The organism is Pseudoalteromonas ulvae UL12 (assembly GCF_014925405.1).
Lineage (GTDB): Bacteria > Pseudomonadota > Gammaproteobacteria > Enterobacterales > Alteromonadaceae > Pseudoalteromonas > Pseudoalteromonas ulvae.
Genome location: NZ_AQHJ01000035.1, coordinates 346,030 through 461,372, shown reverse-complemented (window position 1 = coordinate 461,372; position 115,343 = coordinate 346,030). Strand labels below are relative to the sequence as shown.

General features: G+C 42.3%; 115 protein-coding genes and 2 pseudogenes (2 of these 117 only partly in view). 52 read left to right on the top strand and 65 right to left on the bottom strand.

From position 1 onward, the window contains the following. On the bottom strand, positions 1–114 hold the 5' portion of the coding sequence (locus PULV_RS20125) for a class I SAM-dependent methyltransferase (protein WP_193332467.1). 708 nt of this gene lie to the left of the window's left edge; 114 of the gene's 822 nt are visible here — the first part of the coding sequence; its start codon is at positions 112–114; its stop codon lies off the left edge, out of view. A 273-nt stretch (positions 115–387) separates the two neighbouring features. Here PULV_RS20125 and PULV_RS20120 point away from each other — a divergent pair, with 273 nt between their 5' ends. Next, positions 388–783 (top strand): hypothetical protein, encoded by a 396-nt coding sequence (locus tag PULV_RS20120; RefSeq protein ID WP_193332466.1) that lies wholly within the window; start codon positions 388–390, stop codon positions 781–783. A gap of 17 nt (positions 784–800) precedes the next feature. On the opposite strand, the gene PULV_RS20115 is transcribed toward PULV_RS20120, so the two are convergent. Together PULV_RS20115 and PULV_RS20110 are read right to left on the bottom strand one after the other, a co-directional pair. Beyond that, a complete protein-coding gene (locus tag PULV_RS20115) occupies positions 801–1,286 on the bottom strand; it encodes a hypothetical protein (protein ID WP_193332465.1) in 486 nt (161 codons plus the stop codon). Further along, positions 1,276–1,644 (bottom strand): winged helix-turn-helix transcriptional regulator, encoded by a 369-nt coding sequence (locus PULV_RS20110; RefSeq protein WP_193332464.1) that lies wholly within the window; start codon positions 1,642–1,644, stop codon positions 1,276–1,278. Before PULV_RS20110 ends, PULV_RS20115 begins: the two co-directional genes overlap by 11 nt. Before the next feature lie 130 nt (positions 1,645–1,774). Between PULV_RS20110 and PULV_RS20105 the strand changes: the two genes are divergently transcribed. The 4 genes from PULV_RS20105 to yegS all read left to right on the top strand — a co-directional run bounded on the left by PULV_RS20105 (position 1,775) and on the right by yegS (position 4,875). Continuing rightward, entirely contained in the window at positions 1,775–2,536 is a 762-nt protein-coding gene (locus tag PULV_RS20105; protein WP_193332463.1) for an SDR family NAD(P)-dependent oxidoreductase, read from the top strand. An 87-nt stretch (positions 2,537–2,623) separates the two neighbouring features. After that, entirely contained in the window at positions 2,624–3,283 is a 660-nt protein-coding gene (locus tag PULV_RS20100; protein WP_193332462.1) for a cupin domain-containing protein, read from the top strand. A gap of 6 nt (positions 3,284–3,289) precedes the next feature. Next, positions 3,290–3,889 carry a uracil-DNA glycosylase family protein gene (locus tag PULV_RS20095; RefSeq protein WP_193332461.1) on the top strand — a complete coding sequence of 200 codons (600 nt, stop codon included), beginning with the start codon at positions 3,290–3,292 and terminating at the stop codon, positions 3,887–3,889. 86 nt (positions 3,890–3,975) lie between these two features. After that, the gene (gene yegS / locus PULV_RS20090; protein ID WP_086745524.1) at positions 3,976–4,875 is read left to right on the top strand and encodes a lipid kinase YegS; all 900 of its coding nucleotides are present in this window, start codon (positions 3,976–3,978) and stop codon (positions 4,873–4,875) included. A 14-nt stretch (positions 4,876–4,889) separates the two neighbouring features. Here yegS and PULV_RS20085 read toward each other — a convergent pair whose 3' ends face one another. The 6 genes from PULV_RS20085 to PULV_RS20060 form a co-directional block, all read right to left on the bottom strand. Further along, positions 4,890–5,192: a hypothetical protein gene (locus tag PULV_RS20085; protein WP_193332460.1), complete on the bottom strand. Its 303-nt coding sequence runs from the start codon at positions 5,190–5,192 to the stop codon at positions 4,890–4,892. A gap of 38 nt (positions 5,193–5,230) precedes the next feature. Continuing rightward, a complete protein-coding gene (gloA2, locus tag PULV_RS20080) occupies positions 5,231–5,614 on the bottom strand; it encodes an SMU1112c/YaeR family gloxylase I-like metalloprotein (protein ID WP_086745522.1) in 384 nt (127 codons plus the stop codon). A 15-nt stretch (positions 5,615–5,629) separates the two neighbouring features. Continuing rightward, on the bottom strand, positions 5,630–6,139 hold the full coding sequence (locus PULV_RS20075) for a hypothetical protein (RefSeq protein ID WP_086745521.1): 510 nt from the start codon (positions 6,137–6,139) through the stop codon (positions 5,630–5,632). A 292-nt stretch (positions 6,140–6,431) separates the two neighbouring features. Next, positions 6,432–7,544 carry a GNAT family N-acetyltransferase gene (locus PULV_RS20070; RefSeq protein ID WP_193332459.1) on the bottom strand — a complete coding sequence of 371 codons (1,113 nt, stop codon included), beginning with the start codon at positions 7,542–7,544 and terminating at the stop codon, positions 6,432–6,434. After that, positions 7,544–8,542 (bottom strand): polysaccharide deacetylase family protein, encoded by a 999-nt coding sequence (locus tag PULV_RS20065; RefSeq protein WP_193332458.1) that lies wholly within the window; start codon positions 8,540–8,542, stop codon positions 7,544–7,546. The genes PULV_RS20070 and PULV_RS20065 overlap by 1 nt, the downstream gene beginning before the upstream one ends. A 426-nt stretch (positions 8,543–8,968) precedes the next feature. Then, on the bottom strand, positions 8,969–10,072 hold the full coding sequence (locus PULV_RS20060) for a phosphoribosylaminoimidazolesuccinocarboxamide synthase (protein WP_193332457.1): 1,104 nt from the start codon (positions 10,070–10,072) through the stop codon (positions 8,969–8,971). A gap of 538 nt (positions 10,073–10,610) precedes the next feature. Here PULV_RS20060 and PULV_RS20055 point away from each other — a divergent pair. From PULV_RS20055 to PULV_RS20045, 3 genes are read left to right on the top strand one after another with little or no spacing between them, the layout of a single operon-like run. Then, entirely contained in the window at positions 10,611–11,303 is a 693-nt protein-coding gene (locus PULV_RS20055) for an ATP-binding cassette domain-containing protein (protein WP_086745603.1), read from the top strand. Then, the gene (locus PULV_RS20050) at positions 11,300–12,556 is read left to right on the top strand and encodes an ABC transporter permease (protein ID WP_193332456.1); all 1,257 of its coding nucleotides are present in this window, start codon (positions 11,300–11,302) and stop codon (positions 12,554–12,556) included. Before PULV_RS20055 ends, PULV_RS20050 begins: the two co-directional genes overlap by 4 nt. 56 nt (positions 12,557–12,612) lie before the next feature. Beyond that, complete coding sequence (locus tag PULV_RS20045; RefSeq protein ID WP_227009475.1) at positions 12,613–13,065, top strand: DUF3299 domain-containing protein; 453 nt, start codon at positions 12,613–12,615, stop codon at positions 13,063–13,065. 79 nt (positions 13,066–13,144) lie between these two features. On the opposite strand, the gene PULV_RS20040 is transcribed toward PULV_RS20045, so the two are convergent. The 6 genes from PULV_RS20040 to PULV_RS20015 all read right to left on the bottom strand — a co-directional run bounded on the left by PULV_RS20040 (position 13,145) and on the right by PULV_RS20015 (position 16,487). Then, positions 13,145–13,384 carry a hypothetical protein gene (locus PULV_RS20040; protein ID WP_086745515.1) on the bottom strand — a complete coding sequence of 80 codons (240 nt, stop codon included), beginning with the start codon at positions 13,382–13,384 and terminating at the stop codon, positions 13,145–13,147. Between the two features lie 171 nt (positions 13,385–13,555). Further along, complete coding sequence (locus PULV_RS20035) at positions 13,556–14,083, bottom strand: hypothetical protein (RefSeq protein ID WP_086745514.1); 528 nt, start codon at positions 14,081–14,083, stop codon at positions 13,556–13,558. Between the two features lie 127 nt (positions 14,084–14,210). Then, on the bottom strand, positions 14,211–14,483 hold the full coding sequence (locus PULV_RS22160) for a TolC family protein (RefSeq protein WP_227009474.1): 273 nt from the start codon (positions 14,481–14,483) through the stop codon (positions 14,211–14,213). 232 nt (positions 14,484–14,715) lie between these two features. Continuing rightward, complete coding sequence (locus tag PULV_RS20025; protein WP_086745512.1) at positions 14,716–15,057, bottom strand: hypothetical protein; 342 nt, start codon at positions 15,055–15,057, stop codon at positions 14,716–14,718. A gap of 109 nt (positions 15,058–15,166) precedes the next feature. Continuing rightward, a complete protein-coding gene (mutM, locus tag PULV_RS20020; protein WP_086745511.1) occupies positions 15,167–15,979 on the bottom strand; it encodes a bifunctional DNA-formamidopyrimidine glycosylase/DNA-(apurinic or apyrimidinic site) lyase in 813 nt (270 codons plus the stop codon). After that, positions 15,972–16,487: a hypothetical protein gene (locus tag PULV_RS20015; protein ID WP_086745510.1), complete on the bottom strand. Its 516-nt coding sequence runs from the start codon at positions 16,485–16,487 to the stop codon at positions 15,972–15,974. The genes mutM and PULV_RS20015 overlap by 8 nt, the downstream gene beginning before the upstream one ends. A 164-nt stretch (positions 16,488–16,651) precedes the next feature. Here PULV_RS20015 and PULV_RS20010 point away from each other — a divergent pair, with 164 nt between their 5' ends. After that, positions 16,652–17,575, top strand: a complete 924-nt coding sequence (locus PULV_RS20010; protein ID WP_193332455.1) for a manganese-dependent inorganic pyrophosphatase — start codon at positions 16,652–16,654, stop codon at positions 17,573–17,575. A 64-nt stretch (positions 17,576–17,639) separates the two neighbouring features. Here PULV_RS20010 and PULV_RS20005 read toward each other — a convergent pair whose 3' ends face one another. The 3 genes from PULV_RS20005 to PULV_RS19995 form a co-directional block, all read right to left on the bottom strand. After that, positions 17,640–18,527, bottom strand: coding sequence for a GGDEF domain-containing protein (locus PULV_RS20005; RefSeq protein ID WP_193332454.1), 888 nt, complete (start codon positions 18,525–18,527; stop codon positions 17,640–17,642). A gap of 135 nt (positions 18,528–18,662) precedes the next feature. Beyond that, complete coding sequence (locus PULV_RS20000) at positions 18,663–19,142, bottom strand: GNAT family N-acetyltransferase (protein WP_193332453.1); 480 nt, start codon at positions 19,140–19,142, stop codon at positions 18,663–18,665. 57 nt (positions 19,143–19,199) lie between these two features. Next, positions 19,200–19,991 carry a lipoprotein intramolecular transacylase Lit gene (locus tag PULV_RS19995; protein WP_086745507.1) on the bottom strand — a complete coding sequence of 264 codons (792 nt, stop codon included), beginning with the start codon at positions 19,989–19,991 and terminating at the stop codon, positions 19,200–19,202. A 537-nt stretch (positions 19,992–20,528) separates the two neighbouring features. On the opposite strand from PULV_RS19995, the gene PULV_RS19990 reads away from it, so the two are divergent. After that, the gene (locus PULV_RS19990) at positions 20,529–22,607 is read left to right on the top strand and encodes a S41 family peptidase (RefSeq protein ID WP_193332452.1); all 2,079 of its coding nucleotides are present in this window, start codon (positions 20,529–20,531) and stop codon (positions 22,605–22,607) included. A gap of 77 nt (positions 22,608–22,684) precedes the next feature. Here the strand turns inward: PULV_RS19990 and PULV_RS19985 are convergent, their stop codons facing one another. Together PULV_RS19985 and PULV_RS19980 are read right to left on the bottom strand one after the other, a co-directional pair. Next, the gene (locus PULV_RS19985; protein ID WP_193332451.1) at positions 22,685–23,611 is read right to left on the bottom strand and encodes a lipase secretion chaperone; all 927 of its coding nucleotides are present in this window, start codon (positions 23,609–23,611) and stop codon (positions 22,685–22,687) included. Positions 23,612–23,613: 2 nt separating this feature from the next. After that, positions 23,614–24,531, bottom strand: a complete 918-nt coding sequence (locus PULV_RS19980) for an esterase/lipase family protein (protein WP_193332450.1) — start codon at positions 24,529–24,531, stop codon at positions 23,614–23,616. 379 nt (positions 24,532–24,910) lie between these two features. Here PULV_RS19980 and PULV_RS19975 point away from each other — a divergent pair, with 379 nt between their 5' ends. After that, positions 24,911–26,323: a YfcC family protein gene (locus PULV_RS19975; protein ID WP_193332449.1), complete on the top strand. Its 1,413-nt coding sequence runs from the start codon at positions 24,911–24,913 to the stop codon at positions 26,321–26,323. 215 nt (positions 26,324–26,538) lie between these two features. Further along, a complete protein-coding gene (locus PULV_RS19970) occupies positions 26,539–33,978 on the top strand; it encodes an Ig-like domain-containing protein (RefSeq protein ID WP_193332911.1) in 7,440 nt (2,479 codons plus the stop codon). A gap of 92 nt (positions 33,979–34,070) precedes the next feature. On the opposite strand, the gene ppiC is transcribed toward PULV_RS19970, so the two are convergent. From ppiC to PULV_RS19945, 5 genes are all read right to left on the bottom strand, one after another. Beyond that, positions 34,071–34,349: a peptidylprolyl isomerase PpiC gene (gene ppiC / locus PULV_RS19965; RefSeq protein ID WP_086745501.1), complete on the bottom strand. Its 279-nt coding sequence runs from the start codon at positions 34,347–34,349 to the stop codon at positions 34,071–34,073. Between the two features lie 74 nt (positions 34,350–34,423). Further along, positions 34,424–35,350, bottom strand: coding sequence for a hypothetical protein (locus tag PULV_RS19960; protein WP_227009469.1), 927 nt, complete (start codon positions 35,348–35,350; stop codon positions 34,424–34,426). A gap of 26 nt (positions 35,351–35,376) precedes the next feature. Next, positions 35,377–35,634, bottom strand: a complete 258-nt coding sequence (locus tag PULV_RS19955) for a CBU_0592 family membrane protein (protein WP_086745500.1) — start codon at positions 35,632–35,634, stop codon at positions 35,377–35,379. A 206-nt stretch (positions 35,635–35,840) separates the two neighbouring features. Further along, positions 35,841–36,092: a hypothetical protein gene (locus PULV_RS19950; RefSeq protein ID WP_086745499.1), complete on the bottom strand. Its 252-nt coding sequence runs from the start codon at positions 36,090–36,092 to the stop codon at positions 35,841–35,843. Between the two features lie 40 nt (positions 36,093–36,132). Next, positions 36,133–36,546 carry a DUF1761 domain-containing protein gene (locus tag PULV_RS19945; RefSeq protein ID WP_086745498.1) on the bottom strand — a complete coding sequence of 138 codons (414 nt, stop codon included), beginning with the start codon at positions 36,544–36,546 and terminating at the stop codon, positions 36,133–36,135. Between the two features lie 242 nt (positions 36,547–36,788). Between PULV_RS19945 and PULV_RS19940 the strand changes: the two genes are divergently transcribed. Then, entirely contained in the window at positions 36,789–38,846 is a 2,058-nt protein-coding gene (locus PULV_RS19940) for a TonB-dependent receptor (protein WP_193332910.1), read from the top strand. A 30-nt stretch (positions 38,847–38,876) separates the two neighbouring features. Here the strand turns inward: PULV_RS19940 and PULV_RS19935 are convergent, their stop codons facing one another. Genes PULV_RS19935 through PULV_RS19920 form a run of 4 tightly spaced genes read right to left on the bottom strand, consistent with a single transcriptional unit; the run spans position 38,877 to position 42,396 of the window. Next, positions 38,877–39,395, bottom strand: a complete 519-nt coding sequence (locus PULV_RS19935; protein WP_086745496.1) for a response regulator transcription factor — start codon at positions 39,393–39,395, stop codon at positions 38,877–38,879. Continuing rightward, complete coding sequence (locus PULV_RS19930; RefSeq protein ID WP_227009468.1) at positions 39,392–40,660, bottom strand: ATP-binding protein; 1,269 nt, start codon at positions 40,658–40,660, stop codon at positions 39,392–39,394. The genes PULV_RS19935 and PULV_RS19930 overlap by 4 nt, the downstream gene beginning before the upstream one ends. Before the next feature lie 34 nt (positions 40,661–40,694). Further along, positions 40,695–41,099: a nuclear transport factor 2 family protein gene (locus PULV_RS19925; RefSeq protein WP_086745495.1), complete on the bottom strand. Its 405-nt coding sequence runs from the start codon at positions 41,097–41,099 to the stop codon at positions 40,695–40,697. Beyond that, positions 41,077–42,396, bottom strand: coding sequence for a metal-dependent hydrolase family protein (locus PULV_RS19920; RefSeq protein WP_086745599.1), 1,320 nt, complete (start codon positions 42,394–42,396; stop codon positions 41,077–41,079). The genes PULV_RS19925 and PULV_RS19920 overlap by 23 nt, the downstream gene beginning before the upstream one ends. A gap of 242 nt (positions 42,397–42,638) precedes the next feature. Here PULV_RS19920 and PULV_RS19915 point away from each other — a divergent pair, with 242 nt between their 5' ends. The 4 genes from PULV_RS19915 to PULV_RS19900 all read left to right on the top strand — a co-directional run bounded on the left by PULV_RS19915 (position 42,639) and on the right by PULV_RS19900 (position 45,237). Then, positions 42,639–43,715, top strand: a complete 1,077-nt coding sequence (locus PULV_RS19915; protein WP_193332909.1) for a ketoacyl-ACP synthase III — start codon at positions 42,639–42,641, stop codon at positions 43,713–43,715. Positions 43,716–43,897: 182 nt separating this feature from the next. After that, entirely contained in the window at positions 43,898–44,203 is a 306-nt protein-coding gene (locus PULV_RS19910; RefSeq protein ID WP_086745493.1) for a PilZ domain-containing protein, read from the top strand. Positions 44,204–44,213: 10 nt separating this feature from the next. Continuing rightward, a complete protein-coding gene (locus PULV_RS19905) occupies positions 44,214–44,882 on the top strand; it encodes an AAA family ATPase (RefSeq protein WP_086745492.1) in 669 nt (222 codons plus the stop codon). Further along, positions 44,869–45,237: a replication protein RepA gene (locus tag PULV_RS19900; RefSeq protein WP_193332908.1), complete on the top strand. Its 369-nt coding sequence runs from the start codon at positions 44,869–44,871 to the stop codon at positions 45,235–45,237. Before PULV_RS19905 ends, PULV_RS19900 begins: the two co-directional genes overlap by 14 nt. Positions 45,238–45,268: 31 nt before the next feature. On the opposite strand, the gene PULV_RS19895 is transcribed toward PULV_RS19900, so the two are convergent. Both PULV_RS19895 and PULV_RS19890 read right to left on the bottom strand, forming a co-directional pair. Then, complete coding sequence (locus PULV_RS19895; RefSeq protein ID WP_193332907.1) at positions 45,269–46,630, bottom strand: leucyl aminopeptidase family protein; 1,362 nt, start codon at positions 46,628–46,630, stop codon at positions 45,269–45,271. A gap of 81 nt (positions 46,631–46,711) precedes the next feature. Beyond that, a complete protein-coding gene (locus tag PULV_RS19890) occupies positions 46,712–47,098 on the bottom strand; it encodes a hypothetical protein (protein WP_086745489.1) in 387 nt (128 codons plus the stop codon). A gap of 146 nt (positions 47,099–47,244) precedes the next feature. Here PULV_RS19890 and PULV_RS19885 point away from each other — a divergent pair, with 146 nt between their 5' ends. The 3 genes from PULV_RS19885 to PULV_RS19875 all read left to right on the top strand — a co-directional run bounded on the left by PULV_RS19885 (position 47,245) and on the right by PULV_RS19875 (position 51,895). Next, a complete protein-coding gene (locus PULV_RS19885; protein ID WP_086745488.1) occupies positions 47,245–47,406 on the top strand; it encodes an oxidoreductase-like domain-containing protein in 162 nt (53 codons plus the stop codon). A gap of 325 nt (positions 47,407–47,731) precedes the next feature. Continuing rightward, complete coding sequence (locus PULV_RS19880; RefSeq protein ID WP_193332906.1) at positions 47,732–50,383, top strand: TonB-dependent receptor plug domain-containing protein; 2,652 nt, start codon at positions 47,732–47,734, stop codon at positions 50,381–50,383. Positions 50,384–50,464: 81 nt separating this feature from the next. Further along, entirely contained in the window at positions 50,465–51,895 is a 1,431-nt protein-coding gene (locus tag PULV_RS19875) for a tetratricopeptide repeat-containing sulfotransferase family protein (RefSeq protein WP_193332905.1), read from the top strand. A 4-nt stretch (positions 51,896–51,899) separates the two neighbouring features. Here PULV_RS19875 and PULV_RS19870 read toward each other — a convergent pair whose 3' ends face one another. Continuing rightward, positions 51,900–52,808 (bottom strand): alpha/beta fold hydrolase, encoded by a 909-nt coding sequence (locus PULV_RS19870; protein WP_193332904.1) that lies wholly within the window; start codon positions 52,806–52,808, stop codon positions 51,900–51,902. A 150-nt stretch (positions 52,809–52,958) separates the two neighbouring features. Between PULV_RS19870 and rlmF the strand changes: the two genes are divergently transcribed. After that, positions 52,959–53,897, top strand: a complete 939-nt coding sequence (gene rlmF, locus PULV_RS19865; RefSeq protein ID WP_405127514.1) for a 23S rRNA (adenine(1618)-N(6))-methyltransferase RlmF — start codon at positions 52,959–52,961, stop codon at positions 53,895–53,897. 54 nt (positions 53,898–53,951) lie between these two features. Here the strand turns inward: rlmF and PULV_RS19860 are convergent, their stop codons facing one another. The 3 genes from PULV_RS19860 to PULV_RS19850 form a co-directional block, all read right to left on the bottom strand. Then, positions 53,952–54,632 (bottom strand): type 2 periplasmic-binding domain-containing protein, encoded by a 681-nt coding sequence (locus tag PULV_RS19860; protein WP_193332903.1) that lies wholly within the window; start codon positions 54,630–54,632, stop codon positions 53,952–53,954. 74 nt (positions 54,633–54,706) lie between these two features. After that, positions 54,707–55,303 (bottom strand): thymidine kinase, encoded by a 597-nt coding sequence (locus tag PULV_RS19855; protein ID WP_193332902.1) that lies wholly within the window; start codon positions 55,301–55,303, stop codon positions 54,707–54,709. Positions 55,304–55,678: 375 nt separating this feature from the next. Then, positions 55,679–57,052, bottom strand: a complete 1,374-nt coding sequence (locus PULV_RS19850) for a DUF4397 domain-containing protein (protein WP_193332901.1) — start codon at positions 57,050–57,052, stop codon at positions 55,679–55,681. Positions 57,053–57,503: 451 nt separating this feature from the next. On the opposite strand from PULV_RS19850, the gene PULV_RS19845 reads away from it, so the two are divergent. The 10 genes from PULV_RS19845 (at position 57,504) to PULV_RS19805 (ending at position 68,024) form a co-directional block, all read left to right on the top strand. Next, positions 57,504–58,046 carry a GAF domain-containing protein gene (locus tag PULV_RS19845; RefSeq protein WP_086745481.1) on the top strand — a complete coding sequence of 181 codons (543 nt, stop codon included), beginning with the start codon at positions 57,504–57,506 and terminating at the stop codon, positions 58,044–58,046. 202 nt (positions 58,047–58,248) lie between these two features. Further along, positions 58,249–59,517, top strand: a complete 1,269-nt coding sequence (locus tag PULV_RS19840) for a hypothetical protein (RefSeq protein WP_227009466.1) — start codon at positions 58,249–58,251, stop codon at positions 59,515–59,517. 599 nt (positions 59,518–60,116) lie between these two features. Then, positions 60,117–60,281: a hypothetical protein gene (locus PULV_RS19835; protein WP_176365229.1), complete on the top strand. Its 165-nt coding sequence runs from the start codon at positions 60,117–60,119 to the stop codon at positions 60,279–60,281. Positions 60,282–60,470: 189 nt separating this feature from the next. Further along, entirely contained in the window at positions 60,471–61,457 is a 987-nt protein-coding gene (locus PULV_RS19830; RefSeq protein ID WP_193332900.1) for an MvdC/MvdD family ATP grasp protein, read from the top strand. Continuing rightward, on the top strand, positions 61,450–62,340 hold the full coding sequence (locus PULV_RS19825) for an SDH family Clp fold serine proteinase (RefSeq protein ID WP_193332899.1): 891 nt from the start codon (positions 61,450–61,452) through the stop codon (positions 62,338–62,340). Before PULV_RS19830 ends, PULV_RS19825 begins: the two co-directional genes overlap by 8 nt. After that, positions 62,341–62,841 carry a MauE/DoxX family redox-associated membrane protein gene (locus PULV_RS22155; protein ID WP_086745477.1) on the top strand — a complete coding sequence of 167 codons (501 nt, stop codon included), beginning with the start codon at positions 62,341–62,343 and terminating at the stop codon, positions 62,839–62,841. It begins immediately after the preceding gene. A 2-nt stretch (positions 62,842–62,843) separates the two neighbouring features. Continuing rightward, on the top strand, positions 62,844–63,383 hold the full coding sequence (locus tag PULV_RS19820) for a hypothetical protein (protein WP_086745476.1): 540 nt from the start codon (positions 62,844–62,846) through the stop codon (positions 63,381–63,383). Beyond that, on the top strand, positions 63,383–65,020 hold the full coding sequence (locus tag PULV_RS19815; RefSeq protein ID WP_193332898.1) for an ABC transporter ATP-binding protein: 1,638 nt from the start codon (positions 63,383–63,385) through the stop codon (positions 65,018–65,020). Before PULV_RS19820 ends, PULV_RS19815 begins: the two co-directional genes overlap by 1 nt. 132 nt (positions 65,021–65,152) lie before the next feature. Next, positions 65,153–66,238, top strand: coding sequence for a DUF418 domain-containing protein (locus PULV_RS19810; RefSeq protein WP_193332897.1), 1,086 nt, complete (start codon positions 65,153–65,155; stop codon positions 66,236–66,238). A 337-nt stretch (positions 66,239–66,575) separates the two neighbouring features. Next, positions 66,576–68,024 carry a chitinase gene (locus PULV_RS19805; RefSeq protein WP_193332896.1) on the top strand — a complete coding sequence of 483 codons (1,449 nt, stop codon included), beginning with the start codon at positions 66,576–66,578 and terminating at the stop codon, positions 68,022–68,024. Between the two features lie 114 nt (positions 68,025–68,138). On the opposite strand, the gene def is transcribed toward PULV_RS19805, so the two are convergent. Beyond that, positions 68,139–68,633: a peptide deformylase gene (def, locus tag PULV_RS19800; protein WP_193332895.1), complete on the bottom strand. Its 495-nt coding sequence runs from the start codon at positions 68,631–68,633 to the stop codon at positions 68,139–68,141. A 180-nt stretch (positions 68,634–68,813) separates the two neighbouring features. On the opposite strand from def, the gene PULV_RS19795 reads away from it, so the two are divergent. The 9 genes from PULV_RS19795 (at position 68,814) to PULV_RS19755 (ending at position 78,161) form a co-directional block, all read left to right on the top strand. Beyond that, positions 68,814–70,325 carry a polysaccharide deacetylase family protein gene (locus tag PULV_RS19795; RefSeq protein ID WP_193332894.1) on the top strand — a complete coding sequence of 504 codons (1,512 nt, stop codon included), beginning with the start codon at positions 68,814–68,816 and terminating at the stop codon, positions 70,323–70,325. 270 nt (positions 70,326–70,595) lie between these two features. Then, positions 70,596–71,045 (top strand): GNAT family N-acetyltransferase, encoded by a 450-nt coding sequence (locus PULV_RS19790; RefSeq protein ID WP_193332893.1) that lies wholly within the window; start codon positions 70,596–70,598, stop codon positions 71,043–71,045. Positions 71,046–71,388: 343 nt separating this feature from the next. Continuing rightward, positions 71,389–71,826, top strand: coding sequence for a GNAT family N-acetyltransferase (locus tag PULV_RS19785; protein WP_193332892.1), 438 nt, complete (start codon positions 71,389–71,391; stop codon positions 71,824–71,826). 154 nt (positions 71,827–71,980) lie between these two features. Continuing rightward, positions 71,981–72,304: an antibiotic biosynthesis monooxygenase family protein gene (locus PULV_RS19780; RefSeq protein WP_193332891.1), complete on the top strand. Its 324-nt coding sequence runs from the start codon at positions 71,981–71,983 to the stop codon at positions 72,302–72,304. A gap of 37 nt (positions 72,305–72,341) precedes the next feature. Beyond that, positions 72,342–73,034 (top strand): helix-turn-helix transcriptional regulator, encoded by a 693-nt coding sequence (locus tag PULV_RS19775; protein WP_193332890.1) that lies wholly within the window; start codon positions 72,342–72,344, stop codon positions 73,032–73,034. A 245-nt stretch (positions 73,035–73,279) separates the two neighbouring features. Then, entirely contained in the window at positions 73,280–73,873 is a 594-nt protein-coding gene (locus PULV_RS19770) for a hypothetical protein (RefSeq protein ID WP_193332889.1), read from the top strand. Positions 73,874–74,024: 151 nt separating this feature from the next. After that, positions 74,025–74,681 carry an ABC transporter ATP-binding protein gene (locus PULV_RS19765; protein WP_193332888.1) on the top strand — a complete coding sequence of 219 codons (657 nt, stop codon included), beginning with the start codon at positions 74,025–74,027 and terminating at the stop codon, positions 74,679–74,681. Next, complete coding sequence (locus PULV_RS19760; RefSeq protein WP_193332887.1) at positions 74,674–77,067, top strand: FtsX-like permease family protein; 2,394 nt, start codon at positions 74,674–74,676, stop codon at positions 77,065–77,067. The genes PULV_RS19765 and PULV_RS19760 overlap by 8 nt, the downstream gene beginning before the upstream one ends. Continuing rightward, positions 77,064–78,161 carry a lipocalin-like domain-containing protein gene (locus tag PULV_RS19755; RefSeq protein ID WP_193332886.1) on the top strand — a complete coding sequence of 366 codons (1,098 nt, stop codon included), beginning with the start codon at positions 77,064–77,066 and terminating at the stop codon, positions 78,159–78,161. The genes PULV_RS19760 and PULV_RS19755 overlap by 4 nt, the downstream gene beginning before the upstream one ends. 152 nt (positions 78,162–78,313) lie before the next feature. Here PULV_RS19755 and PULV_RS19750 read toward each other — a convergent pair whose 3' ends face one another. Further along, entirely contained in the window at positions 78,314–78,685 is a 372-nt protein-coding gene (locus tag PULV_RS19750; RefSeq protein ID WP_193332885.1) for a Cif family virulence factor, read from the bottom strand. Between the two features lie 109 nt (positions 78,686–78,794). On the opposite strand from PULV_RS19750, the gene PULV_RS19745 reads away from it, so the two are divergent. Both PULV_RS19745 and PULV_RS19740 read left to right on the top strand, forming a co-directional pair. Beyond that, positions 78,795–79,637 (top strand): LysR family transcriptional regulator, encoded by an 843-nt coding sequence (locus PULV_RS19745; protein WP_193332884.1) that lies wholly within the window; start codon positions 78,795–78,797, stop codon positions 79,635–79,637. 1,159 nt (positions 79,638–80,796) lie between these two features. Continuing rightward, positions 80,797–81,135 (top strand): DUF6678 family protein, encoded by a 339-nt coding sequence (locus PULV_RS19740; protein ID WP_193332883.1) that lies wholly within the window; start codon positions 80,797–80,799, stop codon positions 81,133–81,135. Positions 81,136–81,163: 28 nt separating this feature from the next. On the opposite strand, the pseudogene PULV_RS19735 reads toward PULV_RS19740, so the two are convergent. Further along, a pseudogene (locus PULV_RS19735) lies at positions 81,164–81,832 on the bottom strand (IS110-like element ISPtu2 family transposase); the annotation flags it as partial. 116 nt (positions 81,833–81,948) lie between these two features. Between PULV_RS19735 and PULV_RS19730 the strand changes: the two are divergent. The 5 genes from PULV_RS19730 (at position 81,949) to PULV_RS19710 (ending at position 85,859) form a co-directional block, all read left to right on the top strand. Next, positions 81,949–82,200, top strand: a complete 252-nt coding sequence (locus PULV_RS19730; protein ID WP_193332936.1) for a hypothetical protein — start codon at positions 81,949–81,951, stop codon at positions 82,198–82,200. A gap of 325 nt (positions 82,201–82,525) precedes the next feature. Then, positions 82,526–83,047 carry a GrpB family protein gene (locus tag PULV_RS19725; protein WP_193332882.1) on the top strand — a complete coding sequence of 174 codons (522 nt, stop codon included), beginning with the start codon at positions 82,526–82,528 and terminating at the stop codon, positions 83,045–83,047. Positions 83,048–83,093: 46 nt separating this feature from the next. Next, entirely contained in the window at positions 83,094–83,759 is a 666-nt protein-coding gene (locus tag PULV_RS19720) for a YoaK family protein (RefSeq protein WP_193332881.1), read from the top strand. 78 nt (positions 83,760–83,837) lie between these two features. Next, positions 83,838–84,314 (top strand): ASCH domain-containing protein, encoded by a 477-nt coding sequence (locus PULV_RS19715; protein ID WP_193332880.1) that lies wholly within the window; start codon positions 83,838–83,840, stop codon positions 84,312–84,314. A 339-nt stretch (positions 84,315–84,653) separates the two neighbouring features. Continuing rightward, complete coding sequence (locus PULV_RS19710; RefSeq protein WP_193332879.1) at positions 84,654–85,859, top strand: MFS transporter; 1,206 nt, start codon at positions 84,654–84,656, stop codon at positions 85,857–85,859. A 199-nt stretch (positions 85,860–86,058) separates the two neighbouring features. Here PULV_RS19710 and PULV_RS19705 read toward each other — a convergent pair whose 3' ends face one another. Next, positions 86,059–87,912 carry a S8 family serine peptidase gene (locus PULV_RS19705; protein ID WP_086745453.1) on the bottom strand — a complete coding sequence of 618 codons (1,854 nt, stop codon included), beginning with the start codon at positions 87,910–87,912 and terminating at the stop codon, positions 86,059–86,061. A 511-nt stretch (positions 87,913–88,423) separates the two neighbouring features. Here PULV_RS19705 and PULV_RS19700 point away from each other — a divergent pair. Continuing rightward, positions 88,424–89,116 carry a hypothetical protein gene (locus PULV_RS19700; protein ID WP_193332878.1) on the top strand — a complete coding sequence of 231 codons (693 nt, stop codon included), beginning with the start codon at positions 88,424–88,426 and terminating at the stop codon, positions 89,114–89,116. A 54-nt stretch (positions 89,117–89,170) separates the two neighbouring features. Here PULV_RS19700 and PULV_RS19695 read toward each other — a convergent pair whose 3' ends face one another. From PULV_RS19695 to PULV_RS19585, 23 genes are all read right to left on the bottom strand, one after another. Continuing rightward, on the bottom strand, positions 89,171–89,707 hold the full coding sequence (locus tag PULV_RS19695) for a CIA30 family protein (protein ID WP_193332877.1): 537 nt from the start codon (positions 89,705–89,707) through the stop codon (positions 89,171–89,173). A gap of 223 nt (positions 89,708–89,930) precedes the next feature. Further along, positions 89,931–91,157 (bottom strand): beta-ketoacyl-ACP synthase, encoded by a 1,227-nt coding sequence (locus PULV_RS19690; RefSeq protein WP_193332876.1) that lies wholly within the window; start codon positions 91,155–91,157, stop codon positions 89,931–89,933. Continuing rightward, the gene (locus PULV_RS19685; protein WP_193332875.1) at positions 91,157–91,882 is read right to left on the bottom strand and encodes a 3-ketoacyl-ACP reductase FabG2; all 726 of its coding nucleotides are present in this window, start codon (positions 91,880–91,882) and stop codon (positions 91,157–91,159) included. Before PULV_RS19685 ends, PULV_RS19690 begins: the two co-directional genes overlap by 1 nt. Next, positions 91,879–92,334, bottom strand: coding sequence for an ApeP family dehydratase (locus PULV_RS19680; protein ID WP_193332874.1), 456 nt, complete (start codon positions 92,332–92,334; stop codon positions 91,879–91,881). Before PULV_RS19680 ends, PULV_RS19685 begins: the two co-directional genes overlap by 4 nt. A gap of 1 nt (position 92,335) precedes the next feature. After that, positions 92,336–93,508, bottom strand: a complete 1,173-nt coding sequence (locus PULV_RS19675; protein ID WP_193332873.1) for a beta-ketoacyl-ACP synthase — start codon at positions 93,506–93,508, stop codon at positions 92,336–92,338. 5 nt (positions 93,509–93,513) lie between these two features. Then, the gene (locus tag PULV_RS19670) at positions 93,514–94,068 is read right to left on the bottom strand and encodes a DUF3261 domain-containing protein (RefSeq protein WP_193332872.1); all 555 of its coding nucleotides are present in this window, start codon (positions 94,066–94,068) and stop codon (positions 93,514–93,516) included. Beyond that, the gene (locus tag PULV_RS19665; protein WP_193332871.1) at positions 94,053–95,300 is read right to left on the bottom strand and encodes an NAD(P)/FAD-dependent oxidoreductase; all 1,248 of its coding nucleotides are present in this window, start codon (positions 95,298–95,300) and stop codon (positions 94,053–94,055) included. The genes PULV_RS19670 and PULV_RS19665 overlap by 16 nt, the downstream gene beginning before the upstream one ends. Further along, positions 95,281–97,557 (bottom strand): MMPL family transporter, encoded by a 2,277-nt coding sequence (locus tag PULV_RS19660; protein WP_193332870.1) that lies wholly within the window; start codon positions 97,555–97,557, stop codon positions 95,281–95,283. Before PULV_RS19660 ends, PULV_RS19665 begins: the two co-directional genes overlap by 20 nt. Continuing rightward, positions 97,554–98,093 (bottom strand): LolA family protein, encoded by a 540-nt coding sequence (locus PULV_RS19655; RefSeq protein WP_193332869.1) that lies wholly within the window; start codon positions 98,091–98,093, stop codon positions 97,554–97,556. Before PULV_RS19655 ends, PULV_RS19660 begins: the two co-directional genes overlap by 4 nt. After that, a complete protein-coding gene (locus tag PULV_RS19650; RefSeq protein WP_086745442.1) occupies positions 98,086–98,520 on the bottom strand; it encodes an acyl-CoA thioesterase in 435 nt (144 codons plus the stop codon). Before PULV_RS19650 ends, PULV_RS19655 begins: the two co-directional genes overlap by 8 nt. Next, positions 98,513–100,057, bottom strand: a complete 1,545-nt coding sequence (locus PULV_RS19645) for an HAL/PAL/TAL family ammonia-lyase (protein WP_193332868.1) — start codon at positions 100,055–100,057, stop codon at positions 98,513–98,515. Before PULV_RS19645 ends, PULV_RS19650 begins: the two co-directional genes overlap by 8 nt. An 18-nt stretch (positions 100,058–100,075) precedes the next feature. Next, a complete protein-coding gene (locus PULV_RS19640; RefSeq protein ID WP_193332867.1) occupies positions 100,076–101,017 on the bottom strand; it encodes an LpxL/LpxP family acyltransferase in 942 nt (313 codons plus the stop codon). Then, positions 101,007–101,750 (bottom strand): glycosyltransferase family 2 protein, encoded by a 744-nt coding sequence (locus tag PULV_RS19635; RefSeq protein WP_193332866.1) that lies wholly within the window; start codon positions 101,748–101,750, stop codon positions 101,007–101,009. The genes PULV_RS19640 and PULV_RS19635 overlap by 11 nt, the downstream gene beginning before the upstream one ends. Beyond that, positions 101,747–102,109, bottom strand: a complete 363-nt coding sequence (locus PULV_RS19630; RefSeq protein ID WP_086745438.1) for an ApeI family dehydratase — start codon at positions 102,107–102,109, stop codon at positions 101,747–101,749. Before PULV_RS19630 ends, PULV_RS19635 begins: the two co-directional genes overlap by 4 nt. Continuing rightward, a complete protein-coding gene (locus PULV_RS19625) occupies positions 102,096–103,472 on the bottom strand; it encodes an AMP-binding protein (protein ID WP_193332865.1) in 1,377 nt (458 codons plus the stop codon). The genes PULV_RS19630 and PULV_RS19625 overlap by 14 nt, the downstream gene beginning before the upstream one ends. Beyond that, positions 103,469–104,035 (bottom strand): COG4648 family protein, encoded by a 567-nt coding sequence (locus PULV_RS19620; protein ID WP_193332863.1) that lies wholly within the window; start codon positions 104,033–104,035, stop codon positions 103,469–103,471. The genes PULV_RS19625 and PULV_RS19620 overlap by 4 nt, the downstream gene beginning before the upstream one ends. A 1-nt stretch (position 104,036) precedes the next feature. Next, complete coding sequence (locus PULV_RS19615; RefSeq protein WP_086745435.1) at positions 104,037–104,282, bottom strand: acyl carrier protein; 246 nt, start codon at positions 104,280–104,282, stop codon at positions 104,037–104,039. 6 nt (positions 104,283–104,288) lie between these two features. After that, complete coding sequence (locus PULV_RS19610) at positions 104,289–104,552, bottom strand: phosphopantetheine-binding protein (protein WP_086745434.1); 264 nt, start codon at positions 104,550–104,552, stop codon at positions 104,289–104,291. Continuing rightward, positions 104,545–105,297, bottom strand: coding sequence for a lysophospholipid acyltransferase family protein (locus tag PULV_RS19605; protein ID WP_193332924.1), 753 nt, complete (start codon positions 105,295–105,297; stop codon positions 104,545–104,547). Before PULV_RS19605 ends, PULV_RS19610 begins: the two co-directional genes overlap by 8 nt. Before the next feature lie 13 nt (positions 105,298–105,310). Continuing rightward, the gene (locus tag PULV_RS19600; RefSeq protein WP_193332861.1) at positions 105,311–106,042 is read right to left on the bottom strand and encodes a beta-ketoacyl synthase chain length factor; all 732 of its coding nucleotides are present in this window, start codon (positions 106,040–106,042) and stop codon (positions 105,311–105,313) included. 262 nt (positions 106,043–106,304) lie between these two features. Next, on the bottom strand, positions 106,305–106,526 hold the full coding sequence (locus PULV_RS19595; protein WP_193332859.1) for a hypothetical protein: 222 nt from the start codon (positions 106,524–106,526) through the stop codon (positions 106,305–106,307). Positions 106,527–106,617: 91 nt separating this feature from the next. After that, positions 106,618–107,268, bottom strand: a complete 651-nt coding sequence (locus PULV_RS19590) for a GDSL-type esterase/lipase family protein (protein ID WP_193332857.1) — start codon at positions 107,266–107,268, stop codon at positions 106,618–106,620. Positions 107,269–107,286: 18 nt separating this feature from the next. Beyond that, positions 107,287–107,772 (bottom strand): MarR family winged helix-turn-helix transcriptional regulator, encoded by a 486-nt coding sequence (locus PULV_RS19585; protein WP_086745596.1) that lies wholly within the window; start codon positions 107,770–107,772, stop codon positions 107,287–107,289. Between the two features lie 489 nt (positions 107,773–108,261). Here PULV_RS19585 and proB point away from each other — a divergent pair, with 489 nt between their 5' ends. Together proB and PULV_RS19575 are read left to right on the top strand one after the other, a co-directional pair. Continuing rightward, entirely contained in the window at positions 108,262–109,362 is a 1,101-nt protein-coding gene (gene proB, locus PULV_RS19580) for a glutamate 5-kinase (RefSeq protein WP_193332855.1), read from the top strand. Next, the gene (locus PULV_RS19575) at positions 109,359–110,606 is read left to right on the top strand and encodes a glutamate-5-semialdehyde dehydrogenase (RefSeq protein ID WP_193332853.1); all 1,248 of its coding nucleotides are present in this window, start codon (positions 109,359–109,361) and stop codon (positions 110,604–110,606) included. The genes proB and PULV_RS19575 overlap by 4 nt, the downstream gene beginning before the upstream one ends. 47 nt (positions 110,607–110,653) lie before the next feature. Here the strand turns inward: PULV_RS19575 and PULV_RS19570 are convergent, their stop codons facing one another. Together PULV_RS19570 and PULV_RS19565 are read right to left on the bottom strand one after the other, a co-directional pair. Beyond that, on the bottom strand, positions 110,654–111,784 hold the full coding sequence (locus tag PULV_RS19570) for a helix-turn-helix domain-containing protein (RefSeq protein WP_193332852.1): 1,131 nt from the start codon (positions 111,782–111,784) through the stop codon (positions 110,654–110,656). A gap of 93 nt (positions 111,785–111,877) precedes the next feature. Beyond that, entirely contained in the window at positions 111,878–112,714 is an 837-nt protein-coding gene (locus PULV_RS19565; protein ID WP_193332850.1) for a hypothetical protein, read from the bottom strand. Positions 112,715–112,905: 191 nt separating this feature from the next. Here PULV_RS19565 and PULV_RS19560 point away from each other — a divergent pair, with 191 nt between their 5' ends. Together PULV_RS19560 and PULV_RS19555 are read left to right on the top strand one after the other, a co-directional pair. Beyond that, positions 112,906–113,622: a substrate-binding periplasmic protein gene (locus tag PULV_RS19560; RefSeq protein ID WP_193332848.1), complete on the top strand. Its 717-nt coding sequence runs from the start codon at positions 112,906–112,908 to the stop codon at positions 113,620–113,622. A 143-nt stretch (positions 113,623–113,765) separates the two neighbouring features. After that, a pseudogene (locus tag PULV_RS19555) lies at positions 113,766–114,217 on the top strand (low molecular weight protein-tyrosine-phosphatase). Positions 114,218–114,235: 18 nt separating this feature from the next. Here PULV_RS19555 and PULV_RS19550 read toward each other — a convergent pair. Continuing rightward, positions 114,236–115,343, bottom strand: partial view of a TonB-dependent receptor plug domain-containing protein gene (locus PULV_RS19550; protein ID WP_193332847.1) — the 3' portion only. It continues 893 nt past the right edge of the window; 1,108 of the gene's 2,001 nt are visible here — the last part of the coding sequence; its start codon lies beyond the right edge, outside the window; the stop codon is at positions 114,236–114,238.

Here is a 115,343-nt window from a genome sequence, read left to right as displayed (position 1 = left end):
ACTTCGAATGTCACTTTTAACCACTTCACCCACTGGGGCTGCATCAACGGCCATCGTTGTCAATGTAGCACCTGCAAGTACCCCACATAATGCAAAAGTCGACAGTGTGTTCATCTTCATTCCTTGTTGTTATTTAATTTTTAATAGTTATTCATTCCAGCTTTATCTAATCACACTCATTTGCAATTGATAAGCGCTTTTGGACCAAACAGAAGGTTATAAATGCAAGCAATTGTTTCAAGATGGTTTGCAACAGAGTAGAACGTGATACCCGTTTCAATCTTTCGCTCTCTATATACTAAAATCGACTACCTAATAGGAAATTGGTACACGTGATCCAAAACTAAACATGATAAAAAGACATCAATAATTACAAGGGTTTGATGTATGCCTAGCCGATGCTTTTTCTTTATGTTGATTTTGGTGCCATTTTTCTGCATGGCTGCGGATCCAAAGCAGACAGTGCTTGACCACCAAGCACTGTTACAAGCCGATGAATTAGAAGCCGCCCATAAATTGTGGCGCAACCCCAATGAGCAACCTTGGCAAGTGATGATGGCGTTTATTTGCGCATTTTATCAAGATCTCTCGCCAACTCGTGAACAAATGAAAAGCCAGTGCGATGGTCAAGAATGCATTGTGGAATTTGACGCGATATTACGCAACGAACCTCACCAAGTGTTCGTGTATTTGAGTTTATCTAAACAACAATATGTTATCGACAAAATTACCGCGCAGCCGAGCAAATTGGGTTTTATGGATTCCTTGCTGCAATATTTTTAACTTACACACTATTTTAACTAACACACAGTGTCTATCGTCCACGTTTGGCTTTTGCCCATCAATTTCAGGGTCACTTCGTCATCGAGATATTTATCTAATAATGCACTGCCTAACGGCGATTCTCGGGTAATCACACTTAGTTGAATCTGGTCTACTGCAACTTGCAGACCGCCACTGCACGGGCCAAAAAATAACGACCGTTTAAGCCCTTCATCATTACTAATGACAATATATGCGCCGACTTTAATGGCGTCATCGGCGGTAAAATCACGTAATAATAACTGTTGATAGGCATGAATTTCTTGCTGATACATCAACACACGCCGCCCAAGCCCTTCAGCTAAGTAGGCCGATTCAAGGCCTAAAGTATCATATTGTGTTTCAGCGACACTTTGCTCATCAATCGCCCCTGCGTGCGCGTTGTCGGCCCCTTCTTTTGCTATAGCGTGTAACTCAGTTAACGCACGGATAATGTCAGCCACTAACGTGTGTTTATTTAACATGGGTTGGCTCTGATAGTTGATTTTGCTCGCTGATTGCGTGTTGTAACTGCTCAAGTGAATCCAACACCGCTATAAATTGCTGACCAAAAGGCGTCACTTGATATTCAACTCTCGGCGGCACTTCAGCAAAAACGTGTTTCTCAAGAATACCAAAGTCGACATTGCGTTTTAAACATTGATTCAACACTTTGGTGGTTAAGCCATCGACAGCACGCACCATTTCTCCCGGACGATTAATAGCATGTGCCAGTAATTGATAAACGGTCAACGACCATTTACAGCCAATTATCGTCTCGACCATCCGCGCACTTTCGCTTGGGCCCTGAATTCTCGTAATTTTTTTATCGTTATTATTCATAAAGATGTACCAATTTGTGCCTAGAGTACCAATTTGTGCTTACTATTTTGTTGTCTGTAATGTGCATAAGATTACCACAGCTAAACGGCAAACAATGCCACGATTTAACGATTAACAATAAGGTATTATTATGAACTTTCAATATTCTGGCTATGCATTAATTATTGGTGGGACGAGTGGGATGGGACTGGCGACAGCAGAGCGCCTTGCCAATGAAAAAGTAAAGCTCATTATTGTGGGCAATAATTCAGATAAATTAAACGCCGCAGCTGACAAATTAAGCCCCTATACTGAGGTGGTAGCGTTACAAGCTGATTTATACCAGCAAGCCGATCTTGAACGATTGGCCGAGCAACTCTCTCACTATCCGATCAATTATCTTGTCAATGCTGCTGGTTACTTTAAACCCACAGCTTTTTTGGACCATAGCCAAGCGGATTACCAACGTTATATGGCGCTAAACTGGGCGACGTTTTACCTCAGTCAAGTTGTGACTCAATCAATGCAGCGACATGGAGGAGGCAGTGTGGTTAATATTGGCTCTATGTGGGCAAAACAAGCGATCAAAGCCACCCCTTCAAGCGCCTATTCGATGGCCAAAGCGGGGCTCCATGCCTTAACCCAACATATGGCGATGGAACTCGCTGAATACAACATTCGTGTCAATGCGATTTCACCAGCTGTTGTGAAAACCCCTATTTATCATAGTTTCATTGACGAGCAACAACTGGATGATGCGCTATCATCATTCGATAGTTTCCATCCAATTGGCCGCATCGGTCACAGCTCAGATATAGCCAATAGTATTCGCTTTTTACTGAGAGATGAAGCAAGCTGGGTCACTGGTGCTATTTGGGATGTTGATGGTGGTGTGATGGCAGGACGAAATTAACTAAACTTGTCCAATATTACAGACGTATATGATTCAAAAATGGCCGTATAATCCTAAACGGCCACTCGACAGTAAACACAGGTATTTATGCAGCATATTAATTTGGATATGAGTCAAAAAGTGGTGATCCGTAGTCAACATCAACCTTGGCAGCCCAGCCCACTTCCTGGGGTGACGCGCAAAGTATTGTCACGTGAACACGCCGAAAGCGGCCATGCAACGAGCATTGTGCGCTATGAAGCAGGATCGCATTTCAGCCCTCATCTCCACCCGATGGGCGAAGAAATTTATGTCATTGACGGAGTATTTAGCGACGAACACGGCGACTACCCTGCAGGTACGTATATCCGTAATCCACCAGGCAGTCGTCACCAGCCATTTAGTAAAAATGGCTGTACCTTATTTGTAAAGCTCAATCAATTTTTACCCGATGACACCACTCAAGTGTGCATTAACACGCAACAAGCCATCTGGCAAACAGGTCAAGGCAATCTAAAAGTCATGCAATTGCATCAACACGATGTCGAACATACTGCGTTAGTTAAATGGCCTGCGGGTGAGAAGTTTGTGCCTCATCGCCATTTTGGTGGGGAAGAAATATTGGTCTTAAGTGGGACTTTTTGTGACGAATATGGCCACTACCCGGCCGGCACTTGGCTGCGCAGCCCACACATGAGCGAGCATCAGCCATTTGTTGAACAGGAGACCGTGATTTTAGTCAAGGTCGGGCACTTGGGTACTCAGTAAATTCTCATGAACAAGCTAATTGGTTTCACCCATGCATCGGCAGAGTTACATGAGGACATTATGACGTGCCAAATGTGTGCGCCGCACTTGCCCTTAGCGCCTAAGCCGATCATTCAATTCAATCCTGCAGCACGGATTTTAATTGCAGGACAAGCACCCGGTCTTCGTGCTCATCAATCAGGGCGACCGTTTGATGATGCCAGTGGCGACCGACTCCGAGACTGGTTAGGCTTAAGCCCCGCTCAATTTTATGATCCTCAGTTGTTAGCCATTTTGCCGATGGGTTTTTGCTACCCCGGCAAAGGACCGTCCGGCGATAATCCACCATATAAAGAGTGTGCCACAACATGGCGCCGCCCCCTGCTGAAGCAACTATCCCAGCTATCGCTCACGCTGGTAATAGGTCAATATGCCCTTGCCTACCACGTTGGTGCGCATAAAGGATCCCTCACCGAACAAGTGCGCCAACAAGCCCTTGATGAGACTACGCTGATCTTGCCCCATCCCAGTCCTCGTAATAACATTTGGTTAAAAAAGAACCCCTGGTTTGAACTGGTAATTTTACCTGCACTGAAACAAAAAGTGCAGCTTGCGATCTCGGTTTAACATTGCGTAGTACCATGTAAATGTTACGATTATTTAGTATCAATGAGGTATCCAGTTTAAACACGCCCTCCTATAAGGAACATACAATGAAACTTCGCCTATTACTGAATGGCAAAAAAGCATCACAACCGAACGTGCGTGATGCCGTGATGCAATTACGTGAACAAGGATGGGATCTCGAGGTCAGAGTCACTTGGGAAGGTGGCGATATTGCCCGCTTTGTCGCAGAAGCAGTGAAAGATCGTTGCTCGCGCATTATTGCAGGCGGAGGCGATGGAACCGTGAATGAAGCGGTGAATGCCTTAATGCAGCACCCCAAAGATCAGCGCCCAGAGTTAGCTATTTTACCGCTTGGTACTGCCAATGATTTCGCGACCGCATGTGAGATCCCAACTCGATCAGCACTTGAAGCACTTGTGCTTGCGGCAGAAGGGCAATCGACTTCAATCGATTTAATCAAAGCCAATCAGCAATATGTCCTCAACATTGCCACTGCAGGGTTTGGGGCACAAGTCACCGCGACAACCCCGCCGGCGCTGAAAAATTTTTTAGGGGGCGGAGCTTACACTTTAACTGGCTTAATCCAAGCACTCGATTTTAAACCCTTTAATGGGACCGTATCATTTGATGAAAAACGTATTGAACAAAGTGTGCTCGTCGGTGCGTTATGCAATGGCCGCCAAGCAGGTGGAGGGCAAGTCCTGTCAGCCAAGTCATATATCAATGATGGAAAAATAGAATTAGTGGCACTGCATGCCTTTCCAGCTGCTGCAATTAGCACTGTGATAAACGAGTTAAGCGACCCGAATTGCTCTGGAGATTTTGTGCAACGCCATCAAGTTAGTGAGGCACATTGGCAAAGTGACGATGCTATGCCAATGAATTTAGATGGCGAACCTATCTCAGTCACCGATATTCACTTTAAGGTCTGCCCACTTGAAATTGCGCTCGTACTGCCTAAGCATTGCCCCATGTTGATCAGATAAACCGAGCCGTTAACTTAATTGTCCAGCGAGTCTTGATATAAATGTGCAGTGGCTTGTTTTAATTTAGCGTGTGGTAAAAAAGCATCGCTGACTGTCAAAATAGCATGCAAGTTATTTCGTAGTGCGTCTTGATTCAATGCTTGTGTGCCAAGAGCGGTTTGCAGTAAATGCATCGCCATATCAGCTAATAGTAGGCGTTGTTTTTCAAGCCAAAGTGGATCATGGTCACTGGCTGGATGGGCGCGATATGCTTGCTCAACCTCACTGTGTATTTGCCAGCTTTGCGCAATTAATTGCTGCTTAGTGTTATCATCCATTTTGCTGTCCTTTTTATGACTGATCATGTGCCCTTGAATTACTGTTCATACAATTCAAGGGGTAAGTTATCGGGATCTCTAAAAAATGTAAATCGTTTGCCGGTCAATTCATCCACTCGGATCGGCTCAACATCGACTCCTTTAGCGTTTAGTGAAGCAACCGCTGTTTCTATTGATTCAACCACAAAGGCCAGATGACGCAATCCTTGTGCTTCTGGATTTGAGTGCCTTTGAGGTGGGTCAGGAAATGAAAATAACTCAAGTTGTCCACCGTCAGGAAGTGCGAGATCCAGTTTGTACGAATCACGACTTGCGCGGTATTGTTCGTTAATAATGGCTAGACCTAGCGTATCACAATAAAACGATTTCGAGCGTGGATAGTCTGAACAAATAATCGCCACATGATGAATACCACTTAACATTTCAATCCCTTTAAATTATGCGTGCTCATTATGCGTATTTTGATCTTTAGATGGTCGCTCTTGAGTCTGACTTGTGAGTTGTGCTTGTTTAAAGCGTAGCTGCTCAAATATAACGCGGCGTTGTTCAGGTGAAAATGTGTTGTTACTAAAGGTGATAGCTTCTTGACCTAGCTTGGTACTCGAAATTACCACTGTTTTTGGCCAACCTTGTAATTCAAAACCCGCAAAGTGCTGCCACAAAATGTGTTGCTCCTGACCAAATTTAATAAAACATTTCCCTTTATCACTCAATATCAAGCCACGCTCAATCACTTTTGCACTGCCGGAATTAAACACAATTAGCCATAAACTGATCACAACCATGGCTAAAATAGGGAGGTAAATAAACATGCTAGTTTGTACCGTGTAACCAAATAGCACATTCATTAAAAATGTCACGAGAGTCAATACTAAGCAATGCTCAAAATACAGGCGTCCACGCTCAACGATAAATTGCCGGCGACTTTGGATAAAACGTTGATGCATTTAAATCCTTTATATTTGCAAATAACAAGCCACGATAAGTACAGATATTATACGATTAAACAAGCAGATACCAGAGACTGAGCAGTATAATAGAGCATTGTTTTTAATCCGCAAAGTGCGGTTCATTAACCAGCATATTTCATTATTTATTATGTGATACAAGCTTTAGCAAAAAAGCGTATTATGAGACTCTGTAATACTATTAATCAAACCTTACTCAACGATCAATCATTCGACCCAAATACTCAGACTACTTGTGAGTTAAGTCAGGTAATGGACCCTTGCAGCCTAATTAACGTTTAAATTGGAATTTTTTCAGTCGCTTAAGGTATAAAATTAGCGTTTTTTCCAATTTCAAATACCAATTATTACGCTGTAATAATAGCGTTGGCATGTTCTCCTGTTTGGTTGCGAAACTTTGTTTATAGCGATTATCGCCAGCCAAAAAATCATAATTCAACGCGCCTTTGCTCGCATTTAATTGCATGCAAAGGTAATGACACACTAAACCCGGTCTAAATTTGTTTTGCTCTAAATATACAAATCCGCACTGATAGAAATACACGCTACCTTGATAGATAAAATTGTATAAATAGCCAATCACGTGCTCTGCAGCAGTGACTTTCAACAATTGTAGATGACCGTTATTAAATGATTTTTCAATCAGGTTTTGATGAAAGACAATAAATTGCTGTTGATCAAACGCGCCGTTTTTATTCGTTGAGTCCCATTTAAGTGAACTCAATTTACCCAGCTCATGCAAAAATTCTTTCGCCTGCGTTTTATCTTTGGCTGCTTCAATGTTTAATGACCCCATTTTCTCATATGCATTCAATGAGGCTTTTAGCTGCTTCTTAGTATTTTTACTAATTGATTGCCAAAATAAGGACTCTCCATCCTTAAAAGCGTTCAAATCTGCATAATAAGTGGCTTCATTATATAAACAGTGTGCTTGTTTTTGATTTATCCACCTGACCGATTGTACTGGTGAGGTGTAAGGTAGCAATACTTCATGGTAATGGTTAAGTAATGTGTCAGACCAGAGCGCAAAATCAACTTGCTCTAAGTCATTATAAACAAGCCCAGTGTATTCTGGAGTAATGAGATCGAACTCCTCAAGACCCACCCCTTGAACAACCGCTCTGACTAATGGTTTGACACCCAAAAATTTTCTCGAGCATGTCCCAATAACAAGGCCTGCTAAGGGCTCATTGTGATTGGTCATTAGCCAAAAATCTAAGTCTTGATGCTCAGGCAAGTGCGTCAACCAAGCATGCATCCATTCTAAAGATTGAAAATAGCTATGGTCGCTATTTGCTAATAGCGTTTGCCATGATGCCATGATGAATGGGCGATCATTTTTTAGTGTATATTTTTTTAAAGCGATACTGTTCATTTTGCTCATTAATGCACATTTTTCGGATACGATAATGCGTATTTTAACCGTGTGATACTTTTATTATTTTCGATTGGGAATCGTAACAGCTCAAAACGGTTCGATGCAGGCGATAAATTAATCCCTTCTTCATAAGTAAATGCCACTTGATAACCAAGCTCTTGCGCTAACTTGATGGTGTCATCGTTATAACAATTAAATGCGCCCACAGGATAGGCAAGTAAAGGAACACAAGTGCCTAAAAGCGTTTCTAATTCAGCTTTACTTTGCGCTAATTCAATCTGCTGCGTAGCGCTATCTTCGTGCGACAAAATACAATGATTAACTGTATGTGCTCCGATATCCATGCCTGCTTGATGCATCTCTTTGACTTGTTCAAAATTCATAAATAACTGAATGTCATTCATTGACTCATTTAGCTGTGTACCTAACAGTTCACTTAATAAATCAATTTTGTCTGCCATTGAAGTTTGATTATCCGCTTTGACGCGTTTAAGTACATCATTGATAACTTTATTTTTATTGCGACGGCTTAAGTTTACTGGCTTTGCATCTGTTGGATAATATAATTTTTTACACTCTGACTTTTTGATCAACCATGCGATTTTATCCCACCACGGTATTCTATGCTGACTAACATACCCTGTGGTAATAAAAAACAATGCGGTTAAATCATGCTTTCGTAAAATCGGGAACGCCAATTTATAATTATCGATATACCCATCATCGAAACTAATTAATGCATATTTCTTTTCTAACGGTTTATCACTTTCAAGTAATTGCTGAAGTTGTTGCTGATTGATAACTTCAAAATGTTTTTTATAAAACATTAAATGCTGCTCAAAACGCTTTGCTGTGCATGAATAGACATTTGCATCAAAATCACATTGTTTTGCGTCGCCAATTCTATGATAAGTAAAACAATAAATGCCAGACGGCAAATTAGTCCATTTAGATCTTGCACGACCTAATAAGGTTCGTGACACAAATTGTATTTTATTTTTCATTTATTTTAGTTTTTGTAAAATGGCAGGTTTGCAATTGAGGTAAATAGAAAGGAATTGCTCAGTATAAATAGTGAAAACACATCAAATTCCTTTTTGTTATTATTGTTTCAAATCATTATAAGATAACGTCGATGCGCACTTTATCGGATACACGCTGCATTGTAAAATAAATGTTACTTTTTATAATTTAAACTGTCCGCATTGCTTATATTGTTTTCTCAAACACACTAAATAGGGACGGAAAATAGTCACTAATTTGTTCTAAGGTAAGTATAAAAGGAAAAAACGCTATTATTTATGACAGATTACATGATATTGCAGCGGTTAAAATATCAACAAGTATACTCTGCTTTGATGGTTTAGATTAAATAAACTAAAAAAGCTCCCTAAGGAGCTTTCAAAACAAACCACGGCAAGTAAATAAGCTTACTTGTCGATTAAACCATATTCTTTATCAAGTAATTCGATAATTTCTGCACGTGGATCCTGTGGGATCTCGATTTGCTCGCCAATAATCTTACTTGCGATCCCAACATAGGTATCTGACACTTGCATCATCACCTCAACCGGTAATTTGTAGCCTTGTGCAAGGGCTTCACGCTCTGGCATCCGGTCTTTATTTAATAACACGTCACTGTCTGGAACATTGTTAATCAGCAATTGACGGAAACCTTCTTTTGAATTTTCAATGATTTTGCCATCTTTATAGGCCGCTTCATCCCAAATACGTGACGAATCAGGCGTGCCGACTTCATCGATATAAATCAGTGTTTGGCTGCCATCGATTTCATCGACATAACCAAACTCAAATTTTGTATCGACAAAAATTTGCCCTAAATCAGCCAGTTGTGCGCTGATCAGCTTAAAGCCTTCGGTCAGTAGCTTTTCGTATTGGTCAACATCCGCAAGCGATTTGAAATTAAATGCCGCTAGATTATTAACGATATTGTCACGAGTGATATTCACATCATCCACAGGCGGCACATCTGGCACATCGGTGATAATGCCTTTAGTTGACGGAGTGATCAGGACTTCATCGAGTTTTTGATTTGCTTGTAAGCCTTCTGGTAAATCAATGCCACAGAAATTACGCACGCCTTTGGCGTAATCACGCCACATGCTGCCTGTGATGTATTGACGTGCAATGGCTTCTACTTTTACGGTTTGTGCTTTACGCACAATCCAAATATACGGATGTGGAATATCAACAATATGGTTACCAGCAAGGCCTGATTGGTCAAATAACTTGAACCAATGAGCCGCGACAGAATTAAGCGCAATCCCTTTACCTGGCACACCATTTAAGCCATTTTCACCTTGCCAAATACAATCAAATGCAGAAATGCGGTCAGAAATAATCATAATAGCTAAAGGGGTATCTGTTGGGATCTGATAGCCTTTTTCTTCGATTAAACGTTCGCTGTCGGCAGAGGTTAACCAATAAACACTGCGAACTTTTCCGCTGTGAACATTACCTTGGGTGCGAATAGGTAAGTCGTCATTGACTTCCAATACTTTATAGGTGCTCATTGGCTCTCCAAAAGATATATTACGATACTAAAAAGGTGAAACAAGAAAATTGGGGTTGATTTTCTACTGTTTTTTTCAGGCGGTATAATAGTGCAGCAGGGGGAAAATCACAATCGCTGCGACGCGTTGTCCGGTAAAAATCACCTGATAATTTTGCAAGTTCGCCACAAAATTAACCCGATTAAATCAGCGAGATTAGGGCTGTTGCTCTTTGCTGATTGTTTTTACAGCCAATTGTTGGCGATTTATCCAAGGCTATGCTTTTGTGGTGTAACTGGCCTCAGAAAAAGGCGATAACAAACACATCTCGAAAGGTTAGACTAACAGTGTGTTGCTCTTTGTTGAGTCATATAAAGTTAAAGTGGCCAAGCCACACACTACTCAGTGCAATAAAAAGCACGTTTTTTTCGCACAAAAATCAACCACCAAAACTCAGCTGCTAGCCTCTATCGATAATTTCTGCGTTTTGTCGTGTAAGACTTGGTCACCTTGATTAAATGTTATAGTGTTGCAATATTCTTCAAATTACGATGATGTTATGCTTTCTCTTACACACCTTCAATTTCATTGGCCTAAGCAAAACAAACCGGTTGTCGATATTTCACAGCTCGAGATCGCACAAGGCGAACAGATTTTTATTTTTGGCCCTAGTGGCAGTGGTAAATCGAGTCTACTGTCGTTACTGGCTGGCATCAATGTACCAACCCAAGGCGAAGTCTCTTTATTAGGTCAGCCATTCAGTACACTGAGCGCGAAAAAACGCGACCGTTTTCGCGCTGATCATATTGGCTATATTTTTCAAAACTTCAATTTAATTAGCTACCTCAATCCAATTGAAAATGTCATATTGGCCACTGCGTTTTCTAAAAAACGTGCGATGCATGCGATTGAACAAGATGGTTCGATTAAGCAAAGTGCCGAGCGATTATTAACCGCGCTAGAATTACCACAACAATATTGGCACCAATCGGTGATGTCCCTGAGCATTGGCCAACAACAACGTGTGGCCGCTGCACGGGCTTTGATTGGTGCACCCGAAATCATTATCGCCGATGAACCTACCTCTGCGCTCGATAACGACAATCGTGAACGTTTTATTTCATTATTGTTTCAAGAGGCCAAAAAACACCACACTAGCATTGTTTTTGTCAGCCATGATTTAACCCTTGCGCCTTTATTTACCCGTAGTGTTGATATTACCAGCTTGGCCAATACAGGAGTCGCACAATGATTTTATTTAAACTCGCGCGACTTAGCCTAGCTAATCGAAAAAGCAGTGCTTTATTGTGTTTGTTCACCATTGCGATTAGTGTGATGCTTTTGCTCAGTATTGAGCGCATCCGTATTGAAGCCAAAGCGAGCTTTAGCAACACGATTTCTGGCACAGATTTAATCGTCGGCGCGCGCAGTGGCGCCACAGAGTTATTGCTCGCATCTGTTTTTCGCATTGGCCACACCACCAATATGGTCAGCTGGCAAAGCTACCAAGAAATTAAGCAACAACGAGGCGTTAAGTGGACCATCCCTATCTCGTTAGGAGACTCACATCGAGGTTACGCCGTTTTAGGCACTAACTTAGATTATTTCACCCACTACCGCTACGCCAAAAAACAAGCACTTCATGTAGAACAAGGTCGTCTTTTTGCCCATCCTACAGAAGTAGTATTAGGGGCGCTTGCAGCAAAAGAGCTGGGTTATGAACTCGGCCAGCAAATTGTGGTGTCTCATGGAGCAGGAAATACCAGCTTCCATCACCATGATGCGCATCCTTTCACGATTGTGGGAATTTTGGCCGCCACAGGCACACCCGTAGATAAAACGGTGCATATCCCGCTAATTGCGATTGATAGAATTCATGATACTTCCTCAACAGAGCATGAGCATGAGCATGAGCATGAGCATGAGCAGCTTACTGATTTAGTCGGCCATCCCAAACAAATTAGTGCTTTTCTAGTGGGATTAAACTCTCCTGTGTTTGCTTTGCAAGCCCAACGTAATATTAATCAGTTTAAGGATGAGCCCTTGTTGGCTATTTTGCCTGGCTTTACCCTCAGGCAATTATGGCAAATGCTGTCTTTTGTTGAAAAAGCCCTGTGGCTTATTTCAATCGCAGTGGTCATTATCAGCTTATTAGGCATGCTCACCACCTTACTGAGCACTTTGAATCAACGGCGTAGAGAGCTGGCTATTTTACGCTCAGTGGGAGCAAGGCCCAGCCATATTTTTAGCTTATTGAGTCTAGAGTCTTTGCTTGTAACCAGTGCAGGAGTGATTTGCGGAGTGCTTGGTTTTTATCTCTTAATTGCATTGTGCGCCCCTTATTTACAAAGCGTTGCAGGAATAAGCGTTTCGTTAAGTGCGTTATCAGGCTATGAAGTTAAGCTAATAGCCAGTATTATTGGCGCCGGATTGTGTGTTGGATTCATTCCTGCTGTGACAGCTTATCGATACTCGTTAGCGGATGGCATGAGTATCAAATTATGAGAATATCTATGTCTTTTTACTCTATATTAATCAAGCTAGTGCTTATCACTCACCTCATGGTGAGTCCTGTTACGTTTGCTGAGGGCAAACCCAAAGAACTCTACTGGGAAGACTTAATCCCCAAAGGGCATGTACAAGTCGAAGCTGCTGCGCAAGCCAATCACGAAGGAGCTGAACAAAACTGGATTCAGCCTAATTTAGATGCACCAGTTGTTCAAGCGCTCAATAATCAGCTTGTTAGTCTGCCAGGCTTTGTAGTGCCCTTAGAAGGTGATGATGAAAACATCACTGAGTTCCTCTTAGTGCCATTTTTTGGTGCCTGTATTCATGTGCCACCGCCGCCGCCAAATCAAATTGTCCATGTCATAATTAAAGATGGTGTACCCATCGACAGTCTCTATGATGCCATTGTAGTCACTGGCACTTTATCAACTAAAGGTTGGAGTGGTGATATTGCTCAAGTCGGCTATACCATGAGTGGTATTGGGGTGGCTCCATTTGAGCTTTAAGAGTATGCATTAACCTGAAACCGGGTTAAATAGGCACAAAAAAGCTAACACTCTGTTAGCTTTTTTTATTGAACCGCATTCATTCTAACGATTGAATTCGTATCGAAATTTGATTTTTAATCGCTTTTTTACCCGAAAAGTAAGCGAATGTCATGCAGATTAACCCGGCCAACAATAAGATATACCCAAGTGGCGTTATTTCATACTGATCTAAATACGCAGAAATAATAAAAAACAAGCCATATGCAGAGCACCCAATGCCGATCCCGCCAAGCAAACCAGCAAAGGCACAACTAAATACATTTTTTGCTTGTGTCATAAAAATCCTTTTTATGGTTTGATGCTAATTTTATAATTAATCACGCATACGTTGTTGTTATAAGGGAGTAACTCACACATAACAACACCACATTTGTGCGTTTAGAAAATATACCACAATAGAAACAAGCACAGCGAGTAAATGTTGATTTGTTTTTATAATCTAAAACAATTAATACGTTGCTGCTGGGTCTGGAGTCAAACCACACTGCCCTTCAAGCAAAATTGGGAACTGTTCTGGTGTGACTTCACAGGTCGACATCATTTTATTCTCTAATTGATATTGCATATCTGCCTGATAATAAGCACTGACAGCTTGTTTAAGTGCCGTTTCATTTGTTTGCTCTTTTGAATAAGCGATGTATTCTTTTGGTCCCCCGCACGATTTGTGACCCAAGGCAATCACGGCGCAGGATGAAACATCTTGCGCGGCAGTCACTTCAGTCAAATTAAGCACTTGTTGTTTAAGCTGTGCTACTTGCTCTTTTGTGACATTCTTCGGCGGTAACGTCACCGTTTCTGCAGGTATGGTGCTGTCTTTGTCTATTTTATTATCTAGTCCAGTCGGTTTGGCCAACACGGGTTGGCTAACACTTACTTTATTCGTTGCGTCTTCAGTGTTTGTCTCATTTTTAGTATCACAACCTGTCAGTAGCAGTGCCGACAATAGCGATGCAATCATACAAATAGATGTTTTCATTTATTGTTCTCTTTATTTTTGTATATCAATTAACTTAAAAACCACCGCCCAATGCTTTATACAAATAAGTCAGTGAGTTCAATTGTTCGTTTTTCGCTTTCACTAATGCAATTTGAGCAGAAAATAACTATCGCTGAGCATCCATTAAATCCAGTGAGCTAGCTACTCCATTTCGATAACGTAATTGTGCTAAACGTAAATACTCTTTAGAGCTGTAAACAAGACTTCGCTGAGCAGAGAAAATAGCTTTGCTACTTTCAAAACTGGCAAGACTATTACTCACTTCATGCAAGGCTGACAGCACAGTGTGTTCGTAATGAAGCTGTGCTTGGTACGCTCGTTGTTCAGCAGCAGAAAGATTAGCACGATTTTTACCAGCATTAAAAATCGGGCCCGTAATATCAAGGCCAAAAATAGGAATATGCTGTTCATCACCCTAAATTTAAACATACACAACTCATTTGATTAAGTTGCGATTAAGTTGCTTAGTATCGTTTATTTATAAACTAACATAAGTTCACAAATTAAATGATAAAAGTATTTGATTCGCAACAAAATCGAGGGGGACTATTCAAAAAAACTAACTGTGAACAAGTAAGGGGTTAGAGAGTTAGAACACGTAGTGCACCCCTTTAACTAATAGGCACAATACAGTTAATCATCCGCAAGCTGTATCGTTTGAAATCGTCTTGGGAAGAGATAGTGCGCGGCATATCTTTTGCGATCCGTTCTTTGCACATTTTGGTAAAATCACGCGCCCGGCGGGTGCAACTTTTATAGGTAAAATTACTGTCAGTCATGCCTGCTTTTTGAAAACACAAAGAATCAAATTTTTGCGCTGCATGATCTAAGACTGCTTCGCGGGTGGCTGGTTTGGTATGTAAATTAGTAAAATTGTACGCGTTAGAGTGGCTGGCATAACCCGCATAAAACGCCACACCTAACATCACCGATACCAACAACACCTGCTTCATATAACCTCCTTGTTATTTAAATAAGTTATCTAACTCAAAACTAACAAAGAATACTGACCATTTTTCGATCAAAAAACAAGTAAAATCCATCCAAAAGTATTACATTCTATTACAATAGCTGGCAATTAGAGCAAAAAACGGTACTGCGCTGTCCAAGCCTCACCTCTTCGATTAACTGCTGACAGACCACACAAGGCTTTCCTTTGCGGCCATAAATTTTCAGCTCTTGCGCAAAATAACCCGGTTTACCATCTGATTGTGCAAAGTCTTTTAACGTTGTTCCTCCTTGGGTAATGGCTTTTTGCAGGGTTTGTTTAATGATTGGCACTAAACATTCAAATTGCGCTAAAGTCAGCGTACCTGACGGGGCCTGCGGGTGAATTTTCGCTTCAAATAACGATTCATTAGCGTAAATGTTCCCCACTCCCACAACATATTTGTTATCCATAATAAATTGCTTAATGGGCACTTTTTTACCCTGTGCGTGTGCAAAAAGATAAGGGGCATCAAATTCATCTGTCAGCGGCTCAGGCCCAAGTTTGGCAAACACGGCATGGTTTTGGCCGGGCTCTTGCCATAAGCATGCGCCAAATCGACGGGGATCATTAAGCCGCAAAACAACCCCTGTTTCGATTTCAAATTCAATGTGATCATGTTTTTTCAGTGGCTCCTCTTTGGCAACCACGCGAAGATTGCCCGACATACCTAAATGAAGGATCACGGAACCAATATCTGTCACCAAAGAAAGATATTTAGCTCGTCGTGTCACCATTCGGATTTTATGTCCCGCAATGGAGCTGACTTCTTCGGGAATAGGCCAGCGGAGTGTTGGATGATAAATGCGAACCGCATTGACAACTTTATCGGTTAAATGGGGGGCAATGCCCATTCGGCTTACTTCAACTTCGGGTAATTCAGGCATCGGACGTTAGACTCATAAATGGAAATAATTGGCTCACTAAGGATGGTTCAAGGACAAACCAGCGCTGCTGGTGTTGATCAAGTAAATAAGGTTGGCTATCAATAAAAATCAGCTGAAATACCGACGCATTCGATTGACCCGCCAGCCACACGGTAGTGGCTGATTGCGCACCTTGTTGCTTTAACATGGCCTGTAAATGGCTGACATCGTCGACCAAAGGCGCCTCTGCTTGCTGCCAGACTCGAATAAGGTTATCGAGTTGCTCTGGACTACGAGCAGGCAATGGCATGTTGACCAAATCAGTAGCACGCCAACTTATGCCGACACGCTCAATTTTCATTTCGGGATAAGCGAGGGTCAATACAAAACTATTGGTTGGTAAAAGCGGTTGAATTAAATCAGGGCTGTCTGATTGAATTAATTTGTGATGTAAGCCATTAAATAAAAAAATCATCAATAACATGGCAAATATGATGACATTATTCCAACCAGTTCGACTTAAGCGCATAAAACGGTTCCTCAATTTACTCGCAACCAGTGTAACCAAAAGCCTAACCAAATGGCAGGCTTAATCGAGAGCCAAATAAATGGTCATAAAATCTTAGTATTGGTTATAGGCGTAATCCGAAAAATTTTGCTAAAATGCGGCAAAATTTTATTGGAGTGTTCAATATGTCAATGTATGTAGTCGGTCATAAAATCCCAGATTCGGATTCTATTTGTGGTGCAATCGCGCTCGCGTATCTAAAAAATCAAATCGGCGAGCCTGCTATCGCCTCTCGTTTAGGTGAATTATCACCTGAAACTGCGTTTATTCTGGATAAATTTGGTTTTGACGCACCAGAATTAAAAATGAGCTATGCCGGCGAAGACGTGTACATCGTTGACCATTCAGAAATCACACAAGCACCCGATGACATCAGCGAAGCAACCATTGTTGGCATTGTTGATCACCATAAGTTAGGGGATTTAACAACATCGACCCCCCTTGAATGTTGGATCCGTCCTGTAGGCTGTAGTAACACCATCATTAAAATGATGTATGATTTTTATAACGTTGAAATTCCAAAAGAAATTGCAGGCATTATGATGTGCGCAATTTTAAGTGATACGGTTATTTTCAAATCACCCACGTGCACCACTGCAGACATTAAATGTGTTGAAGCCCTCGCAGAAATTGCAGGCATTGAAAATTTCAAAGCGCTCGGTATGGAAATGTTTAAAGTCAAATCAGCAGTTGAAGGCACGCCAGCTCGCGATCTTGTCATGCGTGACTTTAAAGATTTCAACATGAATGGCAACTTAGTTGGCATTGGTCAGCTTGAAGTAATTGATTTATCTGTGTTTGATGACATTAAAGCTGATTTAGAAGCGGATATCGCTAAACTAAAAGCTGAAGGCAACCGTCACTCTGTGTTTTTATTGTTAACAGACATCATGAAAGAAGGGTCGCAAATCTTAATTGCCTCTGATGACGCAAGCATTGTTGAACGTGCCTACGGTGTAACGCCAGAAGCGGGTCGTGCTTGGTTAGACGGCGTATTAAGCCGTAAAAAGCAAGTCGTACCACCACTTCAAGATGCATTTGCAAAATGAAGTTCTCAATAGGTGAGCGTTAGTTTAGCCTATCAATAATAAAGCCGAGCAATGCTCGGCTTTATTATTTTCCCTGCGAAAGTGCACTTTCACAGCGATTTCGGCCATTTTCTTTGGCTTGATACAACAGTAGATCGGCGCGATTAATCACTTCATGAATATCTAGATCATCTTGCTCTATTTGTGTGATACCAATACTGATGGTGATCTCTATGGTATGACGATGATGAGAAACCGACAGATTGGCTACTTTATCTCGGATTTTTTCTGCGATCTCAATTGCTTGAGTACGCTCAGTATCTGGCAATAACACGATAAATTCTTCGCCCCCCCAGCGAGATACCAAATCAGTACTACGCAGAGTTTCTTTTAGTAACTCAGCCAAGGCAACCAAGACCTGATCGCCCCCATCGTGACCAAAGTTATCATTAACGGCTTTGAACCTATCGATGTCGAGCATCAAAATAGAAAAAACTTGATGATTACGTTGCCACAAAGCAGTCTGTTTTTGAGCTTGTTCTAAAAAGAACCGCCGTACAAATAAGCCTGTCAAGCCATCTTCACGGGCAAGTTGTAGCAAGTTTTCATTCACTTTTACGTTGTAGTGCACCCACTTTTTTAATCCAACTGCCACTAAAATAAATCCACTGACTTGGAAAATATCTTCAAATACGGCAGTCAGTAAAGTGGGATGATGAAAGATTTCATCTAAGAACTCGGTTAACATCGCAATGAGGATCAAGCAAAAACCGAGAGTTAGATAACCATAGATTTCTTGATTTGCACGCAGTTTACCCAACGAAAAAAGCGTCACCATTAAGGTAATAAAAATGGCACCTTCAGCGACAATACTCCACCAATCGAGTTGAGGAGCCATGTCAAACCAAGCCAAGTTTACCGCAATAAAAAAGCAAGCAAAAATAGCAACAATGATCACACCCAAACGCAGCATAATGATTTTTTCTCACAGCTTAAGTCTATTAATAGTACACTTAAATGAACTAATTGGCAGTGTATAGCTCAGTCTTTTGCCTCGAGCCCCAAAAAGAAGTGCACTTAACGCAATCATCTTCTATACCCATAGAGCCTATTGTGCAAATGTCGATAAAGTTTGCCCTGACATGCGATACCCAACCCACTCAGTTTGTGCCACCGCGCCGATAGACTCATAAAAATCACGAGCAGGGGTATTCCAATCAAGGCAACTCCATTCAAAACGGCCGCAACCTTGAGTCACTGCAATGTTGGCTAATCGCTTGAGTAATAATTTACCCGCTCCTAACCCACGTTTGGCCTCTGTGATATATAAATCTTCCAAATATAAGCCGGGTTTAGCTAACCATGTCGAATAATTAAAAAAGTAAATCGCCATGCCAATGGGCTCGCCGTTTAATTCGCAAATCAAGGCGTTAACATGGCCTTGACTAGCAAAGACGGTCTCTTTAATTGTTTGCTCTGTTGCCAACACTTCATGCTCGGCTTTTTCATAAATAGCCAGCTCAGTGACAAATCGTAAAATCGTCGCCGCATCATCAATCACAGCTTGGCGGATTGTTAAGTTGTTCATTTTTTTCCTTAGAATCTATCGCTTAGATACTAAATGTAAATGGATAGGCTGATGCTCTTAAGGGCAATACGAATGCTTTACCTTGGCCAGCAAGGATCGGATCCCATACGTACATACCAGAGTGATGACTGCAATATACCCCAATAAACCTAAAGTTATCATGCCAAATAAATCAGGGGCTTTCATTAACGTTGTCATTAATGAGTCTTGGTAATAAAAAAACCATTGGTGCTGCGCAGGAAAGACCACCTCATGCAGCCAATAAAATACTGCTTTTGGCCCAACAAACACCACACCAAGCAAGATAGAAAACCCGACACCCGCATACAAGCAAAGCAAACCAAAAGGGTTGAATACTGGCAAACGAGTCACAAGTGGCCCAGACTTCACCCACAGTAACGGCGCACTCAACAGCAACACACTTAGCACCGCACAGCAAAATACGACTTGATTAAACCCAGTTATGAGTAACGCAACATCGGTTAAGTGAACGACTTCAGCCTGAGTCAATAAAGGTTGCACACCATAACTACTGCTAAAGGTTAGCTCAGTCAATCCGTGTCCTTGCTGATGAATGGCCGAAGCGATGCCATTAAACAGCTCAACATGTTGTATTTTTGTCAGTTGCTCAAACCCCAAAAAGTGCCTATTTTGTGGGCCATACTGCGCAATATGATCGGCGATTGCCATTGCGTCATAGAGAAAATCAAAATGAAATTGCTGGTACCTCATGCCCTGCCAGCCCAACCAGCTAAACAATACCAACCCAAAGACACTAAGAAAAAACCAATAAGCATTGGCTACCCAACTCACTCCTGCTGCGGGCTGGGATTTGAAAAAAAACGCCATACAATACAATCAATAAAAATACACCCAGCCATAGTAATCAAAACCCTCTGTGGGAGAAAGCGCCAATTGGCAAGCAAACGTTGAAAATCCCCCCTAGTTAAACAAAAATCATGTTTAGCCGTACGCAATGCTGCTTCTCAATAACGATAACAAGTTAATCTCTAGCAAGTGCCCTATTCCCCCCACCTCAAGATGAGCACGCGACGAGTTTACGATTATTGAGTGTTGCACCTGCATTTTGCTTTATTTAATCAGGTATTTTTTGGGTTTTTATCATGATTAAGGATGAATACTTTACACTTGCTTACAAAATGCTTACCTGTTACAAGCGCTTTGTTTATCTAAGGTTTACATCTCAACTGCGGCCATTTGAATTTTATCCGTTTGTTTTTCATTCACTTTTTATATTGTTTTTTTATCAGGTATACGTTTTAGTTCCTCTTTTGTCACTGCAATTTCAGTACACTCGAACTGTCTCTTGTCCCTAAGTTATTTAGGGCAAAGACTTTAACAATAACGATATCAAGGGAAATATTTATGAAATTCAAAGCACTTTCGGTGGCGCTGGCTTTTGCTGTGCCGACCATGGTGAACGCTTTTGAGCTTTTACCATTAAAAGAAGTTCGCGAACAAGTGCGCTTTGTAGAACTAACAGACATCGAAAAAGTCACGTTAGTTGAACAAGCCAAGCTGGTACTTGAACAAATCTATGTGAATCAACATCAAAAGAACGAATATTATGGCGTTTCTCCTACTGCTGACGGCCATTTAGATCCGATTAAGACCATTAATGACATCGCTGCCAATGTTGCCCATTTATCAACAGCGCAGTTGCATACACAATTGAGTCAGCTATTTATCTCTCAGCGTGATTTACATTTAAACTACACATTGCCGGCACCATTTGGTGAGCATCAAAGCTATTTACCATTCAACTTTGATCGTGTTACTCACAATGGTGATGAGTTTGCAGTGGCACTTAGTAGTGTATGGGGCTCGTTTGCCGCTCGATTTCCTGGGCAACCTGTGCCACAAGTCGGTGATCTAGTGGTGGCTTATCAAGGTGAGCCAATTGCCCAAGCAGTTAAAAGCCGCCAAGCTAAAAGTGCAGGGGCAAACCCGTATGCAGGATTTGCCCGCACCTTAAATGACATGCGCTTTCAAAGTCATCGCTCAACCACTCTCCCGCAAGATGATACGGTTACCGTCACGTTAGAGTCTGCATCAACTGGTGAGTTATATGATGTCACGGTTGATTGGTTACTCTACCACCCAGTTAAAATTGGCGGTGCAGCAATTGCTGAAAATACGTCTGATCAGGCAAAAAATGACAGCGCTGACAATTCACCAATTATCAATTCAGATGCCCAAGCGCTGCTTGAGATATTACCGCAGTCTGCCCAGACACAAAGTTACTATGATGGCTTTGAGTTAGCCCGTGACACTGAAATACAAATGGGTGAAATTGCGCCTTCACCAGTGAGTGCATGGCCTGCGAATAACCGTGCACCTGGTGGCGCGTATTATTTCGATACCGTGAACTACAAAGGGCAAACTATTGGTTACTTAAACATTAGTACCTTTGCGCCACAGCTTAATTGGGTCAATGAACTGTTCGGTATTCGTGATGTGGTGGCAGCTGCGCAAAATACCACCGATGCCCTAGTAATCGACGTGCGAAACAATGGCGGAGGTTATGTGCTTTTGTCTGAAATGCTGCCGCAATTATTTATTCCACAAGAAACCAAAGCCCATGATTACCGTTTATTAAACTCACCATTAAATCAGTATATTTATACTCAAACTGCATATGGTCAGAGTGAGCCTGAGTTCGCAGCATCGCTTGCTGAAGTCGCTGGCACTGACACAAAATATTCACGCAATGTGCCATTAACACCTTCGTTTTATGCAAACTCATTTAAGCAAGTTTATAGCAAACCTGTGGCTGTCCTCAGCAATGCCCGTAGTTACTCAGCAACTGATTTATTTGTCTGCGGTATGCAAGATAATGATGCCGCGGTAATTTATGGTGAAGATCCGCAAACCGGTGCCGGTGGTGCATCGGTAAGAACCCACAGCAGTTTTATTGCTGATTTTGGTGCGCCTTTTGCTGCTTTACCGCAAGATATTTCAATTCGTTCGTCCTACATGCAGACCGTTCGCTTTGGTCACCATGTAGGCCAGTTAATTGAAGATTATGGCTGTATTGCCGATGTACGCGTTGATCGTACCCAAGCTGATATCGTCACACTAAACCAAACTCAGCAAGAAAAAGTGCTCGATGGCTTATTATCACAAGCAAAAGCACGTGCCAGCGGCACACCGCTTGCGGCTGATGCCAGTGGTTTAGCTGTTTCGGCAGAGCAATTAATACTACCTGTTCGCATGAAAAACACAGGGTTAGTGCGTATTTCTGTCGCGTCGAGCTTATTTGTTGAGCCAATCACCTTAACCACACAATATGTTGGCGTATACGGTAACGAACGCGTGTATAACTTGCAGTTACCTGCCGAACTTGCTGGTTTAAAAGGTGCTGCCACCTATTTATTCCTTGAAGGGTTAGATGAAGGCAAGCAACCTCTTTGGAATAACAAACAATTATTACGTATTAACTAAACTTATCACCTCCCTAACAACAAAGCGCCTACGCAGGCGCTTTTTTATTTTCAGCCCTAACGCACTACACACCGGCTTCAAATAATTCTCTTTTGCTCTTGAACTGTAAAAGACTGATTCTTTAAATCAGCAATTTCTAGCTGCTGAGTATGTAAGTCATGCTCAAATAGTATTTTGATTTGATTTACTTTTTGGTTAAAACTATTGATACGCCGCTGCCAATCTGCCTGTTTTTGACGAACATTCAAAAGTCGCTGTGCTGCTGCATCGCCAAATTGATCATTGAGTTGTGTGTAATGCTCATCGTTTAATGTGTCACTTTTAAACAGTGTAATCACCTTGGTCAAACTCACGGTTGGCGAAAACACACGGCGCTGGGCTTCAGGTAATGATGACAAATGTGCCATTAACAAAGCCTGCTTAACATCGTTATTTATACCTGACGCCGTCAGTATTGCTTTGCGCTCTAAGGCTTGTTGTTGTGTGATACGCTCGGTATAAAACAACGCGTTGATTTCGTACTCGTTAAAAAATTGCTCTTGTAAGGCATCAATGCCTGCCAATGTATTACCTAAATCAAAAGTGGAGGTTTGCGCCAACTTAATGGTTTTTAATGCTGCTTTATATTGGATATAACGGACAAATAGTGCCCTGAGTTCATCACAATGGGCTAAAGGAAGGCATGCTTGCTCAAATATACGCCAAACATGCTGTGAAGATTCAGCATAATGATACAGTTTATGATCAAAAAAATAGCGCACCTGTTCATCAAGCCATGCGACCTCACTGCTAGCATTACCAAATCCAAGTGGATAAATCTCAACTTTAGACCGTTCTTTTGGCGCTAACGTCTGCTCTAGATTTAATGGGCTTTTTAAATTATCAATCTCGTTTACTGGTGAGCTTGTTACAGTCGTAAAGATCAATGAGTAGCAGACAACCCCAAACAGAGTGACTCCCACTAATAATAGGGAAGTTTTCCATAGTTTTTGAATGCTCAACATACTTATAAACCTAAATTTTTCAGTCGATTGGCATGACGGCGATAGACAGTGACAGGATCGGTCTCGAATAAATGATGAAGACCAAAGCTGTGGTTTATTTCATCAAGATGATTCATTTTGTAGTTATCTTTAATCACTAATCCTAAATGACTACTACAACTTGATACTAGTCCATCACTTGGCTCATTAAACGCCAACGATAACAAGCCAATTGCACCATCGAGTGGATCAAGTATGTTTGTGAGGCCTTTAGACCCACTCCATGAAAAGTACATCACGCCATTGCTAGCCAGCATTTCTCCTTCACCACAATAATGGCTGGGTAAACCTTCAGGGTATTTTTGATTAAAGGATAATGTCCCTGAGGTTGTTAACACTTCTAACGCAGCGAGTGCATCTTGAGGGTGCATTCCTTGACCAGAAAAAAAGCTAATAATAGCTGCGAAGCTATTGGCCAACGTTTCGGCAAACGCTTCGGTGAAAGAGCCTTCAGGTACAGTGTTACGGACTATATCAGCGACTTTACTCCCCCAATTGGCACCACCAATGCTGGTCACTGATGCCACTAATTCCGGCTTGACTGATGCGACATATCGTACTGTTTGTGCGCCTTGACTATGCCCAAATACGTTGACTTTTTCTGCCCCTGTCAGGGCCAAGATATATTCGACTTGTGCCAATAATTGCTCACCACGCAATTCAGAGCTATTGGCTGCAGAGACCGAGGCTACAAATACTTGGGCACCATCGGATGTTAACGCCTGTGGTATACCATAAAAATAATCAATACCAACAATGTCATCAAAGCCAAAAATACCGTGCACGAGTACGATTGGATACTTGGTTTTTGTGTAATTGGCATGCGCCATTTGTGAGTAAAAGACGCTTATCGCTAACATCAAGGGCAAAAGCAATTTCATAGGGGACCTTTTAGTGTTTGTACTTATTTTGAATACAAACATAGCCACCAGCAGGTCAGAGGTCAAACCAAAGAATCTTAATAAACTAAATAAAACAGTTTATTTCATTAAATACACATCACGAATCAAGTAGATTATTACTAACAAGGTACAAATTCTGATACACTTTTGCCCGCGACGGCCATCCCCCTGAAAAGTCCATCAGAACTGCAGTTTGATTAGGTTTTAGACATTAGCTATCAGTGCTAATACCTAATTTATTCCCTTTGATGACTTGGCTTACGCTTGAGTACGTTCAACCATGCAACGTCTCTTTCAACGCATCACTTAGGTGATATCGCAAACTGCATAACTTACTTTTACTTAATTGGAGACGTCGATGGGCCAAACATTCAAAGTACCTCATACCTTGATTTTATTGCTCGGTATGATGGTAGTTGCCCTCTTTGCTACTTGGTTAGTACCACAAGGTTTTTTTGAAACAAGCTTAACTGAAACTGGCCGTGAAATGGTCGTTGCGGGAACCTATCAAACCGTCGCTGAGCGACACTACCTAACCCCGTGGGACTTACTAAAAGCCATTCCACGCGCGTTTGCTGCAGCACAAGATGTGATCTTTTTTGTATTAATCGTCGGGGGCGTATTAGCGATTGCCCGTGCCACAGGCACAGTTGATGCGTTAATCGGTCGTTTATTAGAGCGCCATGGCAGCCAACCACAGCGCCTTATTTTTATGGTGGTGTTCTGTTTTGCTTTGGCATCAAGCAGTATTGGTACAGCTGGTGAATATATTCCATTTGTGTTGATTTTAGTGGCCTTGTGTAAAGCAATGCGCCTCGATGCCATGACAGCTGTGGGCATGATTGTCGCAGGCTACGGCATTGGTTATGGTGTGTCGGCATTTAATCCTTTCACTGTGCTGATTGCGCAACAAATTGCTGAAATCCCTGTTTATTCTGGTTTATGGTTACGCTTAGCGATTTTCATTCCTTTTGTATTAATTGGTTTTCATCATGTTTGGCAATACGCTAAGAAGGTTTCTGAAGATCCAAGCAAGTCGATGATGATTGATGTCCCTTGCCCATTAGCAGGTCAAGAGCAGCCAAGCTATCCACAACTTGAAACACGTCATAAACTGATTTTAGGCAGCTTCATTATTACCTTAACTATTGCCGTATGGGGCATCGCGACCCAAGGCTGGTACTTATATGAGTTAGGTGGAGTTTTTATCGCATGGGGCGCTGTCATTGCTGTGTTAGGCCGCTTAAGTGCTGATGAAACAGCGAACCGCTTCATTGAAGGAGTCTCTGATCTGGTCACCACTGCGGTATTAATTGGTGTCGCACGCGGTATTGCACTCATTCTCGAAGATGGTCAAATTCTTCATTCTTTAGTGCATGGTATGTCTTTACCACTGTCATATGTCAGTGCCGAGATTTCAGCCATTGGTATGCTCGTGATTCAAACCATCCTCAATACCTTTATTCCATCGGGATCTGGCCAAGCCTATGTCACGATGCCATTAATGGCACCTTTAGGTGACTTAGTCGGTGTGCCACGTCAAGTCGCTGTGTTAGCTTATCAATTTGGCGATGGTTTCTCGAATATGATCATCCCAACCAATGCCGTATTAATGGGTATTTTAGGAATGGCGGGGGTGCCGTATGGCCACTGGTTCCGTTTTTGTTTACCGTTGCTACTAAAATTAATGCTCGCAGCTTCGATTGTGTTAGTACTGGCGGTGATGTTTGGCTACGGGTTAGATGTCCAGCCAACCGCTGTAACGGGCTAGCCTCAGCTTAACGAGATACTTGTTACTGATGGCCAATGTGTAATTGGCCATTATTCTTATTTTCCCTACCTCATCACTCTCGCTCTCCTACCGTGTAACCCGTGTAATAGTATGTAATAACCTAAAATAGCCTTTGTACCTACCATATTTAATCAAACGATGTATTCTTCGCACCCTTTATTATTCAAGTACTTAAATATTTAATAAGGCTATTCGTGAATAAACTTCTCTATATTGTATACCTAATGTGTATATTTGGTTTTAGCAAAGCCAACTCTGAAACATATTATTTACAAGCGCAATTACATTCGCAAGTCACATCCAGCGGCTCTACTATCGATGACGTGGCAGAGAGCATTCGAACCCCTATTGGTTTTAATTTTGAACTGTTTGGTAAAACAGTTGACCATTTTTCGATTACCTCCAATGGTGTCATTGCGCTTCGAAAAGGAAATATTGGTGATCCAGGAGCGGATGCTGCGCCTGTTAGTTCCTATTATACCAATCAACCCCTCTCTGAATTAACGCTAACGGGCAGCGGGCAAGATAGTTATAACCTTTATGTTTTTTGGGATGATCTCGTCTCTAAAGATGCTAAACAACATGTCACATCATTATTGGTCCCCCACAACGACCCGAGTAACTCATTTGGCACAGATATTTTAGCGATTCAATATTCAAATTATGGTTTTTATAGCCAAACATTAGGCTTAGGTACCATCCAAGTTGTATTGGTCAGTGGCAGTAACGAAATCTATTTCAACTATGTAGATTTACCAAATGAACGCAGTAAGGCAACAGAAGCAACAATAGGCATTACTGGTGGAACTGAGTTTGTCCAAACATCTCATAACTCACCGATTTTAGATCGATTACAAAATATTAAATACACCCCGAATGGCAGTAATTATGATGTTTCGGGCCCAAACCCGGGTATTGCATATAATGGCATTTTATATGTAAGTTCGCCTCCGCCAGGCGCCTTTGCACTTACTTCGCCAAGCGCCAGTGCAACCGACCAAATAGTCCTGCCTACGTTTACATGGAGTGCATCAGACAACGTCGCGACGTACAAGTTAATTGTCGCAACTGATTCAAACTTAAATAACATTGTTTACCAAAATGACGCTATCGATGCTGGATTAACTAGTTTTACACTTCCATCTGGGAGTGAGTTGCAAAGCAACCAAGTATATTATTGGAACTTGCAGGCAATCAATGCCGAAGGCGAGTTGTGGGCAGTTACAAGACAATTTACCACGACTCAGCCAAATCAATTGCCGGTTATTACTAATTCTCCCGCAACAACAATTGCCCAAGATGCCGCTTATGCTTTTCAAACGACAGTAACTGACGCTGACACTGGAGACACACACACATTTTCTATTACAAATAAACCGAGCTGGGCGACTTTCTCCGCGGCCGGACTACTCAGTGGCACACCGACTAACTCTGATGTCGGCAACTACCCAAATATCAACATCACAGTCACTGATAATCACGGCGGTTCTGCGAGTACTGGTGCATTCACTATTAGCGTACAAAATGTCAATGACGCGCCCAGTATTTCAGGCACACCACTTACTAGTGTCTTAGAAGACAGTAGCTACACATTCACACCCAATGCGAATGATGTAGATACTGGTGACAACCTAACCTTTAGTATTACCAATAAACCCGCTTGGGTTTCATTTAACTCAGTCAATGGTCAATTAAGTGGTATTCCGACAAATAGTCATGTTGGTAGTACAGATAATATTGTTATTTCAGTGTCTGACGGGCAGCTTGTGAGTTCTCTCCCTACATTCAGACTAACCGTAATTAATACCAATGACTCACCGAGCATTTTTGGTCAACCAGTTACGCAAATAAACGAAGACAGTTATTACCAGTTTACACCATCTGCTTATGATGAAGATGTAGGTGACTCACTCACATTCTCCATTCAAAACAAACCGAACTGGGCTAATTTTAATCCGTCTACAGGTGAGTTATATGGCACGCCATTGAACCAGCATGTTGGTACTTATAACAATGTTGTAATATCGGTGAGCGATTCAAATTCATCGGTCTCATTACCGACTTTTTTCATTGAAGTAAGCAATACCAACGATGCGCCGACTATTTCAGGTACTCCGCAAACGTCAATGAATGAAGATACACAGTACCAATTTACCCCGACCGCTCACGATGAAGATCTTAGCGATACGCTTACATTTTCAATTACCAATAAACCAAGCTGGGCTAGTTTTGACACACAAACGGGTCGCCTCTCAGGTACGCCAAGCAATGACGATGTTGGCACAACCACTAACATTGTTATCAGCGTGAAGGATTTACTTGCACAAACTTCTTTGCCTCCTTTTTCGCTAACAGTGGTTAATACCAACGATGCGCCGACTATTTCAGGTACTCCGCAAACGTCAGTGAATGAAGATATGCAGTACCAGTTTACCCCGACCGCTCACGATGAAGATCTTAGCGATACGCTTACATTTTCAATTACCAATAAACCAAGCTGGGCTAGTTTTGACACACAAACGGGTCGCCTCTCAGGTACGCCAAGCAATGACGATGTTGGCACAACCACTAACATTGTTATCAGCGTGAAGGATTTACTTGCACAAACTTCTTTGCCTCCTTTTTCGCTAACAGTGGTTAATACCAACGATGCGCCGACTATTTCAGGTACTCCGCAAACGTCAGTGAATGAAGATATGCAGTACCAGTTTACCCCGACCGCTCACGATGAAGATCTTAGCGATACGCTTACATTTTCAATTACCAATAAACCAAGCTGGGCTAGTTTTGACACACAAACGGGTCGCCTCTCAGGTACGCCAAGCAATGACGATGTTGGCACTACATACGATATTGAATTATCTGTAACAGATAAAACCCAAACAGCCCAGTTGCCGTTATTTTCAATTACTGTCAAGAACGTCAACGATAAACCTACATCTGAAGATTTATCATTCAATACAAAAGAAGATCAAGGCGTGTATTTTCATCCTAAAGGGCACGATATCGATCAAGATGCGCTTTCATTTGTTGTTGTTAAACAACCAACAAAAGGAACACTCTCCCAGTCGGGTGATCAGTGGCTTTATACACCGAATAAAGATGTACATGGTGTAGATACCATCACATACCATGCCTTCGATCAGGAGTTAACATCTGACAGCTCTTTAATTACCATAACGATTAACCCTGAGAATGACGCGCCAATCGCTGTCGCTGATAATATAACGTTACCATTTGACGCTTCTGAACGTTACGAATTAGACGTATTGGCGAATGATATTGATGTGGACGAGGATGAACTTAGACTCGCGAGTGTGTCTGCAGAGATTGGAAATGTATCCATTGAAAATAACAAGATACTCTATCAAGCATTAGCGGGTACCTCTAATACTGTTACTCTGATGTACAGTATTACAGATGTTGAAGACAAATTATCGGCAACAAGCGTGACACTGCACATTAAAGACAGTCAAATGGATCTGCACCCTCACTTAAATGTACCTGACGATCTTATTGTTAATGCGACAGGCCTAATGACAAAAGTGGATTTAGGTGTCGCCACTGCAACAGATCAAGCAGGTAACCCTCTTGCTGTCTCGTTAATAAATCCTAGGACACATTTTCGCCCAGGCGCACACTCAGTTTTTTGGCAAGCTGTAGATGCTGACAATAGGCAGACAATTGTTAAACAGACAGTCACTGTCAATCCGCTAATTTCAATTGACCGAGATATTGCAATAACGGAAGGGTCAACTCATCAGGTCACTTTTCACTTAAACGGACAGCCAGCAAGTTACCCTTTCACTGTTTCCTATGCCGTAAGTGGCACAGCGACAGGAGCTGATCATGCATTAATCGATGGAGAAGTGACGTTTAATGAAGGCACAAAAACCTACCTAAGTGTTAACACATTTGATGATGGGATCAGTGAAGCGAATGAAACGATTATAATCACGCTAAATGAAGGTCAAAATATCAGCGATAACGCACAACAAACCATCACCATTGTCGAAACCACTAACATTGTTATCAGCGTGAAGGATTTACTTGCACAAACTTCTTTGCCTCCTTTTTCGCTAACAGTGGTTAATACCAACGATGCGCCGACTATTTCAGGTACTCCGCAAACGTCAGTGAATGAAGATATGCAGTACCAGTTTACCCCGACCGCTCACGATGAAGATCTTAGCGATACGCTTACATTTTCAATTACCAATAAACCAAGCTGGGCTAGTTTTGACACACAAACGGGTCGCCTCTCAGGTACGCCAAGCAATGACGATGTTGGCACTACATACGATATTGAATTATCTGTAACAGATAAAACCCAAACAGCCCAGTTGCCGTTATTTTCAATTACTGTCAAGAACGTCAACGATAAACCTACATCTGAAGATTTATCATTCAATACAAAAGAAGATCAAGGCGTGTATTTTCATCCTAAAGGGCACGATATCGATCAAGATGCGCTTTCATTTGTTGTTGTTAAACAACCAACAAAAGGAACACTCTCCCAGTCGGGTGATCAGTGGCTTTATACACCGAATAAAGATGTACATGGTGTAGATACCATCACATACCATGCCTTCGATCAGGAGTTAACATCTGACAGCTCTTTAATTACCATAACGATTAACCCTGAGAATGACGCGCCAATCGCTGTCGCTGATAATATAACGTTACCATTTGACGCTTCTGAACGTTACGAATTAGACGTATTGGCGAATGATATTGATGTGGACGAGGATGAACTTAGACTCGCGAGTGTGTCTGCAGAGATTGGAAATGTATCCATTGAAAATAACAAGATACTCTATCAAGCATTAGCGGGTACCTCTAATACTGTTACTCTGATGTACAGTATTACAGATGTTGAAGACAAATTATCGGCAACAAGCGTGACACTGCACATTAAAGACAGTCAAATGGATCTGCACCCTCACTTAAATGTACCTGACGATCTTATTGTTAATGCGACAGGCCTAATGACAAAAGTGGATTTAGGTGTCGCCACTGCAACAGATCAAGCAGGTAACCCTCTTGCTGTCTCGTTAATAAATCCTAGGACACATTTTCGCCCAGGCGCACACTCAGTTTTTTGGCAAGCTGTAGATGCTGACAATAGGCAGACAATTGTTAAACAGACAGTCACTGTCAATCCGCTAATTTCAATTGACCGAGATATTGCAATAACGGAAGGGTCAACTCATCAGGTCACTTTTCACTTAAACGGACAGCCAGCAAGTTACCCTTTCACTGTTTCCTATGCCGTAAGTGGCACAGCGACAGGAGCTGATCATGCATTAATCGATGGAGAAGTGACGTTTAATGAAGGCACAAAAACCTACCTAAGTGTTAACACATTTGATGATGGGATCAGTGAAGCGAATGAAACGATTATAATCACGCTAAATGAAGGTCAAAATATCAGCGATAACGCACAACAAACCATCACCATTGTCGAACACAACTTACCGCCAGTTATTGATTATCAAGTCATACAAGCGGGACAACAACGAAACGTGCTCACCAATTCAAATGAAACAGTATCAATAACCAGTCAGGTTAACGATCCTAATGAATATGATGTCGTAACCTTAGCATGGCATACAGATTCAGAAAATATCATTAATATCTCCAGCGATGACGAAACCTTTACTTTTAATCCAACGGGGTTATTACCGGGAATTTATACTGTCGAATTCGTTGCCACGGATAACGCAGAGCCAGCATTATCTAGTAAAAAAACAATTTACCTAGAAGTCACCACAGAGTTAACATCGCTCACTGATCTCGACAGTGATGGTGATTTAATCCCTGATCACCTAGAAGGCTTTAAAGATTCAGACCAAGATGGTATCCCTGATTATCTCGATGCAATCAGTGAATGTAATGTGATGCAAGAACAAGCCATGCAATCAAATTCATTTCTTGTTGAAAGTGAGCCGGGTATTTGTATGCGAAAAGGCTCAACCATTGCCAATAATCAAACCGGTGGCATTGAATTATTAGCGAGTGAACTTCCAACTGATACCGAAGCAGATAATTTAGGTGGAATATTTGATTTTATTCTTGAAGGTCTGCCTACGCCAGGTGAGTCATATCGAATTGTTTTACCTCAAGTAAGTGCTATACCTGCCAATGCGGTTTATCGTAAATTAATTAACAATCAATGGACTGAATTTTTAATTGATGAGCATAACGCAATTCATTCTGCTGCCGGAGAGCCCGGTTACTGCCCTACAACTGGTGATCCTCAATGGCGAGCAGGTTTACAAGAAGGCGCATGGTGTGTTCAGCTCACCATACAAGATGGCGGTAAAAACGATGCGGATGGTATTAAAAATGGTACTATCGTCGACCCAAGTGGCGTCGCTGTTTATCAAAGCCAAAATACTCAGCCTAAAGCTATCAGTGATCACATTGAGATCAATTGGAATAGTGATATCACCATTGATGTGCTTACAAATGATTATGATGACAATGACGACTCATTAATGATTAGTGCTGCCAGTGTTGATTTTGGTGCGGTTTCCATTGTTGATAACCAACTTTATTATCAAACTGCCGCACACTTTTATGGCACTGCGACGATTCAATACAGTATCTCCGATGGCCAAGGAGGAACAAGCTCCACCACGGTATCAGTTATTGTGAATGCCAACTTTGCTCCGATAGCACATCCCGATACAGCTCAGACGAATGATAGAACCGTGATCACCATCAGTGTGTTAGCCAATGATGAAGATCCTGAAAACCAAGATCTGTTCATAACATCAATTAATGCTGAGCAAGGCACGGCTGTCATTAATTCAGATCAAAGTATCACTTATACCCCTAAAATCGGCTTTGAGGGGATCGACACCTTGAGTTATGAAATTTCAGATGGCCAGCTCACATCAACCAGTTATGTCACTATTTCTGTCGAGGCATATCAAGACGTAATCATAAAAAATCATTCAGGAGGGAGCTTGAACTCACTATTGATACTACTACTAGCGACAGTCATGTTAATTAAGCAAAAGGCAAAAGCACCTATTGCGCTCCTGATATTTAGTGCGGCTATTTTTTCGTCTAAAATCTCAGCGGATAACACTCCTTGGTTGTTAGAAATAAGTGTTGGTCAATCAAAGGTTGAATCATCTATCAATCAACATCCCGATGAGGATACCTTCATTACGGTCGATGATACGGGAACCCAAAGAGGCATTGAGTTAAGTTATCACTTTGATAACAGCTGGGCTTTATCGCTTGGTTATGTTGATTTGGGTGAAAGTGATACTCGAATTCTGAGTGCTCAGCTCAATCCTGATGCCTATTTTCCGACACAAAGTAGAAATATGCCATTATTCACACATGGCATCACCCTTTCAGGTTCCTATCTGGCCCAATTGAATCAAGATTGGCTACTCAGTTATACGTTAGGTGCTTATGTTTGGCATAGTGATACAGATAGTCAGTATGCTCAAACGACAATAAAAGAATCATTCGATGGAGTCGACCCATTTTTAGGTCTTGGACTTAACTACCAAATCAATCCATCATGGCAAACTGGATTGCAAATTTCTCGGTACTTTATTAATGAGAATAACACCAATACCTTATCGTTAAATTTAGGGTACCAGTTTTAAAGATTGCGTCTTTGAACTTTAAAAAAAGCGCCTTCAGGCGCTTTTTTATTCAATAATTCATCAACTCGATAAGGTGACTGGTTATCTATTATTTAAGTACGGTAAAGTACTTTAACAACATGCCAACCAAACTTAGTTTTCACTAACACAGGTTCTAAAATTGGGCCTGAAAAACAGACTTTATCGAACTGTGGCACCATTTGCCCGCGTTTAAACTCACCTAAATCACCGCCACTTTTCCCTGATGGACAGGTAGAATGCTTTTTCGCTAAAACTTGGAATTTCGCACCTTTGTTTAACTGTTTAATAATATCTTCGGCCTGCTCTTTATGCTTAACCAAGATGTGTAATGCGTGGGCGGTATTGGCCATAGGAATTCTCTGAAAATAAAAAACGCGGTATTTTAACACAAGGCACTGGTAAGCACATCGTTCAATCACAAGGTTTATTGGCCGTAGTAACCAATTAAACGCACCGCTATGCCCACTTCATCACGGTAATCAAATTCTTCTCTGTATTCTAAAAACGGTTCGATTTCGTAAAAAAGCCAACTGTGTTTAAACTGCTGACGATATCGGTAAGAAAGATTATAACTGCGCAATGTATCAAAGCTGTCTTTAACATTCATGCCCATGACCATGGCGCGCTTGTTATCAGGAAGGTAGCTCAAATAGAGGCCTGAGCGAAACTCAGTGTCTATTTCCGATTCAATATTACGAAGGTTGGCAGACCAATTGAGCGATAGTTGCTGATCAAATTGTTTATCGGCGGCTAGTTTTATGAACTGACCAAACCCATCGGAAAAATAATACTCAAGCCCAGCAGAGGCTGAATAGAGTGTATGACTGATCTGACGTTGCCATTTTGCTGCACTGCGGCCATATAACTGCCCTCTTGAAACCCCTAATCGGTTATCTATTTCAATATTTTTTGTGCTTTCATATAAATATTGAATTGCCGCATTTACCTCATCTTCGGCATTTGTATTGCTAGCAAACGGCGTTTCAGTTTCAAATGGCAACCGATTAAGCTCATCAGCATCATTATCAATGATCAGTTTTAAACGGTTTTCCCAGTTTGGTAAGCTTAATTGCACCGTAAATCGAACCTGAGTTTTACTCCAATCGGCACTTCTTGGCAGCCAGCCAAGCCGCAAATATCCTTTGGCATGCGCTTTATCGTCAAGCGTTTCATCCGCCATCAGCGCATCAAGCCATTGCGCCGTACTTTGCATGCGGATATTAATCCCATCACGAACGCTTGCTAAGGTATCTGATTCTTGAGAGTCTTCGGAGTTATTTTCGGCAAATGTCGGGGGACAAACAAACAACAAAATGAGTAAAAAGGCAAAGGAGTGACCTGAAAAAGACATAAATAACAATCACTCCTTTGATTAGGTTAAGCTGCCACCTTAGGTTTAGTACAATATTTGTATAGACCAATCAATGAGGCTGCAATCCAAAATAATTCAATTACAAAACTGGCTAAATTGAAATTATAACAGAGACTTATCAATAATAAGATAGCCCCTGTCAAATTCATCAAATTATATTTTAAACCAGTAGGATCGGCTTTTCCTAACTGCAACAAGAAAAAAGAACCGACAACCAAAAAGGTTCCCGACATTCCGATAATATCAAACAGTAAATCCGTCATTTAACACTCCAAGCTTGTGATGCGTCCAAATATGCTGGCCCTATCCATGGGGAGGACGTTTTTCTATTCCATGAAACAGCTTGTAGTTGAACTCAGTATGAGCTCGACAAAACGCGTTATTCTAAAAGTAATAATCGACACACATAAGGACATTTATCCGCTTCGACGATGAAGTTTTGCCTCTTGATGCAATAAACCGATTAAACTTATTTATGGTGGACTTTACCACCCATTATTTTTAAGGCCGGCACACCCCGGATCAGGCAGCGCCGAGCAAATTGTTGTTCACACCCCGGGCACACACCTTCTTGCTCAGTATAATCTTGGCTGATCCGCTCAATAAAGCATTTGACCAGCGCCCCTTTACCGCCTTTGCGATATTTATAAAGCGGTGTTTTGCATTTTTTACAAAAGATATCGACGGTTTTACTCGGCCCTGTTTTATTTGGTTTAGCCATAATCAAATGTGGTAAAAGTAGATGTCAGCAGTTTAACAGATCAATAAGGCCAAAAGCCAAACACCGCGCCAATCAAAGTAAATTGCAGAGTATGGTAGCCAGCATTGATTAAAAATAACTTTAGCGGTTTTTGCTCAAATACATAATTAATGGCCAGCACACTGGAAATCCAGCCTATCCCGGTCACAAAACCAAACAAAACCGCACTGCCCGGATGCGGGCTTGGACCAATCAAAATCGCAAACAAGCAGCTAATCATTACTGCGGCAACAAACGACACACTCATTACTTTTTTTGGATCGGCATTTTGTAAATCAAATGGTGTTAGGCCCGATGTTTCCAGCCAAGATATTTCAAACAACCAAGGTGAATACCACAGCCCCCATAATAAAAATGAGGAGCAGGAAGCCACTAATATGGCACCAAAATTAAGATGTGTTAAATCGATAGTCATGAGTTCAAAAAATACATTAGAGTCAAGTAACCTCAACCGATATGAGGACTGTTGCTGTTAGTTATTACTTCAAAGCTAGTGCTGAGATCAAGATAAAACAAGTTTATTGCCAAAAGCGCATTAATTAATTTAGTGAGCGGCTGCTTTAGGTGCGACATATTGTCGCACTTTTGCTAACACCTTTTGTTTTAATACCGTTTTATTGTGAAAATTCATGACGTTAATATGTATAGGAAAACACCATGAAACTGTCACTCATTTGCACAGCAATGCTCGGGCTCTCGATTGCACCAGCTAACGCCAACACCGTTGAAGGGATTGAAATTATTACTATCAGTGGTCAGCATCAACCTCTTAACTCTTTTTCTATCGAACACGCCCAAGCGGATGTCAACACACCAGAAGTCAGCCAATGGCTTAAATCGGTTCCTGGTGCAAACAGTAACAGTAACGGCCCGATCACTGGTATTGCGCAATATCGCGGCCTGTATGGCGATCGGGTTGCAACCACGTTATCGGGTCAAACCATTCGTGGTGCAGGTCCCAATGCCATGGACGCGCCACTCAGTTATGTGAACCCTAATTTGGTCGAATCTATTTCAGTTTACCGCTCGATTTCTCCAGTGAGCAGTGCATTAGATTCATTAGGGGGAACCGTCGAGGTGAAATTAAAAACCGCGCAAGTGAGCAGCGACAGTAATGAAATGGATATTTCTGGACACTTAACGGGCAGTTATAATCAAAATACACATGGTCATACTCTGAGTAGTGACATCAATATTAGCCAGCAAGGTATGGCGGGGTTTGCGTATTTGAATCATCAAAAAGCCGATAATTTTACCGATGGTTCAAACAACAAAATAACGCCTAGTGAGTATGACAAAACTATGATGGGTGCAGCTGTTGCGATTGAAAACGAGCAACACACAGCCAGATTAAAATGGGATAAGGTTGATACCGGGCCATCTGGCACAGCCGCTTTACCGATGGATATTGATTATATCGACACAGAACACTGGTCAGCCAATGGATTGTCAACGGTTCAAGATTGGTCTATCAATTGGCGTTACAGCTACCAAGATGCAAGGCATGGTATGGATAACTTTTCGTTACGTATGCACAACATGCCTACAATGCATCGCTATAACACCGCCGTCATGTCGGGTCATAGCTATGCGCTCAACGCCAAAAACCAGCACTGGCAGTTTGGGATAGAAGGCATCACAAGCGAGCATGATTCCGTGATTACCAACCCAACTAATCCAATGTTTAACTTGGTTAACTTTAACCAAGTGAGCGATGAACGCCATTCGATCTTTGCACAGTATCAACATAAAGCGGCTGCACTGACCAATACATTTGGAGTTCGCATCAAACAAAACAACGCCGATGCACACGATGTTAGCCACTCAATGGCCATGATGATGCCTCATGTTAAAATGCTCCAAGATGCATTTAATCAAGCCGATAAATCAGTCACTGACACTACGTTTGATGTGTCTTACCACAGCCAGTATCAGTACTCAGATACGTTATTGTTGAACTATGCGTTGGCCGTTAAACAGCGCGCGGCCAGTTATCAAGAACGCTATCTTTGGTTGCCTATGCAAGCAACCGGCGGACTTGCCGATGGTAAAACCTATATTGGTAACATTAATCTCGCCCCCGAAACCGCCTACCAAGCGAATTTAGGTTTTAACTATCAAAGCGACAATTTCAGTGTGGCCCCACAGATTTTTTATCAACAAATTGATGATTATATTCAAGGTACACCAGCAGAGAGCAGTCATGTAAAAATGGCCGCGAACATGATGGGAGACTCCTCTCCACTGGTATTTAGTAACATTGATGCTAGTTTGTACGGCGCAGATCTCAATTGGCAATATCGAGTCAATCAACACTGGCAACTCAGTGGCTTAGCCAGTTATGTACGAGGCACACGTGATGATATTAACGATGACTTATATCGCATTGCTCCACTCAACGGCCAAGTGAATCTGCATTTCAGTGCGAGTAATTGGCAAACTAAATTCAATGTGACCGCTTATCACAAGCAAAGCCGAGTCAGTGAAATCAATAATGAAAAAACCTCTGCAGGCTATGCTTTATTGAATTGGCATTTAGATTATTACACCCAGCAGGCGTTTACTTTGAGTGTCGGGATCAGTAATTTACTTGATAAAACCTACCATGAACATTTAGCGGGATTAAACCGAGCAGCAGGGAATGCAATGGCTGTGGGTAAGCCAATTACAGCAATCGGTCGCAATGGCTATGTGGCACTGAGTTATCAGTTTTAAACATGCCGATAACTAAAAAGCCCGTGCTGATTAACGCAGTACGGGCCTTTTTTGTAATTTTCGCTGTAAAGTACGTCGGTGCATACCCAATTGGCGCGCTGTCGCTGAGACATTTCCATCATTTGCATTGAGCGCTTGCTGGATATGCTCCCATTCTAACCGTTCTGCCGACATGATTTCATCAGCCAGCTCAGGTAACTGGGATACGCCGGTTAAAGCTTTAAAAATTGTCTGCGTGTCTGCTGGTTTTGCCAAATAATCATCGGCGCCAAGGCGAATTGCTTCCACGGCGGTGGCTATACTGGCAAAGCCCGTTAATAATACAATGCGCGCAGCAGGGTTGGCAGCGCGCAATGGTTTGATCAACTGCAAGCCATTGTCTTGTGCTAATTTCATATCAAGCAAAATATGACTAGGCTTAAATTGCTGGCAAGCACACAGTGCATCACACCACGCATTGACTTGTTGGCATTCAAAGCCTTGCTGAGAAAATCGGCGTGTCAGTACATTGGCAAAGGCACGATCATCTTCAATAACCATCAGTTTCATGCCATACCTGCCGGTGCTATTGTTTTCGAATGAGGCGCGAGTATTAAAGGTAAATCAACACACGCTATCGCCCCTTGCTCGGGATGATTAGTTAACGATAAATGCCCTTTAAAGCGTTCAATTGTTGCATTAGAGAGCAACAGTGCCATCCCAAAGCCATGTTCACTTGGTTGCAACTGCTCACCCAGTGCGAAATGCCGCTGTGGACTGAGCCCTTTCCCATAATCACGTATTAAAAATTGCACCCTTAAAGCGTCATCAAACGTCAGTGTAAGCTCTACGGTATGCTGCCTTACGCGCTCATTTGCTTGTACGGCATTTTGCAGCAGATTAAATAACGCAGGAAGTAATAAACCATCCCCTTGGATATACATGTCGGGTAATTCTACCGGACTCACCACAAACTGCTGAAGCGGAAACTGCAGCTGAAACAGCTCTTTGAGTTGTGTAACAAGCGTGTCAACGCAAAAGTCCTGAGGGGTTTTTTCGCGAATACTGGTGGCAAATTCTGTAAACGAGCGCAATTGCGAACTGCACTCTTGTATTGGTTCTGCCATTTCTGCGACAACGGGGTTGTTAGGTTGATTATCACACAGTTCATCATACAATAACTGCAAGGTCGCCAGTGGCGTCGCTAACTGATGAGTGACTTGTGTTGACGCTAACCCCAATGCCAGTAATTGCTCTTGGCGCAGTTGTTCTTCTCGCTGCTTCGCGATGGCTTGCTCTCGTTCGCTGATCATACGAGCCAATGCCCCAACAACAAATGTCACCACCAGCGCCGACAAAATAAAATTGACCCACATTCCGATGAAATGATTGTTCATATCCATGTGATGCATGCTGTGGGTGGGCATTTTTAATAACATCACACTGTACGCCGCCATTGCAGCAACCGACACTAAGGCTAACCAGCGCGTAGGCAAACTCACTGCCGCGATAACAATAGGCAAAAGCAATAAAGACACAAAAGCATTGGTCGCACCGCCACTGAGCGACAGCAACAAGGTTAAAAAGATGACATCTGCTAATAATTGCAGCACTAAATCAAACTGACGAACATGACGCTGGCGATACACCAATATGCTGAGTAAATGAAACACTGTTTCAGCAAAAATCACTAATAAAATCGGCATCACCGCAATGGCCAAATCCATTAGAAAAAATATCCCAACCACAGTCGCCAACTGAATAATAATCGAGCCACTGCGCAATAGCAGCAGTTTATCCATCGCACCGCCGCGTTTAAACGACCACTTCTTCACATCCGTCCTTATTTTTAGGTTGATTCACTCAGGTTTACTTATGTTTTAAGGTAAATTCTGCGCAAGGGGTGCCTTGATGAAAAACCATTTGCCAGCCATCTTCGGTTTGTCGCCATAACGAGCTGCGATTCGAGTATTGCGGTCTTGGCTCTTTATCTCGTTGCAAGCGGGCTCGATACGTCACTTGTGCAAGCCCCTCATTAATCAAGCGAACATCAAAATCCTGATTATGGAACTCAGGCATCAACTCCCCCGGTAAACGTGTCAGAACATGTTGCTTATCAAAGCATTTTCCTGTTGCTGAAAATTCAATAAACTCATCAGCAAGAAGATTATCAAGCATTTGCGCAGACGCTCTGACATTGGGTTTTAATAGCGCACACTCCAGGGTGATTAATTGCTGCGCTAACTCACGTTCAATCGGAATGTGACTTTTCATGTTTATACACAACCCCTTCTTTCATCACAAAGTGTACCTTTGAGAGTAGTTGAATATTTTGCTCTGGATCACCTTTTACTGCAATGATATCAGCATATTTACCGGGCTCTAAATCCCCTATACGATTTTGTTGGCCAAGTAGTTGTGCCGCCGAGCGAGTGGCACTGACAATCGCTTGTTGAGGTGTCATGCCATAACGAACCATCAAAGCAAATTCTTTACTATTGTCACCGTGTTTTGACACACCAGAATCTGTGCCAAACGCAATATTAATCCGATGTTTGAGGGCACTGCGAAACGCGCTTTCCATCAACGGGGCCACTTGCTTCACTTTATCTACGATCGCGGGCGGCATGGCAGGATTTGTTAGCACTTCCTCTGTCACCGTTGCGCCAGCAAGCAGCGTAGGCACTAAATAAGTGCCATGTTTTTTAAACAGTGTGATTGACTCTTTATTTAAATATGAGCCATGTTCAATTGAATCAACGCCCGCGCGAATTGCCGCATTGATCCCATCGGTGCCATGGGCGTGAGCCGTCACTTTTCGCCCTAAACGATGCGCCGTTTCTACAATTGCGCGTAACTCTGCATCGGTTAATTGTTGTTTTACCCCCGCAGCCGTGTTACTCAACACCCCTCCTGTCGCAGTGATTTTAATGACATCAGCGCCACTTTTAATCACTTCACGTACAGCGCGACGACAATCATCAGCGCCATTACAAATGCCTAAGCCCCCAGTAAAAAGTTCTGTGACGTCGTGGCGATAACCATGTAAATCACCGTGACCACCACTTGCTGAAATAAAATCACCCGCAGCAAAAATGCGCGGCCCTTTTATCGTATGCGCATTCACCGCTCGCTTAAGGGGGAAAATCACTTTGTATGAACCGCCTAAATCTCGCACTGTAGTGAATCCAGCATTTAACGTGCGTGCTAAATAAGGCAATGCCGTAAGAGCTTGATCGGCATCCTCTTGTGTTAACCAACGATGGGGATTAGCGTTTGGGTCTCGCTCGAAAGTTAAATGAACGTGCATATCAATCAAACCAGGTAACAGATAACTATCTTTTAAATCAATAACATCTACATCATTAAGTTCTAGCTCGAGAGCTGATTTATACCCAGAGTCAATGCGCACAATTTGCCCTTTTTCTATCAAAAGCGTTTGTGCTTGTAACGGTTTTTCGCCCGGCGTCACAAGCACAGTGCCACCATAAATAAGTGTATCGACTTGACCATACGCAGCCAAAGCGACTGTCAATGCAAGAAAATTGAGCGTCAAAGCGGCGGTTTTTATTATTGTTTTCATTACATGCATACTCATTAAATTCATCCAGCATTTATTAATATCACAGCTTGGATTAAATCAAAAAGGTTTGCGCTAATTGCCTCAAATAAAACAATAAACACAGCCAAAAGCGGCAATTCGATATTATCGCTAGAGTTCAAGTGCTGATTTTGCTATAACTCCTCTGACCACATCACAAATGCAGAACTTCCACTACACTGGATGCAGCAACAAACACTTTGGAACACAACATGTTATATGGCAAAATTACTGGTTGGGGGAAATGTTTACCTCCTGCAATTTTAACCAACGATGCAATCAGCACAATTGTTGATACAAACGATGAGTGGATCACTTCTCGTACAGGGATCAGTGAACGCCGAGTCAGCCATGTCTCCACAGCCGCCCTTGCAACTGCTGCTGCCCAAAACGCTCTAGACTGTGCAGATATATCTGGCAGTGACATTGACCTTGTGTTACTCGCGACTTGCACTCCTTCAACATTAGTGGCAAACACCGCCTCGTTAGTGCAAAAAAATATTGGCGCGACCGGCGCAGCTGCTTGCGATGTTAACGCAGCCTGTTCTGGCTTTTTATATGCGCTGCAAAACGCCACTGCCCAAATTCAAGCTGGAATGATCAAAAAAGCGGTTGTAATTGGCGCAGAAAGAATGACTTGGTATGTCAACTGGGCACGTCGAGATAGCGCAGTGTTATTTGGTGACGGTGCGGGCGCCGTTGTGCTTGAAGCGACCGAAGAGGCCACAGGTTTAATGGCCACCAAAACTGGATGTGATAGTACTGATCGTGACATTCTTCATATCACCAATTTCGGTAGTGATATCAACAAATATCAAGCACCTGTTGGGCCTTCTGATATTTTATTTGAAGGGCGTGAAATCTTTAAACGTGCGGTCAAAGGCATGAGTGACGCCTGTGATGATGTGCTCAACCAAGCCGATTTACCTCTTGCAGATATCGATGTATTAATTCCCCATCAAGCTAATTTAAGAATCATACAAGCAATTGCACAGCGCTTATCGGTTGATGACGATAAAATCATGGTCAATATCAATAAATACGGCAATACATCAGCGGCGACTGTGCCGATTGCTTTATGTGAAGCAGTCGAAAATGGCCTTATTCAACCTAATGCAAATATCATGTCTGCAGCATTTGGAGCCGGCCTGACTTGGGCGGCCAGTTATATCAAATGGGGCGAGCGAGTCGAGCCGATTAATCCACCCAGTGCTCAGTTACCGCATTCGGACTTAACTGCACTTGAGTTGCTCGAAGATGCAATTAAAGGGTGTGCGAATCAAAATTAGCGTTATGAGATACTAAACCAACAACAGGGTTAGCTTACAAATGTGCATTACATTTTATAAGCTAACCCTTTTTTATTACTGCATAAATTATTTCCCAAAACGAAACGATTATTCGTTTTTTTGCCAACATCAGCTACATTTTTAAAAGACGTGCGAACACAATTAAAAATGGAGAAGTTGCTATGAGTGATGAGCAAGATTTTTTGGACCGACGTTCCTCAATGCGCCTCGATATGGAAAAAGAGCTTATTTCAATCGTGTGGCAAAACCAACAAGGTGAGCCACAAAGCCGAGATGTGATGTGTGTGGATGTTTCAAATGGTGGCTTAAAGTTCAGCTTAGAACAAAGCATAGCTATAGATACCCCCGTACAGGTCTTTTTCAAACCGCGCCAAGCGCTCACAACCCTGCGACACGCCAAAGTCATTCGCGTCCAACAACAACCTCATGGCTGGTTTGATATTGGCCTTATTTTTTCAAACGATTAGGGGCAATAAGATGATTATTTTGATTGGTGGCGAAAAAGGTGGCAGTGGTAAAAGCTGTTTGGCACAAAATATCGCGGTTTACCTCGCCAAATATAAAGAAGCGACTGTCCTTATGGTCGACTGCGATCCGCAGCGCACAACGTCAGATTGGATCCAAGCCCGTTCAAGTAACCCACAATTGCCCATCATCAACTGTGTACAGTTATACGGTAAAATCCGCAATGATCTGCTCAGTTTAGAGAATCATTATGATTTTTTAGTGGTCGATTGTGGCGGTCAAGATAACCTTGCACTGCGCGCAGCTATGTCTGTTGCTGACCATGTTTTAATCCCACTTCGTCCTAAGCGCCGTGATTTAAAAACAGTGCCTCATATGGAAGATATTCTATCTACGTGTAAAATGGTTAATCCCAAACTCAATGCATCATTTGTCATGACACAATGTCCGTCTTTACCTAATCAAGCTAGCCGTATCTTAGAGGCAAAAGAAGTGTGTGACTCATTTGGTATTAATGTGCTCGATGCCATTACCTATAGTCGAAATATTTATGATGATAGCGAAGAAAATGGCGAATCTGTGATTGAAATTGACCCAAAAGGAAAAGCGGCCGAAGAAATCATCGCCATTGCCGAAGAAATGCTGGCCATTGAACCTGGAAATTCCCATGAGTTTAGCTGATCTAAAGAAAAAAGCGGCCGCACAGACCCGAAAGAAAATTGATGTCGATGACTTTATTGAAGATGCGACGGCTTACGCACAAGGTCAATCCATTTTAAGTCAAACAAAACAAGTACAAAGCAAACCCAGTCAGCAAAAACGTAAAAAAAACGCTCGGCCCCGAAAGTTCAAAAATGCTACTTTTACGCTTAGCCCTGAGCATATTGAACAGCTCAACCATTTAGCTGAGCATACCGGCTTTGCGAAATCGCGAATTTTACGTTTATTGATTGAGCAAATAGCCGACTTAGATGATGACAATATTGACGCCTTGTTGGCGTCATTAAATAAACCTACTCACTTGAAACCTGAGTAGGTTTATTTGTTAGCTATCGAGAAAGATTTGCTTATTGATAACGCTTAGACAGATATTCAAATACTGCACGAACACCAAACGCCTCACCACCAACAGGTCGACCTGCTAATTTTCGATTATTCCATGCCATGATATCAAAGTGGACCCAAGGTGTAGTCGGTGCGACAAACTCTTGTAAATACAAAGCCGCAGTGATGGCACCACCAAACGGAGTTTGGGCGCAATTAGATAAATCAGCAACATCACTTTTTAAATAATCTTTGTAGGGTTTATGCAACGGCATGTGCCACACAGGATCATCAACCTCTAAACCACTCGCGAGTAACCCTGCTGCAAGATCACGATCGTCGGTAAAAAAGCCTGGTAACTCAGTCCCTAAAGCAATACGACATGCCCCTGTGAGAGTGGCAAAGTCAATGATAATTTCTGGCGTTTGGGCTTGCGCTTCAGTTAATGCATCACACAATACTAAGCGCCCTTCTGCATCTGTGTTATCAATTTCAACTGTTTTCCCCGAACGAGTTTGAATCACATCTCCTGGGCGAAATGCATTATTTGACACTGCATTTTCAACGGCTGGTACCAACACTCGAAGTGATACGGGTAACCCAAAGGCCATCACTAAATACGCAAGACCGATTACATGCGCCGCGCCGCCCATGTCTTTTTTCATATAGCGCATACCCGCGCCAGGTTTTAAATCTAACCCACCGGAGTCAAAGCACACTCCTTTGCCCACTAACGTCACTTTAGGTGCGTCAGTTTGACCCCAGTTTAACTCCAATAAGCGTGGTTTATTTTCACTGGCGCGACCGACCATATGAATGGTCGGGTAGTTCTGCTCTAATAACTCATCGCCTACCACTTCACTAAATTGGCCACTAAATTGCTCGGCCAAATCTTGCATTATCTCAGCAAGATGCTGTGGCATCATATCTGCTGCAGGTGTGTTAACTAAATCACGGACAATCGCAATCCCCTTCACCAAATGGTTAAACTCTGTCACTTCATGTTGGTTATTCAAGACCAGCTGGGCCTTGTCTTTTGTTTGCGACTTATAGGTATCAAAACTGTAATGACCAAGGGCCCAGCTAAAAGCAATTTGTTTACGCAGGGCCGCATCATCATTCATCAATTGATAGGTGCCGACGGGTAATTGATTAACTAAATCACCACACAGCCAATAAGACGTTAGATCATCAGCAAAATAAACCACTTGCTCAAGCTCGCCACTAGTTGCGGGAACCAATGCTAGCCCTTGGCCTTTAAAAGCAGTCGCTTTAAGCCAATTTTGAATAAAAGGACTTTGCGATTGAGACCATGATGTAAATGATTCTGTAGAGAAAATATGTAGAGGGGTGCCATGTTGGCCAAAAATTAATGCTTGTTTCATTGTTCACTCTAAATTCGAATGGAGTTTGTAGCAGCATATCAAGAACTTTGGCTAAGCGGTATGTAAAAAACAATTGTGTGGTTAAGGTTTGTCACCATCCTGTGACTTAATCTGTGCGGCGGACGATTTATTAAACGAACTCGGTAACACTTCGACACCGACTAATCGGCCCACTTTGACCAAAATAGGGATAGTAATTGGAGCAAAAGGAAGAACGGCAAACACACTAAGCCCTAACCCTTTGAGAATATCGAGAAATTGCTCATTAGCAAATTTGATTTCTTCTGGCGTGGCTTGACGGCGGGTATATTTTTTATACACGCTGAGCATTTGTTTAGTCTCCGCTTTTTCTTGCGCGAGCGCTGCTTTTAATTTCAGCATGCTGCGGCGCAATTTTAATCGGCTTCTAACATAAGTAATTTTTGTCACCCTAACCGGTGACTTATGAAACAATAAGATAATTTTCATCGCACTATTGTCACACACCCTTAAATAAAGCCCTATCAATAAAGCGTAATAATCTGTAAATAATCACAACAATCATCTGCGCTCTATAAATTTAAGATTCTTTATTAGATAATGGTCGTAGTTTTTATCTTTAAATCGGACACTGTATGTCTTGCGCTACCAGCACATCAGCCCCTCAAAAACCACGCCCAGGCGATTGCTGCGGTGGTGGTAGTTGTTGTCCGTGTGTTTGGGATGAATATAAACAAGCCCTTAAAGAATGGAAAATCAAAGAGTTAAAAGACTCTTCTTCACATCAAAAATCATAGCCACTGTTTTTTGCACAGCCCAATAATGCCGTAAGCGATTATCGCTTCCCTCGTAACATGGCTCAAACTCATACCTGTCACAATTTAGATAAAAAAATTTAATTATTAATTACTTAGCATTTTTATAAAAAGTTCAAAATATCTCCTATACTAATTCGGAACATTTATATAACAGTTTTACATTAATTTAATTTACAAGTTGTAATCATTGTTAACTGTATGTATAAATTGAGTAAGCCTAAGATTAAGGCTTAATTCTTTGTTGCTAAATCTCACACATCTATTTAGCGAAAGAATCTTATAATAATTCTGACTGGGGATTGGAATGAAAAAATATAATGCGCTTAACAGAGCTATCAAAATAGCTCTTACTTCTACAGCTACTGCAGGTTTATTAATTTCTCAAGGTGTTTACGCTGAAGAAGAATCAACCACGGTTGTTGACAAAAACGTTGAAAAAATCGCCGTTGTTGGTTCTCGCTCTGCACCTCGCTCAATCGGTGAGTCACCGGTACCTATTGATATCATTGGTGGTGAAGAACTAACTAAGTCAGGTAACACTGACATGCTTGAAATTTTGAAAGGATCGGTTCCTTCTTTAAATGTTCACACTAATCCAATCAGTGATGCGGCCTCATTAGTGCGCCCAGCAAACTTACGCGGTTTGCCATCTGATAGCACGCTTATCTTATTAAATGGTAAACGTCGCCACCGTGCATCTGTTATTGCCTTTTTAGGAGGTGGTATCAATGATGGTGCTCAAGGTCCAGACATTTCAGTTATTCCTAGCATTGCTTTAAAACAAGTCGAAGTACTGCGTGATGGTGCGGCAGCACAATATGGTTCTGATGCTATCGCGGGTGTGATGAACTTTGTATTAAAAGATGCGTCTGAAGGCGGCTCTATGGTCGTGCGCCATGGTGAATACTATGAAGGCGATGGCACAACAACGGAAGTATCAGGCAATGTTGGTATGCCTTTTACTGATGATGGTTTTGTTAACTTAAGCTTCCAATATAAAAATGCGGATGCAACCAGTCGCAGTACACAACGCCCTGATGCACAAGCCTTTATCGATGCAGGTATCCCAGGTGTTGGTGATCCAGCGCAAATTTGGGGCTCGCCTGAAGTAAAAGATGACATTAGCTTATTTGGTAATGTCGGCTTAGATTTAACTCAAGATTCTGAATTCTACATGTTTGGTAACTATTCTGAACGTGATGTACGAGGTGGATTCTATTACCGAAATCCTAATACACGCCCAGGTGTATACGGTGGAAATATCCGCAATGTAAATGGTACTAACACATATCGTCCTAATGATGATGACCCTGCAGGTCAAGCTGCATGGGATGCTGCAACACCCACAATTTTGGTTGGTTCTTTAGATGGATATGATCAACAATTAAATTGTCCATTAGTTGAAATACAAAATGGTACCCCAGATCAAAGTGCATTGAACTCTCTTACTGCTGCTAATTGCTTTGCATTTAATCAAGCTATTCCAGGTGGTTTCACACCTAACTTCGGTGGCAACATTACCGATACTTCATTGACTATTGGTACAAAAGGTGAAATTACTGACGGTACCTTTGAAGGTATGTACTACGATTTAAGTGGTAATGTGGGTCGCAGTGAATCACGTTTTTTCATCTATAACACTCTGAATGCTTCCCTTGGTCCTGATTCTCCTCGTGATTTCAGCCCAGGTAAATACATCCAACTTGAGAAAAACTTCAATTTTGATGTATCAAAAGGTTTTGATGTTGATTTATACGACGATATCAATGTAGCTGGTGGCCTTGAATGGCACGAAGAGACATTTGAAGTTATTGCAGGTGATGAAGCATCATTCAAAGCTGGTCCGTTGACAGAGCAAGGTTTTGGTATTGGTTCAAATGGTTTCCCAGGTTTTCAACCGTCAGCAGCTGGCGAATACACTCGTCGTAACTATGCCGCTTACGTTGATGTTGAAGCGCCTTTTACTGAAGACTTCCTGATGGGCTTTGCGCTTCGTTTTGAAGACTATGATTCATTTGGTTCAACGACCAACTACAAGATCATGGGTCAGTATCACGCTACTGAAGACTTATCACTTCGTGGTTCAATCAGTACTGGTTTTCGTGCACCAACTGTTGGTCAAGCTAACGTAAGTAACGTACAGACTAACTTAAGCAGCGGTGTATTAGTTGATTCGGCGTTATTACCACCGACTAATCCAATCTCAGTACAGTTAGGCGGTACAGAATTGGAGCCTGAAGAGTCACAAAGTTATACATTAGGTGCCGTTTACTCATTTGATAATTTCTTCTTTACAGCTGATTACTACAACATTCAAGTGGATGACCGTATCAGCCAATCAGATAAAATTGAATTGAGTGATGCAGATAAAGCAGCATTAATTGCCGCTGGTGTGCCAAATGTGGCTGGTTTAGCACAAGTTAGTTTCTTTACTAATGACTTTAATACTACCACTGAAGGTGTTGATGTTGTTGCAAACTACACAGATGATTTGTTAGGCGGTAGCTCTACATTTAGCCTTGCATACAACTGGAATGAAACAACCGTTACAAAATGGTCAGACATCACAGGTGATTTCAAAGTTAACCGTTTAGAAAACGATTTACCTAAACACCGCGCAACGTTGACTTGGTCTCAAGACTGGGAAAAATTTGCCATGTTTACTCGTGTTAACTACTACGGCGAATATCAAGGTGTCCACGTGGATTATGATGCAACAGCGATTACGGCCGATGCGTCAGTTACTGTTGATGCAGAAGTCAGTTACTTTGTTACTGATTCGATTACCTTATCAGTTGGTGCGCAAAATATCTTTGACCAAGAAGCTGAAAAACTTAACTTCACTGAGCAATCAGGCGGGATCCCAAATAACAACTGGGGTGGTCAATACTACGAAACGTCTCCATACGGATTCAATGGTGGTTTCTACTACCTAAAAGCGACTTACAACTTCTAATAGTGTAATTCGACGCAAAAAAGAGCCTCTTGAGGCTCTTTTTTATTGCATAATAAAAAGAAAAAATAAAAGTAGCCAACCATGACCAGCACCGAACTTCAACATGCTTATGACTTAATCCAACAAGGCCAATTTGCAAAAGCGGCTGCACTTTACAAACAAAGGCTTACACACAATAATCGCGATCCCTATGCCCACTTAGGCTTGGCGACCATTGCAATGCAACAATTAAATTACGATCAAGCAATTGCTCATCTTCAGCTTGTATGCCAATTATTGCCCGATGAAGTGTCTCCATTGTTACAGCTCGCCGATGCGTTTCATGCTGTTGGTTCGCATCAAGATGTCACCACCTTGCTCAATTACGCCCATAAACGCTTTACCAACCATGCAGAAATCCAATATCGCTTAGCTAAACATTGTGTGGTGTTAGGGCGGACTGACGCTGCTGTTGCACTGTTCACACAAGTATTGGCCAGCCCTTTTTCTGAAATACACCTTTTTTGCTGGTTTGAATTAGTCAAAATTGACGCCAACACGATTGACCACGCGTTCGAACAATGCCTGCAAATTCAACAAAATAAAAACCTGTCGATTCATGCAAAAATCGTCATGAATTACACCTTAGGTTACTGTGCCGATAAACAAAAAAATATGGCGCAAGCTGCTGATTTTTTGAAACAAGCAAACCAATTACAATTGAAACTTTGTCAGTTTAGCACTGTGCAAATGGCTCCTTTTTACCAGGCACTGTTGCGTGTTCATGCTCCACATCACCTAAAACGAGATGACGCAAACGATCCATTTAGGCCAATTTTTATTATCGGACTTCCTCGCACAGGCTCTAGCTTATTAGCGCAGATGCTCGACTGCCATAGTCAAATAAGTAACGCTGGTGAACAACCTTTTTTAGCTCGCGCCTGTGAATTAATTCAGCACCAATTACAGCTACCCTACCCTGATTGCCTCACAAAACTAAGTACATCCGTGATTGAACAAGCCGCTCATTATTACCTCAATGAAATGCGGCGCTTCAATAAAGGAAAAAGCTTTGTGATAGATAAACTGCCCGCTAATTTCCAGTCTGTTCCGGTTATAAAAGCGCTTTTTCCGAACGCCATTGTGATTGATTTAAAGCGCAGAGTCTCAGATGTTGCTTGGTCTATTTACGAAAACTATTTTGCAGAAAACGAGCCTTATTTTTGCTCGTTGGAAGAAATGGCGCGCTACAATCAGTATTACCTCAAGACAATGGATCATTGGCTTGAGTTGTACCCCGATATAATCACACTAGAATATGAAAATTTAATCAATGATCCCGCAGCTACTTTACAGTCTGTTATTCACCGCTGTGGACTTGATTTTGAAGCAGCCTGCTTACATCATGACCAATCCACGTCCGCTGTTGATACACTCAGCTCGCTGCAAGTAAGGCGACCTATTTACAAGAGTGCCGTGGCTCGCTCTGATCAATACCGACCATTTGTCACTGAGTTATCGTTATTTGAGTAAGGCGCTAGCTCTGATGAGATTTAAACCACGCAACAAGGTCATTAAATTGATCATGGTGCGCCATAGGGTGAGTGAGCATATCAATATGATTATAATCATGACGATGACCAAAGCGCTTGCCATAAATATTCATTACTTGCTTTCCGCGGCCTGATTCATCAATAAATTTTTGAATATCAATCGGCTGAGCCAGCGCTTTGTCTTTCACTCCAGCAATATGCAAAATAGGCGGAAGTGATAGAGCCTGTAACACATCCGCGTAATCAAATTGATCATCACTATCAATCCAAGGCGATATTTTTGCCCATTGCATGCTTTGCCAATGAGACTTTTTACTTTCATCATCCGAGCCCCAGCCTAATTTTTTTGCTGGTAAATAGCCTTTTTTCTTACTGATTAAAGGGGCAAGAAAATACCATAATAGATTCGCCTGAAAGAGTTTACTTGGATGCTTGTTATACAAAGAACGCTTAGTGCCAAAATAAGCACAGGCTTTCACGCGCTCAATCCATTGTGGAAAACGCGCAAAGGCACTATTCATCAATACCCCACCCCATGAGTGCGCGATCCAATATTGCGGAAAATGCCCACTATGTTCGGTGATTTTGGCGATAAAAGCCGGAATATCTTCCAAAATACTTTCTGTTTGACCATATTGTGAGTCGGCATTGATTGCAGGTAAGCTGGCACCGCGCCCCCGTAAATCAGCAACATAACATTGGTAACCTTGCGCGGCTAAAAATGGAGCCAGTCCTTTATTTGAGTGAGTGTAAAAAATTTTGCCATTTTCAACAGCGCCATGCAGGAAAAAAACCGCAGGGCCCAAATTATCGGGATTATAGATATGGCGTAAGTGAAGCTGCTGCCCTTCAGACAGACTGATATAAATACTTTCTTGTAAGACTGTGTTCATCTGCATTTATCTTCTTTTTTAACACACATCGTACCAGTAAACAGGTAAATATCAACAAGCTAAGTTCAGGGCATTTTTATAGCCATTTTTACAGTGTGTTAGGGGCTGCCAATTCGGTGTATAATCGCCGTTTGCTTTTTAATTGGCTTTATTATGACAAACACTGCACGCATCAAACAGGGTCTTCACCCACGAAACGCTCACAATTTAGGCTATGATTTTGATCTTTTAACTAGCCACTTGCCTGAGTTAACTCCGTTTGTCATCAACAATCCAGCGCAGCAAAAAACTATCAATTTTACAGACTCTCTGGCTGTAAAAACCTTAAATAGAGCTTTATTACACGCCCATTATGGTATTACTTTTTGGGATATTCCTGCAGGGTACCTGTGCCCGCCCATCCCTGGTCGCGTTGACTACATTCATTATTTGGCCGATTTATTAGCCGAAGATAATCACAACATCATTCCAACCGGCAAACAAATTACCGCTTTAGACATTGGTACTGGTGCGAATTTAGTTTATCCACTGACAGGGCAACATTGCTACGGCTGGCAATTCACAGGTACAGATATCGACCCCATATCCATCAAAGTTGCTAAACAGCTTATTCTATTTAATCAGCTAAAAATTAAATTAAAGCTTCAAAAAAATCAGCAGCATATTTTTGATGGTGTCGTAAGCGACAAAGACTTATTCACCTTCTCAATGTGCAATCCCCCTTTTCATAACTCGTTAGAGCAAGCGCAACAAGGCACAGAGCGAAAATGGAAAAATTTGGGTAAAACCCCTAGCAATGAGCTTAACTTTGGCGGCCAAAATGCCGAGCTTTGGTGTGAAGGGGGAGAGCTTGCATTTATCAGCACCATGATAGAAGAAAGCAAACACGTCGCCGATCAGATTATTTGGTTTACAAGTTTAGTGTCAAAAAAAGAACACCTTGAAGCACTCAGAAAGCTGTTAAACAAACAAGGAGTCAAAGAAACAAAAATCATCGATATGGCACAAGGCCAAAAAGTAAGCCGTATCTTGGCATGGAGTTATTTTGGTGCTGCTGAGCGTGCTGAGATTTTCGAGCAACTCGCCTAAAAGAGGTTGTCTTTAATCGTATCTAGTTTTAACGCTTTGATTAATTTCAAAGCGTTAAAATAAGCCTAGCTGCTGATCTTTTTTCATCATTTTAAATATAGGCACGAGCTTATCAGCAATTGCTTGATGTTTTTTGTCCAACCATAAATAAAATTTAATGCCACCTAAATCTAATCCTTTAGCGTCAACATTATCAATATCATATTTTTTCATTAATAAATTAGCATAAACAGGTGTCGATAACGTTGCATCTACTCGGCCTTGCGATACCATCAAAAAGCTTTGCTCCCACCTGAGTACTTCAAAAGTCTCAAAAGGGAATTCAAGTTGGATGCTCTTAACAAATCGCGCGCCACGAGCTGTCGCTACGGTTGTAGTTAAAAGATCGTCATAACTGTTAAGCTGTGTCTCTTTGCGCGCATAGGCTTTAATTTCCATTTCACCATAAGCTTCAGGCACAGCAATAAAATTCGGCACATACTGATCATACTCTGCAATACGAATTAACTCGCCATCAAAGTGGCCTAATTTCGATTCTTTAGTTGCCCTAGCGGAGGGAAGTTCAATAAACTCAACTTCAATACTCAATTGTTTAAACGCTTCTTCAACAGCGCTTTCAAGTAATGGAAAAACGATCTTCACTTCAGGCGAAACAGACAATGTTAAAACAGGGCTTTTCGCTTGAACAAAAGGTGTAAAAGACAATCCTATCAAGCACAGTAATACTCTAAACAAAGCTCATCCTTTATCTTCAATAGCGTGCACTTAGTATGGTAAAGAGTGCACTCTTTTTCAATGAAGTGAATAAATTAGCTTATGACCGCCTCTAATGTTTCCAATGCTTTTTTATAGTGTTTACGACAAACTGACACATAACGCTCATTACCACCAATTTCAACTTGCTCCCCATCAGCAATGGCAACACCTTGCTCATCAGTGCGTAAAACCATATTGGCTTTACGGCCACAATGGCACACCGTTTTAAGCTCAATGAGTTTATCAGCCCAAGCCAATAAATATTGCGCACCAACGAACAGTTCCCCTCTGAAATCTGTTCTTAGTCCGTAACATAAAACAGGGATATTCAGCTTATCAACCACATCAGTCAGTTGATTTACCTGCTTTTTGGTTAAGAATTGGCTTTCATCAATCAATACACAGTCTACTTTTTTACTCTGATGGAGCGATTGAATATCGAGATAGATATCACTTTCAGGTGCAAACAATTCAGCCTTTGCACTTAAACCAATCCGTGAACTGACTTGCCCTTGACCATAACGGGTGTCAATGGCCGCAGTAAAAATGAGCGGGTTCATACCACGCTCTTGATAATTAAAAGAAGATTGTAAGAGTGTGGTTGATTTACCTGCATTCATTGCAGAGTAATAAAAATACAGTTGGGCCAAAATAAGTACTTAATGAAAACGTATGTGCCTCGATGCTACAGAATATAACTGCAAAATAAAAGTCGGTAACCACGTTTAACACATGTACCGACTTAGGGGTTGTTGATCTTTCGTGATGATTTTTGCAGCGAATTGTTGGGTATTGATACAAGGCAGCGCTTTTGTGGTGTAGCTAGCGATAACGCAGTAGAAATAGCCAACAAACGCTGCCCGAAGGGTTCGGCTAAAAGCGTATTTCTCTTTGTTGAGCAGTATTTGCTTAGAATGACTAGGCTACACACTGCTCGCGGTGATAAAAACGCTTTTATATCGAACAAAATTCAACCGCAAAAGATCAACAACCCCTAGTCAAAGGGAAAGAGGAATTAAGGTCGTTTAAAAATCATCCATCGTTAATAGACTTAATGGTAAACCGCCGCCCACAGATTCTACTGCTGCGGCGCTATAAATTTTTCCACCTTCGAATGTCAACATCACAGGACCAATCGCTGCATCCTTCGTACCTGCGACTGTAGCGGTGACATAATACGAACCAGGATTTAAACTGACATAACCTGTCTCAGCTTTAAACGGCACATTGGTAAATGCGGCGGTATCATCACTGATGTCACTATCCGCAGTCACGTACAAATCAACTTCAGGTGCATTAGGCGAGGCATGAAAAATGCGAATTTTCGCTTCTGTGGCAACGCGTCTGGGCATATCCACAAGCGGCCATGCTGCTTGGCTTGAATCGGCAAGTTGGCCCGCTACAAAGACCGAGTAATGCATGCCTTTTTCGAGAGTCACATCGGCATCAACAACATAAGTACCCATTGCAGCACTAGGCTCAACTTTAAAATTGTAATCGCCCTCAGCTAAAGGTAAATAATCGCTGGCAGCTTTAAAAGGAACATTTGTCAACGCTGTGATTGTATCATTGACCACCAAATTGACTTGCGGTGCGTCAGCAACTGCATGTATAGCACGCACATGACTGCCTGCATTTTTATCTAAAATAACACCTGTTGAATCGTTACCCTGTGCGAGCAACATTACCGGTGAGCTGCCTGTTTTAGTATTTGGCACAGCGGCCACTAACAAATCAGCTCCAGCAGCTAAAGCTAAAGTACCCGAGTCATACACCACATCTTTTTGTCCCGCTAAGGTAATACGAATTTGGTAATCTCCGGCGGCGACATCTAACACCTCACTATTTACCTTATAGCCAACAGCACTCAAAAGCGGGCTCTCATTTGTAATGACTACATCAGGTGCAGTCACATACACATCGACCTCAGGTACACCCGGCGCAGCATGCAAAACTTGTAAACGGATAAAGCCCGCCGCCAACTCACTCATTTCTCGGCTAAGCACCAGCGGCTCAAGTGTGTTATCGGCCACGCTACCCACTGCAACCACTGAATATTGCATATTGCCATCAAGGGCTAAATCAAGCGGACCAATCACTGTTGCCGTATCTGTCGGTAAGATGGCATCAACCGCAACCGTATACGTTGCTTCGTCCAGCTCAAAATAAGTAGAGCCAACCGCATAATCGACCCCTTCTAACACAGCGCTATCATTCACAGTCACATTTACTAGCGGTGCATCCGCCGATGCATGCAGCACGCGTAGGTATGTTTTTTCCACAGGAGCCGGGGCAGGCGCTGAAGGCGTGACGTCTACTTTTTTATTGTCATCATCATTACATGCGACTAAAACAGACGCGAATGCAAGCAAGCCTAAGTTTTTTGCGAGTTTGTTCATTTTGTTGCCTATCCATTGTGTTAAAAAATCATTAATAGATACGCCGTTATATTTTTTCAGATCATTTATTTTAGGTGTTTTTTATTTCAATCAATTCTATTGTTCAAACTTAAGAATATATAAAACCACCCAGACGAGATGCAGATCAGACTTTTTATTTAGTCGCTTAAATCTGTTGAATAAAATAGGATGCTCTGTCATGCAAAAGGTTATTTTTTGGATTAGCGTCTCTTTCAACTCTTGATTATTGCGCTCGCGCTGAGCTGCTCTTTTACTTCATCATACTGAGCCAAAGTGTGGCTAAACCTCAAAATTTATCAAAAGAAATAAACCAATTAATCAGATCAATCACGTATGAAATATCCGTAAATCAGTCCCTTAAATAGGCTTTATTTACATATCTGTTTATTTTTGTTCTACACTTTGAAAAAACATAAACGATCACGGTACGATGGGAAATATTACAAATCTAACAATCCAACTGAGCAAACCTACATTATCAGTCAGTGCAAAATTAAAGATTATCTGTAAAGCAATAAAGCAGTTAGTCCCCAGTGCTGATCGGGTGAGCTTATGGGCTTTTACCGAACAAAAAAGTGAAATATTTTGCTTAATGTGCCTCAATGAAGCCAACGAGTTTGAGTTTGGGCAAATACTGAAAAAGAACCAATTCACTCCATATTTTGACTACATTTTACAAAACCGCATTCTCAACGCAGGTGATGCTCGCACCCATACTGTTACGCAATGTTTTACAGACAGTTACTTTGAGCCACTGAACATTCACTCCTTGCTTGACCTAATTTTTCACTATGATTTTGTTCCAACTGGCGTGATATGCTGTGAACATACTGAGCAAGCAATCGAGTGGCAAGAATCAGACATCACTGCATTACAACGCATTGCCAGTCTCACTACATTATTTTTTGCCAAAGATATTGCAGAAATCGGACTCTCCCAATCAGAATTAACTGCAGCATTAAATCAGCCTTAAACAAGCGTACAAACACTATGATCTTTAGCTGCTCATTGTTTAATTGAACTGATAACCAGCATTTTTTCTTTTCAATCATTGAAATCCAATAATCCCGTCACAAAAGTGGAGGACACTATTTCGAGTCATTAGCTTAGTGAATATGACTATTGTATGCAAAATTTAGCGCGGTATAATGCCGACTATTTGATTGATTGGAATAATGATGCCTGTTGATGATCTTGCTTTAGCTTACGTTCAGCTCACTTTAAATATCAATGAACACCACGATGGGTATGTGGATGCTTTTTACGGCCCGAAGGAATGGTTATCTAATATTCAAAAATGGCCTCTTGAGGTGCTCGCCCAAGAAGCGGACACTCTCTATCAGAAAGTGACGGCTCTTGAGCAATCTCGACACTCTTTAGCTCCAGAGGCGAAGTGTCGCATTCATTCATTAAAATGCCATTTATTTGCCGCCAAGACATTTATTGCTCAGCTACAAGGGCACACCCTGAGTTTCGACGAAGAATCTTGCGCTTTGTACGACGCTATCTCTCCTCACCATTCAGAGCCTGATTTTGACACATTACTTGCCGAGCTTGATGCGGTTTTACCCACAGAACATAACGGCCAGCAGAATTTAAATCAGCGCTTAACTGCGTACCGTAGTCAGTTTATTATTCCAAAAGAACACATTGCAACTGTGTTCAATACAGCCATCAATAAAGCCCGAGCACTGACACTGCAACATATCCCTTTACCTGAAAATGAAAACTTTGATGTTGAATTAGTCACAGATCAAGTATGGAGTGCCTATAACTGGTTTAAAGGTGATAGCTACAGTTTAATAGAAGTGAACACTGACTTTCCTATTTATATAGATCGTGCAGTCGATCTGGCTTGTCATGAAGGGTATCCCGGCCATCATGTCTTTAATAGCCTCATAGAGCAAAACTTATATAAAAAAAATGGCTGGGTTGAATACTGTATTTATCCACTCTTTTCGCCGCTTTCTTTACTGGCCGAAGGCAGTGCCAATTATGGTATTGAAGTGGTTTTCAGCCAAGCAACCCGCATGGCTTTTGAACAAGACGTGCTCTTTCCACTGGCGGGATTAGATGCCAGTGAAGTGCCCCGTTATTACCGAATTCTCGCCATTTTGCAAAAACTCAGCTATGTCGACAACATGGTCGCACGGCGCTACCTCGATGGTGAAATAGACGCTGAACAAGCCATCAGTTTATTAATGAAATACGCATTAACGGATGAGAAAAAATCCACACAACGACTCAAATTCATCGAACAAAACCGCAGTTATGTGATCAATTATAATCTCGGTCAAGATATGACCAAAGCGTATGTTGAGCGTATCGTGCAACAACAAATCAAGGCGTTAGACTCAGTTTCGGCCACACAAGTAACAGCAATACGCTGGGCTATTTTTGCCGATTTATTACGAAACCCTCGCTGCGCATCACTGCTAAAATAAAGCAGTGCAATAATTCCGATTCCTTGATAGCTACATTTTTATATCTTTAATTTTGCCTATTCAAGCGTATTTAAAAATCACTCCCTAAGGTGAAGGTTAATTCAAGCTTCACCTTTTATTAACATATGACTAAAATTCATTGAAAATACAATGAAAATACCAGATATATTTTTTATTGCTGCCATGAACACTCTTCTTTTAGCTTGATGTATAATTAAAAAAGCGGTTTCTTAAAGTGGCCAAACTATTGGCGTTCAGTCTAAAAATCTTTTATCGTCAAATCCGATTTCAAAAGCATCAAAAACTGCTTCAAAGTAAGTTTTTTGCATCCTTAAGATTCTTATATCTTCATTCTCTTTGGACAAAACAATCATAAATTCAGCGTCCTCTAAGAGTAATACGTATCTAACTGACGCTTCATTAATAAATTTGACTACTAACAAGAATTGTAATCTTTATTAGTAGTTCGTTTTTTATACATCATCATTCGTACCTAAAAAATAATTTATTTAACATATTGACCCGAAACAGAAACAGAAACAGTAGTAGTGTGAATTTTGACCGTTAGAGTCACAACATTAAGACAACAGGATATACAAATGAAAAATACAAAACCATTCGCGTTTGCAGCGGCAAACAAAAACCAAGTGAAACAAGAAAAAAAATGGCAAGCTGACAATAAAGCAGCTACTGCGGGTTGTTCAGGACCTTGGGCTAGAGGCGATCATCGCTGGTTAGGTCGCGATAATGGTATTTGGTGCTAATCACTCAATATCACTTGCGACAATCTTAATTTGAGGTTGTCGCTTTTCATTTTTTATATCAATACAATTGCTATCAATCAAAGCGCACCCACTTACAGTGTAAATAAATATAATAATAACAGATACTTTCAACTGGTACCGAAATGAAAATTCACTGACGTAGCCTAAGAAAGTGTATTGGAGCGTTCGATGAAAACCATTTTAATCATTAGTAATACTCAGGATTATCACGTTGATAAGGTTCTCGACATCCTGAATAAGAATCATACCAATTACTTTGTTTTGAATCTTGACCGATTTCCACAGCAGTATTTATTAAATCAAACTTCGTGTAACACAAATTTCTCTTCAACATTAGAAAACACAGACACAAAACAGCGTGTATCTCTCTCTAATATTGGTGCTATTTGGCTTCGTAAACCAGCTGATTTTTCATATAAACAAATAGACATGGAAAGAGCAACTTTACAGTTTGCAAACCAAGAGACGGAGCATGCATTATTTAGCGCTTTATATTCTCTCGATTGCTTTTGGATTAGTCACCCAAAGGACTTGCGCGCATCCATGTGGAAGGGAGAACAATTAAAAAGAGCCTCAAAGCTTGGATTTAATATACCCGATACATTAATTAGCAATGATCCGGAAAAAATCAGAGCTTTCTATTTAAAACATAAGAAAGTCATCTACAAAGTCATGTCTGATCCTGTAATTAATGGAGGTAATTTACCAAGCCAAGGTGTTGCAACAACACTAATTGACGAACAGATGCTGGAAGATACTGATTCACTTCGATTGCTACCCAATCAATTTCAAGCTTATATAGAAAAAGCCTATGAATTAAGGGTGACCATAATCGCAGGTAAAATCTTCACCGCAAAACTCGACTCTCAATTACACCCCGAGACACAAATAGACTGCAGAAATCTAAATATTCAAATCCCAATGTCTTCTTACGAATTACCTGAAAAGGTAGCACTAGCTTGCTTAGCATTTGTGAACAGCTATGGATTAAATTACTCAGCTTTAGATTTTATTGTCACACCGGAAAGTGACTATGTTTTCTTAGAAAATAACCCTAATGGTCAATTTATGTTTATCGAAGAAAACGTACCAGAACTTGAAATTACCCATACGTTAGTAGAGACTTTAGAAAAGGCGTGTAGACAACATGCATGATTATAACCAAAAATTACAACAAATTGCCAATCCCATTATAGAAACATTAAACCAGCAATCTCCTGAACAAGCCACGTTAATTATAGCTGCATCACACCTTGAAATGGATCTTTTACCTGAATTATACAGCCACCTAAATCGCTTAAAATCTGCTGATACGTTAAATGTTTTACTTTACACTCGAGGAGGCGATATCAATGCAGCTCGAAGGATCGCATTGTTGCTCCATGAATTTTGTCACAACCTCAATATCATCGCCCCCTATCATTGTCAGTCATCAGGAACCTTACTGGCACTTGGCGCTAAAACAATTTATTATTCGCCTTTGTCTATTTTTACTGCCATCGATCCTCACTTACATGGCAATCAAGGAGATCAGAGCGCCGCTTTATCGAGTGCCGATATCAAATTATTTAATAATATGTCTCAGGATTGGTTTAACACTGAACTTTCCGATAAAAGTAATATGTTAGCTATGCTTTGCGATCACATATTCCCTCCTACTTTAACTTCATTTTATCGCTCTGTACTTGAAGTTAAAGAGATTGCAAAAGAGTTATTAACTCATACTGGTCAACATTGCGAGATAACTCAAAATCGCATTATTGACACGCTAATGTTTAGTTTTCACAGCCATGATTATGCTGTTACAGGAAAGCAATTGTTTGAACTCGGTTTGCCTTGTGAAAATAACCACCAGCTAAACAAAACTGTTTGGCCCCTTGTTGAATATTTCAACCAAAACCTAGGTGGTGGGAATCGTTCAGACCTTGAGCAAGCTTGGTGTAATAGCACGATTGTTTCTTCAACTAAGGTGAGTAGCCGTTGGAAAGACATGAAAGGCCTCAATCCTAGTTGGTCAGTTAATACGGGTTGTCTATAAATGCCATTAATCAGTTGTTTTTTTGCAATGGTGATAGCGTTTACATTTATCTACGCTGGTATAAAAAAATATAAAGTATTCGATGAGTTTCAGTCAACGCTCGAAATGACTTTTAAAATACCTACATCTATCAGTAAATTTGTTGCTATATCGGTTATTTCATTCGAGCTATCTCTGTTGCCTATCTTTATTTTTGGTCCTAATGACTTACTCATCTACCAAATTATTTGTTTTATGATGTTTATATTTTTCTGTATCCCTCTTTACGCTGTCCTCACTAAAAAAACTATCCAGTGTAACTGTTTTGGACAAAGTAGTGCATTAGGTTGGGAAGATTTACTACGAAATATGATGTTATTAATCGCAAGTGTTTTCTTATGTATTTCCCCTCCATTGCCAATGTTTTATTTATCAATAATTATCATAATATTACTGGCGCTGTGTTTAGTCGTACTAATGATTAATTTAAAGTCTATAAGCGCTTTTATAAGGCCGGAATAAATATGCAACCAACTAATGAATGGCAATTTATTATTGCATTATTAAGTTTTTTCGTACTTGTGAGTATTTCACTTAATCTCATCATATTAAACAAGCTAGTCAAAGCAAAAGCACAACTTAGTGCACCAAATTTTGATATAGATACCTTTCCTTCTTTAATCGCCACCAACCTTTATTCGCGAGGAAAAATAACAACTGAAATAACGACACCTAGCGCTCTAGTTTTTTTGGCGACCAATTGTCCAAAATGCAAAAGTAAACTTTCCATTCTTGAACAATTACACATTAAGACACAAGCAAACGGGGTTAACCTGCAAATCATTTTACATGATCAAATGAAAAACATAGAGTCGTTTTTTAATGGCTCTCCCTTAATTAAAGCGATTTGGCAACTAAGTTATTCTGATTATAAAATGATTAACCCTCATGAATTATCACCTGCTTATTTATTTATTAATGAGCTCAATGAGGTTGAAGGACAAGGAAGTATTGATGATGATAACTGGCGTTTTTTCCAACAGCAAATTATGGATGAAAGTTAATGAATCAATCTGATCATATCCAGCGTTTAAAACTGATCGCGCCTTATAAAAAAGAAGTTTTTTTTGCTTTGTCTATTATGTTGGTTACTGCAGTTGCGCAATTGGCTCTCCCAAAGTTAGTTAATTATTATGTAGATGGACTCGCCCCTGCTACATTATTCGCATCTTTTCATTTGTACACCCTACTCGCTATCATAGTATTTTCCCTATTGAGTGCAGTCAGATTTTATTTATTTGAACGGCTAGGGATTAAAGTTGTCTCTCATTTTAGGCTCACTATCCATAAAACTTTACTCCATAAAACCGCTAGTTATTTTGATGCTATAAACATAGCAGAGCTTGCAAGCCGCATAAACGCTGATACACAAATGCTCAAAGACGCACTAACAACAAGTGCAGCTCAAGCAATACGCGCAACAATTATAACTATTGGCTGCATCATCATGATGTTTACGCTATCAACAACACTCTCTTTAGTTTTACTGTTTTGCATTCCTACATTTATTTTTGCTACAAAACTATTAAGTAAAAAAATAGAGCCGCTTTCGGAGCGTGAACAAGATGCCTTAGCAAAAACAAATAAGATTGCTTTTGATAATTTAAATGGTCATACGCTAATCAAGTTATACAGTTGGTTTGGCTCAAGTCAAAATAGATATCACAATACAACCCAGTCTTATATTACATGTGCAAAACGTACTATATCGGCAATCGCTGTTTTTCAGGCTTTTTTTAATTTTCTTATTTTTAGTAGTTTAATCATAATGCTCATTCTCGGCAGTCACCTCATTAAACAAAATACACTGACTATTGGGGAGCTTGCATCTTATGTACTTTATCTTGGTATGGCCTTTACTAGCCTTAATTCATTAGCAAGTTTTTGGGCGGAGTGGGTCCACACTCTAGGCGCCACCCGTTATTTATTTCAATTATTAGATAACGATAACGATGTCGAGCCCTTAGCACAATCTAAGCGACGGTTTATCGGGGATATTCGATTTCGTGATGTTAGTTTCTACTATCCAAATAAACCAGAAAAACACATATTTGAAAAACTTAACATCCAAATAAAACAAGGGCAAACAACCGTCATCAGTGGCCCATCAGGTAACGGTAAATCAACTCTTGCTAAACTGCTTTTAGGTTATTATTTGCCGACTAATGGGGAAATAATGATTGGAAATCACTCCTTAAACAAACTCTCTATTGCATGCTTTCGAAAAACCATTGCTTATGTTGAACAAGAACCCATTATGTTTTCATCATCTATAATAGAAAACCTTATTCCTGAAGCCACAAATACACCAACACCAGATCAAATGAACCGAGTTATCAGTGCATGCAAAAAAGCCAACGCTCATGATTTTATTGAGCAACTTCCTGACGGATATTTTACTCAAATTTGTGATAGAGGAAATCAACTTTCAGGTGGACAAAAACAACGCATCGCAATTGCTCGCGCTATTTTACATGAACCAGAAGTGGTCATTTTGGATGAATATACGAGCGCTCTTGATATCGAAAACCAACAGGTAATTGAACAAGCAATGCACAACTTGCTAGTTAATAAAACGGTGATCATTATTTCGCATAAACAAGAACATATCGCAAATGCCGATAATTTAATTTTATTATAATCACAGTCTATGTTTGCTCTGAACTCCTGCTTTCCTTTCAGTGCATCCCTAGCTACATTTTCTCACAACTTCACTTTTGCTGCTTTGTTACACTCATTGTCAGTCACAATGGATTGAAACAAGATTAAACACATGGCACCTAACACTTCATCACGTATCCTTGGTTTTGATATCGCTCGCGCATTCGCGGTGTTTGGAATGGTGATCGTAAATTTTAAAATTGCCATGGAAGCGCAAACGGGTGCTGCTTTTTGGTTAGGGTTTGCCAGTTTATTTGAAGGACGCGCCTCTGCGTTGTTTGTTATTTTGGCAGGCTTAGGTATCAGCCTGATGACCAAAAAAGTCCGGCTTGAGCCCCATAAACCCCAAATTCGTGAAGCCCAAGTCCAGCTACTTAAACGCGCTTTGGCATTGTTTGTGATTGGCCTTGCCTACACCCCTATTTGGCCCGCTGATATTCTGCATTTTTACGGCGTGTATTTTGCGATTGCCGCGATGTTGTGTTTTTGCTCTGATCGGACTGTGTTACTTAGCTGTGTTGGCTTTGTACTTGGCTTTGTGGCGTTACTGCTGGTGTTTGATTATGACCAAGGTTGGGATTGGGCTAGCCTCACCTACACCGATTTATGGACTTGGCAAGGCTTGCTGCGACACATGATATTTAACGGCTTTCATCCTGTTTTTCCTTGGGCGGCTTTTTTATTGTTTGGCATGTGGCTTGGGCGAAAGCCACTCACTGATCCTGTGGTGCAACAGCGCTATGCCATCATTTCACTCGCGATACTGATATTCACTGAGCTCAGTTTGTTGGGGTTACGTGTGCTAGGCGAACAACACTTTTCAATGCCCGTTGAAACAATTAATACATTGTTAACCAGCAATATTATTCCACCACTCCCTCAGTATATGCTTTCTGCAGGCAGCAGTGCTGTGTTCATTTTAATGCTCTGCTTAGGCCTTGGGCAGCGGTATTCACATTTATGGTTGATCCGAAGTTTATACCGCACAGGCCAGCTCTCACTGACGCTTTATATTGCTCACGTATTTATTGGTATGGGGTTACTTGAGGCGTTTAATTTACTCTCAGGCCAATCTATTGAGATCGCGCTGCAAAGTGCCTTGATTTACTGTTTAAGCGCACTGGTGTTTAGCGTGATTTGGCTTCGATTTTTTACACTCGGGCCCTGTGAGTGGATGTTTAAAAAGATAACGCGTTAGCCTAGCGAAGAAAATCCGGCGACTAGCGCAAAACTCGGGGCTATTTGCCTCTATCAGCTCACTCAAAATTGAGTTTTCACTCTAATTTATTCATTTTCAATACAGAAACTGACTGTTCAAACATCACTTTTGATAAAAACTCACAAATACCCAATACAGGTATTGACAGCGATGTCATTTATCAACATTATGTTCACAAGTAACACCTTGCGCACATTTGATTAACATAAATGGTACATTTTGATGGCTAAGCATTAATGCTGATTTGTGCATACTGCGCCAATCATACGTCAGATTGAGGTGATCTATTTCTCATCCAACCAAAAGGATTATTCCTATGTTTAAACTGAGTCTTATTAATGTGGTCATTGGCACCTCGCTGGCTGCGAACTGTTATGCAATGAACCCACAAATAGATCCGAATAATCCGGATGGTTATATCGTGTCGCGCGCTCAAATCAATGCAGCGCAAGACGCAAAAACCCCAAACCCTATGTATGATATCTGGGCGAAAGCACTCGAAACACGTCCTAACAGTGTGGTTGAGGGCATTCGCCCGGGTTCTGCGACAAATCCCGAAAATGTCAAACGCGTTGAGCGTGTCTTCCCACAAAGTGAGTGGGATTTTTTAACGCAAATGGCCGCACCTGAATATACCTACACCCGATTTTTACAAGCCATCGGTAAGTTTTCTGCCTTTTGTGGCGATTACACTGACGGTCGCAATGCTGACGAAATCTGTAAAAAGTCAATCGTCACTGCCTTTGCCCACTTTTCGCAAGAAACAGGTGGCCACATTGCTAAAAGTAATACTTCCGATAACCCCAATGGCCTCGAAGAGTGGCAGCAAGCGTTAGTGCATGTGCGTGAAATGGGCTGGTCAGAAGGGCAACCGGGCTACACCACAGGCTGTGGCCAAAACGATTGGCAAAATAAACGCTGGCCTTGTACACAAAATCAAGGGTATTTTGGCCGAGGTGCCAAGCAGCTTTCGTATCACTTCAACTACGGCATGTTTTCTGAAGTGATGTACGATGGTGATGCCACTGTCTTACTTAAAAACCCAGGTTTAGTTGCTGATTCTTGGCTCAATTTAGCCTCTGCCATTTGGTTTTTCTTAACCCCACAAGCGCCAAAACCGGCCATGCTGCACGTGATTGACCGCACTTGGACGCCTTCGCAACGAGAAACCGATGCAGGCATAGGATATGGATTTGGTACCACCATCAATGTCATTAATGGCGGCATTGAGTGTGGCTCACAAAATAAAGACAAAGGCCAGCCCGTTAATCGGATCCGCTATTGGGAAGGACTGGCAGCGCATTACAACATCACTATCGAAACCGACGAAGAAAACACCTGTTTTCAACAAACACCTTATGGCAGTTTAAACCTCAATGGCGCCACCGATGTGCTTTACACCAACTGGGATGGCAACTGGAAATATTATGCCGACCGACCTGGTGGTTTTTCGTTTGAATGTGAGTTAGTGGGCTTTCAAACAGCTTACTCAGCGTTAGTACCGGGCGATTACGAAAAATGTGTGACTAACTTTTATGGCTCGCATGCCAGCTGGCCAACCATAAGAGTTGTTGAAGAAGATTTAACGCCGCCAGTGGTAGAGCCACCAGCGGGTGGAATTGCCGCTTGGTCAGCCAATAAAGTGTATCTCAAAGGCGACAAAGTTAGCGTGACAGTCAACAAGGTAACGACTCACTATGAAGCAAAATGGTGGACCAAAGGTGATGCCCCTGCCAATGGCGGCCCTTGGCAAGCAATCCCGTAAATTATAAACATCCCTAAGACGTTTATTTGAGCCAAATCCGCAGCATTCGCTGCGGATTTTTTTATCTCCCCATCATGAGCATAAAACACAAAGCGATGGAGACATTTCTCCGCGCTATGCCGTCGCTTTTTTGACCTTTTTCATCGCCATAGTTCGCTTAAGCGGCGACAAATAATCGATAAATAACTTACCTTTTAAATGGTCAATTTCATGTTGCATTACTATCGCCAAAAAGTCATCGCTATTTATGGTGATGGCTTGACCTGTGCGGTCTTGCGCCACCACTTTAACTTGTGTAAAACGGCTCACTTGTGCACGATAATTGGGCACTGACAAACAGCCCTCTTCGCCTTTTTCTGGGTTATCACCACTGGCTACCACAGGGTTAACCAGCACTAGTGGCTCATTACGCTCTGGGGAAATATCAATCACCACGACCGCTTGGTCGCTGCCAATTTGTGTAGCTGCTAAGCCAATGGCATCTTCGGTGGCATACATAGTATCGAGCAAATCATCAATTAAAGGCTGAATAGCACTCACATCCTCAACGTGTGACGCCACAACTGTTAAACGCGGATCCCCTGCGGTTAAAATTTCTCTTACTGCCATGTGCATTTCTCTTCAAATCGGTTCATTTCTGGGGCTTATCATAACAAAGTTGCTCACGATTACATACGACGCACTCAAACACACAACCAACATCACGCAACGTTAATTTTTTTCATATGAAAAACAAGGCAATAAGCAGTATTGTTGAGCATTATTTAGGATCGGCTTTAAAGGAATATCATGAAACTTGCTGTTAAAACCCCCCATCTGTTCAGCGCTTGTTTGTTGTGCTTGAGCCAATTCATGCTTGGCTGCGGTGGCTCTAATTCACCGTCCTCTCAGCCCACACTTCCCACTCAAGTGAGTCCACCAGCCAATATCGAAGTCAGTGGCATCACTTATCAACCTTGGACCCACAGTGACTTAACTGTGTACGTTTCAGATCAGCGCTTAGCTTCAGCCGATAACACCACGATGCTGGATCTGATCAATAACCTTACAACACTGAGCGATACGTTCGCGGTACATCGTCAACCGTGGTTAATTCATCTCCATGAACAAAGCCCAGCAATCGCAGTGCAAGCTGGTTATTTTTATTTGCCCGTGAACGCTAATGACAGCGCTGCCGAACACACAGTTCAATTAATAAGCCAGTTAATCTTAAATAAACGCCACTCGGTCAATAACAACGGCCAAGCACTCACATTAGCCGATGTACTACTTAGCCAAGCGTTTGCATCACTAATCGCCCAAACGCAATTTGACATTGAGAACCCGTATCAAAACCTGACCCACAATGAAGCCGACTTTATTGCACTACATACTGTACTTAGCGAGACAGCCAAGCAACCTTTTAGTCCAACATCACGCTGGCTTGTTGGGGACTCCCAATTGAACAGTGGTATGGGCAATGCCCTGATGCAACATGCGATTAAACAAGCCCATATTTACTACCCCGGCAGTGATTACATTAGTTTATCAACTTTGCCACTTGCGTCTTTTTTACCGTTTGTAACCCATAGCGCAGAGCTGCCTATGCCAATCAATGAGGTGACCTTGCGCACCCCTGATATCAGCGAATACGATCAAGTCCCTGCCAGCGAAATGCACCAGCTGCAACTCACACACCCTACGTATTACTTGCATGGTTTACATGATAAAAAAGAAGTTGCATTGAGCTTTGACGATGGCCCATCCACCCATACCGCTGAAGTCCTTGAAGTACTTGCCAAACATCAAATTCAGGCCACTTTTTTTGTGCTTGGGCAAAATATTCAAAACCGCCACCCCGACATACTCGCCATTCATCAACACGGCCACCTCATTGGCAACCACAGTTATCGCCATACCGACAGCAGTACCATTAGTGATCATTCACTTTTGTGGCAAAACGAAATCATTAACACCAATGACATCATTTTTAACTTAGTCGGCTACGCGCCAAGACTCTTTCGCCCGCCTTATGGTCGTATTCGTAGCGATCAAATCGAGTATCTAGCCAGCCGAGGCATGCGCACCATTAATTGGTCTATCGACACTCGTGATTGGCACACCCAAGTGGTGAATCAGCAAGACATTGAGTTTGCTGCCAGCCACTACAGCCATCCCGAAGCGGTGATTTTAATGCACGATGGCGGCGGCAACCGCAGCAATACCGTCGCAGCCCTTGAAAACATCATTCAACATTATCAAAACGAAGGTTATCGGTTTGTCACGTTAGATACATTATTGGGCATTGGCAGAGCACGCTAGCTTTGCCTTGCCTTGCCGCAAACACATTGAGTCCCTTTAGCCAAAACTACTGGATACTCCTTGTATGTTTTTAAAGCAACCTCATAAGTACCTGTTTACACGAATAAAGTTAGTTGGCATTATTGGGACTAATTTAGCGATTAGGTCATGTAAATCATGAGCGAATACTGCAACCAGATAAAGAGCGAAAAACACAAGATCAAATCTGACACCTTGCTTATTTAATCAAAGCACAAAAAAAACTAACGACTCTCTCATAGGAAGTAAACAATGGACGTTAATTTACAAGAAATAACTAAAGACAATTGGGTTGATATGATTGACCTTGAAATCACAAAAGAACAAGAAAAATACGTTGCCCTTCCAGCAGAAGCAATTGCAGCTTCCAAATTTTATGATTATTACGTTAATCGCGGCGTTTACTTGGGTGATAAACCCATTGGTTTTATCCAGTATTATCCTAATTTTGACGATGAAAAGCCTAACGAAATTTTCATTGACCAATTGCTGATTGATGTCAGCTTACAAGGTCAAGGATATGGCTCAAAAGCAATTAAGTTAGTATTAGACGAAATCAAACAATTAGACGGCTTTAATTCAGTCTCTATTTGTTACGTCGAAGGTCACGACTTAATGAAAAAGTTCTTCGAACAGTTCAGTTTTAAAGTTGTTGAGCAAGATGAATTTGATGAAACCATCATGGAGTTACATTACGCCTAACAGGCTATCTATGACACTCAACTATTTAAAAACAACATTTTGGGGCTCATTGCCTTTTGCATATATTGGTTATGTATCCTTGGTATCATTTAATCTGTTACGAACTAAAGTATGCCGCATCAGAGGTTATTTCCTTTACCCAACAAGGTTGGTAGCGTTTTTAAAGAACGTGAAAAGAAGGTCGATTTAAATGACTTTGATTCTATTGCCACGATGACTAAAAAATAATGGTGCCCGCTTCTCATAACAAATCTATCAAGGCAGCTACACAGAGTTAGCAACGCACCTTAATTTAACACACTAATTTCCCCCTTTTGTTAGGGCATTTATATTCAGGATAAACATGCACATTTCATTACAAGATATAGATCAATCAAATTACGAGCCTGTCTGCGAGTTAGACGTGACAGAGGCACAAGAAGACTATGTGGCGTGCAATATGTGGTCGCTTGTCGAATCCCATTACAACTCAAGCCACACTTGCAAAGCTATTTACTGTGACAACGCGCCGGTTGGTTTTTTTATGTGGGTGCAAGAATCCGCATCAAAAATTTCGATTTGGCGTTTCATGGTAGACAAAAATCATCAAAACAAAGGGATTGGTCGAGTCGCTCTGGCGCAGGCCATAAACGCCATCAAAGACACCGCAAACCTCAAAGAAATTGAAATTTGCTATAACCCGATGAACCCCGTCGCGAAGGATTTTTATTCAAGCTTTGGTTTTGAAGAAGTTGGCATGGATGAGGATGGTGAAGACATGCTCGCTCGAATCACTCTTTAAAGCCATTAACTTCGCTATCAAACATTGCTTGCGTTATTTGCACGCAAATTCAGTGAGGTTAAAGGATTATTTTTTATCATTACTGACACTCTCTGACATCCCCTCGTGGTTTACTTGTTGTCGTCAACAAACGACATCAAATACGGAGATAATTATGTCAACTAACGCAATTGAAATCGTGCAATTTACTTTAAAACAAAGCGCTGATTTAGCTCAATTTGAACAAGCAAACTCAGCTTTTCAGCAATTTATCGATCAACAACCTGGTGTGTTGTATCGCTCTTTAGCAACACACCCAGACACAGCACAGTATGTTGATGTGGTGTACTTTGAAACCATGGCTGATGCAAAACGCATTGGCGATGCGTTTATGGAACACCCTATCTGTCAGCAATTTTTACAGCTGATAGAAAAAGACAGAGTCACGTTAGCGCGTTACAATGCAGTGAGCCAAACCCCGTGTGAACAAAGCGCCTAAGCGCTCAATCAAAGGGTAAAATCCCAAGGAAAATGGTGTGCATAAATCTGAACGATTATTTCAGCTGGTCAACATTCTAAAAAGTCGTCGTCTTGCTATTAGAGCGTCTGATTTAGCTGCTCGTTTAAACGTGTCAGAGCGCACCATTTATCGTGATATCCAACACTTACAACATTCTGGCGTACCCATTGAAGGAGAAGCTGGGATTGGTTATGTGATTGATGATTATGATCTTCCTCCCATGATGTTTACCTTAGAGGAACTTCAAGCTTTATTACTGGGCAGTAAAATGGTCAGTGCTTGGACAGATCCGGTTTTGGCCGAAAAAGCACACAGTGCCATCACAAAAATAGAGGCGGTACTTCCTGATAATTTAAAGCAACACACCGCCGATCAACCTTATTTAGTTTCTGGCTGGAGCCATAGCTCAGCACATCAGTCATTTACCTATACATTACGCCAAGGGATAGAACAAAAACGATCAGTGAACTTACATTACAGCGATGCCAACAATCAGCTCACAACCCGCACGGTAGAACCATTAGGATTGGTTTATTGGGGTGGTAAGTGGACACTCGTGGCCTATTGCCAACTCAGAAATAACTACCGCGAGTTTAGGCTCGATCGAATTCAGGATGCGCATTTATCAGCAGACGCATTTTGTTTAAGTAAGGAAAAAAATCTCGACCATTATGTCGCGCTAATCAAAGCGCAATATGGCGACTGTTAATCAAACCAGCAGCGTCAAACCTCACAGTTTGCCAGTTAAACCCTCAGTTAAACCCTCAGTTAAACCCTCAGTTAAACCCTCAGTTAAACCCTCAGTTAAACAGCAAAAGTAACCCCACACCACGTCGATTAAACCGCCGATAAAAAAACAATTAAACCAATAAACACTTGATAAATAAAATTTAAAATGGATACTAAAAAATAAAGACTCAATAACCCTAGGAGGATTCGGTGAAGGTAAAATGGATGTTTATTGCTTTAATATTGTGGGCAGCACCAGTCTACGCAATTGATGTGCTCGCGTTATATAAAGACGATCAAGCCGTTCGGACTCACCTAAGGACACTTCCTAAAAATGAAGTGAAAGAGTATATAACGCAAGTCATGCTGCCTGGCGATCAAGTGAGACTTGAGCAGGTCGAGCAATTAATAAAAACAACAGAAAATTTATCCTCCGAAGAATACTTTGCTGCGGCCATGATCATGCAACATGGTTCAGATCCTGCGCATTATAAAATGGCCATGGAGCTGTCGCAAAAAGCAAGAGCCCTTGACCCCAGCAATAAAAATGCGAGCTGGTTATCATGCGCCGCTGAAGATAGACACCTGCAAAAAATTGACCAGCCTCAAATCTGGGGAACGCAATTGTACAGAAAAATGAATGCCGAAGGGACACATGAAATTTACTACTTAGAAAATTTTGACAAAAATGCCCGCTCAGATGAACAACGAGTGCAATGCGGCATCCCTACTCTGGCAGGAATAGAAGCTAAACTCGAGAAAATGGCCACCTTAACAGATAGAAATAAACAATACCGACTATGGAAAACAGGTACTTAAGCCCTCATAAGCTCAGCGACAACAAACACTTTCATTGAGCCAAGGAGCCAATAGCCTAAGTATTAATGACCTTCAGTTATTTGATATATCACTATTTTTAACTCAGCTTTTTTTGTAGACTAGCTAAAACACTGAGCTTAAAGGAATTAATGTGATAAGTGTGAGCGATTTATGCTTTCGCAGGCAAGATGGTGCAGAGGTGCAAACCCTGTTTGATGGCTTGAGTTTTACTATCAATGCACACGAGCATTTAGCGTTACTGGGTGACAGTGGTTCAGGTAAAACCACCTTATTGCATTTGCTTGCAGGTTTGCTGAGCCCAAACAGCGGTCAAATTGAGGTCAATGGTGAACGTATTTCTGCTTACAATGCGCAGCAACTGGCTCATTACCGCCGTAAAATCGGCCTTATTTTTCAGCACTATCAATTACTTGATTGCTTGAGCGTCAAACAAAACATTCTGTTTCAACATCAACTTAATTATCCAAACCAAGTCGCGAGCGAATTTGATGCCTTAGTAGAACAATTAGGCTTAAAGGACAAACTCAATAAGCTACCCAGCCAACTGTCTGGTGGGGAGCAACAGCGCGTCGGCATTGCTCGGGCGCTGCTTAACCAACCTAAACTGATTTTAGCTGACGAACCCACTGGCAACTTAGATCAAACACGCGCTCAACAAGTGGTGGAGATGCTCACCACCTTATGCAAAGAGCGGCAAATTAACTTGGTCATGGTAACGCACTCGCAGCGATTAACTCAGTATTTTGATAGTGTCAAAGTGTTAGCAAACGGGCAGTTTGATGGCTGAAGTCTCCCTCATACTGCGCACCCACATTGCCTATTTTAGGCGTCATCCTTGGTTACTGGTGCTGTTTATTGCGGGCCTCAGTTTGGGCAGTGCTTTATTAACCGCCATTGCGGGCCTAAACCAAGAAGCCAAAAACCGCCACCACCACTCTTCGGCGTTGATTGATGCCGCCGTCAGCCACATTATTAAACCGCCGATAGGCCAAGAATTTATCAGCGGTCAATTATGGCTCACCCTGCGCTCGCAAGGGTTTATCAATGCGCAACCAGTCCTACGTGGAAAGTTAAAGTTGGCCTCAGGCAAAACTGTGTATCTGCAAGGGATCGATAGCCTGATGTGGCTCACTCATCCCGCGCCAAGCACCACACAGCACAGACAAAAAAGCAGCACAGGGATGGCTTTTGATTCGATTTTAATCGACCGCAAACAAAGCAAAAAATTAGCACTTACAACCGTTCAGCCCACGCTGAAACTGGCTAATAACGAGGCCACTCCACATTATCGTTTGATTGATAACATCGGCATTTGGTCAATCACCGACATCGCATACGCAGATAAACTGCTTAACGCACAAGGGCAGCTGAGCTTTATTGAAATGATTGGCTTAACCCCAGAGCAAATCCCACAAATAGAGGCCATTTTGGCCAACAAGGCTCGGTTAGTCGCTGCGCAAGAACAAAACTTTGATGCGCTCTCGGAGGCGTTCTTTTTTAACCTTGGCGCATTGGCTTTGCTTGGTTACATTGTGGCGGCGTTTTTAAGCTTTAATGCCATTAAGCTATCCATTGCGGGGCGCAAAAAACTGCTGGAGCAGTTTGCTATTTTGGGCTGCACACCACACGCTATTGGCACTGCGATTGCGATTGAATTTATCCTGATGAGCCTAGTGACTGCACTGTTTGGCAGCATTGCTGGTTTTGTGATTGCCAATGCCTTAGTATTCGATGTCAACCGCACACTTATGGGGCTCTATCAGCTTGAACAAGCCCTGACTATTCGCTGGCAATGGCATACTTTTTTACTCGGCTTTGTGGTCAACCTTGGCACGTTGGCTTTTATGTTACTGACTCAAAAAAATCCCCTAAAAGCCAACAGCAACGTAGTGTTTTATGGAAGTGTTGCTGCGGTACTGGCGGCCATTGTGTACTTTTATAATCAGGCGCTATCAGAATTAGATGCCCTGCTGCTGTGCGTGTTTATTCTCGGGTTGTTTGTGCTTGTGACCCCGCGCTGTTTGCAAGGGCTGCTCAGTGTGCGCAATCCGTTTAAACAGCCGTTGTGGCAATGGTTATATGCCGACAGTAAACTGCAATTGCAAGAATTACGCATTGCCATTGTGGCGATTTTAGTCGCGCTTGGCAGTGCCATTGGCATGCAAATTATGGTCAAAAGCTTTAGCAACACCCTCAATGCTCACCTCGAAAAACAACTCAGCGCCGATGTCTACATTCATGTCGATACTTTCGACCCTGCCCTGCGAGCACGCCTGAGCACTGAGCCACAGATCAAACAGGTTGGCATTTATATGGCCAGCGCAGGATATTTAAATAAAGTCCCCGCAAGGCTGGCCAGTTTTGGGCAAAGTCATCAATCATTTGCTCACATTAACCTGACATCAGGAGAGGCAATCAATGCAGCGCATTTTGCCAATCAAGGCTGCATTGCGAACGAGCAAGCAGCCATCAAATATGGGTATAAACTCGGTGATACCGTCACCTTTTTGCAAAATCAGCAGGGTTTTGCCTGTCGTATTTCGGCCTTTGCTTACGATTATGGCAACACAGCACTTGGCTTAATAACACAAGAGCAACGCCTTAAAACAAGCTCCTTGCACTGGCAAGTGTTTGGTTTATCGCTGACCTTAAATGAAGGCGCGAGCGTTGAAGCTCTCACTGAGCAACTGATCAATGATTACCACATCGACAGCAGTTTTATAACCGAGAACAAACGCTTTAAAGCCATTGCCAACCAGTTATTTAACGACACCTTTCAGGTCACCAAAATCTTAAATGGCTTTATACTCGCCATTGCCTTAGTGAGCCTCTGTATTAGCCTACTGAGTTTAAGTGCGCAACATGGCAAACAGTTGATTGTTTTGCACAATCTTGGGGTCGATGCCCGCCAATTACACACACTCAAGCTAGTGCAAACCAGTATTTTAGTCGGTTTTACTTGCCTGTTTGCCATTCCCTTAGGGTTTGCATTAGGCGTAGCCCTGTTAAAATTTGTCATGCCCATCGCCTTTGGTTGGACAATCCATTTAACGCTAGATTGGCCAGCGCTCCTGACGACTTGTGCATTGTTACTCCTTGCTGCGGTGCTCTGTGCCTATTTACCCGTTAAAAAACTGACTCGTCATTTGCACGCCAAAGGAAATGAATCATGAAATTGCCCCTGCTGTGCGCGACAAAAAATGCCACTAAGTGCGCCACTAAGTTAACCTTACTACTGATCAGTATCGTACTGCTGCAAGCATGTGAGCCCGCCCCGGCACCTCAAGATGCTAACGCGCTGCAAACCATGAGCGGCCAACCTGTTGATCAAACCCGCGGGGTGAGATTACCGCAAGATCATGGCCCGCACTTAGCACAAGGCATTGAATGGTGGTATGTGACAGCCAACCTCACCGCAGACACAGGCGAAACCTTTGGAGCCCAGTGGACTTTGTTCCGCACGCAAATGCCGTTGCCTTTCAAATCCACTTGGTGGGACAACCAACTGTACTTTGCCCATTTTGCGCTGCAACACCAGCAATCCCACGTCGCGTTTGAGCGTTTTGCTCGCGCAGGCCAAGCTAGCATTAGCGCAAGCCCGTTTTCGGCGCAACTTGATGACTGGTCGCTCACCAGCTCTGGGCAAGATTTTTTGCCATTACAAATGCATGCAAAACAAGACAACTACGCCATTGATCTCTCCCTCAAACAAAGCCCAATGGTCTTACATGGCGACAACGGCTATAGCCAAAAAACCGCAAGCGGCCACGCCTCTTACTATTTTAGCTACCCTTTTCTTGTTACCAGCGGCACCCTGACTTTTAACGGCCAACAATACACAGTCACAGGCAATGCTTGGTATGACCGCGAGTGGTCAGCCAGTTTATTAGATAAAAGCCAATTGGGCTGGGATTGGTTTAGCCTAGTCAGTACAGACTCGCCAAAACAGGGTTTGATGGTATTTTGCATCCGCGATGCACAACAGCACTACAACAACTGCAGCGGCACTCGCATTACAGAACACGGCGCAGCCACGCCTATTCCTCACGCTGATATCAAATTACAGGTTTTAGCCCATACTGAGCTTGGCGGCACACAGTACCCGAGCCAATGGCAAATCGACCTACCCGGTTTGGCCCCGATTGTGGTCGACACCCTGACCAAAGATTCGCGCAATAGGCTCACCATCCCATATTGGGAAGGCCGCGTACAAACCCGCGGCGGTTTTATTGGGCTTGGCTACGCCGAATTAGCAGGTTACGAATAAGTGTCTGGCAAGTATGTTGGTAATTCGCCAACATAAACAAAGGACACTCAGCAGCGTTTGGAGTGAGTGAGAGCATTCACGCCCAAGTACGGCAGCTCAGCCAGTACATTCAGGGTGAGATGCCGATTACTTAACGTGTTGCTGACACTGGGTTATCGCTCACCCTCTACGGTAAACTCATCAAACACTAAACGTGCTTGGCCGTCTGATTGAATTTGCCAGTGCTCTTTTTGTATCGAGCCAAAGGCCTTATTCATTGTCCATTTTGCGCTGAGAATAAAACCTTCCTCTCCTGCAGGTTCCCATATTTCGTCAAAATAAGTGACCTCGTTAAACCCTTGGTCAATAATATCTTGCCATAAAGATTGGATCGCCTCTTTGCTTGTAAATGTTCCAAACGGATGAGCAATCATAGTGGTCGATTCACCATATTGCGCCGCACAACCAGCTGCATCTTGCTGATTAAAAGCGGTTTTCCATGCTGCACTTGCACGTTTACAGGCCATTAAAACTGAATTATTCATAGTTGTTCCTCTCAATGATTTAAAACCAGTTTACGTGTAGAATTAACAAGCAAAAACACTGTAAACAATAATCACTGTTTAATTAAATTAAACAATTAGGAATTATCACATGAATAAGCTTCGTCATATGTCACTGTTTATGAGCATTGTTGAAGCGGGCTCTATCACCGCAGCGGCAGATAAACTCAATCTGTCAAAATCGGTCTTAAGCCAACACTTAAAAAAACTCGAGGCTGAACTTGCCATCACCTTGCTTAAACGCACCACTCGGCGACAAAGTTTGACGCCCGCAGGTGAGCGGTTTTATCAGCACTGCCATCAGATGCACAACGTTGCTGAGCAAGCTTGGAATGAAGTCTTTGAATTACAACACGAACCCATGGGATTAATTACCATTACAGCCCCCCATGGTTTAATGAATTCGATTGTTGTGCCAGCCATTACCGATGCATTTAGGCCATACACGCAGGTAAAATTTAACTTAATCTGTGACGACGCTCATTTAGACTTAATGCAGCACAATATTGACTTAGCAATACGTGTCGGAGAATCCCCCGACAGTAATTACCGACAAACGGCGATTGGCACATTACACGATTGCCTTTGCCAAAAACGCGCGATGGAGGTTGATTTACACAAGGTCAGTTACATTGCCAATCATTGGCAGGCAAACAACATCAGCCACCACATAAACGGTCAAACATATCAATTTGACGTCAAGCATAGAACCAATACGCTCATGCAAACGGTGGCCTTAATTGAAGCAGGATGTGGGATTGGCCTCATCCCTGATACGCTTGCATATCACAACAGCCAAATGCAAGTGATCGCTCGTTTGGCACAATCCACTATCTACGCCCTTCACCCGTATTCTGCCGCCATCCCTTTAGCGGTGTCGATGGCAAGACACGCCATTGAACTTAAACTCGCAAACAAGCAACGCACTGAGTGAGTCATGACTTCCTTCTCAGTCTGAGTTTGATGTCGTGACTAAAAATGATGTTGGACCGGTTGTTTTTTACAACGACTCTACGTCGTGACTGGGCGTGCTTGCTGATCGTAGGTCGGGCTTTAGCCCGAAAGTTATTTAAGAGCTTCCCTCGTTTTCAAATTAACCATAGTGTTTAGCTTTAAAAACCGCTTTTTAAATCAGCATCGTTGTCGCGCTGGCGACGGCAGCCAAAGATGGGCTGGCGCTGACCCCTCTCTGGACACTCTCAGCGCCACCGACATCACGCTAAATCCTGCAAATAATCAATTGATGTGAACGTCAATGGTGAAGATAGGCCATCCATGGCCAAGCTTCACCTTACATTTCATCCATGAAATGCCTGACTCATCAATTGGTTATTTTTCGGGCGTGATCACGGGGGGATTTTGATCGGCGTGAGTTTTGAAATTGGTTGTAGGTGCAAGCCTGCTTGCGAAAACGAGTGAAGCTCGGTCGCTTTTGTAGGTTGGGCTTTAGCCCGAAAGTTATTTAAAAGCCATTTTCAAATAAATAACTGCTTTTGAATTAACACCGTTGTCGCACTGGCGACGGCAGCCAAAGAGGGGCTGACGCTGACCCCTCTCTGGACACTCTCAGCGCCACCGCCATCACGCTGTATCCTGCAAATAATAATTGATGTGAACGTCAATGGTGAAGATAGGCCATCCATGAAATGCCTGACTCATCAATTGCTTATCTTTCGGGCGTGATCACGGGGAAAATTGGCAGCGTTTTGAGTTGCGAGATTTGCGTAGGTGTAGCTTGCTTGCGAAGGCGAGCGAAGCTCTGCAAAAAAGCCAAACTAAATTAGAGTGGGTATCTTTGTTATTTGCGTTATTTAAAAATGGCGATTGCGTTTTCATAAGTCTCCTCAAAAAAACTGTGTATATGAACAGTATTTTCTTGAGTGCCCCTATAGTCAAGAAATCGACCCTATGGGTCGTTTTTGTCGGTTTATTAGTAAAATGTCAATTAGTTATCTATTTGATATAGAATAATAAAAGATATTTTGTTATTAATATGGGTAAGTTACTATAGACCCAATGTTGGGTAGAAAAACGACCCGTAGGGTCGATATTAAATTGTTAGTTGTTTCGAGAGTTTGGAGAAAATAAAAAGTATGGATGCTAATCAAATAGAGGTTTTGGTCAACTCAATTAAAACTGAGTTACCATTTACACCTCCATTTCAATACAAAAAATTTGATGAAGACCCATTCCCACTATCATTCTCTGAAAATGTAAACTACTTAGGTGATTGGTCAGCTCATTGCCTGCAACCTTTCACTAAAATAGAGTGGTTTTGTGTTCGTCCAAAATATCTAAAAAGTGTTGGGCGTTTAGTTCCTCCTAAAGTAGTTTCCTGTGAGGCTGAGTTTATTAATTTATTGCAAAACTTAAAGGTTCCATTTCAGTCCCAAGGTGATACTATTTTAATTTATTGTAATAAAAACAACTAACAAGAGACTATGGCGTCAATAGCTAATTTTAAACTTTTGGCGCTTCCCACATAACTCCGTCTCTGAGCATCGAATTTAAGATCACAATCATCTTCCTGACACACGCAATAAGCGCTACTTTTTTCGGTTTCCCAGCAGCAACTAATCGCTGATAAGTTGATTTAAAAACAGGGTTTGATTAGATGGCTGACATCATCGCCATGTATAAAACGGTGCGTACTTGATGCCGCCCACCTTGAATTTTTCGAAGCCCTTTATAGCGGCCACTTTCGCGATTCATAGGCGCAACGCCAACCAATGCACCGGCTTCTTTATTCGACATATAGCCAAGCTCAGGTAAGTTACTGATGATGGAGGCAGCGGCAATTTTACCAATGCCTTTCATGCTTTGTAGGATCGTGTTTTTGGCTGAATATTCAGGGCATGATTCAATGAGTTTTAGAATTTTATTTTCAATTTTTTCAATCTGATTTTTAAAGGCTGCTAAAATAGGCTTGATGGTTGAAATCAGCTCTTTTGGTAAAATTTGCAGGCGGTTTTTTTCCATCGTTTGCATGACTAACAGCTGATTTCTTCTGGCAACCAAATCACTCATAGTCTGCATGATATCAGGCTTTAGGGTGGAAAGTGTGGGTTTAATTGCCTCGCCATAATGTGCAATTAACTGTGCATCTAGCTTATCGGTTTTAGCGCGTTGTTCAAGCGGGACAAATTACAGTTGGCTGTTTCGCTCCGCTCACAATTTTAGCCAACTACAATTTGCCCCTTAACAGGGCGTTAAGCACTAAATAGAATTCAACCTCAGGAAGGTAAATGACTTTAACTCAAATACAAATAATTGAGCCTCTTGGTGAGGCTATGTCATGGTTTGAGAGAGAATTACAATGGGGTGTGTGCCCAACAGAATTGAGGCATTTAAGCGGCAGAATCGGAGAGCTGTATTCCGCTCTAATTACCAACGGCCAGATGGCAATGGATAAAGAATATTTCCTAAAGCCAAACACATCGAATGCAATAACCAACAAAGTCAGTATTTGCAGATTGTCTTTCAAACCCAAAAACTGACTAAAAACCTAACCCCTCGATGTCACATTTAGCATAAGCAAACGCCCAATCGCGAGCGAAATGGTTCAATTAAGCACGCATGCGCTGCCATATTTTGCAGCCACAACCCGCCTGTATATTATTGTATTTGAAATATTTTATCGGTAAGCTTGGGCTTGCTATCTAAACAATTCAACCATCATTTTTAAAAGCGAGATCGTTTAAATGCGTTGATGTGAAGGCGGTGTAAAGTCACATGGCTTAACGGTTGCTCGTATAGTCAGGAAAACACTCATAAAAACGACCCAATCGCTCGATATAAACGTGTGAGGTATTAAAATAGATTATGCGAATTATTGAAGTTGTTGAATATAACGATGCGTGGCTACGTCAATTTGAAATTGAAAAGCAGTTAATAATCTCACGCTTGCCGATTAACAAAATATGGGTTCACCATATTGGCAGCACCGCTGTAAGTGGTCTAGCGGCTAAACCCATTATTGATATATTGATCGAAGTCGAAGAAATAGAAAACCTAGATAAATACAATAAAATATTTGAGTCCATCGGTTACGAATGCAAAGGTGAGTTTGGTATTTCGGGGCGTCGTTATTTTCAAAAAGGAGGCAATCAACGCTCACATCATATTCATGCATTTCACAAAGACTCTGACAATGCCATGCGACACTTAGCATTTAGAGACTATTTAATTGCACATCCATTAGTGGCAAAAGAATACGCTGCACTTAAACGAAATATTGCTAGAAATTGTAATAATGACAATAGTATATACTGTGACGGCAAAAACGAGTTTGTTAAGTTACATGAACAACATGCCGTTGCATGGCGCAAAAAGATAACCGCCTAAAAGATATCTGCTGAGCGCTCATCTTTATTCTCAAGGAGACCGCATATTGATCTCACAACTGCCCAGATGGGTTGAATTTGGCGCGTTTCTTTTGGCGCTGGTTGCAGGGTTTGTTAATGCTGTCGGTTTACTCAGTTTTGAGCACCAATCGGTTTCTCATTTATCTGGTACCGCAACGCTATTAGGTGCGGGTTTTTTAAATTTACCTTGGCTCAATACTCTTCATTTAGCGGGAATTTTGCTCTGTTTTTTACTTGGTTCAGTCACGGCTGGCTTTTTATTACATGGCCCAACGCTGAAACTAGGTAAACACTATGACACAGCGTTGTTTTTAGAATCTGCTTTATTACTCCTAACCTTATGGTTTATGAGTCAAGGATCAATTTATGGCCATTTAGTTGCGTCGGCGGCATGTGGTCTTCAGAATGCTTTGGCGACAACCTACAGCAATGCAGTCATTAGAACCACACATGTTACGGGGATTTTCACCGACTTAGGCATTATGTTTGGTGAATATCTTCGAGGGAACAGTATTGATAAGCGCAAAGCTATCTTGTTTATAACGATTATTTGCGGCTTTATAGTAGGTGGCACTGTGGGCGCTTTTTTGTATGGGCAATATAATTTTATCGCGTTGTTGTTTCCTGCTGGTCTTTGTTTTTATCTTGCCGTGGTTTATCGTGTTTACTCTAAAAAGTACAGTAATAGATAAACTCGTTGTCACCTTTAAATACACATATTCAACGAGTTGTTTAATTTACCCTGTTGTTCCACTTTAAATATAAGGAGTATGATGCACCCATCAGTCACAACTATCTGTCACAAGTATTTTAAGCAGTGCCATTTACCTTATGTTGCGCTCAGCAGTTGGCACTTTTGTGACAACGAAGTTGACGCCAATGCCTGTGCAAAGCTGGTGCTCGATGACATAAAAAGGGCAACGTCCCCTTCCCTTTGGTGGTTTGAGGCACATCATCAGCCACTGCCTCAACGGGGTGATTTGAATGTTGTTACCAATTGGCAAGGCGAAGCACTGTGCATCATAGAAACAACACACGTCGCGATTACTCCCTTTAATGAAATCACCGAACAATACGCCGCCCTTGAAGGCGAAGGAGATAAAAGCCTCGCGTATTGGCGAAAAGTGCACTGGGATTATTATCACCGCGAACTTGCTGGCACAGCATTTACCCCCACTGATACCATGCCAATAGTGTGCGAAACGTTTAAGGTCGTGTTTAAAGCTAACACCCAACACGCTCGTTAAAGTTATAAGCTGTTACCTACCTAAAGGCATGATTGACTGTCTACTTTCTATAATTAACACCTTGTTATGTTTGTTTGTACACCATTATCGGCTTAATTTGAAATAACACACAACTCACTCTGTTTGAACTCAATATCACTGCGCGATTTTCACCTCCAGATTATCATTTTAAGATTTTTACTCTGGGCTTAAACAAACCTCAGGTAGCTATATCAAAAATTAGGCTGGAGATCATTGTGACTAATTAATCTGCTTAAAATCGCAAAAAGCGCTTTACCTCAAGTTAACCTTAGGTTTTAAAGTGCGGGTCAGTTAACATTTTTAGGTTGGAATAAAGCAATGGAATTGATCAGTCAACACAGAACCCTCCCTTATTTATCTGGGCGTTTTTTTGATGGTATTTCATCAGGACTTTTTATGATGGCGCTGTCTTGGTTACTACTAGAGCCTGGTAACATGGGCACGTTTGTCGCGGTGTTAGCGCTCATTTGTACCGCCACGTCGTTTGTATTGACGCCTTTTTTTGCTACTTTAATTGACCGTCATTCCCGTAAGGCCATTCTTATTTGGGTGCAGGTTTTACAAAGCGCAACGGCAGGGCTGGTGATGATTGCAGCAATGTTCAATCTTGATTCGCACTGGTTGCTTGGTACTTCCCAGCTTATTTTTTGGGTGTCGAGCAATTTAGCGTGGTCAACAAACAATGCATTTACGCAAGAAAACTACGACAGCCATGAGTACGCCTCGATTTCTGGCAAACAAGAAATTGTGCTGCAAAGCACGACATTAGGTGCCGGCGCTTTAGGAGTCGTGCTGCTCAAATATTGGGGCATGATGGAATTTGCAGCCTTTGCAGCAAGTGCTTCGGCCATTGCTGCTGTGAGTTATCTGGTCACTCCCTATCGCCAACAACTACGCGAGCAACACACAGTGCGCTTTATTAGCCAAATGCTGCAGAGCAAGGCGATTTTTAGCGCGCAGCCCCGCTTTTACACACTCATTTTATTATCATGCTTATCGTATCCGGTGCTGACATTTTTAAGCAAGCTAGTGCCAATTTGGTTTGCTGAACTTGGCATATCTGGTGATTGGTTTGCGGCCTATAGTATTTTATTTGGTCTAGGCTCATTACTGACAGGTGCTCTACTGTCAAAACTGCTCGCATTGACGAGTCATCGTGTCACGTTAGTGTATTCAATGGCGATGCTTGCAGTGGTACTGATTGTTATCGCATTGGTGCTCAGCCCGCTTTATTTATTGCTTTTAACCGTGCTGCTAGGGTTTTTCAATGCACTTAATCGGATTACCCGCACAAATTGGCTTCATCATACTGTGGATGTTAGCCAGCGTGGTCGGGTCGAAGGTGGGTTAGTGTTGTTTTCGACCTCAGTACAAAGTTTAAGCTATGTGATTATTGCCTTACTCGCCCACTACGGCTTCACCCAATATGGCTTTGCCATTGCCGCTCTGACGGTATCGGCAGCTGCGATCATGATGTATTTATTGGGCCATGTCAGCCAATTAAAGCAGACGATAACGACCTGAACCGAATGCCATTTGGAAATGATATTTATCAAAAAATAAACCACGGGGGTGAGAGCAAAAAGTAGTGTTTAGTTAATGAATTTGACTTTCAGTTGTAGCGAACTTTATCTGAATCAAATTAGGCGGCTAGCATCGTCTTTCAGATGCAAGCCGCCTCATGTGCGAAGCTATCAGCTCCTAAAAACCACCATAAAGATGATTAGTAAGACGCAACAATGCTCACACCCGTAAACGCTCTATAGCCATTGAGGGTAATGTAGTATTTACCGCCTTGACCTGAACTTAAGCTACAGCTTTCATTGTTACCATCTAAGAATGGGCGACAATCGTAGTTTCGACTGGTTGCTTTAGCCCCTTTACGGACATACAAATCAGCATCCCCTGTGCCACCAGACATATTGACCGATAGGGTTGAATTAGCTGGTACATCAATGGTGTACACTAATTCTTGATTGCTTCCAGCCGATAAGCCTGTCACTGGCACACCATTGGTTAAACAATCAGAGCCACAACCTGTGCCACCGCCATAGCTACCCACTAAACTGACACCGCTATATTGGCTGTAACCATTGAGCATCACCCACCAATCACCTGCTTGCGGATTCGTAAAGGTACAGCTTTCGGTGTTGCCATTTTGATATGGACGACAGTTGTAGTTGCCTGTTGTTGGTTTTTGGCCAACTTGCACATACATATCAACATCGCCTGAGCCGCCACTGGTATCAAACGACAACGATGAAGTTCCCGCTGGCACCACTAATTTGTAAAACGTATTTGAGCCCTGTGCACCCGATGCGCTCACAGCTTGGCCATTATTGAGTACATTATCTTCAGGTGGAATAATCACGCCGCCTTCAAGTGTATAAAGTAACTCATTCGGTGAACCTGATTTTGCATCAGAGATTTTGTTTTTCGAGCTGCGTTGACTCAGCATAGCATCAATTTGTGATGGGCTCAGCGAAGGGTTTTCGTCAAGATAAAGCGCAACCGCACCCGCTACATGAGGTGACGCCATTGACGTACCACTAATACTGTTCGTTGCAGAGTCAGAGTTATACCACGCAGACTTAATGTTTGAGCCAGGTGCGTAGATATCTAAACAATTACCGTAGTTTGAAAAGCTCGAACGGCCGTCGCTGCTGGTTGTTGAGCCAACTGTAATCGCATTGGCTGCACGTGCAGGTGAGTAATTACAGGCATTGCTGTTGTCATTACCGGCTGCAACCACAAAGCTAATACCTGCTGCAACGGCGTTATTAACGGCATTATCGGTCGCTTGTGAAGCCCCGCCGCCTAAGCTCATGTTGGCAACAGATGGGCCTGATGCATTGTTTTTAACCCAATCGATCCCAGCAATAACACCCGAATTAGAACCCGAACCATTACAACCAAGCACCCGTACACCGACAATATTGACATTTTTAGCTACGCCGTATGCGCCACCACCAATGGTGCCCGCTACATGCGTACCGTGACCATTACAGTCTGTTGCGTCGTTATCATTATCGATAAAGTCATAACCATGTGATGCACGGTTGCCAAATTCGTTATGGCTAACACGCACACCAGTATCGATCACATACGCGGTGACACCTGAACCATCGAACTCATAATTGTAGGTGCTGTTTAATGGTAGGTTTTCTTGATCGACCCGATCTAAACCCCAAATCGCATTGGCTTGATTGGCATTGGTGCTAGCAAGGGGCGTGACATACATCATTTGGTCTTGTTCAATGAAGTCAATATTCTGATCATTAAGCATTTGTTCAATTTGTTTGCTAGAGGCATTGACGAGCACGCCATTTAAAATACCGCCGAACTCTCTGGCTATATCGACATTGTAAAGATTGCTTAAGCCTTGCGCTTGTGTACTTGCAAAGCCTGCAATGGCTTCGCTGCTTTGAATATCAAGAACTGAAGGTGTTTTGAAAACCACAATATATTGACCTTCAATGGCTCGTTCACTGTCGACAGACATTAGCTGTGCGGCACTGGCCGAGTGAGCAGACAAGCCAGCCATCATAGCAAATGTGAGAGTGCTTAATTTACGCATTGTTTTATCCTTTTTGTCGGTTTTTAGTTAAAAGGTATTCCAAAAAACAACCCTAATTAGGGATCCCAAAGCAATACTGATTTAACCGTAACAAAAATGATTAACACACCTATGTATCTATTTTGGGGTTTTTGAAACACGTTCAAAAGATAGTACCTATAATAGATAAATACAGTTTCATTAACTTAAAATTAACCTAAACACGCTTATTTTGTAAATATATCTATACAAAATACCATTAATCTTGCTTTTAGAGCAATAATTTCAGATTAGTAAACTGTGATGGATCCCCCGTAGAAAGGGTTGATGGAGTGAAAATAGGTAAAAACACAAGCGACATGATAAATGTGCTGATTTATCGCACTAACAGATTGTGTTGAGCTGCCACATTTTCACAGCAACAGCACCAAGTATTGATTTGCTAAAGCATCAGCAATGGGATAATTTAAGTTGCGCTTTGGCTGGTGTTTCCACTAACACATTGATTTTATAATTAAAAGGATGAATAAACATGAAGCATCGTTATTATGCACTGACCAAAGGTCAACAGCGGCTATTTTTATTCAAGCTCACTGGTTTATTACTTGGCTTTAATTTATTGATCGGCATGGTGCTGTTGGTTAGCGGGTTGGCATTTTTAAGTCTATTTATTTTTGCTTTATCACTGTCCGTTTTTGCTCCTTTTGTCGATGTCCCCAGTGGCGTGAAAAATGGTAGCTTAGTGTATTACTCACCATTGTTAATAGCAGAAAAAATCAAACATAACGCCATTACGTTGCATAGTGGCAGCCTATTTGACTATTACTTTAGCCTCGATTTCACTCAATCTGCTCAAGCACGCAAAAAACAAGTGTTCCAAGCCTATGTTGACGGGCTGCTTACTTTAATTAATCAATACGAACATCAACCGCCAGATCACATTCAAATCAACGCCACCAGCTATATTTTAAACCCTCGTACCGCACGTAAGCTTGGTTTACAGATCACCAAGACTAATCTGATACAGCAGTTCATTTTGTATTTTAATTTCATCAATTTGACTTGTGCCCTTAGTTTATTAAAAGGCCAGCTTACTTTGCCCAAAATGAATCAGATATATAGCTTTAATGGCCAATTGAGTACACTCATCGCCAATAAACCTTATTTACTTAAGTTAAAAGAAAAACTGAAAGAAACTCATTTAAAACAAACGAATGCTGCGTAAGAGCATCTATTTAAATGTGCGAGTTATGACAAACTTTATGCTAATTAACAACATTCACACCTGTTCAACAAACAGCAACTCGTTGATCCCCAATTGAAAGGGTCCCGCTTGTTTTACGCTAATCATAAAACCTATCGCTCGTACGTCTGAAAAATTAAGCTGATAATCAGAAGACACCTTGCGCCCGCGAAATTGTAAGGTGAAATCTTGCTCACTGATCACCCATGTTTGTTGCTGATTAGCCTGAGTCTGAAATGAATACACAAACGCAGGGCCATCTAAATATTGATCAACTCGTAAACGCAGTTGGTAGCGTTTGCCATCTCCTGTTACGGTTAAATACAGGGCTTTGGCCCCACCAGCAGCAGTTGTGTAAGGTGCACGCACTGAGGCAAAGCCACCATTATTCGCTAAACTCACCTCACCACTAAACATCACCACCCCATCGCGTAAACGCAAGGTGCTGTCGGAACGCCCGCCCATGACGGTATCGTTAACAACAGTCCATTGCAATTGGGTCAAATCAATGGCTAACGATGGTAAAGCGGTTAATAACAATGTGCTGCACAACACGCGCTGTGGTTGGGTCATCTGTTTGCTCCTTTCATTGAGTTGTCATACGAGTCCACTCAAGGTTTAGATTACTCAGATGCTGATCACTTTCCAAAAACTCGTACCTTGCCGTTCAATTTAGGTGTGTACACAATGCAGTTTTACCTCAATATGAAATGAACCGAGATAGATTGCTCTCTCCTTCAGACAGCGTTTGTTGTTCATGTTGACTGCGTTATCGGCTTGTTATCTAGGTTAAACCTTAATGTGTAAAGCGCTTAAAAATCAGTGAGGTATTAATGCCACCAAACGCAAAATTATTACTCATCACATACTCGGTTTGAATCTCGCGGCCGAAGTGCTGGATGTAATCCAAAGGTGCGCACTCAGGATCGACATGCTCAAGATTAATGGTGGGTGCAAACCAATTGTCATGCATCATATTGATACTGGCCCAAGCCTCAATCGCGCCACAGGCACCGAGCGTATGACCCAGATAACTCTTTAACGAACTAATTGGCGCTGCGCCAAGTGCTGCGTAGGTTGCTTGTGATTCTGCGATATCACCACGATCGGTGGATGTACCGTGTGCATTCACATACCCAATTTGCTGTGGCGAAATCCCTGCATCTTCAATGGCTTGCTCTATGGCCACTTGCATCGTTGCTGACGTAGGCTGAGTAACATGCATGCCATCAGAATTACAACCAAAGCCAACGATTTCAGCAATAATGGTGGCCCCCCGTGCGACTGCATGTTCGTATTCTTCTAATACTAAAGTACACGCTCCTTCACCAATCACTAGCCCATCGCGGTCTTTATCAAAGGGTCTGGGAGTATGTTTTGGGCTATCGTTTTTGCAACTTGTCGCGTATAAGGTATCAAAAACAGCGGCTTCGGTTATGCACAGCTCTTCTGCGCCCCCTGCAACCATCAGCTTTTGACGGCCAAATTTAATCGCCTCATAGGCATAACCAATCCCTTGAGAGCCCGATGTACAGGCTGAACTTGTGGTAATCACTCGTCCTTTAATCCCAAAAAACACACCGACATTGACCGGCGCAGTATGCGCCATCATTTGAATATAACTGGTTGCTGTTACACCGGACATCTCGCCGGTTTCCATCATTTTTCCAAATGCCATCAAGGGTGCAGTTGAGCCTACTGATGAACCATATGCAATACCGGTATCGCCATTGGTTAAACTCGGATGATCAAGTAATTGCGCTTGCTCGAGAGCACGCTCTGTGGCAAAAGTCGACATCAATGACACTCTACCCATTGAGCGTGTTTGCTTACGGGTATAGTGGGCTGGCTTGCTAAAATCAGTGATCGGCGCGGCTAAATTAGTATTTAACCCATTGATATATCGCCACTCAGGCATACTGACCACGGCATTTTCGGCTTTTTCTAATCCTTCACGCACTTTTGGCCAATTATCACCCAGTGCCGTTATGGCCGACATGCCTGTAATCACCACTCGTTTCATTACACAATTCCGCCATTTAAAGAAATAACCTGACGCGTGATATACCCTGCATCGTCTGACATTAAAAATGCCACTGTCCCTGCGACTTCTTGCACTGTGGCCATTCTGCGCAGTGGGATCATTTTCATCATTTCATCTAAATGTAAATCGGCGGTCATGTCTGTTTCGACCAAACCGGGCGCAACACAATTGACGGTGATTTTTCGCTTAGCCAACTCCAAAGCAAGTGCTTTGGTCGCCCCGATGATGCCAGCTTTGGCGGCACTGTAATTGACTTGGCCACGGTTACCCGCAATCCCTGAAACCGATGCCATCGTGATGATCCGCCCGCCTTTACGAGCTTGCACCATAGTCATCACTGTCGGGTGAACAACATTGTAAAAACCATCAAGGCCGGTGCGAATAACTGCATCCCAATCATCGCCTTCCATCGCTGGAAATGCCATATCACGGGTCACGCCAGCATTACAAATCACACCATAATAGGCACCGTATGCTGCAATATCTTCGCTAATTTGTGTTTTAGCCGCGGCGCGATCACACACATCAAATTGTAAAATCGACGCATCACGTCCCATCGCTTGAATCTCGGCCTGAACCGCTTTGGCATGATCAATTCCTGAACGGCAATGCAACGTAATGTCATAGCCTTGGCGTGCTAAACGCAGTGCGATTTCTTTACCTATGCCTCTACTTGAGCCGGTTACGAGTACACGTGATGTCATTGTTGTTCCTTTAAAAATTGTTCTGGATCATGTGGTTGAAAGACATTAATTTTAGCTGTCGCGAGGGTGTTTTCACCGCACGAAATGCTGCATTCAAACACACTTAACCCCGATTCATCTTCGAGTAATTTTTGCACTGTAATGTGCAACTGTGAGCCTGTTGAAAAATACCCTAGCTCGGTTTGGTACTTTCGAGTGCCTAATAAAAAACCGATATGAACAGGGCGTCCTTCATCAAGGGCGAGTGCCCCCGCATACGCAGCGATAGCTTGTGCCATATATTCGGTGCCGATATAACTCGGTACACCGTCATATTGCTGATCATAAAAAGGGCTATGCGTATCAATATTGACCAACGCCGTGGCGCCTTCATCATGGTAACTAATTAATTCACAGAGTAAAATCATCGGTGCATCGTGAGGTAATACTTGCTCTATGGCATACTGATTCATCTTAATTCCCTAAAACCAACGCAACATTATTGCCACCAAATGCAAACGAGTTTGACAGGCAATACTGCAGCTTATTTTGTGCGTTTCCTTGGCTAAACATGATGTGATCACACGTTGGATCGATTTGCCCAAAATGCACAGGTAAGCGTTGATGTGAATTGAGTTCACTCAATAATAACCAACAAATTCCAGCTTCTATCGCACCAGCAGCACCAAGCGTATGACCAGTGAGCGCCTTGGTAGAGCTCACTGGGACGCAAGTGCCAAAAAGAGTCGCCAAAGCCGTGCTTTCCATCGCATCGTTTTTGACGGTGCCGGTACCATGGGCATTGACATAATCAATCTCTGACGCACTGAGATTGGCTTGTTGCAAAGCCTGCTCCATGGCGGCAATTGCGCCAGTGCCGGTGGGCTCTGGAGCAGAGACATGATACGCATCGGAACTTGCGCCGCCACCGAGCAAATTCACTGCCCCGCTCTCACGTGTCATGATAAATAAAGCAGCGCCTTCTGCGATATTAATGCCATCTCGCTCGGCCGCGAACGGCTGACAAAACTCATGGGCAGTCGAGTCTAGGGCGCTAAAGCCATTGACGGTCATTTTACACAAACTATCCACCCCACCGCATAACACAACATCGGCAAAATCGGCTTCGATCAGTGCTTTGGCGCTTAATAATGCCTTGCCGCTCGAACTGCATGCGGTAGAAATTCCAAAACGTACCCCTTTGGCTCCAGCCAAATGAGCAATATACTCAGCTGGTGCGTTTAATTCTTGCTGGCTGTAATAAAAATCATTCGGAAACTGTCCGCCTTCTAACAGCTTTTCTCGCGCGGCTTCTCCGCTATCAATTCCTGAAGTGCTGGTGCCCATTATCACCGCAATCCGCTGAGGATCAACGTGCTGTCTAATACACTCAAAATTTTTCTGTATTTGTTCAAATGCATGGCGAATTAATTGATTATTTCGGGTATTAAATTGCGGCTCGACAATCATAGGTAATGGCTGCCTTACTTTACCAACCCAATAATTGCGTTCACTTAAACTCAACTGTTGATCAAAGCTTAAACATGTTTGCGGTCGACTCGTTGGACTGATCACAGTGGCGAGTACCGATGATTTATCATCACCTAACGTACAAATAATCCCTAAATCGGCTAAACCTACGCTCATTTTAGTTACTCTAAAGTGGTAATCGTCAACTGATAGTGACGTGTAAAATGTTGGATAACAGTGATTGAGTCTGTCTTGTGTACGCGCACACTCATGTCACCATTGGCATGCAGCGCAAACCCGTCCGAAACCATGTGCATTTCGCCTTGCATTAAGCTTTGTTCAAGTGAACTCATCGGCCAAAGTGCCAACTGGATATCTGCGACTATGTACTCAAAATCAAACTCAGCAACTGGCACATAACGCTGTGCGTTGATCCCTTCACCATCAATGTAAGTCAGCTCAAAGACAGGGAGACCTTGCACTGAAGTGGCAACTAAATTCAAGCCGTTTGGCTGAAACTGCACCTGTGCCAGTAACGAATGTTGCTCGCCCTGATAGTCAATTTCAAGTAACTGACTGATTGTTTGACCAACTAATCCCTCTGGGGGTGCAGTCAAGGTCAAGGCAACACCCGAAGACAATATCACCGGATGTTGGCTCGTCGTCAGGCTACTGCACGCGCCTAGTAACGCCCCCAGCAGCACGATAAAAGTGAGGCGAATTAACTGCTTTGACATAGCTCTGCCAATACATTTAAACGCCGCTCGCTCTGTTTAACATATGGGTTGGATTCATCCCACGCGTAACCGGCCAAAATCGAGCTAATCATTTTTTTCACTGTGTCATCTTGTTGCTGATGAAAGATCACATCTTGAAAACGCTGATCATACCAAGCTTTTACAAAGGTTTTAAAACAGTTCACACCTTGCTTGAGTGCTTGACTGTATTCGATTTCAAAATCAACGTCTTCACCGGCTAAATAGCGCTCAACTAACGGAGCAATTAACGCCGCCGAGCGCAGGGCAATGGTCACGCCCGATGAAAAAACCGGATCTAAAAATTCCCCAGCATTGCCAAGCAGGGCAAAACGCGGCCCATACAAGCTGGTCACATCAGCAGAGTAGCCCTGAATTTTACGAGCAGGCACGATTTGCTCAGCCTGTGATAATAAACGCGCTAAATTTGGGTCTTGTGCGAGGTAACCTTGTAAAATGTCATCACATAAATCTAAGTCTTGTCCTGCCAAATGCACAGGATCAATCACCACCCCAACACTGGCTGTGCCATCTGAAAATGGGATTAGCCAATACCAAATATCATGGTGCTCTGGGTGAACGGTAATTAAGATTTTATTACGATCAAAGACATCACAGTCAATTTTGTCATTAAAGTGAGCAAAGAACGAACAGCGTACGGCAAACTCTGATGATTTTTCTAATTGCAATAAACGCGGTAACACTCGACCAAAACCACTGGCATCGAGGACAAATTCAGCATTGACCTGATACGCCACACCCTCTGTGTCTAACACAGTCAATTGCGCCCGTTCAGAGCTAGTTTGGCATGCTTGCACCGAGTGCTGATAGCGAATCTCGACTCCTTGCTGCTGTGCGGTATCAGCGAGTGTTTTGTCAAACAACGCTCGTTTTACTTGAAAAGTGGTACCCGGGCCTGGGGTAAATTTTTCGGTAAAATCAAATTGAGTATCAACACCAGCGCGATGAAAAGCAGCTCCATTTTTAAACTGAAACCCTAACTGTTCAGCATGTTGCTCAACGTTTTGCAATAAACCGGCTTGCTCCAGAAAAACCATCGATTGTGGTAATAAACTCTCACCAATAGAAAACCGAGGAAATTGTTCTTTTTCAAGCACTAATACACGACGCCCCCCTTGGTGCAACAAACTAGCTGCTAAGCTACCCGCCGGCCCAGCACCAATAATCACGACATCATAGTGTTGCGTTTGCATCTTCTTTCCCTATCATTTGTGGTGATAACAGGTATATCACCAATAAGCCGATCATTAAGGTTAACCCAAAGCTATAAACCGCCGGTGTGTGACTCCAAATCAACATGCCAAAAACCAATGCAGACGAAACAGCCGACAATGTAATGGCCAGCACCGCACTGTTTTTAAGTCCTTGGCTGCGATAAAACACCATGTAATCGATGGCGAGCGCAAACAGTAATATCAGTGACAATAAATTAAACACGTTGAGGTGCCCTTGAATAATATTGGCAAACGCTAACGTGAAACAGGCTGACACAGCAAAAACGACAACACTGCGAAATGCTGTTCGCCCTTCAAACATCCAGATAAAAATACCACAGCTCGCCACCACCATCGCCACTATCACCCACATCAGTTGCTCGCGGTAATGACCTAGTACCGTGGTTATTTCGCTACTTTTAGCCAAAGCTTGCAGTGTGCTGTTCGCGTCGATGAATGCTTGATGAGTGTCATTATCCAGTCCGCTCACGGCCACCCATAAAGCCGTGTTTTGTGCTTGATGCACCACATAAAGCGGCATCAGTTGCCCAAGGACTGAATGAGAAAAATGCTCTGGAGTTAATAATTGCGCCGATGTAGCCGCTGGGATCACTAATCCCAATTGCGCTGAAATATCAGTAAAATAACCGCTGTCGCGTTTTTGTTTAAAGTCTTGCAGGTTGTGTTGCTGTAATGCGAGCGAGGGTAACCAACGCGCCAAACCATCAAGTTGAGCCAAAGGCGCATGGACATCGAGCCATGATTGCAACGCTTCTTGCTGCTGTAAAGCGTGTTGTAAGTCACTGCCCCAGATTAAATAATGCCGTTGAGATAACTTCCCAAGCACCGCTAAGTTATGCTGTTCATTGGCAATTAACGAATCTGGCGAACCATTTAATAAACGAATATCATCATTAAACGTGATGGGTTTTAACAGCAATAATAAACAGGCAAGTAAAAAAATCGCGCCAGTCACCTTACGCCCTTTTTTGGCTAGCCAATCTAATTGTATTGTTGGCAATGTGTGGTGCTGTGAGCTTGTGGCGCTGAGTTTATTGTAAAGCGGCACCAACGCAAACAAAGCAAACACAAGTGCGCCAAATAGACCAAAAATAACAAACACCGCTACTTGCTTAAGAATTGCCAAAGGCGATAAACACAGCAATACATACCCCAAACACGTAGTCACAAACCCAATCACCATGGCTTTTTGAGTACTGTAAGACATGCTGGCTGAGTTTGCGTGCTTAGCGTCCGTTAAACCGTGGAAACAGTAATCAATGGCAATGCCTATCAAGGTCATAGCAAACACTAAGCTGAGCAACTGCACATGATCAAATACCCATACTAATGCCACAAATCCAAACAAACACGCCATCAGTATTGTTAAGCTGGCCAAGATAATCGGCGTGACTGAGCGAAAGACCATCAGCACAACAATCAATAACAGCAATACGCTGATCCCACCTAGCACCGTTATTTCGTATTCAGCTTGCTTTGCATTCGCGGCGGTATGAAACACCACACCTGAATGAGCAATTGTTACCGGATACGCCTCATGACTGGAAGTCACAGCGCTGAGTAGTTGCTCGCTCAATTGGACTGCAGCGCGGATCCCCTGATACTGTGGTGCGACATCATACAGCAGCAGTGCCACTTTTTGCCCTTCAAACTCCGTCGTCAAAACGCCTTGCTCGACGGTCAAACCGCCATTTTGGCTCATGATATGTTCTAAAAACGCCGCGGTCGATAAGCTCGGATCATCAGCCAAAGTGGCTGAGACAAATGGGTTATTTAAACGGGTTAATTGGCTAAAAAAGTAATCGCTGACCGCTTCTGCAGAGGTGGTCTGCTGCTGATAATTCAGACTCGACAATGCCCCTGGAAATTGGCTGTAAAACCGAATCAACTGATTAAAATCAGGCACATTGGGTTGATCTAACGTAAGACCTTCAATAGCCGTTAACTCTGACGCTAAATGCTTGGCACCGAGCACAGCCTGCTTTCCACGGATACTTAACATCAAACGTGATTGGCTACGTTGGTAAAACGCATCACTGGCCAATTGCTGCTCAGGATCACGTTGTTGTTGACTGGGTAGCGCCGCTAAAATATCACCGCTAAATTGAATTTTATCCTGTTGCCAAGCCAAAATAAGCAGGGCAACCATCACGCAACTGACGACTATCGCCCCCATAGCGGCTAAGCGATGTCCTTTTATAAATGACTGATTCATTTAAATTGCAACCTGATGTCAGTGCGGTTGCCGTTGTGCTCATCTAACAGCAGTTTTTCGACTTGTGTTTGCCCACAAAGCGTCACTAATGCAAACACCTCAGAAAGCGCACCTTGATGAGGGGTTAATTTGACACAATGTTCAGTCACGTCACTTAAAGTAAAAAATTCGGCTATTTGCTGCGATTGCACGGTTAAAAGCGCAGATAATAGATTTAAAAAGGCATCCGCACCTTGGATAACTTGCTGTTTATTTCGATAATCTGTGTTGATTAACGTCCCCTGCGACAAGGTGAGCGTATTACTAATTGGGCTCAGTTGTTGCCAAACAAATTCATCACGCGACACACGAAATGTCCCTTGTGAGCGCATTGGCTGAGACAATGATTTAAAATATTTTTCTTGCTGGTAATGCCCTGTTTGCAGTTCAGTGTCATTAACAACAAAGCGGGCTAAGGCTTGATTGAGCGCCTCATCGGCCCACAAAGGCGCGACAGGTAATACAAACAGCAGCGCCAATATTAACCATTTATTCAACTGAGATAACCTTTTTTAATTGAGTTAACAACACATCAGGACTGACATATTGCATTTGTTGATCGGCTATCGCCACAGCAACTTGGACGGTATAACCTTTGGTGAGTACCTGTCCCGACTTTGAGTCAGTGATAATATAATCGAGTTTTAAACGGTGCTGATACTCTTTTAAATGAGCTGTTATGGTCACTTTTTGTCTAAAACGCAGCGGTGCAATGTATTTAGTGCGCATATCAACAATGGGCCACATATAACCAGACTCTTGCATTTGCTCATAATCATAATCAAATAAGCGCAGTAATTCACAGCGCGCCACTTCAAAGTAGCGGGCATAATTACCATGCCAGACCACTTGCATCGGATCGCAATCATGAAAAGGGATCTCAATTTCTACTTGCGTACTCAATAGTGCCCGTTTGCTATTCATATAACGCCCAACGTTGGGTTTGAATTGCATCAACAGTGAAGCGTAATGCCTGCTCAAGTGGGCGATCTTCACTGACGGTTGGAAAGTAATCAGCAATGTCTTGATACATCGCCATCATTGGAGCCGATAATGATTCAGGTGCGATTTCTTGATGTTTAAAGCGTAATCTCAAGGCCTGCACAGCAGCCAATAATGTGCTGGCTAACACTTGCTCGGTTAATTGCAACACACGAAGACTATCGCGCGCGGCAATGGTACCCATGCTGACTTTATCTTGATTATGGCATTCGGTTGAACGCGAAAAAACACTTGCCGGCATAGTCAACTTAAGTGCTTCTGCGGTGTAGGCTGACGCACCAATTTGCACGGCTTTAAAACCATGATTAATAAACTGACGCTCGCCTTCACAATCAGACAAATTGGCCGCTAAGCCGTTATTAAATTTAGTGTCGACTAACGACGCTATTTGGCGATCGGCTAAGTCTGCCAAATTTGCAACCGCAGTTTTCATGCTGTCCATAGCCATCGCAATATGACCCCCATAAAAATGCCCACCATGCAGCACGTGCTCACCAATGCCATCAATGATCGGGTTATCATTAGCGGAATTAAGCTCGTTTTCAATCATTTGCCTAAACCAAGGTAAACAATCGGCCAACACGCCAATAATGTGCGGTGCACAGCGGATTGAATAGCGGTCTTGCAATCGGTCTGCGTTGCGTGGATGACCGTGGTGATTTAAGTCATCACGGATCCAAGCCGCGACTTGCTGTTGCCCTGCATGGGGTTTAACTGAAAATAAAATATCGTCAAAATGATGGCTGTTGCCAAGCATTGCCGCACTGATCATGGACGTGACTCGGGTGGCTAACTTTGTAAGGTATTCGGCGCGGGAAAACGCTAAACAAGCTAACGCCGTCATCACAGCTGTGCCGTTCATGATGGCTAATCCCTCTTTTGGTCTCAGCGTTAGCGGCGTCAGATTCAGAGATTTCATCACCTCTAGGCTCTTTTTAATCTCACCTTGATAATACACGTCACGCTCACCCACCAATGCTCCCGCAACGTATGAAAGCGGCGTCAAATCACCACTGGCACCCACCGAGCCTTCTTCAGGAATAACCGGCACTATGTCATGATTGATAAAATCGCGCAGTAACTTAAGCAGTGCCCAACTCACACCAGAGTAGCCTTGGCTCAGCGAAGTCAAACGGGTGGCTAAAATAGCTCTGCCTTGTTCCGGGGTAAACATTGTGCCTAACCCACAGCCATGAAAACGAGTCAGGTGCAGCGGTAATTCATACGCCAAATGCACTGGCACGCCTCGTGTAACAGAATCCCCATAGCCCGTGGTGACACCATAAATCACCCCATCTTCTTTTAATAAGCTATCGAGAAATGCGACACCCGCATCAATTTTTTGGCAAAAATCGGCATCACCAGCAAGCTGCACCTGTTGATTTGATTGAGCCAACGCAACAATATCTTCGATACTAATACGGCCTTGGCCAAACACAAGTGGGGATAAAGTAGACACTAAAATAAATACTCCAAGTTAATCATCACGAGAGACGCAATCGTCTTTTTGCCAAAAATCAAAAAAGTTAAACCATTGATACGGGGCTTGTAAACTAAAAAATGCTAATCGGTCCGCATAACGCTGAATGACCGATTGCAACGCGGCTTGACGAGTTTTTCGTGGCAAAGTTAATTGCTCTGCAAACGATTCAAAAATGACTCGGTAGCGGTTTTTGTGCTTTAAACAAAATAACAAATAAACGGGGCAGTCCAACACGGCAGCCAAAATAAACGGCCCTTGCGAAAATGGAGCTGGTGCGCCTAAAAAATCACAATAACTGACCCTTTGTGACACCGAAGTACTAGTGCGATCGCCCACAATCACCACTACTTCGCCAGCATCAATTTTTTGTTGCAAAATAATCGCAAGTTCAGGGTTCATATCAGTGACTTGAATGAGGTCAACATTTACATTCGGACTAATTTTTTGCAGAGTGCGATTAAACTCAACCGCATGATGGGTAAATACTAATACATTAATTTTGACTTGATAACGACCCACACTCAATGCACGGCACACTTCTAAATTCCCTAAGTGCGAACCAATAAACACCGCACCTTGGCCACTGTTTTGCAGTTGTTCAAACAATGCGTGATTTTCGTAGTCGATGTCCTGTGCGCTGATCCGCCCTGTCCAAGCGTCTATTTTATCAAAGGCAGAATCTGCAAAGCTCATAAAATGCTTGAGTCCCTGCCAAAATCCAGGCTGCGTCGTCTGATGCTGATATTGTGCGACACGACGTAAAAAATCCAGCGATGCTGTTCGTGCCACGCGCCCCGTACAATAGAAATAAAACACCACTGGAAATAACACAATCCATAGCCCAGTGCGCCCTAAAACTCGGTAACTGAGCAATAAAAAGCGCATTCCGAGATAACTGCCTCTTTCGGCCATTTTTGACCAATGTTTAGTTGCCATAACGGCGCACCTTACGAAGCAGTAACATAGGACTGCGCACTAACATGCCAAAAAACAAACGAGTGTGCATCCAGCTGATTGCAATGTTATCTTCAAGGGGTCTAAAATGTGAGATACCGTCTTCGGGGTAAATGACCTGAGTTGGAAAAAACACTGTGCCCACGCCTCGCCAATATAAGCGCACGAGTATTTCAATATCAAAATCCATTCGTTTGCCAAGTGAAACCGTGTCTAACAACGCAACGGTGGCATCCACCGGATAAACACGAAACCCACACATTGAATCTTTAATCGCAAACGATAAGGTTTCAACCCAAACCCAAAAGTGCGTAATGTACCGACTGTATAAACGGTGTTTAGGCACACTTTCATCATAAACAGGCTGACCACTGATGACACAGTTTGGCTGTTGCTCTGACAATTGCAGCAAGTGAGCAACATCGCGCAACTGATGCTGTCCGTCTGCATCGACCTGAATTGCATGACTGCACCCCATTTTTTGAGCGGTCCGTAACCCAGTTTGCACCGCCGCACCTTTGCCTTGGTTTTCGCTGTGCGTCACTAAAGTTAAGCAAGAAAACTGCGCCGTTAACGTCTCAAAGTAAGCGCTGATAGCCGGGTCGCTGCCGTCATTGACCATCACAATAGGCAATTGCAATTGACTTAAATCCGCCAACACATCAGCGATGACACTGCGATGATTATAATTAGGGATGATAATGCAATAACTCATAGTGGGTGGCCCAGAACCACTCGCCCAGATGCATGCTGACCCCGTAGCGAATGATAACTAAAGACAAATTTAGTCTCTGACTTTTTTTCGATTTTCAGGGTGATAGTCATATCAGGGACGATCACCACTTGAAACTTCAGCACCTCAACATTTTGTACTGCTAAATCAGCTAAGCCTAAATACTGCTTAGCGTATTTGACCGCCCAGTCGAGCTGCACCACCCCCGCTAAAATAGGAGCAACATTAAAATGACCTTTAAAATAGTCCAGTTCAGATGGCACAAATAATGTCATTTCCAGCAAAGGATCCTGATGCGTCACATTCAGTACTTGAGGCGTAATACAATTAAGCTGATTCAAAAAGTTTCTCCAACTGAGACAACACTAATTTTCCTTGCGAATTATAAGGCATGTGTGTGAGATACCGAAACTTACGAGGTAAACAGACTGATTCAAAATGCAATAACAGATGGGACTTAATCATTTGATTCAGCTCCCTTTTCTGTACATTGCTACTGGGTAATTGCACATTAGCCGCCAATTGTATTACGCAGCCTAAACACCTGCGTGCCCCTTGTAATACGATTATTTTTACTTCGCTCACTTGTGCTAATGACGCAATATGGCGCTCAACAGCATCTAAATTAACTCGTTTTTCTTCAAGTTTAATAGTGCGATCTATCCGTCCGAGTAATTCAAACTGGCCATTTTGATGTACGAGCCCTAAATCATCCAGCAAGATATCTTTATCGGGCAAATAGGCTGAATTTAAACACATTTGTTGCGTGCCTGCGACATTGGACAGACTCATCCCATTAAATGGCTGCCAAGCAGTCGATTGGCGCTCGGTCAAACGCCGATATGCAATGCCTCCAGTTTCGGTACTGCCATATACTTGCGTGATGGGTAGATGCCAATTTTCAGCCAGTTGGTAGGCTACAGTGTCACTCAGTGGCCCGCCAGAGGAAAATACGTGTTCGAGGTTTTTTGCATAGTGTGCCAGTACATCATCTTGCGCGAGTCGCGATAAATAAGCAGGGCTGGCAATCAACGTGATCTCATGATGTTCAGCACATGCCTGCGCTAATTGCTCAGGGTAATCAAACAACGTGCTCACAATCGTCGCTCCCGCTTTTAAGGGCCACAGTAATTTGAACAACAAACCATAGATATGCTGATGAGAAACAGTGCTAAGTACAGTGCTTGCTTGATTGAGCGAAAACGTTTGCGCTAACGTATCAACTTCTAGATTTAACTGCCACCAGGCTTTGTTGATAGCTTTGGCTGCACCTTGACTCCCTGACGTAAAAAAAGTCAGTTGGCTCTGACAGCATTTATCAGGCCACTGCCAGTTCGTAAAAAGTGCGGCACTGGGAATAATTACGTGCGGAATAACCTGCGTGATATCACGTTTGATTGCAAGGTTTTCAAAGTGACCCACCAGTGCATCACATTGCTCAGAGGCATCCTTGATACTTTGCGGCTGGCCATTGGCTGGTAGCACAATATCAATATTGACCGTTAACAATGCCAGTAACCAAAGGCTAAATTGCACACTGTCGGGATGATATAACAGCACTTGCTTGATCTGATGTTGGTGACAATATTGCTCAAGTTGAGCACTCAATTGCTTTACTTGCGTTGCAAACTCCCGTCCACACAAATGAGAGTGGTTGCTACGGTAAAATAACTGAGGTTGTTGCAATAATTGGGGATGAATCATGACTGCGCGCGCTGTTTGTACCATTGACGAAAAATAAACTCACCACCGAGTAAAACGCCCATCAAACAGTACGAAATAAATCCATTGTAAAGTGCCCAAAGGGCGAGATCTTGGGAGAATACCGTCCAACTGGCAATACCTATGTTAATGACAAAAAAACCGCACCACACTTGTGTCACTTTACGAGTATACCGCACACCCCGCTCATCGAGTTCGGGCTCTTGAAGGCGCGCGAAGGTTTCAATCACACTTGGCCCTCGCCATAGCGAATAGCTAAAACTGACTAACATCACGCTACTGATAATAACAGGGTAAAGTGATGCAACTAGGGTACTTTGCCACCCAATCGCGCCGACCAAGCACATCCCGCCTAACAGCGAAGCGGGGATAAACCAAGGCGCAATAGTGACTTTTTTTCTTGTCAACATGATGCGAAGCACCAATACACCAAGCAAAGCCAACAAGACCGTATTGAGTTCGAAGTATGCAAGCCCAAAATAGACTATCGCAGGGTAACATACCCCGATGATTATCAATACGATACTCAGAGTGGTTTTAAGCACATTAACCCACAAGTTTTTCTATTTCGACCACAACATCTTCGATGGTACGAACTTGCTTGAACACTTCAGGTTCAATCTTTTTACCCGTAATTTCGCGTAATTTAACCACAAGATCTACAGCGTCGATACTGTCTAAATCAAGTTCAGAGTACAGATTTGCTTTTAAGTGAATGTCGTCGGCCTCCACTTCAAAATCATCAACTAAAATGGTGGTTAATACCGCTAAAATTTCATCTTGGTTTTTCATTACAACCTACTGCGCTTTGTTTTGCTGAATAAACTCTGCTAAGGCATTAACAGAGGAAAAAGACTGTTTTGTTTGCTCTGAATTGGCCTCTATTTTCACCTCGTAGCGTTTTTTTATCGCTAAACCTAATTCAAGTGCATCGATGCTATCAAGTCCGAGGCCTTCTATGAACAGCGGCTCGTCATCAATAATGTCATCGGCTGTGATATCTTCTAAATCGAGTGAATCGATAATAAGCTGTTTAATTTCTTGTTTTAATATGTCACTCATGGGTGATTAATTCCTGTTTAAAAAAAGTCTCAAGCGTTTGGGTTAACTGTCTTGCTTGCTGCGCCAACGTATTTGTAGGCAAAACACTGCGGTCACATATCGAGTCTGATAGCCACATTTTAAAATGCGCCCGCTTTTTCGCCACTTGATACCAAGCTTCTGATTTAGTTAAAGTTGACGGCTGCATTGAAATACCAACAAGGGAAATCGGTGCCTGACATCGCAAAGCGATGTTAGCCGCCCCTCGCTTAAAGTGAAGGGCTTGACCCGGTGTGGTGCGTGTTCCTTCGGGAAATACAATCAAGTTATTGCCTGCACGTAAGCTTTGTTCACAATCTTGTAATAACCCTTCTGGGGATTCATTGCTGATGTAACCTGTAGACTGAATCACTCCTCGAATAAAAGGGTTACGAAATAAATGCGCTTTTACAACACAGTCTGCATTGGGTATTACCGATATCAAGACCACCACATCAATCAGTGATGGGTGATTGGCTAAAACCAACTGCCCTTTTAGCTGGGCAAAACGATGTTGTTCGATAACACTAAAAGATATCACTCGGGTAATCGACATCAAAGTCACAAAAAATTTAAACCCGTAATGCACTGTTTTTCGGGCAACGCGATTACGCGCCACATCATTGCGATAACACAGACGCTGCAATGGAAAAACAAGCACAGTTAGCAGTAAACCACCCACACCAAACACACTGAAACACAAGCCAGTGGCCAGGATCCGCCACATCCGTTCTAAGTAATTAAACACGGCGACATTCCCACTGCATAGACTGCCCGATAGGCAAGACTTGTTGCTCACCCGCAAGCCAATCAATAAACTGTAACGCTTGCAATGAATCTGTGGATGGCGCCTGATGGGTGCTCGGTGATAACTCAATTGCGATGCTAGTATTCTCTTCTAAAGAAGAGTCAGAAAAAGGCGATAAACTGACTCGAAAACCAAGCGCCACATCTGCTTGTTGCTCATCTTGGTAGATATCGTAAGGTGCAGGCAACACTTGATCGGCATAAATAACTAATAAAGAATCGACCGAATGCGTTTTCAGGTAGGCACATGTTTCAATCAATGCAGCTAAAAAGCTGTCTTTTCCTGCACTGATGGCATTCATCTCGTTGCGATTGCAGGTCAAAATAGACCATAACCCCACCACCGCATTATGAACCGACAACCCAAATGAAGTCGGCGAAATTTCATGTTCCGTGACCATATCTGTGATGATTTTTGAGGTGCGGTGTAAATCACCATGGCGAGATGCAAACACAACAGGGCAAGGACTCGTGCCTTGCAAAGTCGCACAATAGGCAACTTGTAGGGCCATTTTTGCAAAAGAACTCAAACGTCTACGCTGCATGGCCGGCACCCACACCAAAGGGGGGAGTTGACCGTCCTCTTGCAATAAAAAACGCCGAGCAGGCATAGATAACGTCTGCGCTGTCGTGTAAAGCGAGATATTATCGATATAAATGAGCATGCAACAGCATTCCTTGCGTATAAAAAGGCGCAAATATTAGTGAAAATGTTGAATTTTGGCAACAATAGAATGTGATCTTGTTGTAAAAGATTGTAAGTGTGGGGCGCAGCACACTGTGATTAACTCTATTGCGCAGCAATGAGCTGCGCTCGAGCACTTGCTTATTATTGCTAAAAACACATTAATTAATAAAGCAAGTGTTCACAGACAATCACCACTTAGCAAGTCTACAAGGCTAAAAAACCTGTAAGGTTTTCAGTGGTTAGATGTGTGGGGACAGCTTTCGTTTAACCACACGAATCAGGCGGGCTTTTACTTCGGACTTTAATCCAAAGGCCACTAAGCTGCTCGAGAGAACAAAAATAACTAAAATGCTCTTAACGATTTTTAATCCTGTAAACGCCAATAACACCAATAACATCGCGACGTATGCCAAGCCAATCATGCCTAAAAACAAGCAAAGCCCTTTAAAATCGTTATTCATGTGTGCTCCTTTTTATCAAACCTATTTTAACTTAACAAAGCTTTAACAACCTGCCAAGTACTGGATCGTAAACAAATGTGTCGTATTAAGATCACATTGGTTCGTCAGCAACACTCTTATCAAATAATGGTACAAGTACCTCTGCGAGTCGTTGATGCTGAGCCGCACTCAAGTGCACGCCCTCATTAGGACAAGCACCGACAAACTGATTACTATCAATAAAATTGATTTGATACTGCTCACACACCTTAGCAAAGCCAGCGATCACTTCAGGCAATTTATCGGCTGCACCAGCATAAATACGCTGATATTGCCCAACAGGTAATGGTGCCAAGGGCGCAAGCACCACTAACTTAGTAGTAAAGGAGAAATGCTCACGATAAAACGCAAAAATTTGGCTAAGCAAGCTGTCGAGACCTAGCGCAAAGTCAGCAGGTTGATAGTGATATTTGGCTTTTAAATCATTAGTACCCAGCATAATCACGATATATTTTGGTTGGTGTTGATGCAGCAAATTAAGTAAAGAGTGCCTGCCAGCGTGCGCTTCTGAAAACGCACATTGACGCAACAAAGTGCGATTTGGCAGCCCCGCTTCAATCACCTCAACGCCTTGAGTTAAAGACGACTGGTTAAGAAGCGTTTCAAGCACACAGGGCCAGCGCTGCTCTTTAGATAATCGTTGGCCTGATGCTGGGCATAACCCCCACGTATTTGAATCACCGAAACACAAAATAGATGACATTATTACTGAGTACCCTGACTACTTTTCTGGATTTTGCTTTTGGAGTAAACCGACCTCAAGGACTGGGGATGCATCTAAATCTTCCGCATCCATCATGCTCACCATACGTTGCATTGTTGCCAACATTTGTGATTGTTCCCACTCTTCCATCGCTTCAAAGCGAGCAATAAAGTGTTCTTGCAGTGGCTTAGGTGAGTCTTTGATAATCTCGATGCCTTTTTCTGTCAGGGAGATCCCAACTTTACGTTTGTCTGTAGTAGAGCGTTCGCGCAGCACAAAATCTCTTGCCTCGAGGCGATCTAAAATACTTGTTATGGTTGCCGAGCTTAAATTAATCCGTTCAGCAATTTGCTTAACCATCACACCGTCTTGTTCTGCAATCGCTTGTAACACCAGTAACTGCGGGCTAGTCAGCCCTGTTTCTTTACTTAATTTTTTAGAATATAAATCGATTGCTCGAATAACTTGTCGAATCGAAACCAGCAGTTCTTCATATTTTTTCATCTTACAACTCAATACAGCACGAATAGATCTAATTCTAACAAATTTGCATACAATTTTAAAAGGTAAAAATAAAAACAATTTAAAACAATTGGTTATGAACAAGCGCGAGATTAGGGGTTGATCTTTAAACAGTTTAGCCTCACTATAATAGTTAGAATACGAATTATTAGTGGTGAATGTGATTAACTCTTCCATTCTTACTCAATAACTCTGTTTTACTCTGCAAACAGCTCTTAGTTAGTTGTTTTAAAATAAATTAAATTATATTTAATCTATAAATTGCGTTTTTCACTAACCTTTTTATCGATTGAATACAAATGAAAACAGGCAAATAATGACTCTCTTAAATAGGGCAATACCAGCACAAGACAACGCTGCTTGTGTATTGAACTATCCTTCAGACCCATCCGCACGTTTTGAAGCCCTTGCGGCTACCCAGCGCTTTTCAACCCGTTATTTCACTCTCACATTAATGAAAAAAGAGGACGTATGTCGATTACAGATAAACAACGCTTAGTCATTAAAGTAGGCAGTGCGTTAATCGCACCGACAAACTCAGGTTGCAGTGAAAAATACTTAAAAAATATTGCTCAATTCATCCATCAGTGCCGACTTAATGACCAACAAGTCGTCTTAGTCTCATCAGGCTCTGTGGCAGCAGGCAGGCAGTGGTTTAATGATCCCGCTCCTTCAATGGCAATTAAAAAAGCGATGGCGGCGGCCGGACAAACCAGCATGATGGCCATGTGGGACAGACTTATCAATTTACCTGTTGCCCAAATTCTGCTCACACATGCTGATTTATGCGACCGCGAGCGCTATGTCAGCATCAAAGAAACCATTAATTCATTACTCGATAATGGCATTATTCCTATCGTCAATGAAAACGACACAGTGACTTCTGAAGAGTTAAAAGTGGGTGATAACGATAATTTGGCTGCAATGACTGCTGCAGCTGTCGATGCAGATGCGTTTATCATGTGTACTGATGTGAATGGTTTGTACGATAAAAATCCGCATAAATTCAGTGATGCGACCTTATTAAAAACAATCGACACCATCGACGAGCGCATTTATCAAATGGCGGGCGGGGCGATTAGCTCAACTGGCACGGGTGGAATGCAAACCAAAATCGAAGCGGCCGAAAAAGCGACAGCGCAAGGGATTGATACCTTCATTGTCAATGGTTTTGAAGCTCACTCCTTTCATAATTTGCTTGAAGGTCAAAACCCTGGCAGTCATTTTATTGGCTATGAAACCCCAATGGAGCCTAGCCAACATTGGATGACCCATACCACTAAAGCCTGTGGTGAAGTGGTGATTGATGAAGATAAAACAGGTTTTACTGATAGTAATGAAGTCTTAACCAGTGACGACATTATCGCTGTGAAAGGGGAATTTTCAGTCGGTGACACAATTTTACTCACCACAGACGATGGCACACAGGTCGCCAAAGCTACAGCAAATTATAGTAGCTGCCTATTAAACTATATCAAACAAGAAGATAGCAGTGATTCATCCTCAGCAATTCAGCCACAACATCACTCAATTATCTCGAAAAAACATTTAGCCGTACTGGAGAACGCATGAACTTAATTACAGACTTATCACAACAAGCGTCATTGGCTGCTCGTGCATTGTTAGCATTAAAAGAAGAAACTAAAAACACCGTTTTACGGACCATGGCAACCAATATACGCGAGCAAGCTCAAGCTATTTTGGCGGCAAATTTTAAAGATTTAGCCCAAGCAGAAGCAGATAACTTACCTGCGGCCATGCTTGACCGTTTAACGCTTAACGAAGATCGCATCGAAGCCATGGCCAAAGGCATTGAAACCATTGCGGTATTACCCGACCCAGTTGGGCAATTACGGGATTTGGGTACTCAGCCAAATGGTCTAAAAATTAGCAAAATGCGCATGCCTTTAGGCGTGGTGTGTATGATTTTTGAAGCACGCCCCAATGTCACTGCAGACGCGGCGGCCTTGTGTTTTAAATCAGGCAATGCAGTCATCCTTCGTGGTGGTAAAGAAGCACTTCATTCAAGCAAAGCAATTGCTAAAATACTGCAAGATGTCTTGATCTCGTTTGAATTGCCCCCAGCGCTTGTGACTGTGATCCCAACGGCTGAACGCTCACTGCTGATGGATTTAATGCAACAACGTGATCATATTGATGTGATTATTCCTCGCGGTGGCGAAGGATTAATAAATTTTGTGACCGATAACAGTAAAATACCGGTTATTCAGCATTTTAAAGGCGTATGTCATTTATATATTGATAAAGAAGCTGATTTAGAAGTCGCTATTAATTTATTACTCAATGGTAAAACCCAGCGCACCGGTGTCTGCAATGCCTTAGAAGGGTTAATTGTGCACCGAGATATTATGGCTAAATTTTTACCCTTAGCCTCTTATGCGCTAAAAATGCATAACGTCAAAATCAATGCATGTGAAACCGCCTGCGCATTTTTTGATGAGGCGACATTACTCAGCGATAAGCAGTTCGGCCAAGAATATTTGGATCTTGAGATTGCCATTAAAGTGGTGGATAGCATGTCACAAGCATTAGATCATATTCACCAGTTTGGTAGTAATCATACGGAAGTGATTTGTACTCAAGACCCAATACGCGCAGCGCAATTTCAACGTTTAGTGGATGCCTCAGTGGTGATGATCAATGCCTCATCGCGTTTTTCAGATGGCAGTGAGCTTGGCTTAGGAGCCGAAATAGGGATCGCAACCACTAAATTACACGCTTATGGTCCAATGGGATTAGAATCTTTAACCACTGAAAAATACCTCGTATCTGGAGAAGGCCAAGTTCGCGCCTAGTACTATTTTGCGCCATCGCTGCAAGATGGCGCGCTCCTTTTTGCATTTTATGGATGAGCTTTAAAGGCATTTTTAGCAATAAGCGCGCGGCGATAATCGCTCGGCGTTTGCGAAAATTTTGCTTTAAATACCTTATAAAATGTACTGCGATTATTAAACCCCGATTGATATACAATTTCTGATATCGATAAACGCACATCAGCGCGCTCTAACAAAGTGATTGCTGCGATAAGTCGATGCTGATTTAAAAAGTCATAAAAGTTTGTATCAAGATGAACATTGAGTAACTCAGACAATTGATGACTACTGATCCCCAATAAGTCAGCGAGTTTTGCCAATGAAATATCACTATCGAGATGAGGCTCTTGCGTTTGGATCACATGCTGTAAGGTATCACTCAGCGCTACCACCATGCTCGGACTGAGTTCAAGTTCGCGAAGTACCTGAGGTGTATTCGGTGAGAGGGTGTTGCTAGTTACAGGTTCATCTGAATGAGTGAATAAGATTGGCGTATCAATCACAGTTAACACTGCAATCAAGCACACAAACAACCCGAGTCCACAAGCATAAAGATTCAATAAATTTAAATCGACCTGCCATTGCTTGATCATCATCACCACAACCACGAGATCCACCGCCATCGCAACCGCCAGACCAGCGATTAAAAATAACAACCAAAAATAACTGGTATCACTAAACTCCAAAGCCAACCTTTTGAGCTTAGCTTTACAAGACAGTAACTGATAAAAGCTCAGGGCTAAATATGAAAACACCTGCAAAAAAAATCCTGTCACAAACACACTGATAGGAATCATAATCTGGTTCAATTGCATGGTAGCCACGATAACAAAAGGCACAAAATGCCCTAATACCAGCCAATTAGTTTGCTTCTCGCTTCCTTTTAGTATTAATACTCGCTGCACCAGCAAGAGCATCAAAGGCCCATACACCCAAGTTAAATTAAAGCGGATTGACTGCAAAATGGGGATGGGGGCATCGAACACAAGTTGCGTATAAGCATCGACTGCGGGAGTCAGCAGCAAAACAATTAAGCCGATTAAAAGTGCTTTAACTGAGTTATCGCCTTTTTGCTTGAGCGACAAAAACAAACACGTCCAACCACCAATCGCGATATAAAAAATAAACCACGCTTTGTACCACTCCATCTCTGTATCCATTGAATCCCTTGTTTTGCTTAGTGTAAAGGTGGCAATAAGATCAACAAAGATGAATATGATCTACCTCATAACCCCTGGTATTAATTCTGCTTTTTATTTAAAGGTTTTAAATCGCCCCTCAAAAATAATGGTGCCGTTGGCAAAATTTTGATACCAAAGTCCAGAATCAGCCGAGGTAAAGGTGTACACCATGGTATAAGGTAATGTGAAAAAGTCCGAAGTTTGCATTGCGGTTTCAACCGCTGTATTGGCAGAAATACGTTGATACTGATAACGACCAATTGAATCGATATTGCCTTGGCCAATCCCCTTAGCTGCGTACTGACCATCTTGCGCGTAGGTTTGCACCACTAACCCCGAGGTCGGATAACCATCAGGTGACAAAGACTTTGCACTGTCGATAGTTAAAGCAACGTTGAGTCCACTTAATGATTCAGGCGCTAAAGGCGCACCATCATTGTTAGCAAGCATAGTAAAGCGACCTTTTAACACAGCACCACTTGAATAAGTTTGTTCGAATGTTCCTGCTTGTTCACTTTGAAAGTGGTAATACGTAATGTACGCTCCTTTTTCAAAATCAACAGCTTGCTCTATTGCTGTTGTAGCATCTACACGATGATAAGCATACTGCCCTTCAATCAGCTGATGAGCCACATCACCTACACCAAATCCACTCATTTTTTGCGCTCCATCATACCTAAGTGTAATCGCGCCTTGAGTCGCAAAACCAGTTAGTGGTTTAGAATTTGGCTGATCAACAATCTGATTTATCGTATACCCAACAATCGAGGCTGGTGCATACATCACTTGGCAATTTTTGGCAGTGCTCTCGTATTGGTTAGAAGGAAGTGTCGTTAAGGGCGTCCCTTGGCATGCACTCACAAAACACAATGCAGTCACAACAGTTAAGGGGGTGTAACACTGTTTCATTTCGTCTCTCCTGTACTTGATGCATAGGATTGTGCCCTATTAGCAGCAATGAAACGTCTATCTCCCTCTAAAATAACACCCTTACGTAATTGATGAACATAAGTAACATTACTTAAGCGGTTATTCTGTGAACATGGCAGAAAAAAAATAAAAAACTAAACTAATTTAAGTAGCACATAGTGAGAAGTTGAATGCGCCTAATTGTTTATTATTTATTAAGTATCGTGTTGATGTGTTTGAGTTGCTCAAGCTACAGCAGAGATGTCACAGTTTTAGCCTCTAAATGGCAGCATTACACCAATGAGGATGAAACTGGAATTTACTTCGATTTATTACGGCTCATTTATCATGAAAGTGACTTAAGAATAGAAATTACCGATTACCACCGCTGTTTAAACCTATTTAAACAAGAAAAAGCTGATATCCTAATTGGTGTTTATCAATCAGATCTTCCCAAAGCACATTACGCACAATGGCCATTAGATAAAGACGCACCAATTTTCGCGTTTGTTCTCAAAGAGAGTCCTTATAACAATTTAGCTTCGTTAACTAATAAAACAGTGGCATGGCAAAAAGGCTATGGATTTGATCAGTTTTTTAATACTATCCCTAACCCATACTTAGTCTCCGATTTAGAAACTGGATTTCGCTTGCTACAAGGTAAAAGAATCGATGCCTTTTTTGATTACCAGTTAAACTATCGCCCTAAAGAGCACACTGATGTGAGTTTTTTTAAAGTGCATGATGCCGCAACACTGTATCTTGCGTTTCAAAATACCAAACGTGGGCGTTTACTCGCCAAAATATATGATCAACGCATGCCTGTTTTAAGACAAAACGGTGTATTGGCTTCTTTATTTGCAGAACGATATCTAAACAGCGGGTTAGATGAGTTTGTAGCGCACTAACTCGCCAATTTTTTTAGTAAATAAATACCTCTAAGATTGTATTTATACGCAATTTATAAACTTTTCATTCAAAAAATCATTCATTTAATTTTACAATCACCATCACACAATCCATTCAATTAAAATCATAAAAGGATAACTGGATGAAAAAAATACTGATTGTATGTATGGGCAATATTTGTCGCTCACCCACTGGAGAAGCTGTTTTAAAACATCTGGCACAACAAAAAGGGTATCGCTTGAAGTCGATTCTGCAGGCACGATTGATTTTCACGCCGGTAATCCTCCCGATCCGCGTTCTGTAAAAGTAGCTGAACAACGTGGTTATAGCTTTAAAGGGATCCGTTCTCGCCAAGTGACAATGCAAGATTTCGACGATTTTGATTTGATTTTAGCCGCAGATAACCACAACTTAGCGGATTTAACTGCCATGTGTCCCGCTCATTTACACTATAAACTGGCATTGTTTTTACAGTATGGTGAGCAAGATATCTTTGAAATACCCGATCCTTATTATGGTGGTTCACAAGGTTTTGACACTGTGCTCGATTTAATTGAAGCCGCCAGCCACACCATTTTAAAAAAATTACAGTAAGGCTTAATCGTTAACGCTTCAATTAAAGCGGTAATTGACACTTACATCGATACTAAAAGGCTCTTTTCGAACATCATAGTAGCTATCAGGGGCATAGGTTGGATTATAGTGCTGCTTATCTAATAAGTTTTTAACGCCTATAGTCCATTGCCATGGGCTATGGCCATCAGGTCGGTAGCTTAAATTACTATCCAAAGTCCAATAGCTTGATTTATTATTTTGCTCTTTTAGCTCAGGGACACTAACACGCGCATGATAAGTGTCGCTAGGGTTCCGTCTACCCAAATAATTAAGCCCTAAATAGAATGAAAACTGAGCATCTTCAGCAAACAAAAGCCAATTAGCGGTATCTTTTGCTAATGAGGCTTGATCAGAGTTAACACGGGTATAATTAAAGGATGAACTAATTCGGTTAAAATATTGCCATGAAGCCTGCCACTTAGCGTTCCATTCAACTTCATATCCTGGCACATGCTGCTTCTCTAAACTGTTATCATAAGGGTTGCCTGCAACTGACTGAATAAAATCACTTAAATCACTACTAAAACCTCTTAGTGACACATTTTCGTTATTCGAAAAGTGATAAACCCACTCCGCCTCTAGCGTTTCAATTTTTTCAGGAGTTAAGTTAGGATTGCCTGACACATTGTTATCATTTCTCACTTCATATTGCTGCAAAAATGTCGGTGCCCTAAACGCAGTTCCCCAAATGAGTTTACTCGACCAATCCTGACTACTTTGATAAGTGACGGCGATACGCGGCGATGTTTCTGATGAAAATTCAGGATAGTCATCAATACGCGCACCTATTGTTACCCCTAAAGATTGCTGCCAAAAATAGGATTCTTGTTGTAGGTAAACAGCGCGATTATGACTCGAAGGGGCATAATCGCCGTTACGTACAATCCGAGACTCATATTCGGTCGTTGGCAGACTGTTTTTAAGTGAAATCGTTTCATGATATTCACCAACCTGCCGCTGCTGATAAATCAAGCCAAAAACAGCATGATGATCGTTATTGAAGCCATAATTCCATTGACTACGCAGCCCGTTCGCTGCTGTATCTAAATCTGAATCGGAATAAAAATCAAGTGTGTTATTTTCGTCAAAAATAGTGCGCTCGAAA

What these genes read in the sequence shown, in the direction of transcription:
- PULV_RS20120 (WP_193332466.1), top strand. Translation starts at nt 388, where the DNA reads ATGCCTAGCCGATGCTTTTTCTTTATGTTGATTTTGGTGCCATTTTTC.
- PULV_RS20115 (WP_193332465.1), bottom strand. Translation starts at nt 1,286, where the DNA reads ATGTTAAATAAACACACGTTAGTGGCTGACATTATCCGTGCGTTAACT.
- PULV_RS20110 (WP_193332464.1), bottom strand. Translation starts at nt 1,644, where the DNA reads ATGAATAATAACGATAAAAAAATTACGAGAATTCAGGGCCCAAGCGAA.
- PULV_RS20105 (WP_193332463.1), top strand. Translation starts at nt 1,775, where the DNA reads ATGAACTTTCAATATTCTGGCTATGCATTAATTATTGGTGGGACGAGT.
- PULV_RS20100 (WP_193332462.1), top strand. Translation starts at nt 2,624, where the DNA reads ATGCAGCATATTAATTTGGATATGAGTCAAAAAGTGGTGATCCGTAGT.
- PULV_RS20095 (WP_193332461.1), top strand. Translation starts at nt 3,290, where the DNA reads ATGAACAAGCTAATTGGTTTCACCCATGCATCGGCAGAGTTACATGAG.
- yegS (WP_086745524.1), top strand. Translation starts at nt 3,976, where the DNA reads ATGAAACTTCGCCTATTACTGAATGGCAAAAAAGCATCACAACCGAAC.
- PULV_RS20085 (WP_193332460.1), bottom strand. Translation starts at nt 5,192, where the DNA reads ATGGATGATAACACTAAGCAGCAATTAATTGCGCAAAGCTGGCAAATA.
- gloA2 (WP_086745522.1), bottom strand. Translation starts at nt 5,614, where the DNA reads ATGTTAAGTGGTATTCATCATGTGGCGATTATTTGTTCAGACTATCCA.
- PULV_RS20075 (WP_086745521.1), bottom strand. Translation starts at nt 6,139, where the DNA reads ATGCATCAACGTTTTATCCAAAGTCGCCGGCAATTTATCGTTGAGCGT.
- PULV_RS20070 (WP_193332459.1), bottom strand. Translation starts at nt 7,544, where the DNA reads ATGAGCAAAATGAACAGTATCGCTTTAAAAAAATATACACTAAAAAAT.
- PULV_RS20065 (WP_193332458.1), bottom strand. Translation starts at nt 8,542, where the DNA reads ATGAAAAATAAAATACAATTTGTGTCACGAACCTTATTAGGTCGTGCA.
- PULV_RS20060 (WP_193332457.1), bottom strand. Translation starts at nt 10,072, where the DNA reads ATGAGCACCTATAAAGTATTGGAAGTCAATGACGACTTACCTATTCGC.
- PULV_RS20055 (WP_086745603.1), top strand. Translation starts at nt 10,611, where the DNA reads ATGCTTTCTCTTACACACCTTCAATTTCATTGGCCTAAGCAAAACAAA.
- PULV_RS20050 (WP_193332456.1), top strand. Translation starts at nt 11,300, where the DNA reads ATGATTTTATTTAAACTCGCGCGACTTAGCCTAGCTAATCGAAAAAGC.
- PULV_RS20045 (WP_227009475.1), top strand. Translation starts at nt 12,613, where the DNA reads ATGGTGAGTCCTGTTACGTTTGCTGAGGGCAAACCCAAAGAACTCTAC.
- PULV_RS20040 (WP_086745515.1), bottom strand. Translation starts at nt 13,384, where the DNA reads ATGACACAAGCAAAAAATGTATTTAGTTGTGCCTTTGCTGGTTTGCTT.
- PULV_RS20035 (WP_086745514.1), bottom strand. Translation starts at nt 14,083, where the DNA reads ATGAAAACATCTATTTGTATGATTGCATCGCTATTGTCGGCACTGCTA.
- PULV_RS20025 (WP_086745512.1), bottom strand. Translation starts at nt 15,057, where the DNA reads ATGAAGCAGGTGTTGTTGGTATCGGTGATGTTAGGTGTGGCGTTTTAT.
- mutM (WP_086745511.1), bottom strand. Translation starts at nt 15,979, where the DNA reads ATGCCTGAATTACCCGAAGTTGAAGTAAGCCGAATGGGCATTGCCCCC.
- PULV_RS20015 (WP_086745510.1), bottom strand. Translation starts at nt 16,487, where the DNA reads ATGCGCTTAAGTCGAACTGGTTGGAATAATGTCATCATATTTGCCATG.
- PULV_RS20010 (WP_193332455.1), top strand. Translation starts at nt 16,652, where the DNA reads ATGTCAATGTATGTAGTCGGTCATAAAATCCCAGATTCGGATTCTATT.
- PULV_RS20005 (WP_193332454.1), bottom strand. Translation starts at nt 18,527, where the DNA reads ATGCTGCGTTTGGGTGTGATCATTGTTGCTATTTTTGCTTGCTTTTTT.
- PULV_RS20000 (WP_193332453.1), bottom strand. Translation starts at nt 19,142, where the DNA reads ATGAACAACTTAACAATCCGCCAAGCTGTGATTGATGATGCGGCGACG.
- PULV_RS19995 (WP_086745507.1), bottom strand. Translation starts at nt 19,991, where the DNA reads ATGGCGTTTTTTTTCAAATCCCAGCCCGCAGCAGGAGTGAGTTGGGTA.
- PULV_RS19990 (WP_193332452.1), top strand. Translation starts at nt 20,529, where the DNA reads ATGAAATTCAAAGCACTTTCGGTGGCGCTGGCTTTTGCTGTGCCGACC.
- PULV_RS19985 (WP_193332451.1), bottom strand. Translation starts at nt 23,611, where the DNA reads ATGTTGAGCATTCAAAAACTATGGAAAACTTCCCTATTATTAGTGGGA.
- PULV_RS19980 (WP_193332450.1), bottom strand. Translation starts at nt 24,531, where the DNA reads ATGAAATTGCTTTTGCCCTTGATGTTAGCGATAAGCGTCTTTTACTCA.
- PULV_RS19975 (WP_193332449.1), top strand. Translation starts at nt 24,911, where the DNA reads ATGGGCCAAACATTCAAAGTACCTCATACCTTGATTTTATTGCTCGGT.
- ppiC (WP_086745501.1), bottom strand. Translation starts at nt 34,349, where the DNA reads ATGGCCAATACCGCCCACGCATTACACATCTTGGTTAAGCATAAAGAG.
- PULV_RS19960 (WP_227009469.1), bottom strand. Translation starts at nt 35,350, where the DNA reads ATGTCTTTTTCAGGTCACTCCTTTGCCTTTTTACTCATTTTGTTGTTT.
- PULV_RS19955 (WP_086745500.1), bottom strand. Translation starts at nt 35,634, where the DNA reads ATGACGGATTTACTGTTTGATATTATCGGAATGTCGGGAACCTTTTTG.
- PULV_RS19950 (WP_086745499.1), bottom strand. Translation starts at nt 36,092, where the DNA reads ATGGCTAAACCAAATAAAACAGGGCCGAGTAAAACCGTCGATATCTTT.
- PULV_RS19945 (WP_086745498.1), bottom strand. Translation starts at nt 36,546, where the DNA reads ATGACTATCGATTTAACACATCTTAATTTTGGTGCCATATTAGTGGCT.
- PULV_RS19940 (WP_193332910.1), top strand. Translation starts at nt 36,789, where the DNA reads ATGAAACTGTCACTCATTTGCACAGCAATGCTCGGGCTCTCGATTGCA.
- PULV_RS19935 (WP_086745496.1), bottom strand. Translation starts at nt 39,395, where the DNA reads ATGAAACTGATGGTTATTGAAGATGATCGTGCCTTTGCCAATGTACTG.
- PULV_RS19925 (WP_086745495.1), bottom strand. Translation starts at nt 41,099, where the DNA reads ATGAAAAGTCACATTCCGATTGAACGTGAGTTAGCGCAGCAATTAATC.
- PULV_RS19915 (WP_193332909.1), top strand. Translation starts at nt 42,639, where the DNA reads ATGTTATATGGCAAAATTACTGGTTGGGGGAAATGTTTACCTCCTGCA.
- PULV_RS19910 (WP_086745493.1), top strand. Translation starts at nt 43,898, where the DNA reads ATGAGTGATGAGCAAGATTTTTTGGACCGACGTTCCTCAATGCGCCTC.
- PULV_RS19905 (WP_086745492.1), top strand. Translation starts at nt 44,214, where the DNA reads ATGATTATTTTGATTGGTGGCGAAAAAGGTGGCAGTGGTAAAAGCTGT.
- PULV_RS19900 (WP_193332908.1), top strand. Translation starts at nt 44,869, where the DNA reads ATGAGTTTAGCTGATCTAAAGAAAAAAGCGGCCGCACAGACCCGAAAG.
- PULV_RS19895 (WP_193332907.1), bottom strand. Translation starts at nt 46,630, where the DNA reads ATGAAACAAGCATTAATTTTTGGCCAACATGGCACCCCTCTACATATT.
- PULV_RS19890 (WP_086745489.1), bottom strand. Translation starts at nt 47,098, where the DNA reads ATGAAAATTATCTTATTGTTTCATAAGTCACCGGTTAGGGTGACAAAA.
- PULV_RS19885 (WP_086745488.1), top strand. Translation starts at nt 47,245, where the DNA reads ATGTCTTGCGCTACCAGCACATCAGCCCCTCAAAAACCACGCCCAGGC.
- PULV_RS19880 (WP_193332906.1), top strand. Translation starts at nt 47,732, where the DNA reads ATGAAAAAATATAATGCGCTTAACAGAGCTATCAAAATAGCTCTTACT.
- PULV_RS19875 (WP_193332905.1), top strand. Translation starts at nt 50,465, where the DNA reads ATGACCAGCACCGAACTTCAACATGCTTATGACTTAATCCAACAAGGC.
- PULV_RS19870 (WP_193332904.1), bottom strand. Translation starts at nt 52,808, where the DNA reads ATGAACACAGTCTTACAAGAAAGTATTTATATCAGTCTGTCTGAAGGG.
- PULV_RS19850 (WP_193332901.1), bottom strand. Translation starts at nt 57,052, where the DNA reads ATGAACAAACTCGCAAAAAACTTAGGCTTGCTTGCATTCGCGTCTGTT.
- PULV_RS19845 (WP_086745481.1), top strand. Translation starts at nt 57,504, where the DNA reads ATGGGAAATATTACAAATCTAACAATCCAACTGAGCAAACCTACATTA.
- PULV_RS19840 (WP_227009466.1), top strand. Translation starts at nt 58,249, where the DNA reads ATGATGCCTGTTGATGATCTTGCTTTAGCTTACGTTCAGCTCACTTTA.
- PULV_RS19835 (WP_176365229.1), top strand. Translation starts at nt 60,117, where the DNA reads ATGAAAAATACAAAACCATTCGCGTTTGCAGCGGCAAACAAAAACCAA.
- PULV_RS19830 (WP_193332900.1), top strand. Translation starts at nt 60,471, where the DNA reads ATGAAAACCATTTTAATCATTAGTAATACTCAGGATTATCACGTTGAT.
- PULV_RS19825 (WP_193332899.1), top strand. Translation starts at nt 61,450, where the DNA reads ATGCATGATTATAACCAAAAATTACAACAAATTGCCAATCCCATTATA.
- PULV_RS22155 (WP_086745477.1), top strand. Translation starts at nt 62,341, where the DNA reads ATGCCATTAATCAGTTGTTTTTTTGCAATGGTGATAGCGTTTACATTT.
- PULV_RS19820 (WP_086745476.1), top strand. Translation starts at nt 62,844, where the DNA reads ATGCAACCAACTAATGAATGGCAATTTATTATTGCATTATTAAGTTTT.
- PULV_RS19815 (WP_193332898.1), top strand. Translation starts at nt 63,383, where the DNA reads ATGAATCAATCTGATCATATCCAGCGTTTAAAACTGATCGCGCCTTAT.
- PULV_RS19810 (WP_193332897.1), top strand. Translation starts at nt 65,153, where the DNA reads ATGGCACCTAACACTTCATCACGTATCCTTGGTTTTGATATCGCTCGC.
- PULV_RS19805 (WP_193332896.1), top strand. Translation starts at nt 66,576, where the DNA reads ATGTTTAAACTGAGTCTTATTAATGTGGTCATTGGCACCTCGCTGGCT.
- def (WP_193332895.1), bottom strand. Translation starts at nt 68,633, where the DNA reads ATGGCAGTAAGAGAAATTTTAACCGCAGGGGATCCGCGTTTAACAGTT.
- PULV_RS19795 (WP_193332894.1), top strand. Translation starts at nt 68,814, where the DNA reads ATGAAACTTGCTGTTAAAACCCCCCATCTGTTCAGCGCTTGTTTGTTG.
- PULV_RS19790 (WP_193332893.1), top strand. Translation starts at nt 70,596, where the DNA reads ATGGACGTTAATTTACAAGAAATAACTAAAGACAATTGGGTTGATATG.
- PULV_RS19785 (WP_193332892.1), top strand. Translation starts at nt 71,389, where the DNA reads ATGCACATTTCATTACAAGATATAGATCAATCAAATTACGAGCCTGTC.
- PULV_RS19780 (WP_193332891.1), top strand. Translation starts at nt 71,981, where the DNA reads ATGTCAACTAACGCAATTGAAATCGTGCAATTTACTTTAAAACAAAGC.
- PULV_RS19770 (WP_193332889.1), top strand. Translation starts at nt 73,280, where the DNA reads ATGTTTATTGCTTTAATATTGTGGGCAGCACCAGTCTACGCAATTGAT.
- PULV_RS19760 (WP_193332887.1), top strand. Translation starts at nt 74,674, where the DNA reads ATGGCTGAAGTCTCCCTCATACTGCGCACCCACATTGCCTATTTTAGG.
- PULV_RS19755 (WP_193332886.1), top strand. Translation starts at nt 77,064, where the DNA reads ATGAAATTGCCCCTGCTGTGCGCGACAAAAAATGCCACTAAGTGCGCC.
- PULV_RS19750 (WP_193332885.1), bottom strand. Translation starts at nt 78,685, where the DNA reads ATGAATAATTCAGTTTTAATGGCCTGTAAACGTGCAAGTGCAGCATGG.
- PULV_RS19745 (WP_193332884.1), top strand. Translation starts at nt 78,795, where the DNA reads ATGAATAAGCTTCGTCATATGTCACTGTTTATGAGCATTGTTGAAGCG.
- PULV_RS19740 (WP_193332883.1), top strand. Translation starts at nt 80,797, where the DNA reads ATGGATGCTAATCAAATAGAGGTTTTGGTCAACTCAATTAAAACTGAG.
- PULV_RS19730 (WP_193332936.1), top strand. Translation starts at nt 81,949, where the DNA reads ATGACTTTAACTCAAATACAAATAATTGAGCCTCTTGGTGAGGCTATG.
- PULV_RS19725 (WP_193332882.1), top strand. Translation starts at nt 82,526, where the DNA reads ATGCGAATTATTGAAGTTGTTGAATATAACGATGCGTGGCTACGTCAA.
- PULV_RS19715 (WP_193332880.1), top strand. Translation starts at nt 83,838, where the DNA reads ATGATGCACCCATCAGTCACAACTATCTGTCACAAGTATTTTAAGCAG.
- PULV_RS19710 (WP_193332879.1), top strand. Translation starts at nt 84,654, where the DNA reads ATGGAATTGATCAGTCAACACAGAACCCTCCCTTATTTATCTGGGCGT.
- PULV_RS19705 (WP_086745453.1), bottom strand. Translation starts at nt 87,912, where the DNA reads ATGCGTAAATTAAGCACTCTCACATTTGCTATGATGGCTGGCTTGTCT.
- PULV_RS19700 (WP_193332878.1), top strand. Translation starts at nt 88,424, where the DNA reads ATGAAGCATCGTTATTATGCACTGACCAAAGGTCAACAGCGGCTATTT.
- PULV_RS19695 (WP_193332877.1), bottom strand. Translation starts at nt 89,707, where the DNA reads ATGACCCAACCACAGCGCGTGTTGTGCAGCACATTGTTATTAACCGCT.
- PULV_RS19690 (WP_193332876.1), bottom strand. Translation starts at nt 91,157, where the DNA reads ATGAAACGAGTGGTGATTACAGGCATGTCGGCCATAACGGCACTGGGT.
- PULV_RS19685 (WP_193332875.1), bottom strand. Translation starts at nt 91,882, where the DNA reads ATGACATCACGTGTACTCGTAACCGGCTCAAGTAGAGGCATAGGTAAA.
- PULV_RS19680 (WP_193332874.1), bottom strand. Translation starts at nt 92,334, where the DNA reads ATGAATCAGTATGCCATAGAGCAAGTATTACCTCACGATGCACCGATG.
- PULV_RS19675 (WP_193332873.1), bottom strand. Translation starts at nt 93,508, where the DNA reads ATGAGCGTAGGTTTAGCCGATTTAGGGATTATTTGTACGTTAGGTGAT.
- PULV_RS19670 (WP_193332872.1), bottom strand. Translation starts at nt 94,068, where the DNA reads ATGTCAAAGCAGTTAATTCGCCTCACTTTTATCGTGCTGCTGGGGGCG.
- PULV_RS19665 (WP_193332871.1), bottom strand. Translation starts at nt 95,300, where the DNA reads ATGCAAACGCAACACTATGATGTCGTGATTATTGGTGCTGGGCCGGCG.
- PULV_RS19660 (WP_193332870.1), bottom strand. Translation starts at nt 97,557, where the DNA reads ATGAATCAGTCATTTATAAAAGGACATCGCTTAGCCGCTATGGGGGCG.
- PULV_RS19650 (WP_086745442.1), bottom strand. Translation starts at nt 98,520, where the DNA reads ATGAATAGCAAACGGGCACTATTGAGTACGCAAGTAGAAATTGAGATC.
- PULV_RS19640 (WP_193332867.1), bottom strand. Translation starts at nt 101,017, where the DNA reads ATGGCAACTAAACATTGGTCAAAAATGGCCGAAAGAGGCAGTTATCTC.
- PULV_RS19635 (WP_193332866.1), bottom strand. Translation starts at nt 101,750, where the DNA reads ATGAGTTATTGCATTATCATCCCTAATTATAATCATCGCAGTGTCATC.
- PULV_RS19625 (WP_193332865.1), bottom strand. Translation starts at nt 103,472, where the DNA reads ATGATTCATCCCCAATTATTGCAACAACCTCAGTTATTTTACCGTAGC.
- PULV_RS19615 (WP_086745435.1), bottom strand. Translation starts at nt 104,282, where the DNA reads ATGAAAAACCAAGATGAAATTTTAGCGGTATTAACCACCATTTTAGTT.
- PULV_RS19610 (WP_086745434.1), bottom strand. Translation starts at nt 104,552, where the DNA reads ATGAGTGACATATTAAAACAAGAAATTAAACAGCTTATTATCGATTCA.
- PULV_RS19605 (WP_193332924.1), bottom strand. Translation starts at nt 105,297, where the DNA reads ATGTGGCGGATCCTGGCCACTGGCTTGTGTTTCAGTGTGTTTGGTGTG.
- PULV_RS19600 (WP_193332861.1), bottom strand. Translation starts at nt 106,042, where the DNA reads ATGCTCATTTATATCGATAATATCTCGCTTTACACGACAGCGCAGACG.
- PULV_RS19595 (WP_193332859.1), bottom strand. Translation starts at nt 106,526, where the DNA reads ATGAATAACGATTTTAAAGGGCTTTGCTTGTTTTTAGGCATGATTGGC.
- PULV_RS19590 (WP_193332857.1), bottom strand. Translation starts at nt 107,268, where the DNA reads ATGTCATCTATTTTGTGTTTCGGTGATTCAAATACGTGGGGGTTATGC.
- PULV_RS19585 (WP_086745596.1), bottom strand. Translation starts at nt 107,772, where the DNA reads ATGAAAAAATATGAAGAACTGCTGGTTTCGATTCGACAAGTTATTCGA.
- proB (WP_193332855.1), top strand. Translation starts at nt 108,262, where the DNA reads ATGTCGATTACAGATAAACAACGCTTAGTCATTAAAGTAGGCAGTGCG.
- PULV_RS19575 (WP_193332853.1), top strand. Translation starts at nt 109,359, where the DNA reads ATGAACTTAATTACAGACTTATCACAACAAGCGTCATTGGCTGCTCGT.
- PULV_RS19570 (WP_193332852.1), bottom strand. Translation starts at nt 111,784, where the DNA reads ATGGATACAGAGATGGAGTGGTACAAAGCGTGGTTTATTTTTTATATC.
- PULV_RS19565 (WP_193332850.1), bottom strand. Translation starts at nt 112,714, where the DNA reads ATGAAACAGTGTTACACCCCCTTAACTGTTGTGACTGCATTGTGTTTT.
- PULV_RS19560 (WP_193332848.1), top strand. Translation starts at nt 112,906, where the DNA reads ATGCGCCTAATTGTTTATTATTTATTAAGTATCGTGTTGATGTGTTTG.